Origin of the sequence: Shewanella algicola (assembly GCF_014648035.1) — a bacterium.
Taxonomy (GTDB): domain Bacteria; phylum Pseudomonadota; class Gammaproteobacteria; order Enterobacterales; family Shewanellaceae; genus Shewanella; species Shewanella algicola.
Map to the genome: position 1 here is coordinate 1 of NZ_BMQI01000017.1, position 87,130 is coordinate 87,130.

Genomic DNA, 87,130 nt, shown 5'->3' on the forward strand with positions numbered 1-87,130 from the left:
CGAAGATAGAATTGTGAAACATATTAACTAAATTGCAGTTACACAGAATCTGTTACACCCTCTTTTTTACTTCTTCGTCGCTTATTTTAACCAACTATTTTTAGCCTCTTAATGAGGCGTTGAGGCTGTAGAGTTTCTCTATAATGTAAATTGGCGGATAAATTTTGTGTTCATACAGCCCGTAGAATTGATTTTTTAGTGGGGTATTCCCTCTGATTTGGTAAACCTCGAGTTTTCGAGTCACTTTCTATTTTCCATAATATGGTTCAAATCTTTATTGAGACTAAACCTTCAGGTACACAAGAGTTTGAATCGAAGATAGATAGTGGCAGGTGCAGATGAGTTAGCGAGTGTCCAAAACAGGGATGTTTTGGTTAAGCCCACATGGATGTGCTTGCGGTGTCTCGCTTAATCATTTGCACTTTCACAGCCTTGTTATTGTGATATTCGCAACGGCTTGTAAATTACCTGCGGCAGGCCATGAGTTCAAATCAAAACTAACACCTGGATCCCGGCTCAAAAGCGTTGCCGGGACGACGAGAAGGGTGCTAACAAGCTTTGGTCCACCAAAAACGAGTTGGTATTAGCTTTCAAATGCCCAAATTCATGAGGCTGTTGAAGACTTTTTAAACAAGAATACGTGAGCTAGCCATGGCCTTTACTTGTGATAGCCAAAACACTTCGTGGAGTAGACCCTCCCACAAGCAACATCTGCTTGGAACCTGTAAAATTAACATGCCACTCAGTCTTGCAGATTGAATAATAAATACTCAGATTTGGTAAGCCTCGAGTTTTCGAGTCACTTTCTATTTTCTATAATATGGTTCAAATCTTTATTGAGACTAAACCTTCAGATACACAAGAGGTTGAATTGAAGGTAAATAGTGGCAGGTGCAGATGAGTCAACGAGTATCCCAAACAGGGATGTTTGGTTAAGCCCACATGGGTGTGCTTGCGGCGTCTCGCTTAATCATTTGCACTTTCATAGCCTTGTTATCGTGATATTCGCAACGGCTTGTAAATTACCTGCGGCAGGCCATGAGTTCAAATTAAAACTAACACCTGGATCCCGGCTCAAAAGCGTTGCCGGGACGACGAGAAGGGTGCTAACAAGCTTTGGTCCACCAAAAACACGTTGGTTTTAGCCATAAAATGTTCAAATTCAACTCTGAACTTGAGGACTGAATGGCAAGGGCGATCCAAAAGAGGATTGCTGTTAATCCCCTTTGCTTCGTGCAGGGTGGAACCATGCGAACTTAAGTGTTTATGGTCATGAGCCATAAGTCAAAAATACAAACTCCTGAATGCCGGGGCGACGCGAAGCTAGCTAACAGGTTATAGACATCGACGTTATTGATGAGTCTGTGCCACTAACGCTAACAGTTGTGGTAAAAACTCATTGTCTAATTGGGCTATTTCAGCTTGCTCAGTCAACACGTCATGCAAGATTTGCTCGTCGGTTAACGGATTGGCTAAAACGACTCTAAAGACTGTGGTGTGCTGTCTGAAATACTGTGCAGGTTGAATACGTGTTCGGGACACAAATGACTTACCTTGCTCACGCTGATGCTTTTGAATAAATTGGGTTAAGCCGTCGATAAGTTCATTGATTTGGCCGACTAGCGCCTTATTATTGTTCGCCACCGCGCTGTTGAGCAACTGCTGAATGGTGTTGGGAATAAAGCGATACGTTAATAAGCACAACTCAGGCTCGGTAACTAATTCAAACTCTGGGTGTAGCTTGATAATAGAAGCAAAATAGCGGGCTTTTTCCAAACTGTTATTAATTAAAATCTCGTAGCCGTCGCGGCCAATAATCTGTAGGCAAGCATGCACTAACATAGCCATACCTGGGCGTGAACCTTCAAGGGTGTGACTGCCTAAGTCTTTTGAGCCAACTCGTAAGATATATTCTGCATGATGCACGATGGAATTAGCCAGTTCTGGGTCTTTAAATAACACCATCCCGGCGCCCATAGGCACATACATTTGTTTATGGGCATCAATGGTGACGGAATCCGCTAACTCTATGCCTTTCAGTAAATGACGGTATTTGTTAGATAACAAGCTTGCGCCGCCCCAGGCAGCGTCAACGTGGAAGTGGCATTGTAACTCTGCAGCCAGTTCTGCTAGATCTGTTAACGGGTCAACATTACCGGTTTCTGTGGTACCGGCAACGCCAACAATGGCCATCACCTTAATATTTTGCGCAGCAAGAGTGTTAGCGGCTTGGCGCATAGCTTCGACATCGACTTTACTATTTTCATCGGTTGCGATACTGATAATATTGTCGCGGCCAATGCCCAGTAAATCGGCTGTTTTGCCTAAAGAGTAATGTCCACGCTCGGACACTAAAATCGCTAAATCGTCAAAACCATAAAAACGCAGCGCTTTAGGCATACCTTCGCGGGTGATCCCTTTAAAGTCACCTTGAGGTTTGAGCAAACGGTTACGGGCTATCCATAATGCGGTGATGTTTGCGACTGTGCCACCTGAACAAAAAGCACCAAGGGAATGATTGGCACTGTGCATCCATTGAGCATAAAAGTTGCCGGGCTGTTGATACACTAAGTGATGCATCATGCCTAGCACCTGACGTTCTAGTGGAGTAAAGGCTTTTGATGTTTCAATTTTAACTAAGTTTTGATTAAGCCCAACCATCATTTTTGATAACGGCAACACAAAATAAGGTAGGGCTGAGGTCATATGACCAATAAAACTTGGCGCTGCGGTATGGACCGAATGAGCCACCAAATTTTGCATGATTTCGTCAGCGTAGTCAGAGACAAATGTAGGTTCTACTGGAATTTGATGAGCATTAAAGTCTGTTTCGATTTCTGATAACGGTTTTTCTAACGCGGCAATGCTATTGCCTAAAAATCCGGCTAAGTCTTGAGATAACCTTTGTTCAATAATGCTTAACGTCGAGGAGGCGTCTTCTGGTGCGGTAAAAATACGCAATAAACTGTCTGCAGAAGCCTGAGCTTGACGGGTGATTTTTGAGGTCATTTTACTTGCCGTTGTAATGAAAACTTCGTTCTATAGCTAATGACTCATGGGTAAAAACGGCCACGATGGCTATGGGACGAAAAGAGGGTGCTAACTTTACTTTAAGCCTTGCATTGCTTCAAGTATTTATCCTGTTTGCCCTAAATTACAGCGATAAAAAAACGCCTAACACAAGGGGGTAGGCGTTTTGCGTTATCGGCAAATAAGGGTTTAAATCCGGTTAAGAGATAATGACCAAACTGCTGCAATGTTTTGCGCTGTGTGAGTAAGGTTTGTTTGCGCTTCTATCAATACCTGCTCTAGCGGCTGTAATGACGGAATAATAGGAAATATCGCTTTCATCCCTTGCTCTAAAATGGCGTCTGCACCATCACCTAAACAGCCAGCAATGCCGATAACTGGTACATTGTATCTTTTAGCGACATTGAGTACGCCCATAGGCGTTTTACCAAACACAGTTTGCCCATCAAGGCGACCTTCGCCGGTAATGACTAAATCGGCATCTTGACAATGTTGTGCGAGCTGAACCGTTTCAGTCACGATGTCGACGCCAGGTTTTAAGGTTGCAGCGAGTAATGCCATAACCCCAAAGCCCATGCCGCCAGCAGCACCAGCCCCCGCTTGATGTTCACAGCCGAGTTTTATGTACGGTGAATCTTGACGATTAATCACATTAGCAAAGTGAGCTAAAGCTTGGTCGAGCTGCTCCACCATTAAGTGAGTAGCCCCTTTTTGAGGGCCAAAAATAGCACTAGCCCCTCGAGGACCACATAACGGATTATCGACATCGCAAGCGACTTCAATCTTGCATTCACTGATGCAAGGGTGAAGCAACTCAAGGTCGATATTATGCAGTGTTGCTAATGCCGCGCCACCCAAAGCAATGTTGTGGCCATTAACATCAGTTAACTTAGCCCCAAGCGCTTGTATCATACCTGCGCCAGCGTCATTGGTTGCACTGCCACCCAGGCCTAAAATAATATGCTTGATACCATTGTTAAGTGCATCGGCTATTAACTCACCCACACCAAAGCTGCTGGTCAGCAGAGGGTTACGCTGAGTTGTTGATACTAAATGAAGCCCTGATGCCGCAGCCATTTCAATCACGGCGGTGCGGCGACTATTTGCATCAGTTTGTCCAAGAATGCCGTAAAATGCTTCAACAGGTTTACCTAATGGGCCTGTGACTTGGCATTCTACAATATGTCCACCTGTGGCATCGACCATTGCTTGCACTGTGCCTTCGCCACCATCGGCCATGGGCACTTTGCAATATTCTATATTAGGGAAAACCTGCTTAAATCCCTGTTCAATGGCGTTAGCAACCTCAAGTGCACTAAGGCTTTCTTTAAACGAGTCTGGTGCAATAACGATTTTCATAATAATCTCTGTTAAGGGTTACAGTAAAAATAAGCTGAGGATGTACACAACAATCATTGCGGTGACACCCTGGACTAAGGTTGCTGCAGTTTGTGCGCGGTAAGCTTGTTTAACGCTCATGCGGCTAAATTGGGTTACAACCCAAAAGAAGCTGTCATTGGCGTGTGATACTGTCATTGCGCCTGCACCAATCGCCATCACGGTCAGTACGCGGCCCATTTCAGAGTCTAGGCCAATATCACCGAGTAATGGTGCCACTAGCGCTGAGGTTGCAACTAGTGCCACGGTTGAAGACCCTTGAGCTGACTTTAAAGCACTGGCAACAATGAATGGCATAAATATGCCCACACCTAATGCCGATAAACTACTGCCAAGAAAAGCACCAATTTCAGTGGCTTTTAATACCGCGCCAAATGCACCACCGGCACCAGTAATCAGTAAGATTGGTGCTGCGACTACAAGCCCCTGGCTAATGCGTTCACTAAACTCGGCAATTTTTTTATCGCTTTTCAAGAGTGATAACGACAAAAGCAAACCAATCATTAAAGCGTTAACCGGTTGGCCTAAAAATACCAATACTGAGAATATGCCTTCTTCACCAAGAGGTTTAGAAGGGAAGTTGGCTATCGACCCTAGGCAAATAAGTAAAATTGGCACAAAAATAGGGGCAAATGCTTTGGCTGGGCTAGGTAGTTTACCGTAAGCGTTTTTAAGGTCATCGAGTTGATCAAGTTGTTGATTTAACTCTTCTGCCCCTTCACCATCTGGCTCTTCATTTTTAAATCTATTTGCCCATAACATGCCGGCGAATGCGGCGATTGCAGCAACAAATACACCGACTGCAATGACTAAGCCTAATTGTGATTCTAGGCCTAAGTTACCTGCAGCAGCAATGGGGCCGGGTGTTGGCGGTACAAAAGTATGAGTTGCATAAAGCCCCGTTGCTAACGCGACACTCATTGCCACGTTAGACACTTTCATGCGGTTGGCCATTGATTGCTTGAGCGAATTTAAAATAACAAAGCCAGAATCACAGAATACTGGAATAGACACCAGGTAGCCGATGATCGACATGGTTAACGTTGGAAAGCGTTGACCAAACAGTTTAATGACCACTTCAGCCATCGTGATCGCTGCGCCGCTTTTTTCTAAAATGGTGCCAATGATCGTCCCCAAGACAATCACTAAACCAATATAGCCTAAAATACCACCAAACCCACCGGTGATGGTTTTAGCGATTTCTTGACTAGGCAAACCATAGGCAAAAGCCGCGATGAACGAGGCTAAGATCAATGTTAAGAAAGGGTGTAGTTTAAACTTAGAGGTGGCGACGACGATGAACGCAATCACGCCAAGTAGAATTAGTATTAGTCCCATATATTACTCGTTATTTATACCAATCACATTAATGCTTTGTTGTGCTCTGGTCATCATAAGTTGTTCAGTTTATGTCGGATTAATGTTTAAAGGGCTGGCCTTTAACACTAATGCTCGTCACTCAGAATGCTAAAAGCGTTAGGTTTGGCGAGAAGGTAAATCACTTTGTTTACGGCAAAGTGACTCAAGCTAACCACTGCAAGGTATATTGGCTGCCACTAACAAAGAGGGTGTCTTTATTGGTGGCGCGATTATGCAGAGATTAGACTCACGAAAAGCCAAATTTAACGATGCCTTCAAGCCTCCGTATTGATTAACTTAATTTGAATCCCCATTACATGATCAAGTCATTAGTACGGTTGGTATTATTATTGTTTGAAGGTAGAAAGTACTCAACAATAGTAAATCATTAAACATAAATAGCTTTGTTCATCTGCACTAACTGAATAGATATTTGTATTGATTTATTGTGCGCTTGCACAAGGTTGGGCGTGGGCGAGTTATTCAGGCTGATGGATTAATTGACCTAGGTATAAACTGAGTAAACCATTGAAATTATGCAAGTCTACATTAGTAATCGATTGTATTTTATCAAGGCGATAGCGCAGGGTGTTTCGATGAATAAACAAGCTTTTGGCACAAGCCTGTAAATCACCTAAATGTTCTAAGTAAGCGGCTAAGGTTTTTTGCAGTTGTTGGTTGCTATCGGCTTCAATCAATTTTTGATACGGGCCAGCAAGGGCATTACCACGCCAATGATGACGTAACCCTGAAAGCAGCACTTGTAAGCTGTAGTCTTGATATAAATATTTGCTCTTATTGGGGTGGTATTTTTTACCTATGTCGAGTGTTTCTTTAGCAGTGCGGTAAGAATATGTAATGCCTAAGTCACCGCTGAAATAATGCCCCAATGAAATATGCAAACTCAATTGCATATTGGCCGGTAAACGTTTGAGTAACTTATCTATGCGTTGGCTTTCAAGTTCTGGGTCAAATTGCTTACCGTCTAAAAAAGCGGGCTTTAAAATGACAAGTTGGGTTAATGATGTCATGGCGATTAAGTTATCGCGCATAGGGTGTTGCAATAAGTACATCACTTGTTTGAGTGCTTGATTATCTTGCTGAAAAGACGGGTTATTGTTGTTTAATTCGATAATCGCAGCCACTCTTGGCATCGATAAATCAATGCCCAATTGCAGCGCCCATTGTTTTAGCGAGGGCAGCTCAACTTCACTGGCCACAATTAACTGCGAGATAAACTCTTCTTTTTGTCGGTTTTGCCATTGGAGTTGTTCTTGAAGGTTTGCTTGTTCAACAATCATTTCGGCGGTCATTTTTAGTAACTCACCATAATGACTCAAGCTTTCTGGTTCACCTGTTATGCCTATCACGCCAACCACTTGCCCTTGATAATGTAACGGCAAATTAAGCCCAGGTTTAACGCCGTGCAGTGTTGAGGCAATAGCTTGGCTAATTTCGACATTTCGATTTTGGCTGATGGCTAATAATGCACCTTCATGGATGGAACCAATTCGGTGTTTTTCACCTGAGCCGAGGATCACTGCCTGAGCATTCATGACATTGATATTGTGACCGATTATTTTCATGGTTCGGTCGACAATCTTGCTCGCAATATCCGTATCTATTTGAAGCATAATGCCCTCGAGTGATCCTCTGTTGGTGTTATTAAGAGGTCGTTAATTTAACCTGTTTTTGTCACAGTAACATCATGTAAATCGTTTGTTTGGTAGCGGGTTATATCATCACAACCGCCGCAAAGCAGACAATGCATTTTATGATAACGTATGTTGGATAGAGAGTGGCAATCAATGTAAAAAAATATGTTGAGTGTCGCGAGGCAGGGAAGATAGGCTATAAAATGTGGGCAACATCCTTTTGCCCAAACTTCAATCACAAGGCATTCGGTTGTTAATATAATGTAAATGTTGACGAGTTTGCAAGTGTGATATTGCGAGTAAAAAAATACCAGCATCTAAAAATGCTGGTATTTAATAAGCGAAGCTGCACGTGATTATTTCTCGTGATGGTCACTAAAGACCGTCATAAGAGACTGCGACTATAAGCGATAAGTCATACTCAGCATCACCATATGTGCTGTGTAATCATGATCTACATTGCCAAAACTGACCACATTCCAGATGGTATCTGGGCTAATGTCATTAGATGCGTCATTATCAAGGTAGTTTTCCATTTTGTAGTCAACACGCACACTCATGTTGTCTGTGGCTTGATATTGGCCGTATAAGTTAAGGTTATGCACTTTTGCAAAATAGTCACCGTAATCACCGGTTACCCCTTGGCTGACTTGAGTGGTACTGTCAGAGTCTGAATAGGAGTAATCTAGGCCGAGCTTGAGTCGACTGTCCATTAGGTTTCTGTAACTGATACCAGCGCCAATATAATCAATGGTGTCTTCAATATCAGCCTGCCAATTTGCGACACTGAAACTTGAGCTACCCGATTGTTCAGACTCAATGGTTTGGTGGTTATAAAACGCATTAAGTGATACATCGGCATTAACGGCATAATGGACATTGACATCATAATAGGTGTCAGTTGACTCTGTTAAACCAATTTCTGTGTCGGTGTAATCGTCTAGAGAGTAGCGAGCACCAAAGTCGACGGTTAAGTCTGTTAATGGTGTATGGCTAAACCGAGCTTCAATTTGACTGCGGTCACGATCGGCAAGATAGTAACGACGTAATAGGGCGTTTTGTTCAGTAGATGAGGTTTCAGATGCTTTATATTCTGAGCCATCGCGTTGGTTAAAGCTGCCTTTAAACCACATATTCCACTTGGCAAAACTGTTTACCCGTACTCGAGCCCACAGATTATTTTCATCGGTGGTTTCTCGGTCTTGGTAACTGCGTTCATCTCGCTCAAAGTCGTAACCGGCATCCAGTTTAATTCCTTGGCTTATCCGGTAGTCAGCAGACAATTTTGCTCGTTGAGTGGTGAGGTCGTAAGGGGTGTTGTATTCAGCTTCACCTGTTACATTATTGATGCTGATTTGAGTCCATTGCTCTATTTGAGTTTTATTGTCTCGGTCGTTGTAATCATAGCTACCACTAACTCGCCATTCACGGTTAAGTCGGGTCGTGGCTTTTAAAGTCATGCCGGTGATATCGACTTTGGCATCGATACTTTCTGCCGGTAAGTCATAGCCATAACCTATGCTGGTGAGTGATTGATCTTGGGTCATTTGACCAACCAGTAAACGACCGCTTAAGTTGGTTTTTGCCAAATTATATTGACCTAACAAAGACACGGTATGGGCTTCGTTATCTGGGTCTAATGACATATAACCGTTTGTTTGAGCACCAAAGGTTGGGTTAAATGCGCTGTCGAAACCAAGTTGGCTATTGTCGTTTTTAAATACTGAACCTGTGTAGTTTAGGCTAGTAAACCAGTTGTCGCCTCTAAGCTTGATCCCAGCATTTAAGATATCAGTGGTGTAATCAACAGGCTCGGCTAACATCATCGATTGGTTATAAATACTACCTGATGTTGTTTTAGTGCCGGTTTTTTCTTCACGTTGAAAATTCACATAAGTCGTCAATAGTGATTCTGTTTGGTACTCAACACCCATGCCATAGCGGTCGCGGTTTAACGATAGCTCTAACGGATTTAAGCTACTGTTGAGCATCGTCATGTCAGAACTTGAACCTGCTGTTTCCCAATTATCTGGTAGGGTAAGATAGTCGCTACCTATTTGCTGATACGGGCTTAGTGCACTGTTTGATTCATAATGAGCAAATGTGCGGTAATTAACATTGATGTTGTACACACCTTGTTTACCGACATCAATGTCCATGCGGCCATTGTCCATACCTAGGTTATGAGCATCTACATTGGCTTGATAGTCTTCTTCGCCGCGATAACGAATATCGGCATCCACTTTGCCTGCAACTTCATTACTGCTGTTAAATGCATTAGCTGAATGAATGTCATCTTCGCTGTTGTATGCAATACCTGCGCTAATACTGCCGGTTGTACCGGTTTCGACCACGCAGCGTTTACATTGCCAGGCGTCAAATTTTACTGAATCTGTTTTTGCGTCGGCTAGGCCATAACCTTGTGCTAGCACACCAAAACTGCAAGTAGACAATAGGGCTAAGGTGATGAGGTTTACTTTTGTATTCATGTTGATATCTCCTTAGCGCTGCAATAACTTGCCAGATGGATGGTTAGAACCATGTACTTGGCTATGGCAGTTTAAGCAGCTACGGCCGCCGGTAAATGCATTGTCATTAACCGAAGAACCCATGCTGGTATTGCCTAAATAAGCACTGCTTGTATGACCGTCACCTGAGTGGCATTGTTGGCATAATTGAGGAGCACGGTTTTTTAGCATTGCATCGTTGACTGAACCATGAGGGTTATGGCAATTAACGCAATTCTCGGTCACGGGTGCATGCTCCCACAGCTTTGGGCCACGTTTCTCGGCATGGCAGCTATAACAGGTTTCATTGACGGTAGGTTGTACTAGGTCATCATCGCTTAAGCTGCCGTGTGGGTTATGACAATCACTACAGGTCATTTGGTTCCATTTCATAGGATGACTGCTGCGCTTGTTCATGTCGGCTTTTTGCTTAGTGTGACAACTTGTACACACGTCCATTTCTGTTTGCTTTGACAATACTGGATCGTGTGATGCATGTACGTTATGGCAAGAGGCACAAGCAACATCGCCACTGGCATGATGGCTGCTTTCCCATGACATACGCTTATCGTCAGTATGACAGCTCATACAAACACTGTTTTGTTTGTCTGCCGCTAAGGTTGAATCTGGGCCAAAAGTAATCATTGGCTCTTTACCGCCACGGTTATGCTTACCAAGTGGCCCATGGCATGCCTCACATTGTAGGCCAGCCATTGGGCTTTTTGATGACTCGATAGCACCATGGACACCTTTAAATAGGTCCATGACTTTTTCTGATTTTTTATGGCACATCAAGCAAGAATCTGCGCCTTTTGGAGAATATTTACCTTCAGCAAATTTTTTATCAAGCGTGGCTTCAACTTCTGCTGGGGTCATTTTTGCGTCCCATTTAGCCGCGTGTACTGGATTTGACAAAAATAAGGCAGATGCCGTAAGGCTAAGTAAGGCAAAGAGTAGAGTATTGATTTGATTTGTGGTCTTCATAAGTAGACTTCCTAATTTGTCCATTTTGATGATCAACAGTTTGATAAAGTAAGTCATAGCATGGGAGAGAAGTCAGGCTTCTCTCCCAATGAACAAATTAAAATTTTACTTGTGTGTGATTTTCAATGCTTGGTGCGTGGCAGTAGAAACATGTTTCGAGTTGCGCTGCATCATTGGCTTCTTGGTAACTTCCGTTAACAATAGCGCCTTGGCTAGTTGCATGTTGAGCGATGTCGTCAAAGCCATGGCAAGATGCACAAGTAGCTGTAATCGGTGTGGTATATAGACCAGCAGAAGTGGCAAGTGCACCTTTTACTTTAAATGCGTCCAGGTTGAAGTCGTCATGACATTGAGTACAGTCTTTAATAATGCCTTGTTCGCCATGCACGCTGTGCAGTTTCATTTCAAGCGCGCCTTGATTGCCGCCAGAGGCGTAAGTGCCATCTGGAGTGTGACAAGTTACACATCCATCAACACCCACAGTAACTTCACCGTTTAACTCACGACCTAGTTGTTCTGTCATGATAAAGCCTGCGTGGTAACCTTTATGTAGCTCGAAGGTTTCACCGTGGCAGCTTTCACATGCACTGAAGTTAACTGAGTCAATATGGCGGTAGCTCGGGGTATCACCAGATAATGTACCGTGCGCAAGTTCTGCCTTCATGCTGGTAGTGGCAACACCGTCAGCGCAGTCAACGGCTTGGCTACCATCGTTACACATTTCTAGGCCGATAAAGCTAAATGCGGTATCGGTATCACCGCTACCAAATGGCAGTGAGTCGATGTTGTAAACTAATTTTCCGTCAATCACGCTAACGTCAGTTTGAAGTTCACCGCCATTAACAAGGTCTTTAGAGATTTTAGCTAAGCCATTACCTGGGCTTGCGTTGTATCCCATAATTGGGAAGTTAGGCCCAACGTTGGTAATGGTTTCGATACGTTGGATTTTGCTGATTAAGCTGCTTGCATCGATAGCAGTGCCGCTAGAGTCAGTAATGGTAAGCGACAAGGTTGCTGACATGTCTGCATCAGTTGCTTTGTTTGCAACTAGTGTTGCATCCATACCGTATAGGTTGATAAAGCTTTGTTTGTCGCTGAATGCTGAGATGTGTAACGTTTCTGTCCAACTTGCATTATGACAGGCAACACAGTTTGAGTTATCAGCTTGTTGTGAGTGACCTTCACCTGCTTCAAAATCAATATCTGTATGACAGCTGCTACAGGCTTCCATGGTAGGAATGCGTGACCAGTTGTTCCATTCTGCTAGCTCTTCAGATTCAACATGGCAATTAGAACAGTTGTCTTGCACAACGGCATGAGCTGCTTCTGCGCTTTTATCTAAATTGCGTCCATACATTTTGGCGTCGTTGTGGACATTATGGATAAGGTGGCCAAAGTCGACTTGCACTTTATCTCTTTCAATGGCCATTTCGTTAGTGTGGCAACTGAGACAGGTGGTTAAATCGGTATAGCTGTGATAAATACTTTCGCCTTCAGCATGACAGGTATTACACGTGGCATCACTGACAACGTTTTTAGTGTATGTAGCGTCATTACCTTCACCGTCAAAGTCTTCGGTAATTTCAGCTCTAGGTGAGGTGCTTACACCGTCAAGTAACGTTGAAGCGCTAGAAATAACGTTGTAGCGTTGAGTTAGCTCTGGGTTAAAGTTTTCTACGTCGATGGCAAAAGTATATTTACCGTTACCTAAATCGGTAAATGCGTCTTGAGAACCAATATATTGCCATTGTGCAGCATTACCAGCACCTGATGCGCCTGCTGGAATAAGCTGGACCACTTTTTTAATTTCTAATTCTGTTAGGCCGGCAATCGGTAAGTCGTTTTCGTTAGTGGCAAACACTGTAACGGTAGGTTTGTTGTCTTGATAAGTCACATCGGTAATATCAAGGTTTAATGTTTGGATTGTTTCTGCTGGTTCGCCACCAGGGTTACCAGCTGTGCCATCTTCACCGTCACTACCGCTGCCGCAACCTACCAGTGTCATTGATGCAGACATAGCAAGTAATAATGCAATTTTTGTGTATTTTATATTCATCATATTGTCCCTGCAAAGGTCATCCATCTAACTTACTGGCAGTATGCTCTGCGATATGGATATCAGTTAAGTCGATGTTAATAAGTTTCCCAACACTAAGAATACTTTACAATCCACAAGACGTCTGTAAGGCGAACGCAATAGTGTGATGATGATCAGGCTATTATTAAAGGTATATATTAAATAATACTTTAGGGTATATTAATTGTTCGTTATATAAAAAAGACCCCAATTAAAAATTGGGGTCTCTGGTCAATATTTCTAGATTAATCAGATGTTAAATCTAAAATCCATGGCTCTCTGTTAAGCGAGTTGGTGTGTGGCATGTTGAACACATTTCAGCAGAACGTGTGCGCACATCCTCTTCACTCATACCATCAACAATACCGCCGTTAGATTCGATATGTGATACCGTTGATTCGGTCATATACTTCTGGTGACAGCTTAAACATGCACCTGTATCAGAAGAAACCCAAATATCAGCACCTGTTTCAGTATCACCATAACGCCATACTCGGTCTTCTGAGCGGCCTAAGGTGAAACCATCTGAGGTGTGGCATGTTTTACAGTCAGTTTTTAATACTGTGCCAGATTCAACACCTGCCACACTTAAGTAATGGCCTTCAGCACTGTGCGCTTTAAACGCAAAGCTGGTCGATTTTTTACCGCCTGGGTAAGTCTCATCACTTCTCAGCGTTTTATCAGGTGTATGGCACGTTTGGCAGTTAACACCGTTATCATAATGATACACTTCTTGGTTGTGACAACCTTGGCAAGTCGTTGTATCTATGATGTTTCTACGCTCAGCTGCTGTTTGAGTGCTATCTACAGCATCTGCAGCCATAACAAACTGATAAGCACTGCTTTTGATTTCAACTGTGCGAACATCGTCAGTATCACAAGAGGTTAATTGTACTTCAGGACGACCATAACCGCCGTTGTTGTAACACGCGCTTACTGCTGACCAAAGTTCAAATGTTTTACCCACATAATCACTTGGTAAGGTGACGTTGTTCCAAACTAACGTCCAGCTGTTGTCTGCATTGGCAACACCTTCGCTGAGTCTTAGGCGTCTTTTACTGTAACTTGCATCGTTATAGGCTGGGTAATCGATGTTACTGTCCCACGCCATTACAACACGACTACTTGTGTCGATAAATTCTGCAGCAATAACATTAGCTGACGCATCGGTAAATTGAACCTTGGTCGTGAATGCTCCATCAGCCGTTACGCTCGTATCGCTAAAGACGACATTCATGGTTTGGGTTTCGTTATACGCGGTCATCACATCGCCGTGAGCTTCTTTTGCACTGCGTGCATAGCCATCTTCAATATGACATGAGCTACATTGTGTGCTTAAACCTACATGGTGCTCAGAGGCTGATTCAGTATGACAAGCAATACAGGCTGTATCGCTTAAGTTAGCCGTATATAATTCGGCATCTTGTGGAGCGTCAGTTCCTTCAACGTGACAAGCACTACAGTCCGCGGCGGGTTTTTGTGGATACATTACGTTGCCATAATCATGTAATCCACCACCATAGCCAATCACTTTATAAGGTGCGGCTTCTTCACCTGCAGCGGTATAAGTCACGCGGTCTTGGCCTTTGTGAATTGCATGGATCATATAAGTAAAGTCAACGCTGTTACCTGTTTCAGGGTCGCCTGATGTGGCGGTATGGCAAGATGCGCAGTTTTCTAAATTAATACGGCGACCACCGTGTAACTCAAGACTGTCAGGTTGGTGACAGGTGTAGCAGGCATCAATTGATACTACATCACGAGAAGCGATATCTTCTGTTAACCCTGTTGACGGTTGGAAATCATAATGGGCATTTGCTGTTACAAGAGGTTGTTTTAGCTCAAGGGTAATGCGTTGAGTATTATCCTGGTTGTAGGTAATGGTTAATGGTTCTGTAATCTGACTAACATTGGTTTGGAAGGTATAGCTGTAAGTGCCATCTTCATTATCAACAAAGCAAGTTTCACATGCTGATGCTACTTCTACTTCAGCTTGGTATTGCTCTGATGGAGTAATGTTGCTTTCGTCATCTGGAATATTGCTTGTCGTCGGTTGCTTTAATACATTGATATAAGATTGCCACTGATAACCTCGGTCGATTTCAGTATCAACTACCGTTTCAATAACAGGGGTTAATTGTGCAACGCCAAAACGCAAGTCGTGATCTTTCGTTAACCCTAGTACTGCAACACCATTACCATTTTTGAGGCTGAAAGTAACATTCACGCTACCGTCGGTAATAGTTGCATCGGTAAATGTGGCTTGTAATGTTGATGCGCTGTCAATATCAACACCGATGATGCCATCAGTACCATCATCGCCATCAGAACCATTACTGCCTCCGCAACCAGATAGTGCAAAAGCAAGTAGCCCTGCGCTTAATACCGCTTTTGTCGCGGGACGAACTGTCATTGTTTTCATCATGTATTCCCTGCATTTTTAGTTATCACGCATTTCACTAAGGGTTAACAGTGTGCGGATTTTATTCATTACTTATGTTAGCTAACCTTTGCAAGTTACTCATCGAATTATGTGTAGAGTTGTGACTAAGATCTGACTATTCATTTTGATGTAATCAACTTTGATCGTTGAATAACACTAAATTCTGATATTGCGGAAGTTTTAACGTGTTCGAATGACATTTGCGTAAGTATTGTGCAACTAAACACTTGATTGCAAAGTTATCAAGATTAAGGCTTGATCAAGCCAATGGGTTAGGGGATAATCGCCTCGTTCTGAAAAACAACGATGTTTATCAGAAGTCAATGGTGACCCTAGGGTCCCCCCGCAATGATAACTTGTGAACTCGGCCAGGCCCGGAAGGGAGCAACCGCAGCAAGCGACTCGTGTGCCGGGGTGTCGGCTCTAGGGGAACCTCCAAATTTGTTCCTCCCTCACTATTCACTCGCATTATTGCAAAAAAATCGCTTAACTCATTTATGTAAATATTAAATTTACTTTATTAAACAATGGGCTACTTCTGTTAAGCGATCTCGAAAGTGTATAAATTAAGTAACCCAGAGCGTTTATATTTGTTGTGCCGCTGCTAACTCAGCTTCTTCTTGTAAGCGTTTTTGTAAATTGGCTTTTAAAAACTGACGAGACTTTTCGAGTGCATCATAAATCTCGGTTTTCATCATGTGTAATTCTTGGTAGTTTTCAAAAAAATACGTGTCGACCAAATGGCGAATATAGCGCACCGGTAATTGATTTAAGGTGACGCAGCATAAATCAGCAATGTACTCTTCTGGCAATTCTTCCATTAAGCCTTCATCTCTCAGTATTTCCATTAATAGAACTTCATAATAGTTACGAATATCTAAGTGCATTATTTGCTCCATTGAGATCATATTGGTGGTCGACGTCTTTGCCGAATACCTTGCATGTATGTGTCTGCTAAACAAACGAGGTTATTTGGATAACCATACCTCGTTTGCTGCAATGAGTAATTGGCTATGTCGATGAGTTAACTCTGCTTCATTACGACTATAGCCTCCACCAATCACGGCTGCAAGGGGGATATTATGGCTTTTAGCAATCGATATCACTTGAGTATCTCTGGCTAAAACGCCCTGGTTAGAAATATTGAAGTAACCTAAATCGTCATCCTGATGGATATCCACGCCTGCGTCATAAATAATCAGATCAGGCTGATGCAGTCGAATAAGGTAGGGTAGGATTTGCTGAACATGTTCGAGGTACTCTTGGTCACAGCAGCCTTTATTTAAATCAATATCATAATCTGAGAGTTGCTTACGTGATGGAAAATTTTGTGCGCAATGAATAGAGCAACTAATGATATCTGGATGCTGTTGAGCCAATGTGGCAGTGCCATCACCTTGGTGGACATCACAGTCAAAGATTAACACTTTATCCGCTCGGCCGCTGTCGATAGCGGTTTTAGCGGCAATAATTAAATCATTGAAAATACAAAATCCACTACCAAAATCGTAGTGAGCATGGTGATACCCTCCGGTTAAATGCACCGCTATACCATGTTCTAATGCTAATTGAGTGCAAAGGACGGTGCCTTTAACAGCATGAAGGGTGCGATTGACTAATTGTTCACTCCAGGGAAAACCAATACGTCGTTGCGCTTTGTGATCTAACGTGCCGCTGATAAATTGCTCAACATATTCAGGACAATGAACCTCATGGAGAGTGTCGATACTAATAGCACTGGGGATATAACGTGATGCCTCAAATAACAATTGCTGCTCAATGGCATGTTGATACAGCAGTTGATATTTAGTTGTTGGAAATCGATGAGTGTGAGGTAACGCCAGCTGTGAATAGCTGGCGTGATACACAAAAGGGATTGCTGCAGGCATTACAGTTGTTTAATTGCCCAGCCCATAAATTCTTTACGGGTTTTTTCATCTGCTTGTAACCACCAATATTGCAGCATTTGTTCTGCTTGAGCAGGATTGGCGCTATTGGCAGCAGGTGCCATGCTTACAGCTGGAGCCACACTAGTGGCCAAGGCTATGTCCGATTTTACCGGTGCTGTAATCACTTGCGGAGCGTCTGTTGTAGCAGAAACGGATAAGTCTTCAAAGTTTTGTTGTTGATTGGTTTTAAACAAGTTTGATATGAATGTTTCTTCAGTAAAGTTAGTGTGCTCAACACTATAAGTTACAGAGCCATTATCTTTACGGCTAAGCTTTACTTGCGGCTTTTTGGCAAAGATTTTTGGCTCCTTGATGAAATTACCTTCAGCAGGTTTTAGATTGTATTGATAATCGCCGTCTACGGCTAGCGTGACAATAAAGGGCGTAGATTTAACAAATGATTGGCTGTCGCTAAATGAGTCATCGATGACATCGTGATAACGGATAGCAATTTTATGTGTGCCATCGGAGAGTGTTATGTCTGATTGATGTCTAAACGAGTTTGTTTCAATGGCTTTACCGTCAAGCGCTATATATTCAAAAGACATTGGAATAGTTAAATTAGCTGCAAATACAGAAGATGAAGTTAATAATGCTAACAGCGCACTAGTGGTGAATACAGATTTCATTGTTGCTCCTTAACGAGGGTAACCTTGACGAGGTCGTTCAAATAATTGAATGCGCTCTTCAATATAACTAATTGCTTGTTTGCATTTTCCTAAGCGACGATGCATCAAAAGGATGTCATTTTGCAATTTAATTTTGTCATCACTATGACAGAATTCAAGATTTGCTTCCATTTGTTCAATTTTTTGTTCAAATTTTTGTGCCCAATTAAGGTGTTTGTTGAGCTCAGCATATAATTGATGGCTGTTTTGCATCACATTACTGGCAATCCAACCAAAGCCACTATCTTGAGCGGATTGCTGCTGTTTTTTCGCATAACGAGCTCGATTGCTGGCTTTGCGTTGTGCTTCGGCTTTTAAATTGATGTTGGTGGTTAATAGAGCTCTTTTTAGGGCAATAAAACGGTCTTGGATCCGATCACAGCTCAGTTGAATGACTTGACCACCGAGTTTCAATGATAACTGCTTTTCAAGCTTTTGAATGTCTTGTCGAAGCTGAGCAATACATGGGCTCAGTAAGCCACCTTGTTGTGAAAAAAGTTGGCTGTTAAAGCGTTCTATTTGCTGTAACGTTTGTCGATGGTTAGGAGCCAAATTTTGGTCATGCGCGAGTGCATCACGTTCAAGTTGCGTGAGTTGCTGCTTTAACATTGAAACCAATTGTTGGGTGTTCATCCCCAAGCACTCCAAGTTAAGTGAACCGCAGTAGACAATACCATAATAATAAAAATGGGCTTAATGAAGGGAATACCAAAGCGAATAGCGCTTCTTGCACCAATATAAGATCCTGCCATCATGCAAAAGCCCATCCACAAACCTAATACCCACTGTACTTGTCCCATAGAGGCAAAGATAATTAACGCGGTGATATTACTGACAGACGTCATAACTCTGGCTAAGCCACAGCTATACAACAAAGGCAGCTTATGGAGAGAGACAGATGTTACTGTCCAAAATGCACCAATACCAGGTCCTGCAAAACCATCATAACTACCCAGTAAAAAGCCTTGGCCGATTTGTTTATGTTTGGGCGAGCGTTCAACGGGTAAATTAATATTGTCATCCCCCATGGCCTTTGGGCTTAGTAACGTATAAATAGCAATACCAATAATCAATAACGGTAAGATTTTATCCAACCATTTGGGATCAACCATAAATACCAAGATGCAGCCAGCGATTGAACCTATGAAGGTTGCAACAAAGCATGTTTTCCATAACTTGGGGGTAAAAAGTTGCTGTTTATAAAAAGTGAAGCTTGAAGTGACAGAACCAAAACATGCCGCTAACTTATTGGTACCTAAAGCAAGGTGAGGCGGGATACCAACAGTGAGTAACGCGGGAATAGATAATAAACCTCCGCCTCCAACGATGGCATCAATAAAGCCTGCTATGATGCCGATGACCGCTAATATAGCCCAGTGGCTAGGGTCTAATAATAAATCCAACTCAATACCTATTCTATTACACGTCTAAATGGGGGAAGGGCATCAATTAATGATTTGCCATAACGTTTGCTCACTAAGCGCCGGTCCAAAATGGTGACTCGGCCATAATCTTGCTCTTTACGTAATAAGCGCCCACAACTTTGTACCAATTTACGCGATGCGTCAGGAATTGTCAGCTGTAAAAACGGATTACCGCCTTTTACTTTGATATATTCGGCATGTGCCTGTTCAACTGGAGAAGTTGGCACAGCAAAGGGCAATTTAGTGATAATAAGGTTGGTTAAGTAGTCACCCGGTAAGTCGAGTCCTTCAGAAAAACTGCCGGTACCAAAAATAATACTGGGCAACCCGTCATCGCAACGTTGTTTATGTTTTTCTAAAATTTGTTGTCGCGGAATTTCACCTTGCACAAATAATTGATCTTTGGGTATTTTGCCTTCTACAAAATCGACGACCTTTTCCATTTGCCAATAAGATGCAAATAATACAAGGGTGGCCATTTCGCCATCGACTAATGCGATAATGTGTTCAGCAATTTCGGCGGTGTAATTGTCATCAGTCGGCTCAGTGGCCATTTGTGGAATAAACAAGGTGGCGTTGTTTTCGTAATCAAAAGGTGACAATAAGGCTAAAAAACGACTGCCATCATTTATGCCTAAACCGACTTGATGAGCAAAATGGTTAAAGTTGTTTAACGCCCGTAATGTTGCACTGCAAAGTACCACGCCAGCCGCTTTTTGCCACAGCATTGACTCCAACATAAAACCGACTTCGATGGGGGAGGAACAAAATAAGTAGTCTTGTTGCTTACCAGTAATTAATTCAGCCCAACGCGCCATAGGTGCGCCTTTTTTACTGTCTTCTTTGGCCATCATTTTCCACAGTTTATGTAGATTATCTAGACGCTGTAAAATAAAGCCTGTTTCAGACAATAAGCCTTCAGATTGATGCTTGGGTACTTCACCATCTTTAATGGCTTCACTTAATACTGACACGACTTTATTAAATTGCTTAACCGCAGAGCCGGATGCTGTAGCCAAATTTTCAGCTTGAATTAACAAGGCTTGAGGTAATTGACCGTGCTCAAAGCGCAAACGGCTTTCAGGATTGGCAAATAACTGTGGCTGGGTGTCGCAATAATGCGCCACTTGTGTCAGTAAGTTGGTTAAATCGGTGATGTGATCAAGCATGGCTTGCACCGGGGCAATAATATTATTGGTTTTAAGTTGATTTTGCAGTTTAGAGCAGGTCTTTGAAGCTTTGTCTAACCAATCACAGGCGCCCCTTAACGTAGCCTGCGCACTGGAAAAGTCCCTCGCAACTATGGGTAAGTGGTGGGCTTCGTCTATGACATAAAACATGTCTTCAGGTTCAGGTAAAATCACCCCGCCACCTAATTCTAAATCGGCAAACAACAAACTGTGGTTAGCAATTAACACATCCCAGGTGTCTACGTCTTCACGTGCTTTATGAAATGGACAGTTATGGTGCGCTGATACTTGTCGATGGCAACTGTGTTTATCACAACAAATTTGTTGCCATAAAAAATCCGGGATAGGTTGTTCCAGGGTATCGATTTCACCGTTCCAACGTTTTTGATGAAAATCTTGATGCAGTTTTTGTAATTCATTAATTTGGCTTTGATCGGGTTTGGTTTGCCACATCGCCATTTGTGAGCTGTCTTGTGTGCCAAGCATGGCTTCAAGTTTTGCTAAACATACATATCGCTGACGACCTTTCACCAAGCCAAATTTAAAATCGACGCCAGACTGTTGTAAAAAAAACGGTAAGTCTTTATGCAGTAGTTGCTCTTGCAGGGCTACGGTAGCCGTTGCAATACACACCTTTTTTTTGCTGGCAAGCGCTAACGGGATGGTACCAAGAATGTATGATAATGATTTACCAATCCCGGTACCTGCTTCAACCACAATAATGCGTCGGTCTTTGTCATATTCACCCGCCAGAGTTTTGGATATTTCGGCTACCATGTAGTTTTGTTCGCGGCGAGATCGAAATTGCGGCATTGCATTGGCAATTTCTTTATAAATAGTGCGAATTTGACTTTTTATCGTATCCGGTAGCATAGAAGTATGATTTCTGCGTGGTCTGAATTATGCTGTACATAATAACAGTGAATTAGCATGCTACGAAGTAATAAATAAAATTGAATCATTTAGCGACGCAAATTAAACCTCAGATGACTAACGAAAAAACACCACCAGAATTGCAAATCATTAAAGGCAAGGTGTTGACACGTCATGCGATTTATCGCCATGGCCAGTTGGTGCTGCAATATTTTATTAAAACAGCTAGTGGTCCTGTTCTAGCCGAATTACATCACAGTGAAGTGATTTGTTTTTGCCGACAACAAGATGTTGATACTTTAACGAGTAAAGTCGATTTCTCTTTGAAGGTTGAAGCTATCGCATTAATGAGCTTTGCCCACGAACCTGTGAGTGCGTTGTATTTAAAATCTAACACACAATTAAAATTACTTAGCCGCATAGCAAATGATTTAGGTATTACATTGTTTGAAGCTGACATCAGAGCTGAACAACGTTATTTAATTGAACGATTTATCGCATTAGATATCGAATGCATTGGTCATTTCCTGCCTCAACCCCACACAGAAACGTTACCTAATCTTTTAATTCATCGTGCAAGGCAGTGGGGGGGAGAGCCTACGGATGCCAATGTGACACTGAGTGTGATTTCATTGGATTTTGAATGCAGCTTTGACGGCGAGCTATATTCAGTCGGTTTATATGGTGATCAATACCAATGTGTATTTATGGTCGGTGAACCGCAGCAAAATTGCCATGATTTTATTGTGTGGGTAAAGGATGAAGTTGATCTTATTCATCATCTTATTGCCTGGTTTAGGCAATACGACCCAGACATTATTATCGGGTGGGCTGTGGTGACATTTGACTTAGCTTTACTTTATCGACGTTGTGTTTTGCATGCTATTCCTTTATTGATCGGCCGTGGTGATACTGAACTGACCTGGAAGGTCGCCGATAAATTTAGGCCCGAAACACTCTCGTTACCGGGGCGTGTGGTGCTTGATGGCATTGATTGGTTAAAAGCTGCATTTTATCAATTTGATAGCTTCTCGTTGGAATATGTTTCAAGGCAATTGCTTGAAGAAGGCAAGGCGATTGATCATGTAGAAAACCGTGGCCAAGAAATCACTTTATTATTTAATACCGATAAAAATGCACTGGCTTTTTATAACATTACCGATAGCCGTTTAGTGTGGGACATTTTTGAAAAAACTCAGTTAATTGATTTTGCTATAGAGCGAGCTAAATTAACCGGGCTTGAATTTGGCCGTGTCGGCGCATCAATTGCTGCATTTTACCATTTATATTTGCCGCACTTACACCGTGGTGGATTTGTTGCCCCAGCGCATCCTGCTAGCCAAGGGTTAGAAAGTCCTGGTGGTTATGTCATGTCGTCAATTCCCGGATATTACAAAGACATATTAGTGCTTGATTTTAAAAGTCTATACCCCTCAATTATTCGCACATTTCTGATTGACCCTAAAGGCTTGATACAAGGCTTGCAATTAGCCGAACAAGGCAAGTTTACCGCAACCGTAGCGGGCTATTTAGGCGCTCATTTTGCCCGCGAGAATGCTATTTTACCCAATTTAGTGGCTAAGTTAGCCAGTCAAAGGGAAATCGCTAAAGCCGAAAAGAATGCACCGTTATCTCATGCGATTAAAATTATTATGAACTCGTTATATGGGGTACTAGGATCGAGAGGTTGCGTGTTTCATGATGCAAAACTGGCCAGTTCGATTACCATGCGCGGTCATCAAATTATGAAACACACAAAACAATGGATAGAAGATGCGGGTTATCAAGTGATTTATGGTGATACCGATTCCACTTTTGTGTGGCTTGGTGAAAATCATGGGGTTGAAGACATCAATGCTCTGGGGTTGCAACTCGCCACTAGCATAACAACACGCTGGCATGATTGGTGCGAGGCTGAATATCAATTACACAGTTTTCTAGAGCTAGAATTTGAAACTCACTTTGACCAATTCATTATGCCGACATTAAGAGGGTCTGAAGAGGGGAGTAAAAAACGCTATGTTGGAGCTTCATTAGGGGTTGACAGTAAGCTTAAATTGACCTTTAAAGGTATGGAGCAAGTCAGAAGTGATTGGAGTCCTATTGCTCGAAAAATGCAATACGTCTTATATGAAATGTTTTTTAAAGGTGAAGATGTTATCGATTATTTACGCCAAGAATTAGATGCAATTAAACAAGGTGACAGAGATGCTGAGCTGATATTTAAAAAGCGACTCCGTAGGCACGTAGAAGACTATACTGCCAAATCATCTCCCCACGTCAAAGCGGCAAAATTGTTAGCGCAAATAAAAGGGACAAACAAAGTGACCCGAAGAGGCCAACAAATCAAGTATGTGATAACCACAACAGGCGCACAACCAATTGAAGCAAATCCAACCAATATTGATTATGAGTACTATATCAATAAGCAAATTCAACCGATTGCCGACCCCATTCTGCAACTCTGTGGTCAGCGATTCGATGCATTGGTGAATGACCAACTATCGCTTATTTAACCTTGCAAAATCCATTTTTGTGGTGCGATAGCGCTTATGGATATGTTAAATAATTAACCTACCAATCATTAAAAGCCCAACAAAACCATCAACGGTATTTGCATCACGTAACCCCACTTTATCAGACAAATATCTCACTTCTCAGGTCGGTTCCGGCTCCCTAATATGTAAACATTTAACATTTCAAACCTTTCCGCTAATTAATAGAAGTTAACATTTTGTTACTTCACACAGTGAGAAAAAAGCACCTAGCACATAAAATCATGCTGCAAAACAGGATGTTAAGAAATTTATTTTTGTGATTCATATTTTATGTAAATAAAACTAAAGTTCTATAAAGTTATGTTTTTTTAGGCTTTTTTAGAATGGTTGTTCATTTTTATTAACAAGAATGGATATTACATTTGATTAACTTTTGTTCTTACAGCACTTTAAATGTTGATTAGTTGTATTAAATGTGATTTTATTGCATCTGTAATTGAGCGTTTGTAATGATTTCCTGTTGCACTCTCTCATTGTACTAACACCTAAAATAAGGTTGTTAGAATTATAAGAAAGATATTAAGTCCAGGGAGATAGACAATGCATAAGAATATCCTAGCCAAGTCAGTGCGTTTAGCATTGATCGGTGGTGCTGCTGCAACAGCATTCACTGCACCAGCCGTTTTTGCTGCTGATGAAGATGGCGCAAAAGTTGAACGTATCGAGGTTACGGGTTCGCGTATTAAGCGTTCTGACCTTGAAGGCGCTTCACCTATTACCACAATTACTACTGAAGATATGAAGATGGAAGGTAACTTTACAGTTGCTGACGCACTTCGTAACAGTAACTTGAACTCTTTCGGTTCATTCTCTGAGCGTTCAGGTAGTTCTGCACAGTCTCAAGCAACGATTAACCTACGTGGTGCTGGTTCAAGCCGTACGCTAGTTCTTATCGATGGCAAGCGTTTCCCAGGTTCACCAACATTAGGTGGTGCATCTGCTAACTTAAACGCTATTCCAATGGCTGCTGTAGAACGTATCGACATCTTAACTGACGGTGCATCTTCTACTTACGGTTCTGACGCGATTGCTGGTGTTGTTAACATCATCATGAAAAAGAACTACCAAGGTATTGAGTTCAACGTTGGTGGTGGTTCACGTGACCAAGATGGTGGCTTAACTAGCAAAGAATTCTCGGTTGTAGCGGGTTATCAAATGGACAAAGGTAACATTACTTTTGCATTTGACCACCAAGACCGTAAAGGAATCTCTGACGCTGACCGTTCATATACTTCTGCAAGTTTGAATGACTTAAACGGTGATGGCGAAATTCAGTTTGAGGAAGCTATTGGTTGGAGTCTTTACGGCGCTACTGTTCAAAATGCCGATAGAACAGAAAGACAAGCATCTTTGTTGTGTGATGATTTAGAGGCTGAATATGGTTCTGATGTTTTCCAAACAATAAAAGCTGACAATGTATTTGGAGCTGGAAGTACATACTGTGGTTATGCATATGCTAACGTTTCATACAACAAAGCTTCTGTAGACCGTAATACTGTTTATGTAGATGCTAATTATGAGATTGCTGAAGATGTTGAGTGGTTCGGTCGAGTAATGGTCACTCAGAATAATTCATTTGGACGTTATGCTCCTCCAGCAGCAGCATGGAGTAACTTGAGTGCAGATAATCCACATAATCCATTTGGAGAAGATGGTGCTACTGGTTATATGCGTTGGGTGGGAATTGGTACTCGTGACGGTAACGTTGATGACTATAACCAAGATTATTTAACTGGTCTACGCGGAACTATTAGTGCCCTTAATGATGCCGAATGGGAGTTTTATTACCACCATAATATCGCTGATAATAAATCTATCGGTGAATACTACTTGAGCTATTCTGGTCTTGCTTACAACCAAGCAAATGACATCGATTTAGGCTCAGAAGCCGGTATCAATAATATGAGAGCAACGACTCTTACTCAAGGTTCTGCAACATTTGATCAATATAGTGCTGGTCTTGGTTTTGATGCTTTTGAATTACCTGGTGGTTCAGTAGCGCATTACGTAGGTATGGAATACTTTGATCAACAATATAGTGAAGTATACGATGCACAGTCAGAAGCGGGTCTAATTGGTGGTAGTGCGGGTAATTCGGCTGCTGGTGATCGTCAAGTATGGGCGATGTTCTATGAAGCAGTATTACCATTAACTGACGATATCGAATTAAATCTAGCAGCTCGTTATGATGACTACAGTGACTTTGGTGACAACGTTGCACCTAAAGCATCTATTCGTTGGCAGGCGCTTGAAAACGTAGTTGTACGTGCATCATATTCTGAAGCGTTCCGTGCACCTTCACTAGATCAACTTTATGCAGCAACGACGTTTAGTGCTGATGATGGTACTGATTATGCGTTTTGTGAATCTAATGGAATATCTGAAGTAAATTGTTTAGAAGCACAGTATGACACCTATATTACAGCCAATAAGGACTTAGGTCCTGAGACATCAGAATATCTTAACTTTGGTGTAGCATGGGATATTACCGATGATGTCGGTTTGAAAGTAGATTACTTCAATTTGAACATTGATGATGTAATCAGTCGTCGTTCAATTACCAACGTAATGGAAGGTATTGCTTCTGGTAATTTAACTCCTACAGATACTTTCTACGTGTTACGTGCTCCAGGGGCTGGTGGTTCCCTTGGTCAAGCTTATGAAGTAGGTACTGGTTATGGTAACAGTGATAAGCTAGAAATTACAGGTATTGATGTAGCATTAAATGCTAAATTTGAAACTTCTATTGGTGATTTCGGTATAAACTGGAATAACAGTTTCGTACTTGATTACATAGAAGAAGTAGAAGGTGGTGGCGCAGGTGTTGATACTGCTGGCTGGAGTGGGCAACCTGAGTTAAAATCTGTACTGACTACTACATATTCAGTAGAAGACCACTCTTTATCTTGGAACATCAATTACACTGATTCTACATATGAAGATAAAACCTCTGGTAAGTTAGATTCGTGGGTAATCCACAACATTAGTTATGTATATAATGCTGGTGATTTTGGCTCAATGTTACTAGGTATTAATAACTTAACTGATGAAGATCCTGTATTATCGTCATCAGGTGATTATACAAACCCAGAGTTGTATAACAATTACGGTCGTGAATTTCGTGCAAGTTATACTCTAAAGTTCTAAAAATTGGTCACCATTTGCTAATTATTTAGGCTAAAAAGGCTCCTTCGGGAGCCTTTTTATTTAGACTAATATTCAAAGCGTATGCGTAATAGAGAGATTCATATGAGTAATCATTGGAGTGAATATTGGCGACAAGGCCATACAACATCATTTGGTGATGCATTATCAGGTAATTATGAAGGTGTTTTACAGTCGGTTTGGCTATCTGCCTTCAATAATTTACCGACTGATTTTATCGCATTAGATGTTGGCACTGGTAATGGTTCAATTCCATTATTATTAAGAGAGTCATTAATTAACAGCCTAAAAGTCGGGACTGTATTTGGTGTTGATCTTGCCGAAGTGCAACTATCAGAAAAAAATAAGCGCGAAAAATCAACAATTGAAATAGAGCTTTTATCTAATACCGCCTGTGAAAAGTTACCTTTTGCCGATGATTCAGTGGACCTGTATGCGTCGCAATTTGGTTTTGAGTACTCAAATATCGAGCAATCAATTACAGAAGCCTCAAGAGTACTTAAAGCAAATGGTCAATTTTCAATTGTATTCCACCATAGTAATTCAATGATATTGAATCGAAATAAAAATATTTTAAGATTGATTGAGCAGCCTCAAGCAAATGAGTTGATAGAATATTTAAGTGAAATTGCAATCGCGATGGGGGCTATGGTGACTGCAAATGATATTGCAAGAATAAAACAAGATCCTAAGTGTGAATCTATTCGTGCAAAAATCAATCAATCAATTAAGTATTTAGTTGGATATGATGAACTATCCGCACAAGATAGTCAGTTAATGATGTTCGTTGCTCAGTTTTTTAAAGAAGGGATATTCTGGCCTTTAGCAAAAAAGCAACAATTTATCGAATTCATTAAATTACAAATGGATACGTTAAAGCTAAGACTAACCGAATTGGTTAATGCATCTTTTGATGAAAATAAACTGGCGAAATTTATTGCTATATTTGAGCAAAACTCATTGGTGTTAAATGAGCTTAAAGTGCTTAAAAACGAAAAAAATGAAATTTTAGGATGGTATTTAGATGCCAGCAAAGTCGTTAATGCCATAGATTAGCGATATGTTATGAATGAAAAAGTAAGTTTTATACACTTTAAGTCAATGATTTAAAGTAATTACTTTTTTAAAATAAAATGCCATTCCTATAAAATTCTGTTGAAGATGTATATTTATTCACCTTTCATTTACATTGCTAGCCTTAACAGCTCTTTCTACTAGTTTTTACGCTTTGCAAATGTTGACACAGGTCAACATTTTGTGAAATGATGCCAACGGGTCTGCGCCTTAACCGGCGTAGAAAAGGGAAGAAAAACTAACAATCACAAGAAAAAGACATACTTAGTAGAATTAACATTGGTAACAAATTTGTTTCATCGTAATTTGTGCTCAAGTTGATCTTTTTAATTCACTTCAAATTGGTTGGGAACTATGTCCAAGGTAAGCAATAGAACAAAAATCGCTACTGCACTTGTTGGCGCACTGGCTTTAGCTGGTAGCAACTTCGTTGTTGCAGGTCCTCTAGCTGACGTTCAAAAAGCTGATAGTAGCCTTCATGCTGCATCTGCTGCGTCACAACAGAAAGTCGACAAATATTTTGACCAAGCACAAGACATGCTTTTTGAGTATGGCAGCGTTGCTGATGAGCGTGAGTCATTAAAATCGTATAATGACTACGTTGCAGGCTTGGTCGCTGATCAACAGAAAACACTAGATTCAATTCAGGCAGATATCAATGGCGTTGATAAATTACGCCAAGGTGTTGTGCCTTTAATGTTCAAAATGGTTGAAGCTTTAGATCAGTTTGTAAATTTAGATCTTCCTTTCAACACTGAAGTTCGTAAAGCACGTGTTGAAAACTTGAAGAACATCCTAAATACAGCAGAGGTTACTCTTGCTGAAAAATATCGTTTGATCCTTGATGCGTACAGCATTGAGCGTGAATACGGTAGCTTCGTTGCAGTTCACACCGGTAAGCTAGACTTAGACGGTAAAGAAGTATTAGTCGACTTCTTTAACCTAGGTCGTGTTGCACTTTATGCGCAAAGCTTAGATCAAAAAACAGCATGGATGTACGACGCTGACGCTAAAACTTGGAACAAGTTAGAAGACAGCTATTTACGTGACATCACCAAAGGTATTCGCATTGCTCGTAAGCAAGGCGCATTAGACCTATTCGGATTACCAATTCCTGCTGCGGAGACTGCACAATAATGAAGAAGTTAATTACATCAGCTCTAGTGGCTGCAACTTTCTCTTTAACAGCCGGTATGGTTTCAGCTGCAGATGCACCTAAAACTATTGATCAGCTGTTACAACAAGTTAAAGTTGACCGTGCTAACGAAGGTAAAACCAACGCTAAGCGCGAAAGAGAATTCCAAGCAGAACGTGGCGATAAAGCTGCCTTACTTAAGCGTGAAAAAAACGCTTTAGCAGCAGAAAAGCAACGTGGTAAAGACCTAAACCAAGCTTTCTTAGATAACGAGCGTAAAATTGCTCAGTTAGAAGAAGACTTAAAAACCGCTCAAGGTGACTTAGGTGAAATGTTCGGTGTTGTTAAAGGTGAAGCTGGCGATTTCGCTGGTAAACTTGCGGCATCAAACATCAGCGCTCAATTCCCTGGCCGTGATGCATTCATTGCAGAATTAGGTGCTCGTAAATCATTACCAAAAATTGAAGAGCTAGAACAATTCTGGGAAGCTCAATTATTTGAAATGGTTCAATCAGGCAAAGTGGTTAAGTTTGACGGTGCTGTTACTGCAATTGACGGTAACGTAGTTAATACTGCAATTCACCGTGTTGGTCCTTTCAACTTAACAGCTGAAGGCAAATATGTTGTTTATAAGCCTGAGCTAAACTTGATTCAGCAATTATCACAACAACCAGAAGGTTACCAAGTCAGTGCAGTTGCTAAATGGGAAGGCACTACCTCAGGTGTTGCTCCTTTTTATGTTGACCCTGCTCGTGGTGTGTTATTGAACATCTTCACTAACAAAGCAAGTCTTGAAGATCGTTTAGAAGCGGGTGGTACAATTGGTTATATCATTCTTGCGCTATTAGCATTAGGTGCATTAATTGCGCTTGAGCGTTTAGTCACGCTTACTATCATTGGTGGTAAAGTTAACAGCCAACGTAAGAACATTGATAACCCAGGCAACAATGCTTTAGGTCGCATCTTAAAAGTTTACCAATCTAATAAAGACGTAGACGTTGAAACCTTAGAGTTAAAACTTGACGAAGCAATTCTTAAAGAAACGCCAGCTTTGGAAGCGCGTATTTCAATCATTAAAGTTATCGCAGCTATCGCACCTATGATGGGTCTGTTAGGTACTGTAACGGGTATGATTGCAACCTTCCAATCTATTCAGTTGTTTGGTACTGGTGACCCTAAACTGATGGCTGGTGGTATTTCTATGGCTCTTATTACAACGGTTCAAGGTCTAATCGCCGCTCTACCGTTAATGTTATTACACGCTGTAGTTGTTGCTCGTAGCAAATCTATCGTTCAAGTTCTTGAAGAGCAAAGTGCTGGTATTATCGCAGAACATGCTGAGAAGAGGGCTGACTAATGATGCTAATCCTGATGGACGTATGGGATTCCGTCAGGGGCTTCATGGCCTCCGGAGGCGATGTCCTCTGGTTGGTTGCAGCAGTGCTATTTCTAATGTGGGTGTTAATGCTTGAGCGTTATTGGTATCTTAACTGGATATCACCAAAACAACATCAAGCAGTAATCGCCTCATGGGAATCAAGAGAAGAGACGACTTCTTGGCATGCTCACCGTATCCGTGAAGCTTGGGTATCCCAAGCGAAGCAAGATTTGAATGCACGTATGCTGTTAATTAAAACCCTAGTAGCAATCTGTCCAATGATTGGTTTATTAGGTACCGTTACCGGTATGATTTCAGTATTCGATGTGATGGCAGTTCAGGGGACGAGTAATGCTCGTTTAATGGCGGCTGGTATCTCTATGGCTACAATGCCAACTATGGCAGGAATGGTTGCAGCTCTATCAGGTGTTTTCTTTAGCACCCGTTTAGACTCAAAAATGAGAATCAGTTTAGAAAAGCTAAAAGACAGCATGCCTCACCACTAGAGAGAGATTGAACATGGCACGTAAGAAGCATTCCAATATGGAAGAGGAAGCGCAAATTGATATGACCCCGATGCTAGACATCGTGTTTATCATGCTGATCTTCTTCATTGTAACGACATCGTTTGTTAAGCCATCTGGCTTAGACTACAACAAGCCTAAAGCTTCACAGGCTACGTCTAAACCTTCGGCAAACATCTTTATTGGCATCAGTAAGTCTGGTGTCATTATGATGGAAAACCGTCAGGTTGATATCGAACGTGTAACTGCAAACGTAGAACGTATGTTAGCAGAAGCACCAGAAGCAGCTGTACTGATTCAAGCAGACAAAGACACTACACATGGTTTAGTCGTTAAAGTCCTTGATAACGTAAAAGCTGCGGGTATTGACAAAATTTCAGTATCAGCGGGGAATGAGTAATATGCTAAGAGCACTCGTATCAATAATCATTGGTGCCACAGTGACTTTTGGGCTGTTTGCTTTCATGGCATTCTTGGTCGGCGGTGGCGCACAGCGCAACGCCGAGTCTGAGGATACCCCTGTTATTGAAATTACGATGGATAAACAGGATTCGAAGGCACAGAAAAAACCAAGGGTTACACCTAAGCCACCTCCACCACCGGAGCAGCCACCGAAGCCGGATACTACTCCGCCTGACTCATCATCTAATATTGACACCAACTTGGCGTTTAATATGGGTGGAATTGAAGCTGGCGGGCCAAGTACAGGCTTTAAGCTAGGCAACATGATGACCCGTGATGGTGACGCTACGCCTATCGTTCGTATTGAGCCACAGTATCCAATTGCTGCTGCTCGTGATGGTAAAGAGGGTTGGGTTCAACTTACCTTTACGATTAACGAACTGGGTGGTGTTGAAGACGTATCTGTTATCAAGGCTGAACCTAAGCGTTTATTCGATCGTGAAGCGATTCGCGCATTGAAAAAGTGGAAATATAAGCCAAAGATTGTTGATGGTAAGCCATTAAAACAACCTGGCATGACTGTACAACTTGATTTTACTTTAGAGAAAGGAGGTAGATAATGCGTAAAGTTACTAGTATCGCTACTGCGTTATTACTTTCAGTCTGTTCAAGTGCAATGTTGTCTAGTTCAGCTTTGGCTGCTGAAAAGTGTGAGATTGACAAGCGTCAATCTCGCGCAGTAGGTACCACTGCAGCTAAAAAAGTTCAAAAATCTTTTGAAGCCTATACAGAAGGTAATTTAGATCAAGCGATTTCAATATTGCTTGAAGCTAATACTAAAAACGATTTTGACAAAGCCTATGTCGATCGTATGTTAGGTAACTTCTATGCCGAAAAAGGTCAAATGGGCACAGCAATCAAATATTTAAAGACTGCTGTTGATGCTGACATTCTTGGTGGCTCAGACCATGCTGCAACACTGCGTTTGTATGCCGATTTGTTACTACAAGAGAAAAAGTTCAAAGAAGCGATTCCATACTATTACAAGTGGATGGAGTTTACCTGTAAGGCTGATGCTCAAATGTATCGTCGTATTGGTATTGCCCACACTGAATTAAAAGAGTGGAATAAGGTTCTAGAAGTAGCTGATAAAGGTTTATCTTTAGCTGAGGCACCTGATAAAGGTCTGTATCAGATGAAGTTGACCGCTTACTTTAACCAGAAAAAGTACAAAGAAGCCGTAAATGTATTAGAAGTTATGGTGCCTTTGTTCCAAAGCGATAAGCGCTTATGGGTACAGTTAGCTCAGTTCTACTTAATGACTGAAGATTATGATAAGTCATTAGCAACTTATGACCTTGCCTATAAAAATGGCTTTTTAGAGACAGACGGTAACATTACTCGTCTTGCTCAATTGTTAGCGCAAAAAGGTTCGCCTTATAAAGCTGCTACCATTTTCGAAAAGCACATGAAGTCTGGTCTTATTGCTGAAAACGAGAAGAGCTACAGTACTCTTGCTGGTTTTTATCATAATGCTAAAGAGCTAAAAGAAGCTGCCTCTTACTATGGTAAGGCTGCTGCGGTTAGCAACAAGGGTGAGTTGTTCTTAAAGCAAGGTCGTATTCTTGCTTTAGATCAAAAATTCAATGATGCTATTCCTGTGCTTAAAAAAGCACTTGATGCAGGAATTGATAACCCAGGTGAAGCTCAATTCGAGTTAGCTTTAGCATACTTAAGTTTGAAAAAGTACAAGTCAGCTTATAACCGTGCAGTGCTTGCTGCCAACGATAAGAAGACTGAACGTAGTGCAAGAAGCTATATTTCTTATATTAAAGAAAAAGCGCGTATTCACAACGTCACGCTTTAACTGCTCAAAGCATTTAAAAAAAGCCCCTTTTAGGGGCTTTTTTATTGCTCTTTATCAATAGATTTTGAAGCGTTAAATGTTAAATTGTTAATTTATGTGTATTTGAATAAGTTTAGTTTCATGTATGGCTTGGCATAGATACAATATAAGTATCGTGTTTTGGTTTCTGTTTGTTACCAATGATTAACGTCAGGCATGTGTACTGACGACTCATAGTTAATGAGCTTGTGCTGTGTTAAGGAATAATAACAATGAATAAAACTTTTTTGGCACTGTCTGTGTCACTATTATTAGCGACTCAGGGGTGTTCTGATAGTGCTAAAACATCTGAGCCAGTCAATTCGGCTCCATCTTCTGTAGCACAAGCTGCAGAGCAAACGGCCTCAGAGAAGTATCTCGCAATGGTTGATGCTTTTTTTAATGAACAACTGAAGCTAGAACCCATATACGCCACTTTTGTGGGTGTAAATGAATATAACGACCAATTTGGTGGTTCATTAACTGAAGAGTACTTAAAGCAACGTCATGAACTCAATAGCCGCTACTTTAGTCAAGCAAAATCCATTGATGTTGATCAGCTCTCTGCTTCGCTAAAATTAAGCTATGACATGTTTATCTATGATCGCAACATGGCGTTGATTGGCGAATCTTATCCTGAACATTTTTTACCGATTAACCAGTTCTACAGCACGGTATTTACTATGGTACAACTCGGTACCGGTGAAAGTGCACAGCCTTTTAAAACGGTTGAAGATTATCAACATTGGTTATCTCGTTTACGTGGTTTCATTAAATGGACTGAATTAGCTCAACAGCGTATGGATGAAGGTATTGCCAGTAAAGTGGTGTTGCCTAAAGTGTTGGTTGAGCGGATCATTCCTCAATTAGATGCTCAGCTAGTCGACTCGGCTCAAAATAGCTTATTTTATTCACCAATCAATTTATTACCAGACAGTTTTACTGCAGAGCAAAAAGCCGATCTTACACAACAATATACTGCAATTATTGACGCTGAGTTATTACCTGCCTTGAAAGGGCTGCGTGATTATATTCAACAAGTTTACTTACCTAAATCGCGCGCATCTGACGGATGGTGGGGATTACCCAATGGCAAAGATTGGTATCAACATCTTGCGAATAGTCATACCACAACCACACTTCCAGTAGATGAAATTCATCAAATAGGTTTGTCTGAAGTGGCACGTATTTTATCTGAAATGGATAAAGTCAGAGAGCAAGTCGGCTTTAAAGGTGATTTGACCTCATTTTTTGCATCGTTATCGTCTGAACCGCAATATTTCTTCACCGATAAACAAGATTTGATTGATGGTTATATGACCATTAAAGATAAAATTAATGCCGTATTACCGCAATATTTCGATGTTATGCCAAAAGCTGATTATATCGTCAAACCAGTTGAAACATTTAGAGAAAAGTCGGCGGCTGGAGCATCTTATGAAAGCCCTGCAGTTGATGGTTCTCGTCCTGGCATCTTCTATATCAACACTTATAATTTAAAAGCTCAGCCTAAATGGGGTATGACAACGTTATCACTACATGAAGCAGCTCCGGGTCATCATTTTCAAATTGCGATTAAGCAAGAGTTAACCGATGTGCCTGAGTTCCAACGTTTTCAAGGCTATACCGCTTTTGAAGAAGGTTGGGCTTTGTATGCTGAATACTTAGGTATTGAAATGGGTGTGTTTAATGATCCGTACCAATACTTTGGTAAGCTTTCTGATGAAATGCTGCGTGCAATGCGTTTGGTTGTCGATACCGGTCTACATGCTAAAGGTTGGAGTCGTGAACAAGCGATTCAATATATGAAAGATAACTCACCTATGGCAGAGTCTGATATCGTTGCCGAAGTAGAGCGCTACATGGCTATACCGGGTCAAGCTTTGTCTTACAAAGTGGGGCAGTTAACCATTTTACGTTTACGCGCAGATGCCGAAAAAGCCCTGGGCGATAAGTTTGATTTAAAAGGTTTCCACGATCAGCTATTAACGACCGGTTCGTTACCGATGGCTGTGATGGAAGATAAAATTGCAGATTGGATAAAAGCTGAGTTGGCTAAATAACTGTAGTAGGCAGTATGTCATCTTAGTGTCATTATGTTAGTGTTATTTTTTAATTTATAAATATTCGTTTAGGAGCCGTCATATGGTACAAGCAACAGCAAGACATTTACTGGTTAGCACGCAAGAGCAATGCGAAACGTTAAAACAACAAATCGAAGCAGGTGCTGATTTTGCTGATGTTGCAAAAGCGAATTCTTCTTGTCCTTCTGGTGCGCAAGGTGGTGAGTTAGGTTCATTTGGCCCAGGTATGATGGTTAAAGAGTTTGATGAAGTGGTGTTCAGTGCGCCGTTAAACGTTGTACAAGGCCCGGTAAAAACTCAATTTGGTTATCATTTACTTGAAGTGACTAGCCGTGGTTAATGCGTAAAGCATTGACTGTTTAAATGGCAGCTTAGGCTGCCATTTTTTTATCCTTTTATTTATTCCGTTTAAAAAGTAATGATCCGATGATGAAAACCATACTTTATAGTGACAGGTTGCAGTTACGGGACTTAACGTCTGCTGATTGGCCTAATTTTTTGTGTCTGTAATTAGATGAGAACGTTCAGCAATATATACGGCCTGTCGATACTGAAGACAACCTAAAAAAGAGCTTTGAACAACGCAATCGACTTTATCAGTTTGAAAGCGGTCAATGGTTATCATTGGTTATTGAGCGTCTCGATAATCAGCAATTTGTTGGGCTGATTGGGTTTCGATGTGACGATTTAGCGTTAAAACGGGCTGAGGTCGGTTACCTTATTGCACCTGAACAGCAGGGGAATGGTTATGCAACTGAGAGTTTACGCACCGTTATTGACTGGGGGGCGTTGCAATTTGAAATGCATAAATATATCGCTCTTTGTTGCCATGAAAACCTAGCGTCTCGTAAAGTGCTCGAAAACGTTGGTTTTGTCCAAGAGGGCACGTTAAGACAAAATACCTGTATTAACCAGCAATGGTTTGACGATTGTTACTTTGGTTTACTAACGTCGCAACGGGTGTAACTTTTTAGTTAATACATTTCAAAATATAAAAATATTTGCTCTATGGACTGTTTTCTATTGGGCATTTGTCACATAATACGTAATACAAGTGAAAACTATTCTCGTTAGCAGCTTAAACTTTGATCTAGATTCGAGTTTAACTTGCAAAGCTCAGATAAAATTTCATACGTTATTAATGTTGTTGAAGGTAGTGCTACATGAAACTGAGTGAACTCAACCCCGGAGATTGCGCAATCATCTCTCAAATAGGTCAATTAACATTACCTCAAACCGTAAAGCGTAAGTTGTTATCGATGGGCATCACTCCCAACACGCATTTTTCTTTTATCCGCCGAGCACCAATGGGCACAGGTGTTGAACTTAATTTACGTGGCAGTAAATTATGCATGCGTCGCGATTTAGCCGATATCATTGAGGTAGTAATAACGAATGACTAAACAATTCCATTGCGTCACCGTCGGTAATCCAAATGCCGGTAAATCAACCCTTTTTAATGCATTAACTGGTTCAAGCCAGCAAGTGGGTAATTGGTCTGGCGTGACCGTTGAGAAAAAAACCGGTCAATTTAGCTATTCAGGCAACGATATTTTATTAACCGATTTACCCGGTATTTATGATTTGCTTCCTGCCGGTAACAGCTGTGATTGTTCGTTAGATGAACAAATTGCACAAAACTACTTAGCGAACCAACAAGTCGATGCGATTATTAACTTAGTTGATGCCACAAACGTTGAGCGTCATCTATACCTGACCACGCAGCTACGTGAGTTAGGCATCCCCGTTATTGTGGTGATTAATAAAATTGATGCGGCTAAAAGGCTTGGGATCACTATCGATGTCGAGCAGATGTCTGCTCGTTTAGGTTGCCCTGTCATTGCGATTTGCTCTCGTCGTCAAGCAGATGTTGAACAAGTCCAAGCTAAAATTCTTACGCTATTGCAAAGCGATACAGCGACAGAGCCTCTTGCGTTGCAATACCCTGCAGACATTGAAGCCAGTATCAAAGCGTTACAGCTTCAAAATGGCAATCAAGGCCTTGGCGCGTTAAGTCGCGGCCAAGCATTATCTATTCTAGCCAATTGCCATGGCAATGCATGTGGTACAAGTGAAGTACAACTGCATGACACTGTACAGCAATGCTCTCAACGTGCAGAGCAAAACGGTGATGATATTGAAATTATGATTGCGACTACGCGTTATGATTTTGTACAACAAGCATTTGAAGCTGCAGTTAATCAAGGCAAACACATCAGTGTGTCAGACCGATTAGATAATGCGGTTCTGCATCCTGTTCTGGGTATTCCTGTATTCCTGTTCGTTATGTACTTGATGTTTCTATTCAGTATCAACGTGGGTAACTCGTTTATCGACTTTTTCGATATTACGGCCGGAGCGATATTTGTTGACCACTTTGGGGCATTATTGGTCTCTATGGGCTCTCCCGATTGGCTAGTGACTATTTTAGCCGGTGGTGTAGGGCAAGGTATTCAAACGGTTGCGACATTTATTCCTGTTGTAGCTGCATTATTTTTAGCATTATCTGTGTTAGAAGCATCAGGTTATATGGCCCGTGCAGCCTTTGTTGTTGACGGTTTAATGCGCCGCATTGGTTTACCTGGTAAAGCATTCGTCCCTATGATTGTCGGTTTTGGCTGTTCTGTACCTGCGATTATGGCTACCAGAACCCTAGGCAGTGAACGCGAGCGTATTGTGACAGGCATGATGGCTCCCTTTATGTCATGCAGTGCACGCTTACCTGTTTACGCGTTATTCGCTGCAGCATTTTTCCCACAATCAGGACAAAACTTAGTCTTTTTACTTTATATTATCGGTATTTTTGCCGCGATTGGGACTGGTTTATTATTACGTAAAACGGTATTGCCTGGCACAAGTAGCGCAGTCGTAATGGAACTGCCAAGTTATGAAATGCCTAAAGCTAAAGCGGTATTTTCTCGCACCACTAAGCGAACCAAAAGCTTTATTAAAGGTGCCGGTAAAACCATTATTATTGTTGTTACCCTGCTTAACTTTGTTAATGCAATTGGTACCGATGGCTCTTTTGGTCACGAAGACAGTAAAGAATCGCTATTGAGTGTGGCAAGTCAGCAAGTTACACCATTATTTGCGCCAATGGGTATTGAGCAAGACAACTGGGCTGCGACAGTGGGGATCATTACCGGGATTTTCGCGAAAGAAGCGGTAGTGGGTACTTTAAACAGCTTGTACAGCAGCAGCGAAGGTGATGAAGAAGAAATGCTATCAATATGGGATAGTGTGAAAGTCGGCTTAGCGACTATACCCACTAACTTGTTAGGTATTGAGCCTGATGACCCATTGTCGATTGCCATTGCCAGTATTACCGATATAGATGAGGCTGCAGTTGAGTTGTCGGTTGACTCATCAACATTCAGTGCTCTACAAACAGGCTTTAAGAGTCAGTTAGCCGCTTTCTCTTATTTACTGTTCATTTTATTGTATACCCCTTGTGTGGCTGCTATGGGCGCATTAGTGAATGAGTTTGGTGCTAAATGGGCGCGATTTGCCGCAGTTTGGACTTTCTCTTTAGCATACGGTTCAGCAACGGTGATTTATCAAGGTGCGACGTTCTCTGCTCATCCACTACAATCGGCTTGTTGGATCGGCTTTTTTGCGGTGGCCTTGGTCGGTTTCTACATGTGGTTGAGTAAAAAAGGCAGACAAGCACAGCAAATTATTCCCGGCATTCGTATTGTCACTGAATAGTCCTTGTTGATCTGAATGATTCTTCTAAAACCCAGCATTGCTGGGTTTTTTGTTTATATTCGTAGTAAACACACTCACAGCGCGAGTTTGTTTTACGCTATTTGGCATTTTTTGTTTATCTGACTAACTTTTTCGATACTAGTAGTTGTAACTACTGAAGATCTGTAGGATCATCTGTTTTTTATTCATATTGCCATTGTGTGCCAAGAGGAATTCCATGAGTCATGTGGACACCGAAGTACGTCCTAGTAACTTCATTCGTAATATCATAGACGAAGACCTAAGTAGCGGTAAGCACAACCATGTTCATACTCGTTTCCCGCCAGAACCTAACGGTTTTTTGCATATTGGACACGCTAAGTCTATATGCTTAAATTTTGGTATTGCGAAAGATTACCAAGGTCAATGTAACTTACGTTTTGATGATACTAACCCTGAAAAAGAAGACATCAACTATGTGAAGTCTATTCAGGAAGATGTACATTGGTTGGGCTTCGAATGGGCTGGCGATATACGTTATTCATCAAATTACTTTGATCAATTGCATCAATACGCTGTTGAACTTATTAGCAAAGGGCTTGCTTATGTTTGCTTTTTAAATAGCGAACAAACTCGTGAGTATCGTGGCACTTTAAAAGAGCCTGGTAAAAATAGCCCTTACCGTGACACGACCCCTGAAGAAAACCTCGCACTGTTCGAAAAAATGCGTAAAGGTGAATTCAAAGAGGGTGAATGTGCACTGCGCGCAAAAATCGATATGGCATCACCCTTTATGTGTATGCGTGATCCGGTGATATACCGTATCCGTTTTGCACATCATCACCAAACCGGTGACAAGTGGTGTATTTACCCAATGTACGATTTTACACATTGTATCTCTGATGCAATTGAAAACATTACTCACTCAATTTGTACGTTAGAGTTTCAAGATAACCGTCGTTTGTACGATTGGGTGTTAGATCATTTAGATGATTTCCAGGCGCCAAACCGCACTCGTCAATATGAGTTTTCTCGTTTAAATCTTGAATACACATTGATGTCTAAACGTAAGCTAAATGATTTAGTGACCCGCAAATTAGTTGACGGCTGGGATGACCCTCGTATGCCAACCATTGCAGGTTTACGTCGTCGCGGTTATACACCAGCTTCTATTCGCGAGTTTTGTCTGCGTATTGGTGTCACTAAGCAAGAAAACCTGGTTGAAGTCGGCATGTTAGATGCCTGTATTCGTGAAGAGTTAAATGAGCATGCACCTCGTGCAATGGCAGTATTAAGACCCATTAAAGTGGTTATTGAAAACTACCCAAATGCACAACCAGAAGCAATCACGGCACCTGCTCATCCAAATAATGAAGCTATGGGTACCCGTGAGCTGTCTTTTGGTCGTGAATTATTTATTGATGTTGAAGACTTCAAAGAAGAAGCCAATAAACACTTTAAACGTCTTGTATTAGGTAAAGAAGTCCGTTTACGTAATGCCTACATCATTAAAGCTGAACGCTGTGACAAAGATGCTGACGGTAATGTGACGACAGTCTACTGTAGCTATGATGCAGATACGTTAGGTAAAAATCCTGCTGATGGACGCAAAGTAAAAGGCGTTATCCATTGGGTGGAAGCAAGCACGGCAAAACCTGCTGAATTCCGTCTATATGACCGTTTATTTACAGATGTAAACCCTGCAGCATTTGAAACCGTAGATGAAGTGATTAATCCACAGTCGTTAGTGGTTGTTCACGGTTTAGTTGAGCCTAGTTTGGTCAATGCGCCTGCTGAAAAAGCGTATCAGTTTGAGCGTGAAGGTTACTTCTGTGCAGACAACAAAGATTCTTCTGCTGAACACTTAGTCTTTAATTTAACCGTACCACTACGTGATACTTTCTCTTAGTGTTTACCGTTAAATAACCCAATAAAAAAGGCGCTCAAAGCGCCTTTTTTATTGTATTGAAACCAGCTATTGTAACATAGGGCCAAAGCCTACGCTCCATAAAATAACACTACTTGCCATCAGTGCAACTAGCAACACTAAGCCTGCCGTGACAACTGAACTAGCATAAATAAAGCCTTTTTCTTCAGGTATGTTCATGATGATTGGCACGCCCGCGTACAGAAGATAGACCGAATAGGTTAAGCCTATTAATCCTACGACCATAATAAACCACAATACAGGGTATAACGCGGCTAATCCAACCATAAATAAAGGGGTTGCAGTATAAGCTGCTAGTTCTAATGCTTGAGTATATGTTGGGTCAGCATCAAAGGTTTTACCCATCCAATAGGCTAAGTAAGCCAATGCTAACACCCCAAATATTAAGCCAAAGTACATGCCAATCGACATAAACATGGCGCTTTTAGGTGTTAAAAATAGCAATTCGCCAGCCCCTGGATGCCAACCAATGTGTGCGGTGGCAAAATAAGAGCAAATAGCAGGAATTAGCGCGATAAGTAATACATGACTTAAGCTGCTTTTCAGCGCTTCATGGTTTTTTTCAATTGTTTGCCACTCTTGTTTCGGATGAGTGTATAGCCCCATTAAGTGATTCAGTACCATTATAATTATCCTTGTTTAGCATTTCTCAACCTAGCTCGCCAAACAACAGACGAACTGACTACAGCTTTTAATCAATCGCCTTCATCAGTTCACAGTACTTTACAATTAACGGTTAGCAGACTCCTTGCTAACCCGTTATTGCTCAGTGCTCACCTCATCCCAACAGGAGGTGTTTAAAGGAGATTGACCTTACTTTTTCAGTTTAGCACAAACCTGAAATTTCGTTTGATTACAATTAATATTCAGATATTGAAATCCACAACCTGAATATTGCACATTTATTGTACATAAATCTTAATTCGTCAAGTCGTATTACGTTTGAGCTTTAGAAAAGATCAGTCAAACGGTAAAATAGCGATAGATGTTTTATAAAGGGTCTATAGCAACATGCAGCAATTACTTGAACCAATTAATCAATTTTTAGGTTGTGAAACACCAGATGCCTGGGTCAATTTCGCCAAGCAGCCCGAGCAACTGAATGCATTATTAATTGATCACTGTAATTGTGAGCTTAAAGCGGCTCAAACTGCGATGATGATGATCCGCAAGTATGCAATCGATAAATCGAGTGCAGCTATATTATTAGCTTGGGCTAAACCTTACGAAACATTTGTATATAGCAAAGATCGCGATGCTAATGCTTTTTTGAATCGAGACGTTAAGAAAAATGACATAACAAGTGAGCTGGTTGCCAGTCAATTATTACCAATCAGTTCAAACTTAATGACTAAAATGGTGCGGTTGATTAAAGAAGAGTTTCATCACTTTGAGCAAGTCCTGCAAATCATGACCGCGCGTGGGATTGAATACAATAATATGAGAGCAGGGCACTATGCCAAACAATTAATCACTCATGTTCGAACTCATGAGCCATTAACGATTATCGATAAATTGATTATTGGTGCATTTATTGAAGCGCGCTCTTGTGAACGCTTTGCCAAATTAGCCCCACACTTAGATGATGAACTTAATAAGTTTTATGTGTCTCTACTTCGCTCTGAAGCTCGCCATTATCAAGATTACCTTGCTTTAGCACAAGAAGTAGCAGGTGAAGATATTAGCGACAGAATTGCTTATTTCAGGCAACAAGAAGCGGCATTGATATTGTCTGAAGATAACGACTTTCGCTTTCACAGCGGGACTCCAGTGTAGAGTCCAAATGCAGGTAGACTCGTATTTACAACGTTAGGCTTCTAAAAAAGGCCTTTGCTCTAGCTCACAACCTTGTGGTGTCACCGATAACACACTGCCTTGAGTGTACCAATCTCCGACAACAACACGTTGTTTATTGCCGCTAAGTTGATGAATATTGGGGCGATGGGTATGACCATGGATCATACGTTGGCAGTTAGTTTTAGTCAGGAGTTCATCTACGGCTGTAGGTTCAACGTCCATGATTTCATGGTGCTTTTGCTGATTACCCTGAACACTTTTTTGTCTAATTTTAGCGGCAATGTTTAAGCGGGTTTGTTTAGGCAGTATATGTGCGTATATCCACCTCACCATCGCAATGCTTCGAAAACGTCTAAAGCGCTGATAAGCTTCATCAAGTGTACAAAGACTGTCACCGTGTAAAATCACTGTGCGCGTGCCATATAAATCAATACAGTGCACTTCGGGTAAAATTTGCATGCCCGCTCGCTTGCAAAAAGCGCGACCGATCATAAAATCACGATTGCCATGAATGAAATACACTGGCATTTTAGCGGAAACGGCTTTTATTGCTGTGGCAATATCATTGGTAAATGGCTCAGCAATATCATCGCCCATCCACACTTCAAATAAATCACCAATAATATACAGCGCCTCGGCATCGTCTAAACCGTTCGCGAGAAAGTCTACAAAAGCATGGGTAATATCTGGACGATCTGCACTTAAGTGCAAATCGCCCACAAAGACAGTGCGACGCAAAATTATGCTTTTACACTAACATTGTTGATAATAACGGCTTCTAATGGCACATCCTGGTGCATGCCACGGTTACCAGTAGCAACGGCTTTAATTTTTTCAACCACATCTAAGCCTTCAACAACTTCACCGAACACACAGTAACCCCAGCCTTGGCTTGTTTCTGATTTAAAATCAAGGAAAGTGTTGTCGTTGATGTTAATGAAAAATTGCGCTGTAGCAGAATGCGGATCTGAAGTACGTGCCATCGCAACAGTACCTTTACGGTTTGATAAACCATTGCTAGCTTCATTTTTTACGGCTTCATTGCAACGCTTTTGGCCCATATCTTCGGTAAAACCACCGCCTTGGATCATGAAACCATCGATAACACGGTGGAAGATGGTGTTGTCATAAAAACCTTCTTCAACATATTTCATGAAGTTAGCCACAGTTAAAGGGGCTTTTTCAGCATCAAGTTGTAAAGTAATGTCGCCAAAATTTGTGTGTAAAGTAACCATTAATATTCACCTAGAAAAAATAATTTGCGCGATTCTAACTTATCTTAGTTGCGGCATAAAGTGCAGTGTTCAAAACAGGTGACAACATGGTAGACTCACGGCTAGCATTTACCATAATAAATTAGTGTAAAAGAGAACTTTCGATGTTAAAGATTTACAATAGTATTAGTCGTGAAAAACAAGAATTTAAACCAATAAATCCTGGCAAAATTGGCATGTACGTATGTGGCGTGACAATTTACGATTTATGTCATATTGGTCACGGACGTACTTTTGTATCGTTTGACATGATAGTCCGTTACTTACGCTACAGTGGTTATGAGGTTAATTTTCAGCGTAACATTACCGATGTTGATGACAAAATTATCAAGCGTGCCGCTGAAAACAACGAGTCATGTGAAGCGCTAACAGAGCGTTTGACCGCTGAAATGCACCGCGACTTTGATTCGTTAAACATGTTACGCCCCGATTTTGAGCCTCGCGCAACTTTGCACATGCCTGAAATTATCGACATGGTGCAACTACTTCTTGACCGCGGTCATGCCTATGTCGCGCCTGATGGTGATGTGTTGTTTAGCGTGTCATCTTACAAAGACTATGGCCGTTTATCTGGCCAGAATCTTGACCAGCTACAGGCCGGCGCCCGAGTTGAAGTAGACCAAAGCAAACAAAACCCAATGGATTTTGTCTTGTGGAAAATGTCTAAGCCGGGTGAACCTACTTGGGATTCGCCATGGGGACCAGGTCGCCCAGGTTGGCACATTGAATGTTCAGCAATGAACAGCAAACATTTAGGTGTGCATTTTGATATTCATGGCGGCGGCAGTGATTTGCAGTTCCCGCATCATGAAAACGAAATTGCGCAGTCTTGCTGTGCCCACGACACGCCTTATGTTAACTATTGGATGCATTCTGGCATGGTGATGGTTGATCGCGAGAAAATGTCTAAATCATTAGGTAATTTCTTTACCATTCGTGACGTGCTTGAACATTACGACCCAGAAACAGTGCGTTACTTTTTGTTGTCAGGCCATTACCGTAGCCAGCTAAATTATTCTGAAGACAATTTAAAACAAGCTCGTGCAGCGCTAGAGCGTTTATATACGGCGCTTAAAGATTTAGATTTAACCATTGCCCCTGCTGATGCTGAACAATACGTTACTAAGTTTAAGCACGCGATGGATGATGATTTTAATACACCAGAAGCATACTCTGTGTTGTTTGATATGGTCAGAGAAATCAACCGTCTTAAACTGACTGATATGGCTGCTGCATCAGCCTTAGGCGTAAGTCTTAAGCAGTTAACGGATGTATTAGGGTTGATTAGCCAAACGCCAGAAGCATTTTTCAAAGGTGAGGGGACAGATGATGAAGTGGCGGAGATAGAAGCCCTAATCGTTGAGCGTAACCGCGCCAGAACCGAAAAAGATTGGCCAGCAGCTGATGTCGCACGTGATCGTTTAAACGAGCTTGGGGTGATTTTAGAAGACGGCCCAGCAGGCACCACGTGGCGTAAAAAATAGTTCTAAATTGTTATAAACAAAAAGCCTGCAAAAATTGCAGGCTTTTTTGTATATCAGCTATGGCTCAACTGATAAGGAGTAAATTAGCTATGGTATTTCTCGCAAGCATATAACGTGTTTTCTAATAAACTCGCAATCGTCATAGGACCTACGCCGCCAGGGACGGGAGTAATAAATGCCGCATTTTGCGCCGCCACATCATATTCAACATCACCGACTAAACGGCCGTCTTCTGTACGGTTAATACCAACATCAATGACAATGGCACCAGGTTTAATCCATTCTCCAGGTATAAACCCAGGTTTACCGACAGCAACCACTAATAAATCAGCCTGGCGCACTTTTTGTTCTAAATTTTTAGTAAAACGATGACAGGTGGTCGTGGTGCATCCTGCTAACAAAAGCTCTAACGTCATTGGACGACCGACAATGTTCGACGCCCCTACAACCGTTGCATCTAATCCATAAGTATCGATGCCTGTAGACTTGATTAACGTCATAATACCCATCGGTGTGCATGAGCGCAGCACAGGGATGCGCTGAGCTAAACGGCCCACGTTATAAGGATGAAAACCATCAACGTCTTTATCAGGTCGAATACGCTCAATCACTTTAGAATCGTCAATATGCTCAGGCAATGGCAGTTGCACTAAAATGCCGTCTATTTGAGGGTTATCGTTGCATTGGTCAATTAATGCTAATAACTCAGATTCAGATGTGCTTGTGTCAAGATCAAATGATTGCGATTCAAATCCGACTTCTTCACAAGCGCGGCGCTTACTACCTACATAAACCTGTGACGCAGCATCGCTACCCACTAAAATAACTGCGAGTCCTGGTGCCCGAAGGCCAGCTTCTTTTCTCGCGGCGACTTTTTGTTTAAGGGTACTGCGAATAGATTGTGCAATGGCTTTACCGTCAATAAGTTGAGCAGTCATGGCTGTAGAGTTTCCTTTGAATGGCGCAGGTTGTGGCTGGTGTGTAAATCGGGAGTATTCTAACAGGCGATTAAAAGAGTGTCATTTGCTAGACAAGGAAATACAGTGAATAAACTATTCGCTCTTTGATGCTAATCACTCTTTTTGCTGTTAAATTCAACATATAGACAATTAGCTCAAAAAAATCGTTGACGATAACAAAGTGACTCGTTAAGATGCGCTCCGTTCTCGAGACAACATGGTTACAGTGTATTGCTGCGATATGTTGAGAATAGATATACTCGGTGATTAGCGCAGCCCGGTAGCGCATCTCGTTTGGGACGAGAGGGTCAGAGGTTCGAATCCTCTATCACCGACCAAATTCAATTATTTGTTTATGTGCTAACTAAACAAATAATCAAACAAGTGTTAAGCTTGTTTAGCCAGACAGGAAACAGCAAATTGCTGTACCATGCGCCCGTAGCTCAGTTGGATAGAGCACCCGCCTTCTAAGCGGGTGGTCGCAGGTTCGAGCCCTGCCGGGCGTACCATTTCAGTGGTGATTGTAGCTCAGTTGGTAGAGTCCCGGATTGTGATTCCGGTTGTCGTGGGTTCGAGCCCCATCAGTCACCCCATTCTTCTTTGAATAAATCACATATTAGGCTGCAAGTAAGTCAGAATGTGACACATCATCAAAGAAGCCTTCGTGTAAAGTATTTTATCGTTTACCTCACAAAGCATTTAGCGCATTAAACGTGCAAACACGTCAAAATGGCTTAAAGTCGACCTTTTTATCGCTTAAATCGCCCTTTTCAGGCTCGACTATGCGAAAAACGGTAGCTATAATGTCGCGTCTTGATAAATATCAACAATAAGCTACCTGAACCAACAGCGTTTTCAGCATCATAATATCGCTGTGCTGGTGGCCTTAGCTAAACACACGGTCAAGAAACGAATATCAAATAGTTGAGTTGTCGACTATTACAAAGAACGTTAGACATATTTCGAGGTAAAACAATGCAAGTTTCTGTTGAAACAACTCAAGGCCTAGAGCGTCGCCTAACTATTTCTGTACCTGCTGAGCAAATCGAGAAATTGGTTAAAGACAACGTATTACGCGAAGCAAAGCGTGCACGTCTTCCTGGTTTCCGTCCTGGCAAAGTACCAGTCACTGAAATCAACAAGCGTTATGGTAAAGCCATTCGTCAAGACATCACTGGTGAAGTGATGCAACGTAACTTTATCGAAGCAATTGTAGCTGAAAAATTAAACCCAGCAGGCGCGCCAGTATTTACTCCTGGTGCTACTGAAGGTGACACGTTTGAATTCGTAGCTACGTTTGAAGTCTATCCAGAAGTTGCCTTAACGGGTTTAGATACGATTGCCGTTGAACAGCCACACGCTGACGTAAACGAAGCAGACGTTGATACAATGATTGAAACATTACGTAAGCAACACGCAACTTATGCTGTTGTTGAACGTGAAGCTGCTGATAGCGACAAAGTTAAAATGAACTTTGTGGGTTCTATCGACGGTGAAGAGTTTGAAGGCGGCAAAGCCGACGATTTCGAACTTCAAATCGGTTCAAACCGTATGATCCCTGGTTTTGAAACAGGCGTTGTTGGTCATAAAGCCGGCGACGAATTCGAAATCGAAGTGTCATTCCCAGAAGACTACCACGCTGAGAACTTGAAAGGCAAAGCGGCTAAATTCGCTATTACCTTAACTGAAGTTCAAGGTGCAAGCTTACCAGAAGTGAATGATGAATTTGCTTCACTATTTGGCATCGCAGAAGGCGGCTTAGAAGCGCTTAAAGCTGAAATCCGTAAAAACATGACTCGCGAGCTAGAGCAAGCGCTTAAAGCTAATGTTAAAGAGCAAGTGATTACTGGTTTACTAGCCGCTAACGAAATTGCTATCCCTAAAGCGCTTGTAGATGGTGAAGTTGACGTTTTACGTCAGCAAGCTATGCAACGTTTTGGTGGTCAAACTGAAAACATGCCTGAGCTTCCAGCTGAATTATTCACTGAGCAAGCAGAGCGTCGCGTTAAGATTGGTTTGCTATTAGGCGAAGTGATCAAAACTAACGAGCTTAAAGCTGAAGACGATCGCGTTAATGCATTGATCGAATCTATGGCTTCTGCGTATGAAGATCCATCTGAAGTTGTAGCTTACTACAACTCAAACAAAGAACTCATGCAAAACATGCGCAATGTAGCGCTTGAAGAGCAAGCTGTTGAAGCCCTACTAAAATCGGCTCAAGTAACGACAAAAGAAGTTGCTTTTGAAGAATTTATGAACAAGGCTACAGGCAAAGCGTAAGCTAAGCTTGACTTAACAAGGCGTTCGCCATTTATAATGGCTCGTATGAGGTTCCTCATGCGGGCCATTTTTATTTTTAGGGAAATGAATAATGCATAAAGCACCAGAATCAGTACTCAATGCGCTTGTACCTATGGTTGTTGAACAAACAGCGAAAGGTGAACGTTCTTACGATATCTATTCTCGTTTATTAAAAGAACGTGTTATTTTTTTAGTTGGCCAGGTTGAAGAACATATGGCTAACCTCATTGTGGCCCAATTATTATTCTTAGAGTCAGAGAGCCCAGACAAAGATATCTATCTTTATATCAACTCGCCAGGTGGCTCGGTCACTGCGGGTATGGCTATTTATGACACCATGCAATTTATTAAGCCAAACGTCAGTACTGTATGTATTGGCCAAGCGGCAAGTATGGGGGCATTCTTATTGGCTGGCGGCGCAGAAGGGAAGCGTCATTGCTTACCTAACTCACGCGTGATGATCCACCAACCATTAGGTGGTTTCCAAGGTCAAGCATCAGACATTGCTATTCATGCCCAGGAAATTTTAGGCATTAAAAATAAGTTAAACCAAATGCTAGCTGAACACACAGGTCAACCGCTCGAAGTTGTAGAACGAGACACAGACCGTGACAACTTTATGAGTGCATCACAAGCGGTAGAATACGGCCTAGTAGATTCAGTATTAACAACCCGTAGTTAATACAGGCTGATTTTTTGCTGTGACTGGGTTATTCTTCATTCTAATGAACGAATAATCCAGATATACAGCCAGTATGCATATCGACAAGCAGAGCTCAGATGTAATGTCTAGGCTGCAACCAGAGGTAGAATAATGGGCGATAACAAAAATAACGGTGACAGCAGCAAATTGCTGTACTGCTCTTTTTGCGGAAAAAGTCAGCATGAAGTGAGAAAACTGATTGCTGGCCCATCGGTATACGTGTGCGATGAATGTGTTGATTTATGTAATGACATCATCCGAGAGGAAATCAAAGAGATTTCGCCTAAGCGTGATGAAGATAAATTACCGACACCACATGAGCTGCGCCAGCATTTAGACGACTACGTCATTGGCCAGGACCAGGCTAAAAAAGTATTGGCTGTTGCGGTATACAATCACTACAAACGCTTACGTAATGGCACGGTCAAAGATGGTGTAGAGCTTGGTAAAAGTAACATTTTGCTTATTGGTCCTACCGGTAGTGGTAAAACCTTGCTGGCTGAAACTTTAGCTCGGTCACTTAACGTGCCGTTTACCATGGCAGATGCAACCACATTAACCGAAGCCGGTTATGTGGGGGAAGATGTAGAAAACATCATTCAGAAGCTACTGCAAAAATGTGATTACGACGTTGAGAAAGCTGAGCGTGGCATCGTTTATATCGATGAAATCGACAAAATTAGCCGCAAATCAGACAACCCATCGATCACCCGTGATGTATCTGGTGAAGGTGTGCAGCAAGCCTTGCTTAAGCTCATTGAAGGCACTGTTGCTTCTGTGCCGCCACAAGGCGGCCGTAAACACCCACAGCAAGAGTTTTTACAGGTTGATACCTCTAAAATTCTGTTTATTTGTGGTGGTGCATTCGCAGGACTTGAAAAAGTGATTGAGCAACGTGCTCACACTGGCACTGGTATCGGTTTTGGTGCAGAAGTGAAAGGCGAAGCTGACAAAGCAACGATTTCACAGGTTTTAGGCAAAGTAGAACCTGGCGATTTAGTTAAATTTGGTTTAATTCCTGAATTTATTGGTCGTTTACCTGTTCTAGCAACACTAACAGAGTTAGATGAAGCTGCACTTGTACAGATTTTATCTGAGCCTAAAAATGCGTTGACTAAGCAGTATGGCGCGTTGTTTGAAATGGAAAACGTGGAACTTGAGTTCCGCGAAGATGCATTACAAGCCATTGCTCATAAAGCCATGTCACGTAAAACCGGTGCGCGTGGATTGCGTTCAATTGTTGAAAGCATCTTGCTTGATACCATGTACGACATTCCATCAACAGAGGGTGTCATTAAAGCGGTCATTGATGAGTCTGTGGTTAAAGGCGAATCTGCACCTATTTTAATTTACGAAAACACCGATACTCAGGCGGCTTCAGGCGAACAATAATTGTTCTAAAGGCTAATAAACTGAAAAATAAGGAGTCCATTGGGCTCCTTTTTTCGTATTGGCCATTGAAACTGACAACAACACCCCAATATACTCAGTATTAGTCTATTTCATTAAACGGAATCGAGCCATGACCCAAGAGCGTGAAGCGCATATCGAACTCCCCGTATTACCACTGCGAGATGTGGTGGTTTATCCACACATGGTAATTCCGCTATTCGTAGGACGGGAAAAATCCATTCGTTGCCTAGAATCGGCAATGGAACAAGACAAACAAATTTTACTGGTCGCTCAGCGTGATGCTGATTTAGACGAGCCAGGCAAAGACGATATTTTTGATATCGGTACTGTAGCGTCTATTTTGCAGCTATTAAAACTTCCTGATGGCACAGTTAAAGTGCTCGTTGAAGGCGGTCAGCGTGCTAAAATTACCCGTTACACTCAAGAAGAAGAATTCTTCGCAGCTACAGCCGAATACCTTGAATCGCAAGCATTAAGCGACAAGGAAGAAGAAGTACTGGTCCGCAGTGCTATCGGTCAATTTGAAGGCTACATCAAACTCAATAAAAAGATCCCACCTGAAGTGCTTACTTCATTATCGGGTATTGATGAAGCTGCGCGTTTAGCCGATACCATGGCTGCGCACATGCCGTTAAAGCTTGAAGACAAGCAATCGGTATTAGAAATGATCAATGTCGGCGAACGTCTTGAATATTTAATGGCGATGATGGAATCGGAAATCGACTTATTGCAAGTTGAAAAACGAATCCGTACCCGCGTTAAAAAGCAGATGGAAAAAAGTCAGCGCGAATACTATTTGAATGAGCAAATGAAAGCCATTCAAAAAGAGTTAGGCGACATTGACGAAAGCCACGACGAATTTGAAGTATTAGCGCGTAAAATTGAAGAAGCTGGCATGCCAAGCGATGCCAAAGAAAAAGCCAGTGCTGAACTCAATAAACTGAAAATGATGTCACCGATGTCAGCAGAAGCGACGGTTGTTCGCAGTTATGTTGATTGGATGACGTCAGTGCCTTGGAAGCAACGCTCTAAAATTAAGCGTGACTTAGCCAAAGCGCAAGAAGTGCTCGACACTGACCATCACGGTCTTGAAAAAGTCAAAGAGCGCATTCTTGAATATTTAGCGGTACAAAGCCGAGTTAAGCAACTTAAAGGTCCAATCTTGTGTTTAGTCGGACCACCAGGTGTCGGTAAAACCTCACTAGGCCAATCCATTGCGAAAGCGACGGGTCGTAAGTATGTACGCGTAGCATTAGGCGGCGTGCGTGATGAAGCTGAAATTCGTGGTCATCGCCGTACTTATATTGGTTCAATGCCAGGTAAAGTTATTCAAAAAATGGCTAAAGTGGGCGTTAAAAACCCATTATTCTTACTTGATGAAATCGACAAGATGAGTTCTGACATGCGTGGCGATCCATCGTCGGCATTATTAGAAGTACTCGATCCTGAGCAAAACGCGACCTTTAACGACCATTACTTAGAAGTCGATTACGATTTATCTGATGTCATGTTCGTGGCAACGTCTAACTCAATGGATATTCCAGGTCCGTTACTTGACCGTATGGAAGTCATCCGTTTAGCGGGTTACACCGAAGATGAAAAGCTGAACATTGCTAAGCAACATTTATTGCCAAAGCAAGTTGAGCGTAATGGTCTTAAAGCTAAAGAGATCAATGTTGATGACAGTGCCATTTTAGGCATCATTCGCTATTACACCCGTGAAGCCGGTGTGCGTTCATTAGAGCGTGAACTCTCTAAGATATGCCGAAAAGTGGTTAAGCAAATTTTGTTAGACAAAACCGTTAAAGTGGTTGAGGTCAATCAAGATAACCTTAAGTCATTCCTAGGCGTGCAACGTTTCGACTTTGGTAAAGCGGAATCAAGCAACCAAATTGGCCAGGTAACTGGGCTTGCTTGGACACAGGTTGGCGGTGATTTATTAACAATCGAAGCCACCTCGGTAGCGGGTAAAGGTAAGCTAACCTATACCGGTTCGCTTGGCGATGTTATGAAAGAGTCGATTCAAGCTGCAATGACGGTTGTGCGTGCTCGCGCTGAAAACTTAGGTATTAACGGCGACTTTTATGAAAAACGTGATATTCACGTGCATGTACCTGAAGGCGCGACACCAAAAGATGGCCCATCAGCTGGCGCGGCAATGTGTACTGCGTTAGTTTCTAGCTTAACCGGTAATCCTGTGCGCAGTGATGTCGCCATGACAGGTGAAATAACCCTACGTGGTGAAGTGTTACCGATTGGTGGATTGAAAGAAAAGTTACTGGCAGCACATCGCGGTGGCATTAAACACGTGTTGATTCCTAAAGAAAATGAGCGCGATTTGGAAGAAATTCCAGCAAATGTAATTGCTGATTTAACCATTCATCCTGTGCGTTGGGTTGATGAAGTCTTGAAATTGGCGCTTGAGCGACCGGTTGAAGGCTTCGAAGTGGTTAAAAAATAGCTTGTTAGTTAAAAAATTGCTGTAGAGCATAAAAAAAATGAAAAAAGGGGCTTAACAAAACGCTGACCTGTGGTAGCCTAGGTCTGTGGAGAGTCAGGCGCACCAAGCCCTTGGGGCATCTGACTTTGAGCTGTATCCAATTTCATTTTTTTGGTTTTCATACTAAGTTTGATGTGTTATCAAACTTATTACAATAAAGCCTCCGCAGACCGCTCTAAACACGGATTTGGTTGCGGCGCGACAATAACATTCAAGGGGATGACATGAACAAATCTGAACTAATCGAGAAAATCGCATCTGGTGCTGATATTTCTAAAGCTGCTGCTGGCCGCGCACTAGATTCTTTTATCGCTGCTGTTACTGAAGGTCTTAAAGAAGGCGATAAGATTTCTCTAGTTGGTTTTGGTACATTTGAAGTACGTCAACGTGCTGAGCGTACTGGCCGTAACCCACAAACGGGTAAAGAAATTAAAATTGCTGCTGCGAACATTCCTGCGTTCAAAGCTGGCAAAGCGCTAAAAGACGCTGTTAACTAATCATTAGCAACGTAGCCTTTGTAAGGCATTCGTAAATACAAGCACTGCTTATGCAGTGCTTTTTACGAAAAGCAATATTGTTATGCAAAGCATAATGAATATTGGGAGTATTGGGTCATACCCGTGGTAGCGTCTGATAACTCCATATAATTTACATTAAGGCGCATCCACAAGGTGATGCGCCTTTTTATTTTATTAATCGCAACAAGCGAGAATTCAGATGTTAGAAAAAATCCGTGAAGGCTCACAAGGAGTTGTTGCTAAAACAATTCTTGTCCTTGTGATACTTTCTTTTGCTTTTGCCGGTGTGAGTAGCTATTTAGGCTCTAATACTGGTGTTCCAGCCGCAATCGTTAATGGTGAAGAAGTTAGCGCTAGCGAATTGGAAAATGCTTTCCAAAATGAACGCTCACGCATTGAGCAGCAGTTAGGTGAAATGTTTAATGCATTAGCCGCTGATGACAATTACATGAATGGTATTAAACAAGGTGTATTAGACCGTTTAGTGGCCGACAAGCTAATTGATCAAGCTGCAAGCAAATTAGGTTTGCGTGTTTCTGATGATCAAATTAAAAAAGCCATCATTGAAGAACCTGCATTTCAAACTGATGGTAAATTTGATAATGAGCGCTACTTAGCGGTACTGCGTCAATTAGGTTATCAAACCACCAGTTTCAGGAATATGATGCGTGTCGATATGACACGTCGTCAGTTATTAAATGCAATTGTTGGCAGTGAGTTTGTATTAGACGGCGAAGCTAAACAGCTTGCCCAAGTACAAGGTCAAACTCGTGATATTCGTTATTTAGTTGTTGACTCTACACCGTACTTATCAAGTGTTTCAGTGTCAGATGAAGAAGCTAAAACTTATTATGACGCTAACTTAGCTCAATTTATGAGCCCTGAACAAGTCAGCGTAGAGTACGTTGAACTTAACGCTGTGGATATGGCTCAAAATAGCCAAATAACAGACGAAGAAGTTAAAGCCTATTATGACGAGAACCAATCACAATACCAAACAGCTGAAAAACGCTTAGCTGCACACATTTTTGTTGCGGCAACTGACGATGAAAGTGCTGACCAAGCAAAAGCTGATGCGATTGTTGCGAAGTTAAACCAAGGCGAAGATTACGCAGAAGTGGCTAAAACTGACTCTGATGACCAGTTAAGTGCTGAACAAGGCGGTCAATTAGATTGGTTTGAGCAAGGCGTGATGGATCCTGCATTTGATGAGGCATTATTTGCGCTACAACAAGACCAGGTATCGCCAGTGGTTAAGAGTGAGTTTGGTTACCACATCATCAAGTTACTTGACGTGCAAGCAAGCCAAGCGACTGCATTTGATGATGTAAAAGCTAAAATTGTGGCTCAGCTGCAAGAGAATGCAGCATTAGATGTGTTTTATGGTCTACAAAGCAAACTGGCTGATACCAGCTATGAGATCCCAGATACCTTAATTGATACTGCGCAAGCAGTAGATGCTAAAGTGCAAACTACAGCGTTGTTCTCGCGTGATAACGTGCCAGCTAAATTCAATAACCCTGAGTTTATTAAAGCGGCATTCTCTGACCAAGTATTGGCCAGTGGCATGAACAGTGACGTGATTGAGTTAGCGCCTAACCATGTGGTTGTTATTCGTGTAAAACAACATAACATGGCAGGAACGCAACCATTTGCTGACGTTAAAACGGCTATCGTAGATCGCTTAAAACAAGATAAAGCTAACGAAACTGCACGCGAAAATGCAGCAGAGTTTATGGCTCAGTTAAAAGCGGGGAACGACACATTAACAGGTGCAACATTAACATCGTTACCAGGTCTTGGCCGTTTCAATCAAGATATTGACCAAGCCATCACTAACAAAGCTTTCAAGATTGCCGCGCCAGCTGCAAACAGTGTATCAATTGATACTGCTGCACTAGCAACAGGGTACGCAGTGATTGTGGTTGATAAAGTGAATGAAGCTCAAGGCATTAACGACAATTTAATTAATACCCTTAAGCAACGCTTAGCACCACAAAACAGCGAAGCAGATTACCGTGCTGTGATTGCTACACTTAAAGCTGATGCTGAAATTGAGTATCCAGTAGTTGAATAATTAAATGACAATGAATTGCGTTAATCTCATTAACGTCAATTCGTTTTAGTCAGTTAAATTAGTGAAATAGAAAAGACCTAGGCATACTGTCTAGGTCTTTTTATTTTAGGTCATAAGGAAAACAAGTGAGCCATAAACTCGATCAAGCATTTGAAAAAGCACTCGCCTATATCGATTCTAATATTGCAGCTCCACTGAATATTGATACCCTGGCAACGGTTGCAGACCTGCCATCGTGTCATTTTCAACACTTGTTTTACTCGCTATACCGTTTGTCGATTGAGGAATACGTCGAGTTACTTAAAAGTTTGCAGGCAGCTCATCAATTGGGGTTTGGCGAACAAATTTCACTTGAGGCTATCGCGACCAATTTAGGTTATAACAATGAAGCAGACTTTGTTGACTCGTTCACTCATAGTATTGGTCAAAGCCCACAGTCATTCAGGCAAGCGCCCGATTGGAACAATTTCTTTGCCAAACAACAACCGCTTAAATCGTTTCAGTCACCTCAGGATGGAATGCTCACTGCTGATGTTGAAATAGTGTCAATGGATGCCTTAACGCTGGCTAGCGTTACGCACAATGGCCCTGGCAAGGCAATGCCTAAGACGATCGAACGTTTTATTCAATGGCGGCAAAAATACGCAGTGGGGCCTAACGTTGGTCGAACGTTTAATCTAGTGCACAGTCTGCCACAAGCGCAGCCATATCATATGGATATTGGCGTCTCACTTGATGAAGCAACATATTCGAGGTTAGCGTCAACGGGCTTAACACAAGAGGGTATTGAGACCAACATTATTGTTGCTGGTCGTTATGCAAAGTTATCGGTAACAACCGATAAGCAAAATAGCAATATCAATGCGCTGTTGCATGCTGGAGTTGATTACCTTTACCGTATTTGGTTAAACGAGCAGTTATATTCATTACGCAATAGCCCATTGATGTTTGAACGCCTTAACGTTGTCCAAGTTGCTGAGCCCGGCACCGAACTGCAACAAGCAGTCGATATCTACTTACCTTTACAATAGCTTTAGCGTTTTTAGTCAATGAGCCGTCGTTAATGATTGGCGGTCATTTATGATTGAATTATTGATTGATCATGCGCATTAACTCGGCACAAATCCACACCATGTAATTGGCCCAAGCATAGCCAAATACCGAGAACATCACTGCGACTGGTGCTAGGTGGCGATTAAACGCCATAGCCACTATTGGCGATGATGCCGCGCCGCCAATACAACATTGGCTGCTAATGGCCATATACGCTAATGGCGCTTTTATGATTAATCCTGCAATTAAAATCAGTAAGGCGTGAAAGGCAAGCCAGACAAAGCCAATTGCAAAATAAATAGGAAAGTCATTGATCATGGTTAAGTCCATTTTTAATCCCATGGTGGCGATTAATAGGTACAGTAATACGGTTGATATTTTCGATGCGCCCTGGCGCTCAAGTCGTCTAACTTTGGTGTAAGACAATATAATACTGACGCTGGTGACAATGATGACAATCCAAAAAAAGTGCGATGTAAAGCTGAGTTTTTCCGATTGAGGGTAGTGATGACTAAAAAATGGCACGAAGAGATCTGCGCCCAAATGGGCCAAACCAGTAACACCAAATGCCACCGTAAAAATAGCCATATAACTCGATAGGGTGGGTATGGGTAACTTAAATTTCGAAAATGCTTTATCGCGCAAGTTAATACTTTCAACCAGCTTGTTTATGCCATTATTGTCAGCTTTGAGTTTGCTATCAATGGCATTAGCGTGATTGGCACAAAAGAGTAAAAATGACATCCAAAGCGCTGAAAACACCACGTTCACAGAAATCATGATGGCAAACATATTGTCATCAACGGTATACACTTCTTTCATGGCCAGTTGATTAGCTGTACCTCCCACCCAGTTTCCTGCTAGCGTTGCCATCGCACGCCAGGCAGCTTCCGTACCATGCCAGTTTATTAACTCAGGTGACAGCATTGAAAAGACATACAGTGAAAAAGGCCCACCTAGAATAATCCCAATACTGCCGACAATAAACAGCACAATTATTTTAGGGCCAAGCATTAACATCGACTTAATATCGACGCTAATAATAAGCAAGGTGAGACACGCTGGCATGATATAGCGCGAGGCAATACTGCTCAGTTGACTTGTTGAGGTATCAACCAACCCGAAGGTGTTAAACAGTGATGGCACCACATAGCATGCCACCATGACAGGCACATAACGATAAAAGGTTTGCCAGTAACGATGAGTACTGGCGCTGGTGTAGAAAATAAGCCCTAATGTAATGGCAAGTAGGCCTAAAATAACCGGGTCTTGATTAATCATTGGGCGTAAAAATTCATTTTGGTAGGCTAAAGTCTAAAAACTCTCGGGTTAAGCGGTCTAATGGTGCTTCAGAGCGATAAATTGACCAATAATGGCGAGAATAGTCCCAACAGTTTAGGGGCAGCTCGACTAAGTCACCTCGAATGATTTCTTCTTCAACGGCTAAAAGCGGTAACACACTTACGCCAACTCCGGTGCCGATAGCGCGTTTTATCGCCCCCATGGTATTCATGGACAGCTCTTGGTTAATGGTAATATTGGCACTTTGGAGTAATTGAGTATTTCTGAGCCGTGAAACCGAGATGGTTTCATCCATGACCCATAACTGCTGTGATAGTAATTCACTGCTGATGAGCTCTGACACGAGTGGATTGTTAGCGCCTGTGACGATACACAATCGGTCTTTTAACCAAGCCTCATGGGATAAATTTTTATGCACAGGTTTGGCGTCAACAAAGCCAAGGTCGAGTTCTTTTTCGGCGACCATTTGTTCAATGGTTAAGCTGTTATTGATGACTAGCTTCACATCAACAGAAGGATGCTGTTGCTTAAATAAGGGGATCTTGCGTGATAGTACGTAATTACCCGCGGTTTTACTGCAACCGACTTTAATCGTGCCTCTAATGGCCGCACCTTGCGCGAATACATGTTCTAATTCTTTGCCTTTAGACAGCATTTCATTGGCGTAGGGTAAAATAACTGCACCATTGTCATTAATGGTGAGTCCAGTACTGCTGCGTTCAAACAAGCGGCTACCCAATGAGTCTTCTAAATCTCGCAGCGCCATACTGACGGCGGGCACTGACATGTGCAACTCTTTGGCGGCTCTAGAAATTTGTCCACAATTATGGATGGCTTTAAAAATAGCTAGTTGTTTTAAAGTAATTCGCATAAGCATATTGATAATGGCTGATATACAAAGTATACCTCGCACATTATGCACTCGCACAGAAAGGTTAGTGAAAATGTTAGAAACGTTAACAAGAGCAAGTTCCCAACGTATTTGCGTTATAAAAAGCCAGGTTAAACAGTAATCAATTGTTTAACCTGGATTTGCGGGGAGCGGTATATAATGTTTGGGATTAGAAGTTAAATCTTACCCCAACAGTGGCAACGTTATCGTCTTCTAAGTCGATGGTAGTACCAGCATTATCGATTTGGTATTCACCGTCATACATAGCGTAATGTGCTTGTAGCATGGTTGATTTTGATAATTTGTAATCTGCACCAACAACCAATCGGTTAATGTCTACATCAGTTGCTTGCTTATAATCTGTTGATGACGCGACGGCTGAATTATATTTGAAGTATTTACCAAAACCCGCTTTATCTTTGCCGTATTCTACTTTTAAATTAACACCATTTAAGTTGTAAGCAAGTGCCACAAAATACGAATCACCTTCTTTTTGTTCAAAACTTTGGCTTTCTGAATGTTGATATAGACCACCCAGTTTAAACTTGCCCATTTTGATATGGCCTACACCACGATAGGCATCGACACCACCAATAGTATTATAGGCAGCGGCTAAGTAATAACGACTCTTTTTCAGCTTCTTATCACCAGCTACAACAGATAAGGCATATTGTGTTTCATCACTACCTTCATAGTTGTCATCCATTAGGTAAGTACCATTGATAGTAAATAAGCCGGCAATGGTAGGTGAGTAATAGGTCATGCCGTCTGCTTTTCTGTCTTGGCCAGCAATCATACGGCTATAAGCCGCGTTGGTAAGTGCAAAAGCTTCTACAGTGCCTTTAGATGATTTCATTACTGTATCGTTACGACCGACTAATAATGTACCGGCATCAGACACTACACCTAAATAAGTACTTCTGGCACTAAATGTTTTATCGCTGCCTTCATTGGTAGCACCATTTACCTGTACTTCCATTTGATAAACTAATTTAAAATCGTCATTGATTTTCTCACTACCTTTAACACCAAGGCGACTTAAGTTGTTTTCCAGTACCGTGCCTTCTTTTTTATTTTGAGTGGTAAAACCATGGTCTGAATTCGTTAATGCAATATCTAAGCGACCGTATGCCTTAGGTGAATCAGCTAATGCATTAAGTGATGTTACCGATAATGCAGAAAGTAATGCTATTGAAACTAAATGTCTTTTTGTATTCATGTTCATCTCTTCTCTTTAATTAATGTTATTAAATTATTCGCTTTCTATATTGGCGTGAAAGCATGAATTAATGTTAAAGAGTTATTAACGAGTGAAAACTAACATGGGTCACAGCACTCAAGTTTTAAGTGCATTTTAAGAAACTCTGAACAGGGTTTCACAATAAGTTAACCAAATTCCAAGTTTGATGTGTGTCTAAGTTTTGATATCTCTTTGTGAGTAACCTTGCACTCAACAACAGCAAGTAAAAATCTAAATTAGAAAAGGAACGAACAATGAAACTAAAATACTTAGTCTCAGCGATGGCGGTGATGATGCTATCTTCTGGTGCTGCAGTGGCGAAGTCTGACAACTTAGCGTCATTTCATGCCGAAATGGACAGCTGTCAGTCATGCCACACTAAACCGCTAAAAGTGAGCGACAGCGAAACTCATGAAAATGCCCAGTGTAAATCATGCCATGGTGATTATGCTGAACTCGCAAATGACAAATTACATTTTGATCCACACACATCTCACCTAGGTGATATTAATTGTACGTCTTGTCACTCTGGTCACGATAAGCCTCAGTTAACTTGTAACAACTGTCACAACTTCGATATGGAAATGCCTTTTGCAGAAACCAAAGCGAAGAAAAAGTGGGACGGTGCTTGGGATCAAGAAAAAATCCAAAAAGCCATTGATAAAGGCCCTGTCGAAACAGTTGATGTGATTGTTGTCGGTGCGGGTTCTGCTGGTTTTAACGCTGCTATCTCTGCCAAAATGGCCGGTGCAAAAGTGGTTTTATTTGAAAAAGCAGCATACACAGGTGGTAACTCAATGCTAGCTGCTGGTGGTATTAACGCCGTTGGTACACCACAGCAGAAGAAAAAAGGCATTGAAGATAAAGTTGAATGGTACTACGAAGATGCCATGAAAGGTGGTCGTTATCAAAATGATCCTAAATTAGTTCACATTTTAGCAGAACAATCTGCTGATGCAGTAAAATGGCTTGAGTCATTGGGTGCAAACCTAAACGATTTAAAACGTTCTGGTGGTGCTCGTGTTGAACGTACTCACCGCCCATCAGGTGGTGCTTCAGTAGGACCACACATCGTTGATACATTACGTAAAGCAGCAAAAGAACGTGATGTTGATGTACGTTTGAACTCTAGAATTGAAAAAATCGTATTAAATGACGATAAGTCAGTTGCAGGTGTTGTGGTTCACGGTCGTCATTCAGGTTACAACATGGTTGCTGCAGATTCTGTCGTATTAGCAACCGGTGGTTACGGCATGAACAAAGAAATGATTGCTTACTACCGTCCAACAATGAAAGACATGACCAGCTCTAACAACGTAACCGCAACTGGTGACGGTATATTACTGGCTAAAGAAATTGGTGCGTCAATGACTGATATTGACTGGGTTCAAGCGCATCCTACCATCGGTAAAGACAGCCGTATCTTAATCTCTGAAACCGTACGTGGTGTTGGTGCGATCATGGTAAACACTGATGGTGAGCGTTTCATCGATGAATTAACCACTCGTGACCGTGCATCTGATGCCATCTTAAAGCAAAAAGATCAATATGCTTGGTTAGTATTTGACGAGCAACTTGTTGCTAAGAAGAAAATGGTACGTGGTTATGATCACTTAGGCATGCTAAGTAAAGGTAACACTATCGAAGAGCTAGCTAAAATCACTGGTATGAGCAAATTATCTAAAACTGCAAGTGACTACAATAAGTATCAAGCAGCGGGTAAAGACGACGCGTTTGGTCGTGACGATATGCCACTTAACTTAACTAAGCCTCCTTTCTACGCTGTAAAAGTCGCTCCTGGTATTCACCACACTATGGGTGGTGTAGCAGTAGATACTGATGCGAACGTATTAAACCTACAAAGCTGGAAAATGTCTGGTCTATTTGCTGCAGGCGAAGTGACTGGTGGTTTACATGGCTTTAACCGCCTAGGTGGTAATGCGATTGCTGACACAGTTGTGTTTGGTCGTATTGCAGGTGAAAATGCTGCTAAGCATGCTTTAGAGAAAAAATAGTAAACCGTAACACTCCATCTTTATCCCTTGCGTTACTTTGGGTTAAGCCATCTGGCTTAACCCTTTTTTTATGTCTGACTTATGCGGCAGAGCGTTGAGATCAACCTTCGTGAGCAGAGTAGCAACGTCTATACCAAAACAACCTGAAGATGCTCTATTTCAGCAAGAATTGACACGCGTTTAAGCAAGGCATTGATTGCGAGTAATGGTTGTTCCCTTTCCAAAATCAGCTAAATTAACAAAAGCCGCAGCTTAAACACGTGTAAAACTTGCCCTTTGGGCGTTTCAGCGTGTTCCCCTTATTGTTAAATCAAGAGCGTTGTTGCGCTAATTTATAAGGTACCTACATTACCGCGCCTGTATTGAAAACACGGTGAAGATCTGAAACACGGATCTTCAAGTTGATTGGGTATACGACGGTAAAAAAATATGAAAGAAGGAAGAATATTCGCAAGGGCGGAGTGTTAAGTATGAAAAAAGCCGCTATGCAGTGCATTGCGGCTTTTGTTAACTGGCTTGAATTAACGAGAGGCTAGTTGATAATTACAGCTCAATAACATCAAATTTAACGTTAGGATCAACATCTGCTTCGTAATCGATACCATCAATACCAAAACCAAACAGTTTTAAAAACTCTTCTTTGTATTCATTGTAATCGGTCAATTCGCTCAAGTTTTCAGTAGTTACTTGTGGCCATAAATCGCGGCAATGTTGCTGAATATCTTCACGTAATTCCCAATCGTCTAAACGCAGGCGGTTTTCGCTATCAACCACAGGGGCTTGACCATCTTCACGGTATAAACGTTCAGTAAATAAACGGTAGATTTGCTCCATGCAGCCTTCGTGTAGGCCTTCTTGACGCATCTTTTTAAATACCATGGCAATGTACAGTGGCATCACAGGAATGGCTGAGCTGGCTTGGGTTACGACACTTTTTAGTACCGCCACGTTAGCAGAACCACCTTTTGCAGCTAATTGGTTATTTAACGCATGTGCTGCACGGTCTAAATCCATCTTGGCTTGACCTAACGCACCATGCCAGTAAATTGGCCAGGTTAACTCAGTACCAATGTAGCTGTAAGCCACGGTTTTGCAACCGTCAGCTAAAACGCCAGCATCACTTAATGCGCTCATCCATAATTCCCAATCCTGTCCACCCATTACGGTTACAGTGTCGGCAATCTCTTGCTCAGTTGCTGGCTCTACCGAGGTTTCGATAATGGCATTTTTATTGGTATCAACTGCTGTTGCAGAGTAGGTTTGACCAATTGGTTTTAGTGATGAACGAATGACTTCGCCAGTGTCTGGTAATTTACGAACAGGTGAAGCTAATGAATACACCACCATGTCGATTTGACCTAAATCTTGCTTAATAAGCTCAATGACTTGTTGCTTAGCTTCATGACTAAAGGCGTCACAGTTAATGCTTTTAGAGTATAAGCCTTCAGCTTTGGCAAATTTATCGAATGCAGCTGTATTGTACCAACCAGCCGTTCCAGGTTTGGTTTCTGAGCTTGGTTTTTCAAAAAACACTCCGATAGTCGCTGCGTCACTACCAAATGCTGAGGCAATACGTGATGACAACCCATAACCACTAGAAGAGCCTACAACGAGGACTTTTTTAGGGCCATTGGTTATTTTGCCTTTGGCTTTAGTGAGTTCAATTTGCTCTTTGACATTCGCTTCACAGCCAACAGGGTGAGTTGTTGTACAAATAAAGCCACGGATCTTAGGTTTAATAATCATATTTTGGTTTCTTCCTTTAACATTGGCTCTAGGATAATTAGTTCGACGCCTAAATGGCACTGATTTTTGCAAAAAACAGGGCAAAACCGCAGTGGTTGGAGCAGTTTAGCGTCGTTGCATAAATTGACTTTGCTCTTGGATTAGGCGTTGTGTGTACTCATGCTGAGGGGAATTAAACAGTGCTTCAGTGGTGGTTTTTTCCACCATTTGACCATTTTGTAGCACCATAATCTTATCACTGACATGGCGGATGATATTCAGATTGTGCGACACAAAAATATACGACAAGCCCAACTCTTTTTGTAGCTTCAACAGTAGGTTAATGATTTGAGAACGTACCGACATATCCAATGCTGTTAATGCTTCGTCAGCAATAATAATTTTAGGGTTGAGCATTAATGCTCGCGCGACCGCAACACGTTGTTTTTGACCTTCAGACACCATATGCGGATAAAAATCGGCATGTTCTGGCAACAGTCCTACTTTACGCAGTGTTTCAAAAACCAGCGTTTTACGTTCATTTGAGCTCAGCTGGGTATTAAAGCGCAGAGGTTCTTTTAATAAGTTACCAATCGATAAACGTGGATTTAACGAGGTGGTTGGATCTTGGAAGATCATCCTAATTAAGCGACAACGTTGTTTCTGGTTACGGGTTTCTAATGCTTCACCTTCAAAGAAAATGTCACCACCGCTGCGTCGTTCCGCACCCACTAGAATGCGAGCTAAGGTACTTTTACCAGAGCCAACTGAGCCGACAATTGCCATCGTTTCACCGCGACCAAGCTCAAATGATATTGGCGATAAAGCTTGATAGTATTGTGGTTTGAAACGTTTATAACCGGTTAAGTATTGTTTACTTAAATCGGTGACTTTAAGCAATGGCGTCGTCATCTTCTTGCTCACTTTGATAAGGGAAATGGCAGGCAAAATAGCGATCTTTTATGTGTTCAAGATGTGGCTGTTTTACACACTTACGTTGTGCTTCAGGACAGCGTGGACCGAGACGACATCCTGCAGGTAAATGCTGCATTGATGGTGACGACCCTTGCAATGTGGGTAAATCTGCTTTGTGGCGCATTTTTTGGGTATGGTCGGGTAAGTTTTTCAACAATGCCCGGGTATAAGGATGAAAAGGCTTCTTGGCCATCGCCGCAGCAGGGCCCGACTCCATTACCTGACCGCTGTATAGAATGGTTAGGTTATCACACCAATTCACCATAATTTCAAGTTCGTGGCTTACCAGCAATATCGACACATTTTGCAATTGATTTAACTGTGATAGCAACCTAAAAATCTGTGCCTGAGTGTTTAACTCCATTGAGTTGGTTGGCTCGTCGGCAATTAACAATTTTGGATGGTTAGCCACCGCCATGGCAATCATGACTTTTTGGCATTCGCCTTCAGAAAGCTCCCATGGATAACACGTCATTAATTTTTTAGGGGTTTTAATGCCTACTTTATGCAACCACTTTTGTGCATTTAAATAGGTATCGCGGTTACGTCGCCAAAAGGGCACGTTCTTATTGGGCATCATGGCTTCAATAAGTTGGCTGCCAATGGTTTTAACTGGGTCTAAACTGCCTGAAGGATCTTGAAATATCATTGCGATGTCGCAGCCCATTAAACAACGTCGTTCTTTGGCTGTCATTTCAAGTAAGTTGCGGCCGTCCCACATCATTCGGTCTGCAAAAATGTGCCAATTAGGGCCAAGTACCCCTAAAATGGCTTTTGCAAATAAGCTACGCCCCGAGCCCGATTCACCAAGCAAACCATGAATCTCACCTGGGTTGATGGTTAAACTGACTTTTTCGAGTACTTTGACTCTACCCTGTGGGGTATCAAGTTCGATGGTAAGGTTACGCACGTCGAGTAATGGCATAGTTAATTTCTTATTGGCGCAAGAGCTGAGCGTAAACCGTCACCGACTAAATTTACCGACAACACCGTAAATAAAATGGCCACTCCAGGTATGGTGACTGTCCAGGGGGCAAGTAATAAGTTATCCAGCCCTTGTGCCACCATGGCGCCCCATTCAGGGCTGGGTGCCTGTGCTCCTAAATTTAAAAAACCCAGTGCCGCGATGTCGAGTATGGCTGCAGAGATTGCCATTGTGACCTGAATAATCACTACGTCCCAAACGTTAGGCATAATGACATACAAAAAAACCTGGAACGAATTGGCACCATCTAATTTAGCCGCGGTAACGTATTCTTTTTGTAATTCTTCGTGAACCGCTTGATGAATAGCGCGAACAAATTGCGGGATCATCGCAATACCGACACCCCAAAATACATTGTTCAGTCCAGGTCCCATCACCGCAACCACCAAAATAGCCATCAGTAGTGAGGGGATAGAAAGTAGTGCATCAAGCAAGTGACTTAATACACTCGATTTTATGCCGTGCATCATGCCTGATAGAGAACCAATGATAAACCCGAAAAACAACGACACCGCCACAATCAATAATGACATGCCAAAAGTCAGTTGTACTCCATGCAAAATACGGCTAAAAATATCACGACCTAAATCATCGGTGCCTAAAAAGTGTTCAACACTGCCAGCAGGATCCCAAGACGGCGGTAATAACAACACTTGTTGGTCTTGTGTTTCTGCAGAGTATGGGGCAATAAGCGGTGCAAAAATGGTCAGGACCAATAAAAAAATTACAGCCCATAAGCCAATCACCGCAAATGGATTTGCCGAGAAGCTGTTCCATAAGCGCCACATTGGCGAGTCTATATGGTCTTCGTGGTAGATTTTAATGCGCGGCATATAAGTCCTTTCTACTTATCGGATTGATTAAGGTGTGCATTAAGTCAATTAAAATACTTAAAAAGATAATCAATAACGACACAGATAAGATACCTGCTTGAATCACAGTATAGTCGCGTTGATAAATACCTGACACTAACCAGCTGCCGACACCTGGCCATGAAAATATCACTTCAACTACGATGCCATAGCTGGCAAATGAACCCAGCATTAAGCCAATGCTTTTTAATACAGGAATTAAAGCATTAGGCATAACATGGCGGACTAAAATTTTAAACGTGTGTAATCCGCGAGCTTCTGCTGCGCGAATGTAAGTTTGATTCATGACATTAATAACAGCCTGGCGAGTAATACGAACTACGAGTGTAAATGGCAATACAGCGAGTGTGACAGCAGGCAAAATTAAGTGTAATAACGCGTCATGAAAAGCAGGAATGCGATACGTTGATTCAGACATTAATGTATCAATTAACATAAAGCCGGTGACCGGCTCGATTTCGTATAATAAGTTAATTTGCCCAGAAATCGGTAACCAACCTAAATCAACCCCAAACCACATGGCGAGCGTGAGCCCCAACCAAAATACTGGGATAGAATAACCAGTGAGCGTAAAGGCTAAAATACTACGTTGCAGCGCTTTATTTCGGCTTAACGCAGCAATTACACCAAGAGGTACACCAAAAACCACCGCAATGAAGCCTGAAAAAAGCGACAGTTCAAGTGATGCGGGCAACACTGACGCTAATTCGCCTGCAACAGCTTGCTGCGAATTACTGGAGATGCCTAGATTACCCGATAAACGCTGACGAAGATAAGCGGTAAACTGCAATAGTTGATTATCATTAAGTTGATAGTCGGTTACTATTTGGCGTTGCTGCTCAGCGGTAGGGTATTGAATGCCCGACAACGAATAGGCTTTATTGGCTGGAAATAACCCAGTAGCAATAAACAAGACCGCTATCATCACCAAAGAGGTCGCCAAAAACAGGGTGATGCGTCTAAAAAAATAACGCCACATTTATTCGCCTTCCTCTGTTGTTTGTATGGCTTTGGCAAATGAAATTCCACCATAAGGGCGAATTTGCATTGCAGTAATATTGTTCTTTTTCAACACCACTTTTTTGGCATGGGCTAACGTAACCATGGGAACTTGATCGTTAATAATGGCTTCAGCAGACTGATAAAATGCTTTGCGTTCTGGCTGTGAGGTAACACTTTGTGCCTGGGTGAGTAAATGTTTGAAATCCTTTTGGCACCAACGAGAACGGTTATTGTTTGAGGCTAATGCCGCACAACTTAATAACGGTGTAAAAAAGTTATCTGGGTCGCTGTTATCAGCATTCCAACCAATTAATACTGAGTCGTAGTTAGATGCTGATAACTTTTGTACAAATACACTCCAATCATAGCTAATGATATTAAGCTTTACGCCTATTCGAGCTAAATCTGCTTGGATAAGTTCAGCGGTTTTCAGCGCGCTTGGGTTATAAATTCGTGCAACCGGCATTGCCCACACATTAATGGATAACTTATTAATCCCAGCTTGCTTGAGTAACTCAATGGCTTTTTGAGGGTTATATTCATTCGGTGATAAGTTTTTAGAATAGGCCCACGACGCCGGAGGTAATACGCCTGTGGCTTCAACGGCTGTGTCGTTGTATACCGCTTCGAGAATATTTTTCTTATCAATTGCATGGGCTAGTGCACGTCTTACACGGACATCATCTAATGGTGGCTTTTGAGTGTTGAATGCCCAAAATGACACATTTAAGCCCGGTTTCGCATCAACCACTACATCAGGATGTTCAGCGACAACCGTTAATTCAGCCGCTTTAGGCAACGCCGATACGCTGCAATCTCCAGTAATGAGCTTAGCTATTCGCGATGTGCTTCTTGGCGTGATATCAAACACTAATTGGTCAAGTTCGACCGTAGGGCCCCAATATACAGGGTGCTTTTTAAAGCGGATATATTCATTTTTAACATATTGAGTAAGCTGAAATGGCCCAGTGCCTACCGCAAAATAATCTATGTCTTCTGGTGTGCCTTGGGTCAGTAATTGATAACCGTATTCGGCCGATAAAATGACCGCAAAGTCGGTGGCCAAGTTGGCTAAGAACGAGGCATCTTTGCGCGTTAAATGAAAGATTACCTGATAATCATTTACCTTCTCTATCGACTCGATAAGGTTATCAAAACCAATGCTTTGAAAAAACGGATAACCAGTTCTGCTGACTAAATGGTAAGGGTGTAATGGGTCAATAATACGATTAAACGAAAACAACACATCGTCAGCATTAAAGTCCCTTGATGGGGCAAAGCGACTCGTTTTATGAAAACTCACATGCTCACGTAAGGTAAATTGGTAACTGAGACCATCTTCTGAGATTGACCATTGCGTGGCCAGTCCTGGGATAATCTCCGTTTTGGCCTGGCTGTAATTCACTAGCTGGCTATAGATTTGGTGTGAAGTCGCATCGATAGTGGTGCCAGAGGTGACTAGCTGGGGATTAAAGGTCTCAGGGTTACCTTCGCTGCAATATACCAACCCAGAAGGCAATTGTGCTTGTCCGCATGCTGCCAGCAAGGTGCTAGAAATACATAAGGAAATCAGCTGATACCAGCGTTTTACTATAACAGGCATGGTGTGATCATTTTTTTTCGACTTTGAGGGGGCATTTTAACAGTGTTCATACGAGCTGAGCAATCGTAGATGCATGAGTTCATTTACGACTTGTCTAGCAAGTTGTACTTTTTCAAAATGCCCCTGAGCTGATGGTAGCTTAACCCTAATAAATCTGCGGTTTTTTTCTGGTTGTATTGCCCTTCAGCTAGCGCGCGTTGCAGTAAGTCTATTTCTGCATTTTCAGTGTATTCTTTAAAGTTTATCGGAAACTCAATATTGCTGTGAGTGAGAGGAACTGGCAGAGTTTCTTCGTCTGTATCGACAGGCGCTGCAGGCAATTCTACTGGTTGCACTTGGCGTTCGCGGGTTTTAATTCGACCCGTTGGGCGATAAGGTGATGCAAAAGGGTCTAAAGTAATCTGGTCAATTTCTTGGCCTTCAGAACCTTCGCGGTACACACTGCGCTCAACCACGTTTTTTAATTCGCGGATATTACCGGGCCAATTGTGCATCATTAGTTGCTCAATGGCGATGGCGCCAAATCCGCCAAAATATTCAAGTCCGAGTTGTCTGGCCATACTCACAGCAAAGTGTTGTGCTAAAGGCATAATATCTTCAGTACGGCAACGCAGTGGCGGTAAGGTAATTACATCAAACGCTAAGCGGTCTAATAAATCGGCTCTAAACTCGCCGCTGTCGGCTAATGACGGTAAGTCTTCGTTGGCTGCGCAAATGAGTCGTACATCAGACTGTACTGTTTTACTGCCACCGACACGTTCAAATTCGCCGTATTCAATGACCCGTAATAGTTTTTCTTGAATAAGCCCTGAGGTATTGGCCAGCTCATCTAAAAACAATGTGCCACCATCGGCTCGCTCAAAGCGGCCTTCATGTTTACCTTTTGCACCTGTAAATGCACCAGACTCATGGCCAAACAGTTCACTTTCGAGTAAGTTTTCACTTAACGATGAGCAATTAAGCTTAATAAAGCTTTGATCCCAACGCGCTGACAAATAATGTAGCCGCTCGGCAATTAACTCTTTACCTGTGCCGCGCTCACCAATGATAAGTACGGGCTTTGAGAGGGGCGCAATTTTAGACACATGCTCTAATACTTCGAGTAATGCATTAGACTGGCCGATGAGATTATCTTGTTGGTATTGTTTGCTCACAGTAGCTTACTCGCAAAATTGTTAGTGAATTAGACTAATAATTGGTGAAAATCATAATAGATGGCTTAGTTAATAAATGAAAGTAAAAGTTAAATATTTGTATAACTCGTTAATATTGTTTAGTTTTTAAAAGTTGGCACGCAATGTGTAGTACCTATTGCGACATCCACGTTAATTTTTGAGGAATATATTATGGGAATTTTCTCTCGCTTTGCAGATATCGTTAATTCAAATATCAGTGCAATACTTGATAAAGCAGAAGATCCAGAAAAAATGGTACGTCTGATCATTCAAGAAATGGAAGACACGTTAGTCGAAGTTCGTTCAACCTCAGCCCGAGTGTTGGCCGAGAAAAAAGAATTACTTCGTCGTATCGGTCGAGTACAAGAACAAGTTCAAGATTGGCAAAACAAAGCAGAGTTAGCATTATCGAAAGATCGTGAAGACTTAGCTAAAGCGGCCTTAATTGAAAAGCAAAAAACCGTTGGTTTGCTTGAAACACTTGAAATGGAATTGCAAGTCGTTGAAGAACATATCACGCGTTTAAAAGATGAAGTGGCACAACTTCAAGAAAAATTGAATGATGCCCGTGCTCGTCAAAAGACCATTATTATGCGTAAGCAAACTGCCACTTCGCGTTTAGAAGTTAAAAAGCAGCTTGATTCAAGTAAAATTGATGATGCAATGATGAAGTTTGAGCAATACGAGCGCCGTGTAGAAGGCCTAGAAGCTCAAGTAGAATCATATGACTTAGGTAAAAAAGATTCACTTGCAGATGAATTTGCCGCCCTTGAAGCTGAAGATGCTGTTAATGATGAATTAGCTGCACTTAAAGCCAAAGTAAACGCAAAAAAACAACCTAAATCAAAAGCATAATAATTTTTTCAGAGGTGAGTTATGGACATGGATCTTCTTATTGCACCAATTATCATATTTTTAGTAATTGTGGCGCCCATTTGGTTGATTCTTCACTACCGCAGTAAGCGACAAGTGAGCCAAGGACTCACAGAGGAAGAATTTGGCCAGTTGAATGATTTAATTGCGAAAGCTGAAAAAATGAGCCATCGCATAGAAACCTTAGAAGCAATTTTAGATACTGATTCACCAGAGTGGAGGGCGAAACATGGGCACAACTAACGGTCGTACGTTATACCGCAATCCTAAGAGTGGTAAAATAGCGGGAGTATGTTCGGGTATTGCTGACTATTTTAACTTTGAAACCTGGTTAGTGCGCGTGTTAGCGGTATCGATATTTCTCCTTGGTGGTACCGGTGTGGTGTTTGTGATTTATATTGCGCTGTGGATGATACTAGATGTCAAACCACAGGCATTAGAATATGACGAACAACACAAAGACATCGAAGTTAAAAAGAAGGTATGGCAAGCCGGTGAGCCAGCAAAACGTGCCTTATTTGATGTCAGTCGCCAGTTTAATGGACTTGAAACTCGATTACAGCGACTAGAGAAACACGTTACGTCAGATAGCTTTGACTTAAAACGGGAAATCAATAGTCTTTAATGATTCTAAATGGGCGGTTTACCGCCCTAGTTTTATGATTAACCTAGATTTAGGAGCTGTCAGCTACCATGAACTTTTTAGATCGTTCCTTGTTCAAAGTCAGCCAAACTGCACAATCTCTTGTACACCGTAGTACCGATCGCCATGTTAGATTGGCGGTTACTGGTTTATCTGGTGCAGGAAAAACTGCATTCATCAGTGGTCTAGTGAATCAACTATTGCATGCTGGTAAAGGCAATAAACACAATCCATTACCATTATGGCAAGTTGCCAGAGAAGGTCGATTAATTGGCGTGCAGCGGGCTATGCAGCCTGACCTAGATATCGCCAGTTTTGACTATCAGGGTTCAATGAATGCATTAAATTCCTCACCGCCTAAATGGCCAGCATCGACGCGAACGATTACTGAATTACGTTTGGCCATAAAGTACCAACCTCAACAAGGCATATTGGCCAAATTAACTGACACCGCCACCTTGTATGTGGATATTGTTGATTATCCAGGTGAGTGGCTACTCGATTTGCCGATGCTAAAACATGACTTTACTCACTGGTGTCTTTCACAGCAGCAAAATGTGGCGTGCTTGAGTTGTTCTCCTTGTTATGACGAATTTACCCAGGCAGTGAACAAATTAAACTTAGCTGAAGTCGCAGATGAGCAGCAACTCAAATATGTCGCCGATCTTTACCAAAATTTGCTCGTTGACTTAGTTCGAAAGCAAGGATTTTATCATGCTCAGCCAGGGCGTATGCTATTACCCGGCGAGTATGAAAACACGCCATTACTGGCTTTTTTTCCGTTATTGTCACTGAGCCCATTAAACCATTCAGAGTTGGCAGCAAGCCCTAATGACTCTCATTATCACGTATTAAAGCGCCGTTATGAGCAGTATGTCTCTCAGGTGGTTAAGCCATTTTATCGCGATTATTTTTCACGTTTTGACCGTCAGTTAGTGCTGGTGGATTGCTTAAATGCGTTAAATCATGGCCAAGCACAATTTAATGATATGGGGCGTGCATTAAATAGCATTATGGAAAGCTTTCAGTTTGGTCAGTCGAGCTTGATTAAGCGGTTGTTTTCACCCCGTATCGACAAAGTATTATTTGCCGCGAGCCAGGTAGACCGGGTGACACGAGATCAGCAAAGCCATGTGTTGAGTTTATTAACGGCCATGCTGCAGCAAAGTCAGCATTACGCTAATTTTGAAGGCAGTGAAGTTGAAACTATGGCCATCAGTGCGATTAAGGCGACGCAGCATGGCATGGTCAATACCGACAATGGTCAGCAAGAGGTGGTTAAAGGTACGGGCTTAGAAGGTAAGCAAATTACCGTTTATCCGGGAGATGTGCCGACAACCTTGCCAGATACCGCATTTTGGCAGCAACAGGGATTTAATTTTAATTCATTTTTACCACCTAATATCAGTCATTTAAATGAAGCTCATCCTAAGTTTGAGCATATACGTCTTGACCATCTTTTAGAGTTTTTATTAGGCGACAAATTAACCTAGTGGCATGAGTGTGAGTATCTTTTATGAATCAGGCAAATAACGCTTCAGGGCTAAAAAAATCGCAAGTCTTTAATGACACCGATCTTATCGATGAGCCACAAGCCAATCAATCAGCAGAGACAATCAAACCCACTCAATCTTTCAGTGAGGTTGAGTTTGTGTGTGAGCAAACCTTAGCGGAATTACCCGAGTCTATTAGCGACAGTATTGCGCCCAGCAAACCTAAACGTTGGTCAAAACTAGCGGTGTTATCGCTAATCAGTGTAGGGCTTTTAGCTGTGGTACAAACAGCATTAGGGTTAATGGAATCATTTAATCAAAGCCCCTGGTTATTTGGTTTTTATGCCACAGTCTTGGGCATTGTGAGTCTATGGGCTGGGGTCGGTGTGATTAAAGAATGGCGCAAGTTAGCCAATCTAAAAAAAGTCGCTGATCATCAGGCAAGAGCAGAGCGTTTGTCGCAAAGTATGCAAATGGGCGAAGCCAATAAGTTTATTTCGCCAATTTTGGCGAAATATCCCAATTCAGAAGCAAAACAACAGTATATTCAGGCCAGCAATAAAGAACACAATGATGCAGAAATGGTTATGTTGTTCGACAAGATTGTTTTGAGTGAACGTGATTTATTAGCGAAAAAAAGGGTAAATCGATTTGCTGCTGAATCGGCATTACTCTTGGCTGCAAGTCCTTTGGCTGCGCTGGATATGGCGATTATTTTGTGGCGCAATCAAAAAATGATCAATGAAGTGGCTGCTATTTATGGCATTGAGTTAGGTTATTGGAGCCGGATTAAACTTATTCGCAGTATCATTGTTAATGTCATCTATGCAGGTAGCACTGAAGTAATTACCGATTTGGGAACCCAGTTATTGTCAGTAGAAATGACCGGCAAACTATCAACCCGCATCGCTCAAGGTCTTGGTGGCGGCTTATTAACCGCTAGGCTAGGGTATCAGGCCATGAATTTATGCCGTCCCATTGCGTTTACTTCAAACAACAAACCCAAATTAACTCAGGTGCATCAACACTTATTGGGTGAATTGACTCAGTTTACCTCATCAATAATGGCCAGTAAAAAAGTAAAGTCTGAGGACAAAGTGAAGCGTTAATATTAGCGAATTGTGTTTTTTATGTACAATTGAGGGTTGTTGACTAAAGTTAGTCTCCGATTCGGAAACGGAATAGCGTTCTGAATCTTCGGGCTGGATTATGGACTATGTCGTAAAAAATAGGACCGACACCAGCAAAATACGAAACAAGGAGACTCTAATGAAGTCATCATTAACATTAACTGCAGTATTTATGTGCTTATGTTGTTTTTTTAGCACCTCATCTTTTGCTGCAGACTCAACTAAAACCAAATCGGTTGCCGAAGTATCCAAAAAAACAACCAAAGCCGTTGAGAAAAAATCCACCAAAGTACAAAACATTAACGTGAATAAGGCGAGTGTGACTGAGTTGCAGTCGCTCAAGGGGATTGGTAAAGCCAAAGCACAAGCGATTGTCGATTACCGTGCTAAAAATGGTAAGTTTAAAAACTTACAACAATTGACCATGGTTAAAGGTGTGGGAGAAAAACTGGTGAGTCAAAATGCCAAAACCATCAAATTTTAGCCTGCGCTAATCAGTAATAAAAAACGGAAGCCTTGGCTTCCGTTTTTTATTAGCATAATTAAATTATTGTGCGTTTAGTGCCTGACCATTGGTATTAATGGATTCATCACTCATTAAAAACAGGTACGTTGGCATAATTTGTTGTGCCGTTTTTAATGTCTGTGGATCTTCACCTGGGTAAGCTTTTGCACGCATTTCAGTACGGGTTGCGCCCGGATTAATGGTATTGACTCTCACAGAAGTACCATCGCACTCATCGGCAAGTACTTGCATCATGCCTTCGGTAGCAAATTTAGAAAATGCATAAGGTCCCCAATATGCACGACCTTTACGGCCAACGCTACTAGAGGTAAAGATGATTGAGGCACAGGGTGCTTTGCGCATAATCGGCAACAAGGCTTTAGTCATAATAGCTTGAGCGGTGACGTTGACTTTCATGATGGCGTCTAATGAAGCAAGATCAATGTGCTCAAATGGTCCTAGGGCACCAAGTTCTGATGCATTATGCAAAAGACCGTCAAGGTGGCCAAACTGTTCTGCAATGGTTTCAGCCATATCAATATAGTTCTGTTCAGTCGCGCCTTTTAGGTCAAGCGGCACAATGGCAGGTGTTGGGTAACCGGCATTAACGATTTCATCATATACTGTCTCAAGTTTTTTAACCGTTTTGCCTAACAAAATGACCGTAGCGCCATGCTTAGCATATTCAATTGCGGCGGTGCGACCAATGCCAGCACCCGCACCTGTTACCAAGATAGTTTTGTTATTGAGTGAATCTTTTACCGCTTGATATTCCAACATGATTGATTATTTCCTCTGAGCGCAATCGCCCGTCAAATCTAGAACCGACTATAATTTAAACGACCGTTTGAAACAAATGATTGATAATTGTATGCGAATACGTCATTTGTATGTAACAAACTTGTAGCTAACTCTATAATTTTGCGTTAACTTGAGAATAGTTAAGGACTAACATAAGTCCTTTTGGTCGCATGATAGGACTATTGTGACCAATTCTTGGGGAAAACAAAATTATTAAAACAAGATTTGGGGAAAAAAGATGAAAAGACTCATTTTGGGTGTTGCAATAACATCTGCTCTCGGTTTAACGGCATGTGGTGGCGATAGTTTTAACGAAGCAAAAGAAAAAGCCGAACCTTTGGTGCCTGTATCGCATGTTCAATTTGATCCAGCAAACGGATTGCTTCCTGTACCAAACGATTTACTGTTTAGTGGTACCCTTGATGGCACCCTTGAGATGCCCGGTGAAACCGGCATCGATTACACCGACCCTTCAATCGCACTTGGCGGTTTAGACGGTTGGTCAACTAGCTCACCAATTTCAATAACAATGGAGCTAGCAACTGACCTTCAGGGTAATGCATTAACACTTGATACAGCATCTGTATCCCAACCCGGTGCAATCCGCGTGTTTGAAGCTACCGTGGGTGGATCACTGTCTACCGATCCTGAATGTACTTCAATGGCATCTGTATCGGCATGTAAAGTGGGCGAAGAGTTAACCTTTGGTGTTGATTTTGTCACCACAGTATCGGGTGATAACGTGGTTATTGTGCCGCTAAAACCGTTAAAACCTATTCAATCTTATCTATACGTTGCCACCGACTTAATTCAAGACTCTTTAGGTCGCAGTGTTGCAGCATCGACTACCTATAACTTACTTAAGTTAGATATTGAAACTAAACCACTAGAAACAGCAGCACAATTACAGTTGCAAGGCCTAGTGAATAGTTACGAGAAAGGCGTGGCTGCAGAGCACGGTGTTGACGCTGAAGGTATTATTTTTTCTGGTCTATTTACCACGCAATCAGTAGCAAACGTATATGAGACTGCTAAATTACTTATGGCATCAAATGAAGCGTATATGCCTTCATTTGTACAAACGCCAACGCCAGCAGGTTATACCGCAGCGCAAGCTTTAGGATTAACGTCTGACAGCGGTTTAGCTTATACCTTGGCTGATATGGCCGATGTGTATACAGCCGAAATTAAACTGCCATTTTATGGTGACTGCTCATCAAGTAGTTGTGTTATTCCTGTGGTTGACGGTGTACCAACAGCACCTAACGGTCGTTGGTTTGCTCAAGGTGACAGCCCTGTATCTGTGTTATTAGCTCTGCAGGCTGGCACATTAAGTCAGGAGAACTTCTTTGCTCAGGCTACTGAGCAAGGCGTTGACCCACAAGCAGCGTTGGCCAATCCAGCATTACTTGCGGGTAAGCAATGGTTGCTTGACGATGGCACATCGGCTGATATCTCCAAGCATTTAACTCGTTTAAATCCAATTCCTGCGATTCAGAGTTATGAAACAATCCCTGTGCAAATTACCTTGCCTAATGCAGCTAAGTTAGCGGCATTTACGACTGCTCAAGGGGGCACGTTTGTTCCTCCTACCAATGGTTGGCCAACGACCATTACCATGCATGGTCTTGGTGGCGGTAAAGAAATGAACCTAGCTTACGCGGGCACTTATGCCGCGGCAGGCGTTGCCACTATTTCAATGGATATGCCACTGCATGGTGAGCGTTCATTTGAAATCGGTAATGGCGGTGCTTATGAGATTTCTGCTACAGCGCCAAGCTATGGTGCTTTAGTGGGGCAACCAGAAGCTTACGCTAATGGTAATCCTCTTGTGTTTGTAAACATTGCCAGTTCATTAACGGTGCGTGATAACTTCCGCCAAGCAACACTTGATCATTTAGCATTGCGCTTATTGTTACAGGGTATGGCAGGGCAATTAGCGGCTGCAGAGCAACCTCAAGTATTTGATGTCTCTAAAATCAGTGCTCAAGGCTTGAGTTTAGGTGCGATTGTGGGTACCACGTTCTCAACTTATGCAAGCACAGGCTTAGTTGACCCAACATCAGGCGAAAACTTACCAAATGCCTATGCAATTAACGCAAGCTCGTTAGTGGCTCCAGCGGGTGGTTTAGCGGGTGCATTTGCAGGTTCTGCGGCATTTGGTCCACAACTGTTTGCAAACGTAACAGCATCTGACGCATTTGCTGAGTTAGTTGCTGAGGCGAATACTGCAGGTTATGAAGTTGGCAGCGCTGAATATGAAGCATTAGTGCAAGCGGTTTATGCTGGGTTTATTCCATCGTTTGCGCTGGCAGTGCAAACCGCGGTTGATTCAGCCGACCCACTTAACCATGCCAGTATGTTAGCTGCGACAGAAGTACCTGTGCATTTAATTGAAATTGCAGGTGATGGTGCAGGTAACTTACCTGACCAAACTTTACCTAACAGTGTGGCTGGTTTCCCACTATCAGGTACTGAGCCATTAATTGCCGCTATCGGTTTAGATTGTGTCGATGCAACAATGCCGGGTTCTGGTGCGGTGCGCTTCTCTAAAGGTCATCACAGCTCTATTGTGAGCCCAAGTGAAGTTGAAGGCGTTACCGATGGTATGGCTGCAGCTGCAACAGCAGAAATGCAATCTCAAGTAGCGGGTTTTGCAATGACCGCCGGTGCAGGGCAGGCAACGATAGCAGTATCAAACAGTGACGTTATTCAAGGCTGTAACTAATCCTTACTAATTAGTCGTCATTTTGATTCAAAACCCAGCAATTGCTGGGTTTTTTATTCTCTATTTATCGATAATTACTGATAAAATAGCGCGAGACAGTTTTTCCTATATGGAGCTAAATTTGGAATTTTTATATGAATACGGTTTATTTTTAGCAAAAGCCGTAACAATCGTAGTCGCGATATTGGCCGTCGTGGTATTGGTACTTGCCAGTAACATAAAAAATAAAGCTGACAAAGGTGAATTACGACTCACTGATATTTCAGATGAACTCATTCAGCTAAAGCATCACTTAAAAGAAGAGTTGCTATCAAAAAAGCAATTTAAAGCCTATGAAAAGCAAGTTAAGGCAGATGAGAAAGCGGCTGAAAAATCAGATATCACCAAGGGTAAAGTCTTTGTTATCGACTTTAAAGGCAGTATTGATGCCAGTGAAGTGGCATCGCTTCGTGAAGAAGTCACGGCGATTTTAACCATTGCCGATAAAGATGACCAAGTATTGGTAAATGTAGAAAGTGGCGGCGGCATGGTGCATGGCTATGGTTTAGCTTCAAGCCAATTAGACCGTCTTCGCCAAGCGAATATTCCGTTGTCTATATGTATTGATAAAGTCGCTGCCAGTGGTGGCTATATGATGGCCTGTGTGGCAAATAAAGTGTATGCCGCGCCGTTTGCTATTGTTGGCTCTATTGGGGTTGTGGCACAAGTGCCAAACTTTAACCGTTTGCTCAAAAAGCACGATATTGATTATGAGCAACATACTGCGGGCGACTTTAAGCGCACATTAACCATTTTTGGTGAAAATACCGATGAAGGCCGTGCTAAGTTTCAGCAAGAACTTGAAGAGACACATGTGTTGTTTAAAGAGTTTGTTGGCCGCTACCGTCCTGAAATGGACATTAGTAAAGTGGCAACAGGCGAACATTGGTATGGCCAACAAGCCATTGATTTAGGGTTGATTGATGAAATTTCGACTAGCGATGATGTGATTTTAAATCTAGCTAGCAGCCATCAAGTGATCAAAATCAGATATCAAATGAAGAAGAAGCTGGCAGATAAAATAGCCCATGGTGCATCGTTATCTGTTAATGCAGTGATGAACAAGCTCATTGAGCGTAATCAATCGGTGTAATATTGGTACTCATAAAAACGACAGCCTAGGCTGTCGTTTTTGTTTTAGGTCAGCATCATAATGATGACATTATTATTGAGCTTTATAACTGATGTGCTGGTGGAAGCGTAAAGTCACATCGACATGTTCTTTATCGATATCAAATGCTTGAGTGAAAACTCGCAGTGCATCTTCTACCTGGTTCATAAAGCGTCCGTAACCTTCATCTGTTTCATCACTCTTGCCCGCAACAATCACAAAACGGAACACATCGACTAATTTACTGCTATCCCAGTGGCCAATAGGATCTGGAGATTGAGCGTGAGGATCAAAACCAATCATCTGAAACTCATCTGTGCTGGTGAGCTGTTCGTATTTACTGTTACGCACCAGCGGCAACTTACCATTAGCGACCATTGCAACACGTTTTAATTGCTTACTTTTGGTTGCGTCGACAAATTTGTCATACACATTTTGATAAATCGAATCAAAATCGACGTTGTCATTGGCCAGTAATTGCTTTTTAATCCGGCGGTCAACAGGAATGTTGATGGTGACGTAGTTTAAGGTACTGACGTTTTCTGGCAGCTCGCAGTGACGACGCTGATAACGGCTGTCTACCGCGCGCAGTTTATAACCGTATGTTTCTTTTAAGCCCTTTGCTTTGGCAAAAAAGTCATAAGAAATATGCTGATGGTCACGAATTTTAATTGGTACATCTTGAACAGGTAACAGCGGCGCAAGTTCAGTAATAAATTGCTTCACTTTATTATGAAAACCGGCCGCATTACTGCGTAAATCTGCACCTGTGGCTAAAAAGACAATACGTAATTTACGCGCCCTAAAACCTGGTGTGCTGTGCAAACTGTTTGCCTCATGATAGGCCGGGTTATAAAAGAAACGCAGTTGTTCGTTTGAACTTAAAGAGTAAGCTTCACTGTGAAAGCGAACCATAGGCAATTTATCGGTCGTCACAACATGAACGTTATACAATTCTTGTTTTTCAGCGAGTTGGTATACTAATTTACTGAATTCATCGTAACAATTTTCTAAACTACTGTATTTGCTTAGGTATTCGTCGGTTAATGGGAATCCGATCGTGATGTATTGGTTTTTACGGGTCGCACTAGGTAAATATACTTTTTTTTGACGACTGACGGACATATTATTTCCTTAAATTGTCTAGTGTTGTCTAAAGTTTATCGTTATTTAATTGCTTGCTGGCATCCATTTTAAACATTGAAACTGAAATTAATATGACTTTTATTGATTTTATTAAAATCTTTTTAACATTTGCTGTGAAAGTCATAAAATTTAAATAGTTACTTATCTAGCGCTTCAGTGATCCAAGGGAGCATCCATTGCGTAATTTTACTTTGAGCCTGCTCATTAGGGTGAATACCATCGCGTTGCATTAGGCTTTTATCTGCGGCAATCTCTTGCATAAAGAAGGGCGCTAAGTTGATAGCGAACTCGTCAGCTAATTGATGATAGGCCTCAGTGAACATTTTGCTATAACGGGGGCCATAATTAGGTGGCACCATGATTTCAGTTAATAACACTTTGGCGCCTTGATCTTCTGCTAGCGTAATGATTTTTGTAAGATTTGATTTCAGCTGGTTTGGTGGGAAACCACGTAGGCCATCATTTCCGCCTAGCTCAACAACCACTAGGTCAGGCTGGCTGGAGGCCAGTAAATTCGGGAGTCTGCGCAATCCTCCAGCGGTTGTTTCACCACTAACAGAGCCGTTAACAATAGTGTGTTGTGGCAGTTCATCGCGCAGCAATTGCACCCAACCTTGGTTTTCTGGCATGCCATAGCCTGCACTTAGGCTATCGCCTAGTATCAAAACCGTGGCAGCATAGGTAGGCGCGCACATCAACATTAACGTAAATGCAGCTGCTAACATGCGTTTAAGCGACAAAAATAAGAAGGATTGTATGTCTAATAATAGCGTTCTAAATACCAGTGCCATAACGGTAACTAACCTTAATAAAACTGTGGTGACCCAAGAGGGAGAGTTGACTATCCTCAACGGCATTAATATAGAAGTCAAGCAGGGCGACAGTATTGCTATTCTTGGACCGTCGGGTTCGGGTAAATCAACCTTACTTGGATTATTAGCGGCATTAGACACACCAACCTCAGGGGAAATTGTCCTTGATGGGGTGGCATTATCAGGACTCAATGAAGAACAAAAAGCAGCGCTGCGTAAACAAAAAGTCAGTTTTATTTTTCAATCCTTTATGTTGGTCGACACCTTAACCGCGTTAGAAAACGTCATGCTGCCTGCTGAACTTGCTGGCGTTACCGATGCGAAACAAAAAGCGCAAGCCATGCTTGAACGTGTTGGCTTGTCGCATCGCTTAAATCACTTACCGAAACAATTATCGGGCGGTGAGCAGCAACGTGTAGCAATTGCCAGAGCATTTATTTGTGAACCTAAAGTGCTGTTTGCCGATGAGCCGACCGGTAACTTAGACAGTGTAAATGGCGACAAAATTGCCGACATGTTATTTGCCCTCAACCAAGAAAGCGACACCACTTTGGTACTGGTTACTCATGATTTACATCTTGCCCAGCGCTGTGCAAGACAGTTAGTGATGGAAAGCGGTCATTTATCAGAGCCTGCAGCAGAAGCTACCCAGCGCGAAAGTGAATCTGATCCACAATTAGTGGAGGCAAACTAATGGAATGGCGCATCGCTTGGCGTTTGTTTAAGCGTGAGCTTGCACAAGGCCAATTAGTTTTAATTGTGTTAGCGATAACGCTAGCCGTATTGTCGGTCACTGGGCTTGCTCGGGTTAGCGAGCGTTTACAAGTGGCCATTAATGGTGAAGCCGCTAACTTTATTGCTGCCGATCGAATTATCGATTCACCTGTTGAGTTAGACCCTAAAGTGTTAACCATTGCAGACGACATTGGCCTTGCCCATGTCACCAATATGCAATTTAACTCTATGGTGTATTCTGGCGATAAATTTCAATTAGTCACAGTAAAAGCGGTAGGGGATGGTTACCCACTTAAAGGCGATATTGAGCTCAGCACAGGTATCACACAGGCGTTACCGCAGACAGGCCAGGCCTGGTATGAAAATCGTTTAGGCGGATTACTTAATTACCCTAAAAGCATTGAATTAGGTAACAGTGAGTTATCACTAACTGAAGAAATCAGTCGCTTACCTGACGCCGGTTTTAATCCGTTTGCCTCATCACCAGTGTTGCTTATTCACCTAAATGATGTTGCTGCAACAGGGATTATTCAGCCGGGCAGCCGCGTAACTTACTTGTACCAGTTTACCGGTAATGCTGAGCAATTAAGCGCATTTGAGCAACAAGCTAAACCGCTACTCAATAACAGCCAACGTTGGGTTGATGTGCAGTCGGGCGATTCACCGATTGCCTCCGCAGTACAGCGTGCAGAGCGCTTTTTATTACTAGCCAGTTTATTAGGTATTGCATTGGCATGTGCTGCTATTGGTATTGCGGCGCAGCGTTATTGTCAACGCCATTATGATGTGGTCGCAATGCTGAAAACCTTTGGTGCGTCGGGTAAACAAATTCGTGTATTATTTGGTTTGCACCTTTCATTAGTGACATTACTCGGTATCGCGCTTGGTTTAATCGGTGGCTTGTTACTCGACCTTGGTATCACGGCGTTTTTACCGCCCGAAATCGCTGCGTATTCACCGCCTTACTTGCGTCCTGTATTACTCGGTGTCAGTACCGGGTTAATCAGTGCGTTTATGTTTTCGGCTTATCCGTTAATGCGTTTATTGGCGATTCCGCCACTGCGGGTGCTGCAGCGTCAGCTTGAGGGTTTACAGCTCGGCATGTGGTTGCATTTGCTCCTCAGCTTAGCGGCGATGGCGCTTTTGGGCTATTTGTATTCAAGAAGCCTCGCACTCACCATGACGGTAGTGTTAGCGGTCATGCTGCTTGGCGTGTTACTGAGCCTATTAGGATTTGTGATGATCCGACTCGGCCACGGCATTGGCATGAGAACCACCAATCCATTGCAACTTGCTTTGGCTGGGCTGCGTCGTCGTGCTCGTCAAAATGCGGTGCAATTAGTCGGTTTTAGCAGTGCTTTGGTGTTGTTGTTGACTATTTTGGCACTAAGACAAGATTTGCTTAACGAGTGGCAAAAGCAGTTACCAGAAAATGCGCCGAATTACTTTTTGGTGAACATTGCCCCTGAAGACAGCAAACCGCTCGATGACTTTTTAACCCTCAATCATATAAAAGCCACCGATATATATCCGGTTGTGCGCGGACGTTTAACCCACATTAATGATGAAGAGTTAATTTCTCGTCGCCAATCAGAAGATGGCGAAGAAGGTCGAGTGGGGATCTCTCGTGAGTTAAACTTAACCTATCGCGATACCTTGCCGCCCAATAACAAATTGCTTGAGGGTCAGTTTAATCAAACTGACGATGAGGTGTCTGTTGAATCTGGTGTGGCTGAGCGTTTGGAGCTTAAACTGGGCGACAAACTGACTTATCGCATTGATAACCAGGATTTGTCGGTCACTGTTGCCAGTATTAGACAGGTGCAGTGGGAAACCTTGCAGCCAAACTTTTATATGATTTTTACGCCAAAAGCACTTGAGCCTTTTGCGTATACCTCTATGGCCAGTTTTCATCTTAATGATCAACTATTGGCCGCAGACGGCAGCCTATTAACGGCAGACCAAGTGGTGTTGCAATTAATTAGGCAATTCCCGACGGTGTCGATTATTGATGTTGGCGCCATGGTAGGGCAGTTAAGGCAAATTATTGAGCAAGTGTCTTTGTCTTTATCGTTAGTCTTAGCATTGGTGTTGTTGGCCAGTGCGCTAGTGCTGATTGCCCAAACCGAGGCCGGTATGGCGACTCGTCAACGTGAGTTAGCGGTATTACGCACCTTTGGCGCATCGGGTTGGTTATTGCGGGCATCAACTGGGTTTGAGTTTGCCTTGCTGGGTGCCATTGCCGGCTTGTTAGCGGTCATCGTGGCTGAGTTTGCCTTGTACATGCTAAAAACGCAGGTGTTTGAGTTGGTTGTGTACATGCATTGGCCATGGTGGGGTATCGCACCTGTGGCTGGCGCCGCCATAGTTTCAACACTCGGCGTGTGGCGTTGCAGGCAGCTATTAAACAAGTCGTGCAGTGATATGTTAAAAGCGGGTTAGCACACACTGACCTCAATAACCGCTAAATGAGCGAAAAGGGAGATGCATTGTCATCTCCCTTTTGTTTTTTACTTCATCGACCTCAAGCTCAGGCTATTTAGATCGCGGCTTATATTGAGTAGGGCAGTAACCTCGGTCGACTCCCTCAGGTCGTAACTTAAGGTGTTTGGTTTTTCGGCCTGTAACGCGTGCTCGCCATAATTTAAAGCTACCTGGTTTCATGTTACTGCGCATCAATTTGATAACGGCAGATTCGTTTAAGCCATATAGGTGTTCAATGGCTTCAAATGGCGTGCGGTCTTCCCAGGCCATTTCAATAATTCTTGAGGTATCTTGCACTGAAAGCATTGCGTATGATGTCGTTATTGGGTTTGCCAATACATACGTTAAACAGCCTGACTTAGTTTATAGCGTGTTTATAAATAGTTTAACGATGGTTTAAATCATTATTCTGGGTATCACTATCACATGCGTCTTGACCGTTTTGTCAGTAAAAGTACCGAATTAACGCAACAGCAAGTGAGCGACTGTATTGCTCAAGCCAATGTGTCGGTTAATGGCGTTGCCGTTACTGATGAAGCCACTCAAGTGCATGAAAATAATCTGGTGCAATTCAATGGGCAAACATTAGTACCGCGCCCTTTTCGTTATCTGTTATTACATAAGCCGCAGCAAACCTTGTGTTCAAACGTCGATGGGGTTCATCCATCGGTATTCTCGTTACTGGATATTGAGCGGCCATCAGAGCTTCATATTGCCGGGCGCTTAGATGCTGATACTACAGGATTGGTGTTAATAACCGACGATGGTCGTTGGACATTTAATATCACCTCGCCCAAATACGCGTGTTACAAAACTTATCGAGTCGATTTGGCAAAACCGATAAAAGAGGATGTCGCCGAGCGCTTTGCTAATGGGATCGCATTACAGGGCGAAAAGGGCCTGACCTTACCCGCAAAGTTAGAGGTTATCTCAGCACACCAGGTGTTGCTTACACTCACTGAAGGTAAGTTTCATCAGGTTAAACGCATGTTTGCCGCCGTGGGCAATAAAGTGGTTAAGCTGCATCGGCAACGTATTGGGGCAGTAGAACTCGATGTGCCTGAAGGTCAGTGGCGCTATTTAACCGCAGAGGAGATCAGCTCTTTTTACTCGGCAAATCGCGTTGATTGATCGGCTCTTAGCTAACATCAACATAAAACTCGTTTTTCAACATTCTTATCAATAAAAGAATTATCAATAAAAGACTTATCGATAATCTAAAATTATCAAAGCTGTTATGCTATCGACATCGTTTAGCGTTGGAGTTTGGCATGTTAAATCAGCAATGGTTAACCACCTTTATTAAGTTAACCTGAGCTTCGGATAAGAAATTAGCTCCCCAAAGGAACTAAATGCTCGTTCCTTGAT

67 protein-coding genes, 3 tRNA genes, 1 other RNA gene and 1 pseudogene are annotated in these 87,130 nt (G+C 42.1%); 40 read left to right on the top strand and 32 right to left on the bottom strand.

The features are described 5' to 3' along the window. Positions 1-1,350 precede the first annotated feature (1,350 nt). The 8 genes from panP to IEY42_RS09085 all read right to left on the bottom strand — a co-directional run bounded on the left by panP (position 1,351) and on the right by IEY42_RS09085 (position 15,435). A complete protein-coding gene (panP, locus tag IEY42_RS09050) occupies positions 1,351-3,009 on the bottom strand; it encodes a pyridoxal-dependent aspartate 1-decarboxylase PanP (RefSeq protein ID WP_188924944.1) in 1,659 nt (552 codons plus the stop codon). A gap of 210 nt (positions 3,010-3,219) precedes the next feature. Next, the gene (locus IEY42_RS09055) at positions 3,220-4,389 is read right to left on the bottom strand and encodes a glycerate kinase (RefSeq protein ID WP_188924945.1); all 1,170 of its coding nucleotides are present in this window, start codon (positions 4,387-4,389) and stop codon (positions 3,220-3,222) included. 18 nt (positions 4,390-4,407) lie between these two features. Next, positions 4,408-5,766: a GntP family permease gene (locus IEY42_RS09060; protein ID WP_188924946.1), complete on the bottom strand. Its 1,359-nt coding sequence runs from the start codon at positions 5,764-5,766 to the stop codon at positions 4,408-4,410. Between the two features lie 500 nt (positions 5,767-6,266). After that, positions 6,267-7,421 carry a sugar diacid recognition domain-containing protein gene (locus IEY42_RS09065; protein ID WP_188924947.1) on the bottom strand — a complete coding sequence of 385 codons (1,155 nt, stop codon included), beginning with the start codon at positions 7,419-7,421 and terminating at the stop codon, positions 6,267-6,269. 422 nt (positions 7,422-7,843) lie between these two features. After that, on the bottom strand, positions 7,844-9,931 hold the full coding sequence (locus IEY42_RS09070; RefSeq protein ID WP_188924948.1) for an MtrB/PioB family decaheme-associated outer membrane protein: 2,088 nt from the start codon (positions 9,929-9,931) through the stop codon (positions 7,844-7,846). A 12-nt stretch (positions 9,932-9,943) separates the two neighbouring features. Beyond that, positions 9,944-10,933, bottom strand: coding sequence for a DmsE family decaheme c-type cytochrome (locus tag IEY42_RS09075; RefSeq protein ID WP_188924949.1), 990 nt, complete (start codon positions 10,931-10,933; stop codon positions 9,944-9,946). A 97-nt stretch (positions 10,934-11,030) separates the two neighbouring features. Further along, the gene (locus IEY42_RS09080) at positions 11,031-12,992 is read right to left on the bottom strand and encodes an OmcA/MtrC family decaheme c-type cytochrome (protein ID WP_188924950.1); all 1,962 of its coding nucleotides are present in this window, start codon (positions 12,990-12,992) and stop codon (positions 11,031-11,033) included. Between the two features lie 280 nt (positions 12,993-13,272). Then, the gene (locus IEY42_RS09085; protein WP_188924951.1) at positions 13,273-15,435 is read right to left on the bottom strand and encodes an OmcA/MtrC family decaheme c-type cytochrome; all 2,163 of its coding nucleotides are present in this window, start codon (positions 15,433-15,435) and stop codon (positions 13,273-13,275) included. Positions 15,436-15,785: 350 nt separating this feature from the next. On the opposite strand from IEY42_RS09085, the gene ffs reads away from it, so the two are divergent. Beyond that, positions 15,786-15,883, top strand: an RNA gene (gene ffs, locus IEY42_RS09090) — signal recognition particle sRNA small type. A gap of 154 nt (positions 15,884-16,037) precedes the next feature. Here ffs and IEY42_RS09095 read toward each other — a convergent pair. From IEY42_RS09095 to dinG, 6 genes are all read right to left on the bottom strand, one after another. After that, positions 16,038-16,340 carry a late competence development ComFB family protein gene (locus IEY42_RS09095; protein WP_188919247.1) on the bottom strand — a complete coding sequence of 101 codons (303 nt, stop codon included), beginning with the start codon at positions 16,338-16,340 and terminating at the stop codon, positions 16,038-16,040. An 81-nt stretch (positions 16,341-16,421) separates the two neighbouring features. Then, positions 16,422-17,342: a histone deacetylase family protein gene (locus IEY42_RS09100; protein WP_188924952.1), complete on the bottom strand. Its 921-nt coding sequence runs from the start codon at positions 17,340-17,342 to the stop codon at positions 16,422-16,424. Then, positions 17,342-18,031: a DUF2057 domain-containing protein gene (locus IEY42_RS09105; protein WP_188924953.1), complete on the bottom strand. Its 690-nt coding sequence runs from the start codon at positions 18,029-18,031 to the stop codon at positions 17,342-17,344. The genes IEY42_RS09100 and IEY42_RS09105 overlap by 1 nt, the downstream gene beginning before the upstream one ends. 9 nt (positions 18,032-18,040) lie before the next feature. Continuing rightward, positions 18,041-18,703 (bottom strand): primosomal replication protein, encoded by a 663-nt coding sequence (locus IEY42_RS09110; RefSeq protein WP_188924954.1) that lies wholly within the window; start codon positions 18,701-18,703, stop codon positions 18,041-18,043. Next, the gene (locus tag IEY42_RS09115) at positions 18,700-19,473 is read right to left on the bottom strand and encodes a TSUP family transporter (protein ID WP_188924955.1); all 774 of its coding nucleotides are present in this window, start codon (positions 19,471-19,473) and stop codon (positions 18,700-18,702) included. The genes IEY42_RS09110 and IEY42_RS09115 overlap by 4 nt, the downstream gene beginning before the upstream one ends. A gap of 8 nt (positions 19,474-19,481) precedes the next feature. Next, the gene (gene dinG, locus IEY42_RS09120) at positions 19,482-21,557 is read right to left on the bottom strand and encodes an ATP-dependent DNA helicase DinG (protein WP_188924956.1); all 2,076 of its coding nucleotides are present in this window, start codon (positions 21,555-21,557) and stop codon (positions 19,482-19,484) included. Positions 21,558-21,670: 113 nt separating this feature from the next. Between dinG and IEY42_RS09125 the strand changes: the two genes are divergently transcribed. From IEY42_RS09125 to glnS, 15 genes and pseudogenes are all read left to right on the top strand, one after another. After that, positions 21,671-24,073: a DNA polymerase II gene (locus tag IEY42_RS09125; protein WP_188924957.1), complete on the top strand. Its 2,403-nt coding sequence runs from the start codon at positions 21,671-21,673 to the stop codon at positions 24,071-24,073. 582 nt (positions 24,074-24,655) lie between these two features. After that, positions 24,656-27,262, top strand: coding sequence for a TonB-dependent receptor (locus IEY42_RS09130; protein WP_188924958.1), 2,607 nt, complete (start codon positions 24,656-24,658; stop codon positions 27,260-27,262). A gap of 102 nt (positions 27,263-27,364) precedes the next feature. Further along, complete coding sequence (locus IEY42_RS09135) at positions 27,365-28,336, top strand: class I SAM-dependent methyltransferase (protein ID WP_188924959.1); 972 nt, start codon at positions 27,365-27,367, stop codon at positions 28,334-28,336. 372 nt (positions 28,337-28,708) lie between these two features. Beyond that, positions 28,709-29,491, top strand: coding sequence for a DUF3450 domain-containing protein (locus tag IEY42_RS09140; protein WP_188924960.1), 783 nt, complete (start codon positions 28,709-28,711; stop codon positions 29,489-29,491). Beyond that, positions 29,491-30,846 (top strand): MotA/TolQ/ExbB proton channel family protein, encoded by a 1,356-nt coding sequence (locus IEY42_RS09145; RefSeq protein WP_188924961.1) that lies wholly within the window; start codon positions 29,491-29,493, stop codon positions 30,844-30,846. Before IEY42_RS09140 ends, IEY42_RS09145 begins: the two co-directional genes overlap by 1 nt. Then, complete coding sequence (locus IEY42_RS09150; RefSeq protein WP_188919228.1) at positions 30,846-31,373, top strand: MotA/TolQ/ExbB proton channel family protein; 528 nt, start codon at positions 30,846-30,848, stop codon at positions 31,371-31,373. The genes IEY42_RS09145 and IEY42_RS09150 overlap by 1 nt, the downstream gene beginning before the upstream one ends. A 13-nt stretch (positions 31,374-31,386) precedes the next feature. Further along, positions 31,387-31,791 (top strand): ExbD/TolR family protein, encoded by a 405-nt coding sequence (locus IEY42_RS09155; RefSeq protein WP_188924962.1) that lies wholly within the window; start codon positions 31,387-31,389, stop codon positions 31,789-31,791. 1 nt (position 31,792) lies between these two features. Next, entirely contained in the window at positions 31,793-32,413 is a 621-nt protein-coding gene (locus IEY42_RS09160) for an energy transducer TonB (RefSeq protein WP_188919224.1), read from the top strand. Beyond that, complete coding sequence (locus tag IEY42_RS09165) at positions 32,413-33,660, top strand: tetratricopeptide repeat protein (RefSeq protein ID WP_188924963.1); 1,248 nt, start codon at positions 32,413-32,415, stop codon at positions 33,658-33,660. Before IEY42_RS09160 ends, IEY42_RS09165 begins: the two co-directional genes overlap by 1 nt. 251 nt (positions 33,661-33,911) lie before the next feature. Beyond that, positions 33,912-35,741, top strand: coding sequence for a DUF885 domain-containing protein (locus tag IEY42_RS09170; protein WP_188924964.1), 1,830 nt, complete (start codon positions 33,912-33,914; stop codon positions 35,739-35,741). 82 nt (positions 35,742-35,823) lie between these two features. Continuing rightward, on the top strand, positions 35,824-36,102 hold the full coding sequence (locus tag IEY42_RS09175) for a peptidylprolyl isomerase (protein ID WP_188739788.1): 279 nt from the start codon (positions 35,824-35,826) through the stop codon (positions 36,100-36,102). 185 nt (positions 36,103-36,287) lie between these two features. Next, positions 36,288-36,728 (top strand): annotated as a pseudogene (locus IEY42_RS09180) (GNAT family N-acetyltransferase); the annotation flags it as partial. Between the two features lie 197 nt (positions 36,729-36,925). Next, on the top strand, positions 36,926-37,165 hold the full coding sequence (locus IEY42_RS09185; RefSeq protein ID WP_188924965.1) for a FeoA family protein: 240 nt from the start codon (positions 36,926-36,928) through the stop codon (positions 37,163-37,165). Further along, a complete protein-coding gene (gene feoB / locus IEY42_RS09190) occupies positions 37,158-39,470 on the top strand; it encodes a Fe(2+) transporter permease subunit FeoB (protein WP_188924966.1) in 2,313 nt (770 codons plus the stop codon). The genes IEY42_RS09185 and feoB overlap by 8 nt, the downstream gene beginning before the upstream one ends. Before the next feature lie 217 nt (positions 39,471-39,687). Beyond that, a complete protein-coding gene (gene glnS / locus IEY42_RS09195; RefSeq protein ID WP_188924967.1) occupies positions 39,688-41,358 on the top strand; it encodes a glutamine--tRNA ligase in 1,671 nt (556 codons plus the stop codon). A 66-nt stretch (positions 41,359-41,424) separates the two neighbouring features. Here glnS and IEY42_RS09200 read toward each other — a convergent pair whose 3' ends face one another. Then, positions 41,425-42,021, bottom strand: coding sequence for a Yip1 family protein (locus IEY42_RS09200; protein ID WP_188919214.1), 597 nt, complete (start codon positions 42,019-42,021; stop codon positions 41,425-41,427). 387 nt (positions 42,022-42,408) lie between these two features. On the opposite strand from IEY42_RS09200, the gene miaE reads away from it, so the two are divergent. Next, positions 42,409-43,173: a tRNA isopentenyl-2-thiomethyl-A-37 hydroxylase MiaE gene (gene miaE / locus IEY42_RS09205; RefSeq protein WP_188924968.1), complete on the top strand. Its 765-nt coding sequence runs from the start codon at positions 42,409-42,411 to the stop codon at positions 43,171-43,173. Positions 43,174-43,206: 33 nt separating this feature from the next. Here the strand turns inward: miaE and IEY42_RS09210 are convergent, their stop codons facing one another. Continuing rightward, complete coding sequence (locus IEY42_RS09210) at positions 43,207-43,932, bottom strand: UDP-2,3-diacylglucosamine diphosphatase (protein ID WP_188924969.1); 726 nt, start codon at positions 43,930-43,932, stop codon at positions 43,207-43,209. 2 nt (positions 43,933-43,934) lie between these two features. After that, positions 43,935-44,429, bottom strand: coding sequence for a peptidylprolyl isomerase (locus IEY42_RS09215; protein WP_188924970.1), 495 nt, complete (start codon positions 44,427-44,429; stop codon positions 43,935-43,937). 143 nt (positions 44,430-44,572) lie between these two features. Between IEY42_RS09215 and cysS the strand changes: the two genes are divergently transcribed. Beyond that, positions 44,573-45,952, top strand: a complete 1,380-nt coding sequence (gene cysS, locus IEY42_RS09220; protein WP_188924971.1) for a cysteine--tRNA ligase — start codon at positions 44,573-44,575, stop codon at positions 45,950-45,952. 83 nt (positions 45,953-46,035) lie between these two features. On the opposite strand, the gene folD is transcribed toward cysS, so the two are convergent. Further along, positions 46,036-46,890, bottom strand: a complete 855-nt coding sequence (gene folD / locus IEY42_RS09225; RefSeq protein ID WP_188924972.1) for a bifunctional methylenetetrahydrofolate dehydrogenase/methenyltetrahydrofolate cyclohydrolase FolD — start codon at positions 46,888-46,890, stop codon at positions 46,036-46,038. 282 nt (positions 46,891-47,172) lie between these two features. Between folD and IEY42_RS09230 the strand changes: the two genes are divergently transcribed. The 10 genes from IEY42_RS09230 to IEY42_RS09275 all read left to right on the top strand — a co-directional run bounded on the left by IEY42_RS09230 (position 47,173) and on the right by IEY42_RS09275 (position 57,454). After that, positions 47,173-47,249: transfer RNA gene (locus IEY42_RS09230), tRNA-Pro, on the top strand. 94 nt (positions 47,250-47,343) lie between these two features. Beyond that, positions 47,344-47,420, top strand: a tRNA-Arg gene (locus IEY42_RS09235). Positions 47,421-47,428: 8 nt separating this feature from the next. Further along, positions 47,429-47,504 (top strand) — tRNA-His (locus tag IEY42_RS09240). A 382-nt stretch (positions 47,505-47,886) separates the two neighbouring features. Continuing rightward, positions 47,887-49,191, top strand: a complete 1,305-nt coding sequence (tig, locus tag IEY42_RS09245) for a trigger factor (protein WP_188924973.1) — start codon at positions 47,887-47,889, stop codon at positions 49,189-49,191. A gap of 91 nt (positions 49,192-49,282) precedes the next feature. After that, entirely contained in the window at positions 49,283-49,894 is a 612-nt protein-coding gene (clpP, locus tag IEY42_RS09250; RefSeq protein WP_188924974.1) for an ATP-dependent Clp endopeptidase proteolytic subunit ClpP, read from the top strand. A 132-nt stretch (positions 49,895-50,026) separates the two neighbouring features. Then, complete coding sequence (gene clpX, locus IEY42_RS09255) at positions 50,027-51,307, top strand: ATP-dependent protease ATP-binding subunit ClpX (protein WP_188924975.1); 1,281 nt, start codon at positions 50,027-50,029, stop codon at positions 51,305-51,307. 130 nt (positions 51,308-51,437) lie between these two features. Continuing rightward, positions 51,438-53,789 carry an endopeptidase La gene (lon, locus tag IEY42_RS09260; protein WP_188924976.1) on the top strand — a complete coding sequence of 784 codons (2,352 nt, stop codon included), beginning with the start codon at positions 51,438-51,440 and terminating at the stop codon, positions 53,787-53,789. Between the two features lie 263 nt (positions 53,790-54,052). Next, positions 54,053-54,325 (top strand): nucleoid-associated protein HU-beta, encoded by a 273-nt coding sequence (hupB, locus tag IEY42_RS09265; RefSeq protein WP_160053351.1) that lies wholly within the window; start codon positions 54,053-54,055, stop codon positions 54,323-54,325. 220 nt (positions 54,326-54,545) lie between these two features. Continuing rightward, positions 54,546-56,423, top strand: coding sequence for a SurA N-terminal domain-containing protein (locus IEY42_RS09270; protein ID WP_188924977.1), 1,878 nt, complete (start codon positions 54,546-54,548; stop codon positions 56,421-56,423). Positions 56,424-56,548: 125 nt separating this feature from the next. Then, positions 56,549-57,454, top strand: coding sequence for an AraC family transcriptional regulator (locus IEY42_RS09275; RefSeq protein ID WP_188924978.1), 906 nt, complete (start codon positions 56,549-56,551; stop codon positions 57,452-57,454). 58 nt (positions 57,455-57,512) lie between these two features. Here IEY42_RS09275 and IEY42_RS09280 read toward each other — a convergent pair whose 3' ends face one another. From IEY42_RS09280 to IEY42_RS09290, 3 genes are all read right to left on the bottom strand, one after another. After that, positions 57,513-58,757 (bottom strand): DUF819 family protein, encoded by a 1,245-nt coding sequence (locus IEY42_RS09280; protein WP_188924979.1) that lies wholly within the window; start codon positions 58,755-58,757, stop codon positions 57,513-57,515. 13 nt (positions 58,758-58,770) lie between these two features. Next, positions 58,771-59,655, bottom strand: coding sequence for a LysR family transcriptional regulator (locus IEY42_RS09285; RefSeq protein ID WP_308424984.1), 885 nt, complete (start codon positions 59,653-59,655; stop codon positions 58,771-58,773). A gap of 184 nt (positions 59,656-59,839) precedes the next feature. Continuing rightward, a complete protein-coding gene (locus IEY42_RS09290) occupies positions 59,840-60,895 on the bottom strand; it encodes a porin (protein ID WP_188924981.1) in 1,056 nt (351 codons plus the stop codon). Between the two features lie 269 nt (positions 60,896-61,164). Between IEY42_RS09290 and IEY42_RS09295 the strand changes: the two genes are divergently transcribed. Continuing rightward, complete coding sequence (locus tag IEY42_RS09295; RefSeq protein WP_188924982.1) at positions 61,165-62,925, top strand: flavocytochrome c; 1,761 nt, start codon at positions 61,165-61,167, stop codon at positions 62,923-62,925. 543 nt (positions 62,926-63,468) lie between these two features. On the opposite strand, the gene fabV is transcribed toward IEY42_RS09295, so the two are convergent. From fabV to pspF, 7 genes are all read right to left on the bottom strand, one after another. After that, a complete protein-coding gene (gene fabV / locus IEY42_RS09300) occupies positions 63,469-64,671 on the bottom strand; it encodes an enoyl-ACP reductase FabV (RefSeq protein WP_188924983.1) in 1,203 nt (400 codons plus the stop codon). A gap of 105 nt (positions 64,672-64,776) precedes the next feature. Then, positions 64,777-65,562, bottom strand: a complete 786-nt coding sequence (locus tag IEY42_RS09305) for a peptide ABC transporter ATP-binding protein (RefSeq protein ID WP_188919183.1) — start codon at positions 65,560-65,562, stop codon at positions 64,777-64,779. Beyond that, positions 65,543-66,550, bottom strand: a complete 1,008-nt coding sequence (locus IEY42_RS09310) for an oligopeptide/dipeptide ABC transporter ATP-binding protein (RefSeq protein WP_188924984.1) — start codon at positions 66,548-66,550, stop codon at positions 65,543-65,545. The genes IEY42_RS09305 and IEY42_RS09310 overlap by 20 nt, the downstream gene beginning before the upstream one ends. Positions 66,551-66,552: 2 nt before the next feature. After that, positions 66,553-67,443 carry an ABC transporter permease subunit gene (locus IEY42_RS09315; protein WP_188924985.1) on the bottom strand — a complete coding sequence of 297 codons (891 nt, stop codon included), beginning with the start codon at positions 67,441-67,443 and terminating at the stop codon, positions 66,553-66,555. Beyond that, positions 67,430-68,461 carry an ABC transporter permease gene (locus IEY42_RS09320; RefSeq protein ID WP_188924986.1) on the bottom strand — a complete coding sequence of 344 codons (1,032 nt, stop codon included), beginning with the start codon at positions 68,459-68,461 and terminating at the stop codon, positions 67,430-67,432. Before IEY42_RS09320 ends, IEY42_RS09315 begins: the two co-directional genes overlap by 14 nt. Next, positions 68,462-70,087, bottom strand: coding sequence for an ABC transporter substrate-binding protein (locus IEY42_RS09325; protein WP_188924987.1), 1,626 nt, complete (start codon positions 70,085-70,087; stop codon positions 68,462-68,464). It abuts the gene before it with no gap. An 83-nt stretch (positions 70,088-70,170) separates the two neighbouring features. Next, positions 70,171-71,241, bottom strand: coding sequence for a phage shock protein operon transcriptional activator (pspF, locus tag IEY42_RS09330; RefSeq protein ID WP_188924988.1), 1,071 nt, complete (start codon positions 71,239-71,241; stop codon positions 70,171-70,173). Between the two features lie 192 nt (positions 71,242-71,433). Between pspF and pspA the strand changes: the two genes are divergently transcribed. From pspA to IEY42_RS09360, 6 genes are all read left to right on the top strand, one after another. Then, entirely contained in the window at positions 71,434-72,117 is a 684-nt protein-coding gene (gene pspA / locus IEY42_RS09335) for a phage shock protein PspA (protein WP_188924989.1), read from the top strand. A gap of 21 nt (positions 72,118-72,138) precedes the next feature. After that, entirely contained in the window at positions 72,139-72,378 is a 240-nt protein-coding gene (gene pspB, locus IEY42_RS09340) for an envelope stress response membrane protein PspB (protein ID WP_188919169.1), read from the top strand. Further along, on the top strand, positions 72,365-72,760 hold the full coding sequence (gene pspC, locus IEY42_RS09345; protein WP_188919167.1) for an envelope stress response membrane protein PspC: 396 nt from the start codon (positions 72,365-72,367) through the stop codon (positions 72,758-72,760). The genes pspB and pspC overlap by 14 nt, the downstream gene beginning before the upstream one ends. A 68-nt stretch (positions 72,761-72,828) precedes the next feature. Continuing rightward, on the top strand, positions 72,829-74,271 hold the full coding sequence (locus tag IEY42_RS09350; protein ID WP_188924990.1) for a YcjX family GTP-binding protein: 1,443 nt from the start codon (positions 72,829-72,831) through the stop codon (positions 74,269-74,271). A 23-nt stretch (positions 74,272-74,294) separates the two neighbouring features. Then, the gene (locus tag IEY42_RS09355) at positions 74,295-75,380 is read left to right on the top strand and encodes a TIGR01620 family protein (protein ID WP_188924991.1); all 1,086 of its coding nucleotides are present in this window, start codon (positions 74,295-74,297) and stop codon (positions 75,378-75,380) included. 160 nt (positions 75,381-75,540) lie between these two features. Beyond that, positions 75,541-75,885, top strand: coding sequence for a ComEA family DNA-binding protein (locus IEY42_RS09360; protein WP_188924992.1), 345 nt, complete (start codon positions 75,541-75,543; stop codon positions 75,883-75,885). Between the two features lie 63 nt (positions 75,886-75,948). On the opposite strand, the gene IEY42_RS09365 is transcribed toward IEY42_RS09360, so the two are convergent. Beyond that, complete coding sequence (locus IEY42_RS09365) at positions 75,949-76,686, bottom strand: YciK family oxidoreductase (protein ID WP_188924993.1); 738 nt, start codon at positions 76,684-76,686, stop codon at positions 75,949-75,951. A gap of 259 nt (positions 76,687-76,945) precedes the next feature. Here IEY42_RS09365 and IEY42_RS09370 point away from each other — a divergent pair, with 259 nt between their 5' ends. Then, positions 76,946-79,435: a VolA/Pla-1 family phospholipase gene (locus tag IEY42_RS09370; protein WP_188924994.1), complete on the top strand. Its 2,490-nt coding sequence runs from the start codon at positions 76,946-76,948 to the stop codon at positions 79,433-79,435. A gap of 121 nt (positions 79,436-79,556) precedes the next feature. Continuing rightward, complete coding sequence (sohB, locus tag IEY42_RS09375) at positions 79,557-80,567, top strand: protease SohB (protein ID WP_188924995.1); 1,011 nt, start codon at positions 79,557-79,559, stop codon at positions 80,565-80,567. A 72-nt stretch (positions 80,568-80,639) separates the two neighbouring features. Here the strand turns inward: sohB and IEY42_RS09380 are convergent, their stop codons facing one another. Next, on the bottom strand, positions 80,640-81,710 hold the full coding sequence (locus IEY42_RS09380) for a DUF3083 family protein (RefSeq protein WP_188924996.1): 1,071 nt from the start codon (positions 81,708-81,710) through the stop codon (positions 80,640-80,642). Between the two features lie 158 nt (positions 81,711-81,868). Next, positions 81,869-82,426: an arylesterase gene (locus tag IEY42_RS09385; protein ID WP_188925001.1), complete on the bottom strand. Its 558-nt coding sequence runs from the start codon at positions 82,424-82,426 to the stop codon at positions 81,869-81,871. A gap of 61 nt (positions 82,427-82,487) precedes the next feature. Here IEY42_RS09385 and IEY42_RS09390 point away from each other — a divergent pair, with 61 nt between their 5' ends. After that, positions 82,488-83,237: an ABC transporter ATP-binding protein gene (locus IEY42_RS09390; RefSeq protein ID WP_188924997.1), complete on the top strand. Its 750-nt coding sequence runs from the start codon at positions 82,488-82,490 to the stop codon at positions 83,235-83,237. Further along, a complete protein-coding gene (locus tag IEY42_RS09395) occupies positions 83,237-85,720 on the top strand; it encodes an ABC transporter permease (RefSeq protein WP_188924998.1) in 2,484 nt (827 codons plus the stop codon). The genes IEY42_RS09390 and IEY42_RS09395 overlap by 1 nt, the downstream gene beginning before the upstream one ends. A gap of 93 nt (positions 85,721-85,813) precedes the next feature. Here IEY42_RS09395 and IEY42_RS09400 read toward each other — a convergent pair whose 3' ends face one another. Beyond that, positions 85,814-86,068 carry a TIGR03643 family protein gene (locus tag IEY42_RS09400; protein WP_188924999.1) on the bottom strand — a complete coding sequence of 85 codons (255 nt, stop codon included), beginning with the start codon at positions 86,066-86,068 and terminating at the stop codon, positions 85,814-85,816. A gap of 120 nt (positions 86,069-86,188) precedes the next feature. On the opposite strand from IEY42_RS09400, the gene IEY42_RS09405 reads away from it, so the two are divergent. After that, positions 86,189-86,893 (top strand): pseudouridine synthase, encoded by a 705-nt coding sequence (locus IEY42_RS09405; RefSeq protein WP_188925000.1) that lies wholly within the window; start codon positions 86,189-86,191, stop codon positions 86,891-86,893. The last annotated feature ends 237 nt before the right edge of the window (positions 86,894-87,130 follow it).

Bases quoted from the DNA above. Each gene is read 5' to 3' on its own strand.
- panP (WP_188924944.1), bottom strand. From the start codon at position 3,009: ATGACCTCAAAAATCACCCGTCAAGCTCAGGCTTCTGCAGACAGTTTA.
- IEY42_RS09055 (WP_188924945.1), bottom strand. From the start codon at position 4,389: ATGAAAATCGTTATTGCACCAGACTCGTTTAAAGAAAGCCTTAGTGCA.
- IEY42_RS09060 (WP_188924946.1), bottom strand. From the start codon at position 5,766: ATGGGACTAATACTAATTCTACTTGGCGTGATTGCGTTCATCGTCGTC.
- IEY42_RS09065 (WP_188924947.1), bottom strand. From the start codon at position 7,421: ATGCTTCAAATAGATACGGATATTGCGAGCAAGATTGTCGACCGAACC.
- IEY42_RS09070 (WP_188924948.1), bottom strand. From the start codon at position 9,931: ATGAATACAAAAGTAAACCTCATCACCTTAGCCCTATTGTCTACTTGC.
- IEY42_RS09075 (WP_188924949.1), bottom strand. From the start codon at position 10,933: ATGAAGACCACAAATCAAATCAATACTCTACTCTTTGCCTTACTTAGC.
- IEY42_RS09080 (WP_188924950.1), bottom strand. From the start codon at position 12,992: ATGATGAATATAAAATACACAAAAATTGCATTATTACTTGCTATGTCT.
- IEY42_RS09085 (WP_188924951.1), bottom strand. From the start codon at position 15,435: ATGATGAAAACAATGACAGTTCGTCCCGCGACAAAAGCGGTATTAAGC.
- IEY42_RS09095 (WP_188919247.1), bottom strand. From the start codon at position 16,340: ATGCACTTAGATATTCGTAACTATTATGAAGTTCTATTAATGGAAATA.
- IEY42_RS09100 (WP_188924952.1), bottom strand. From the start codon at position 17,342: ATGCCTGCAGCAATCCCTTTTGTGTATCACGCCAGCTATTCACAGCTG.
- IEY42_RS09105 (WP_188924953.1), bottom strand. From the start codon at position 18,031: ATGAAATCTGTATTCACCACTAGTGCGCTGTTAGCATTATTAACTTCA.
- IEY42_RS09110 (WP_188924954.1), bottom strand. From the start codon at position 18,703: ATGAACACCCAACAATTGGTTTCAATGTTAAAGCAGCAACTCACGCAA.
- dinG (WP_188924956.1), bottom strand. From the start codon at position 21,557: ATGCTACCGGATACGATAAAAAGTCAAATTCGCACTATTTATAAAGAA.
- IEY42_RS09125 (WP_188924957.1), top strand. From the start codon at position 21,671: ATGACTAACGAAAAAACACCACCAGAATTGCAAATCATTAAAGGCAAG.
- IEY42_RS09130 (WP_188924958.1), top strand. From the start codon at position 24,656: ATGCATAAGAATATCCTAGCCAAGTCAGTGCGTTTAGCATTGATCGGT.
- IEY42_RS09135 (WP_188924959.1), top strand. From the start codon at position 27,365: ATGAGTAATCATTGGAGTGAATATTGGCGACAAGGCCATACAACATCA.
- IEY42_RS09140 (WP_188924960.1), top strand. From the start codon at position 28,709: ATGTCCAAGGTAAGCAATAGAACAAAAATCGCTACTGCACTTGTTGGC.
- IEY42_RS09145 (WP_188924961.1), top strand. From the start codon at position 29,491: ATGAAGAAGTTAATTACATCAGCTCTAGTGGCTGCAACTTTCTCTTTA.
- IEY42_RS09150 (WP_188919228.1), top strand. From the start codon at position 30,846: ATGATGCTAATCCTGATGGACGTATGGGATTCCGTCAGGGGCTTCATG.
- IEY42_RS09155 (WP_188924962.1), top strand. From the start codon at position 31,387: ATGGCACGTAAGAAGCATTCCAATATGGAAGAGGAAGCGCAAATTGAT.
- IEY42_RS09160 (WP_188919224.1), top strand. From the start codon at position 31,793: ATGCTAAGAGCACTCGTATCAATAATCATTGGTGCCACAGTGACTTTT.
- IEY42_RS09165 (WP_188924963.1), top strand. From the start codon at position 32,413: ATGCGTAAAGTTACTAGTATCGCTACTGCGTTATTACTTTCAGTCTGT.
- IEY42_RS09170 (WP_188924964.1), top strand. From the start codon at position 33,912: ATGAATAAAACTTTTTTGGCACTGTCTGTGTCACTATTATTAGCGACT.
- IEY42_RS09175 (WP_188739788.1), top strand. From the start codon at position 35,824: ATGGTACAAGCAACAGCAAGACATTTACTGGTTAGCACGCAAGAGCAA.
- IEY42_RS09185 (WP_188924965.1), top strand. From the start codon at position 36,926: ATGAAACTGAGTGAACTCAACCCCGGAGATTGCGCAATCATCTCTCAA.
- feoB (WP_188924966.1), top strand. From the start codon at position 37,158: ATGACTAAACAATTCCATTGCGTCACCGTCGGTAATCCAAATGCCGGT.
- glnS (WP_188924967.1), top strand. From the start codon at position 39,688: ATGAGTCATGTGGACACCGAAGTACGTCCTAGTAACTTCATTCGTAAT.
- IEY42_RS09200 (WP_188919214.1), bottom strand. From the start codon at position 42,021: ATGGTACTGAATCACTTAATGGGGCTATACACTCATCCGAAACAAGAG.
- miaE (WP_188924968.1), top strand. From the start codon at position 42,409: ATGCAGCAATTACTTGAACCAATTAATCAATTTTTAGGTTGTGAAACA.
- IEY42_RS09215 (WP_188924970.1), bottom strand. From the start codon at position 44,429: ATGGTTACTTTACACACAAATTTTGGCGACATTACTTTACAACTTGAT.
- cysS (WP_188924971.1), top strand. From the start codon at position 44,573: ATGTTAAAGATTTACAATAGTATTAGTCGTGAAAAACAAGAATTTAAA.
- folD (WP_188924972.1), bottom strand. From the start codon at position 46,890: ATGACTGCTCAACTTATTGACGGTAAAGCCATTGCACAATCTATTCGC.
- tig (WP_188924973.1), top strand. From the start codon at position 47,887: ATGCAAGTTTCTGTTGAAACAACTCAAGGCCTAGAGCGTCGCCTAACT.
- clpP (WP_188924974.1), top strand. From the start codon at position 49,283: ATGCATAAAGCACCAGAATCAGTACTCAATGCGCTTGTACCTATGGTT.
- clpX (WP_188924975.1), top strand. From the start codon at position 50,027: ATGGGCGATAACAAAAATAACGGTGACAGCAGCAAATTGCTGTACTGC.
- lon (WP_188924976.1), top strand. From the start codon at position 51,438: ATGACCCAAGAGCGTGAAGCGCATATCGAACTCCCCGTATTACCACTG.
- hupB (WP_160053351.1), top strand. From the start codon at position 54,053: ATGAACAAATCTGAACTAATCGAGAAAATCGCATCTGGTGCTGATATT.
- IEY42_RS09270 (WP_188924977.1), top strand. From the start codon at position 54,546: ATGTTAGAAAAAATCCGTGAAGGCTCACAAGGAGTTGTTGCTAAAACA.
- IEY42_RS09280 (WP_188924979.1), bottom strand. From the start codon at position 58,757: ATGATTAATCAAGACCCGGTTATTTTAGGCCTACTTGCCATTACATTA.
- IEY42_RS09285 (WP_308424984.1), bottom strand. From the start codon at position 59,655: ATGCTTATGCGAATTACTTTAAAACAACTAGCTATTTTTAAAGCCATC.
- IEY42_RS09290 (WP_188924981.1), bottom strand. From the start codon at position 60,895: ATGAACATGAATACAAAAAGACATTTAGTTTCAATAGCATTACTTTCT.
- IEY42_RS09295 (WP_188924982.1), top strand. From the start codon at position 61,165: ATGAAACTAAAATACTTAGTCTCAGCGATGGCGGTGATGATGCTATCT.
- fabV (WP_188924983.1), bottom strand. From the start codon at position 64,671: ATGATTATTAAACCTAAGATCCGTGGCTTTATTTGTACAACAACTCAC.
- IEY42_RS09305 (WP_188919183.1), bottom strand. From the start codon at position 65,562: ATGACGACGCCATTGCTTAAAGTCACCGATTTAAGTAAACAATACTTA.
- IEY42_RS09310 (WP_188924984.1), bottom strand. From the start codon at position 66,550: ATGCCATTACTCGACGTGCGTAACCTTACCATCGAACTTGATACCCCA.
- IEY42_RS09315 (WP_188924985.1), bottom strand. From the start codon at position 67,443: ATGCCGCGCATTAAAATCTACCACGAAGACCATATAGACTCGCCAATG.
- IEY42_RS09320 (WP_188924986.1), bottom strand. From the start codon at position 68,461: ATGTGGCGTTATTTTTTTAGACGCATCACCCTGTTTTTGGCGACCTCT.
- IEY42_RS09325 (WP_188924987.1), bottom strand. From the start codon at position 70,087: ATGCCTGTTATAGTAAAACGCTGGTATCAGCTGATTTCCTTATGTATT.
- pspA (WP_188924989.1), top strand. From the start codon at position 71,434: ATGGGAATTTTCTCTCGCTTTGCAGATATCGTTAATTCAAATATCAGT.
- pspB (WP_188919169.1), top strand. From the start codon at position 72,139: ATGGACATGGATCTTCTTATTGCACCAATTATCATATTTTTAGTAATT.
- pspC (WP_188919167.1), top strand. From the start codon at position 72,365: ATGGGCACAACTAACGGTCGTACGTTATACCGCAATCCTAAGAGTGGT.
- IEY42_RS09350 (WP_188924990.1), top strand. From the start codon at position 72,829: ATGAACTTTTTAGATCGTTCCTTGTTCAAAGTCAGCCAAACTGCACAA.
- IEY42_RS09355 (WP_188924991.1), top strand. From the start codon at position 74,295: ATGAATCAGGCAAATAACGCTTCAGGGCTAAAAAAATCGCAAGTCTTT.
- IEY42_RS09360 (WP_188924992.1), top strand. From the start codon at position 75,541: ATGAAGTCATCATTAACATTAACTGCAGTATTTATGTGCTTATGTTGT.
- IEY42_RS09365 (WP_188924993.1), bottom strand. From the start codon at position 76,686: ATGTTGGAATATCAAGCGGTAAAAGATTCACTCAATAACAAAACTATC.
- IEY42_RS09370 (WP_188924994.1), top strand. From the start codon at position 76,946: ATGAAAAGACTCATTTTGGGTGTTGCAATAACATCTGCTCTCGGTTTA.
- IEY42_RS09380 (WP_188924996.1), bottom strand. From the start codon at position 81,710: ATGTCCGTCAGTCGTCAAAAAAAAGTATATTTACCTAGTGCGACCCGT.
- IEY42_RS09385 (WP_188925001.1), bottom strand. From the start codon at position 82,426: ATGTGCGCGCCTACCTATGCTGCCACGGTTTTGATACTAGGCGATAGC.
- IEY42_RS09390 (WP_188924997.1), top strand. From the start codon at position 82,488: ATGTCTAATAATAGCGTTCTAAATACCAGTGCCATAACGGTAACTAAC.
- IEY42_RS09395 (WP_188924998.1), top strand. From the start codon at position 83,237: ATGGAATGGCGCATCGCTTGGCGTTTGTTTAAGCGTGAGCTTGCACAA.
- IEY42_RS09400 (WP_188924999.1), bottom strand. From the start codon at position 86,068: ATGCTTTCAGTGCAAGATACCTCAAGAATTATTGAAATGGCCTGGGAA.
- IEY42_RS09405 (WP_188925000.1), top strand. From the start codon at position 86,189: ATGCGTCTTGACCGTTTTGTCAGTAAAAGTACCGAATTAACGCAACAG.